The 112650-nt window shown below is 58.1% G+C and carries 122 protein-coding genes, 1 tRNA gene and 1 pseudogene (1 of these 124 cut by a window edge); 56 read left to right on the top strand and 68 right to left on the bottom strand.

All coding sequences use genetic code 11. From position 1 onward, the window contains the following. From AC6I1V_RS14105 to hemW, 4 genes are all read right to left on the bottom strand, one after another. Positions 1-35: the start of a putative nucleotide-diphospho-sugar transferase gene (locus AC6I1V_RS14105; RefSeq protein WP_486853911.1), read on the bottom strand. The gene continues 754 nt to the left of window position 1, outside the view; the window shows 35 of its 789 coding nt (coding positions 1-35); the start codon lies at positions 33-35; its stop codon lies beyond the left edge, outside the window. Next, positions 20-1093 carry a glycosyltransferase gene (locus tag AC6I1V_RS14100; protein ID WP_486853910.1) on the bottom strand — a complete coding sequence of 358 codons (1074 nt, stop codon included), beginning with the start codon at positions 1091-1093 and terminating at the stop codon, positions 20-22. Before AC6I1V_RS14100 ends, AC6I1V_RS14105 begins: the two co-directional genes overlap by 16 nt. A 9-nt stretch (positions 1094-1102) precedes the next feature. After that, entirely contained in the window at positions 1103-2194 is a 1092-nt protein-coding gene (locus AC6I1V_RS14095; RefSeq protein WP_486853909.1) for a M24 family metallopeptidase, read from the bottom strand. A gap of 600 nt (positions 2195-2794) precedes the next feature. After that, a complete protein-coding gene (gene hemW / locus AC6I1V_RS14090; RefSeq protein ID WP_486853908.1) occupies positions 2795-3940 on the bottom strand; it encodes a radical SAM family heme chaperone HemW in 1146 nt (381 codons plus the stop codon). Positions 3941-4275: 335 nt separating this feature from the next. Between hemW and AC6I1V_RS14085 the strand changes: the two genes are divergently transcribed. Continuing rightward, entirely contained in the window at positions 4276-5241 is a 966-nt protein-coding gene (locus AC6I1V_RS14085) for an aspartate carbamoyltransferase catalytic subunit (RefSeq protein ID WP_302554751.1), read from the top strand. 15 nt (positions 5242-5256) lie between these two features. Then, a complete protein-coding gene (locus tag AC6I1V_RS14080; RefSeq protein ID WP_486853907.1) occupies positions 5257-6516 on the top strand; it encodes a dihydroorotase in 1260 nt (419 codons plus the stop codon). An 839-nt stretch (positions 6517-7355) separates the two neighbouring features. Here the strand turns inward: AC6I1V_RS14080 and AC6I1V_RS14075 are convergent. Next, positions 7356-8126: a fumarylacetoacetate hydrolase family protein gene (locus AC6I1V_RS14075; RefSeq protein WP_302552396.1), complete on the bottom strand. Its 771-nt coding sequence runs from the start codon at positions 8124-8126 to the stop codon at positions 7356-7358. A gap of 157 nt (positions 8127-8283) precedes the next feature. Between AC6I1V_RS14075 and miaB the strand changes: the two genes are divergently transcribed. Further along, positions 8284-9645, top strand: a complete 1362-nt coding sequence (gene miaB / locus AC6I1V_RS14070; RefSeq protein ID WP_486855036.1) for a tRNA (N6-isopentenyl adenosine(37)-C2)-methylthiotransferase MiaB — start codon at positions 8284-8286, stop codon at positions 9643-9645. Positions 9646-9826: 181 nt separating this feature from the next. Continuing rightward, the gene (locus AC6I1V_RS14065) at positions 9827-10510 is read left to right on the top strand and encodes a histidinol phosphate phosphatase domain-containing protein (RefSeq protein WP_486855037.1); all 684 of its coding nucleotides are present in this window, start codon (positions 9827-9829) and stop codon (positions 10508-10510) included. A 308-nt stretch (positions 10511-10818) separates the two neighbouring features. Here AC6I1V_RS14065 and folD read toward each other — a convergent pair whose 3' ends face one another. The 3 genes from folD to AC6I1V_RS14050 all read right to left on the bottom strand — a co-directional run bounded on the left by folD (position 10819) and on the right by AC6I1V_RS14050 (position 14327). Next, on the bottom strand, positions 10819-11709 hold the full coding sequence (gene folD / locus AC6I1V_RS14060) for a bifunctional methylenetetrahydrofolate dehydrogenase/methenyltetrahydrofolate cyclohydrolase FolD (protein ID WP_302552399.1): 891 nt from the start codon (positions 11707-11709) through the stop codon (positions 10819-10821). Between the two features lie 33 nt (positions 11710-11742). Continuing rightward, positions 11743-12282, bottom strand: a complete 540-nt coding sequence (gene speG / locus AC6I1V_RS14055) for a spermidine N1-acetyltransferase (RefSeq protein WP_302552400.1) — start codon at positions 12280-12282, stop codon at positions 11743-11745. Positions 12283-12551: 269 nt separating this feature from the next. After that, a complete protein-coding gene (locus tag AC6I1V_RS14050) occupies positions 12552-14327 on the bottom strand; it encodes a formate--tetrahydrofolate ligase (protein ID WP_302552401.1) in 1776 nt (591 codons plus the stop codon). Positions 14328-14611: 284 nt separating this feature from the next. Here AC6I1V_RS14050 and AC6I1V_RS14045 point away from each other — a divergent pair, with 284 nt between their 5' ends. Together AC6I1V_RS14045 and AC6I1V_RS14040 are read left to right on the top strand one after the other, a co-directional pair. After that, the gene (locus AC6I1V_RS14045; protein ID WP_302552402.1) at positions 14612-15172 is read left to right on the top strand and encodes a glycine cleavage system transcriptional repressor; all 561 of its coding nucleotides are present in this window, start codon (positions 14612-14614) and stop codon (positions 15170-15172) included. Between the two features lie 114 nt (positions 15173-15286). Further along, a complete protein-coding gene (locus AC6I1V_RS14040) occupies positions 15287-16663 on the top strand; it encodes a PFL family protein (protein ID WP_302552403.1) in 1377 nt (458 codons plus the stop codon). A 329-nt stretch (positions 16664-16992) separates the two neighbouring features. On the opposite strand, the gene AC6I1V_RS14035 is transcribed toward AC6I1V_RS14040, so the two are convergent. The 31 genes from AC6I1V_RS14035 to AC6I1V_RS13885 form a co-directional block, all read right to left on the bottom strand. Continuing rightward, complete coding sequence (locus AC6I1V_RS14035) at positions 16993-17301, bottom strand: hypothetical protein (RefSeq protein WP_486854889.1); 309 nt, start codon at positions 17299-17301, stop codon at positions 16993-16995. A gap of 3 nt (positions 17302-17304) precedes the next feature. Then, positions 17305-17535 carry a pseudouridine synthase gene (locus AC6I1V_RS14030; RefSeq protein WP_337431019.1) on the bottom strand — a complete coding sequence of 77 codons (231 nt, stop codon included), beginning with the start codon at positions 17533-17535 and terminating at the stop codon, positions 17305-17307. Positions 17536-17537: 2 nt separating this feature from the next. Continuing rightward, positions 17538-17789 carry a hypothetical protein gene (locus AC6I1V_RS14025; RefSeq protein WP_337431020.1) on the bottom strand — a complete coding sequence of 84 codons (252 nt, stop codon included), beginning with the start codon at positions 17787-17789 and terminating at the stop codon, positions 17538-17540. 10 nt (positions 17790-17799) lie between these two features. After that, the gene (locus AC6I1V_RS14020) at positions 17800-18228 is read right to left on the bottom strand and encodes a hypothetical protein (RefSeq protein ID WP_497737093.1); all 429 of its coding nucleotides are present in this window, start codon (positions 18226-18228) and stop codon (positions 17800-17802) included. Between the two features lie 9 nt (positions 18229-18237). Next, complete coding sequence (locus AC6I1V_RS14015; RefSeq protein ID WP_497737092.1) at positions 18238-20592, bottom strand: hypothetical protein; 2355 nt, start codon at positions 20590-20592, stop codon at positions 18238-18240. An 8-nt stretch (positions 20593-20600) separates the two neighbouring features. Then, on the bottom strand, positions 20601-26984 hold the full coding sequence (locus AC6I1V_RS14010) for an NlpC/P60 family protein (protein WP_497737091.1): 6384 nt from the start codon (positions 26982-26984) through the stop codon (positions 20601-20603). Further along, complete coding sequence (locus AC6I1V_RS14005; protein ID WP_497737090.1) at positions 26984-27526, bottom strand: hypothetical protein; 543 nt, start codon at positions 27524-27526, stop codon at positions 26984-26986. The genes AC6I1V_RS14010 and AC6I1V_RS14005 overlap by 1 nt, the downstream gene beginning before the upstream one ends. Next, positions 27523-27912, bottom strand: coding sequence for a hypothetical protein (locus AC6I1V_RS14000; protein WP_497737089.1), 390 nt, complete (start codon positions 27910-27912; stop codon positions 27523-27525). The genes AC6I1V_RS14005 and AC6I1V_RS14000 overlap by 4 nt, the downstream gene beginning before the upstream one ends. Position 27913: 1 nt before the next feature. Next, the gene (locus AC6I1V_RS13995) at positions 27914-31429 is read right to left on the bottom strand and encodes a phage tail tape measure protein (protein ID WP_497737088.1); all 3516 of its coding nucleotides are present in this window, start codon (positions 31427-31429) and stop codon (positions 27914-27916) included. Then, positions 31426-31782, bottom strand: a complete 357-nt coding sequence (locus AC6I1V_RS13990; protein ID WP_479858762.1) for a phage tail assembly chaperone — start codon at positions 31780-31782, stop codon at positions 31426-31428. Before AC6I1V_RS13990 ends, AC6I1V_RS13995 begins: the two co-directional genes overlap by 4 nt. A 44-nt stretch (positions 31783-31826) precedes the next feature. After that, the gene (locus tag AC6I1V_RS13985) at positions 31827-32261 is read right to left on the bottom strand and encodes a hypothetical protein (RefSeq protein WP_497737087.1); all 435 of its coding nucleotides are present in this window, start codon (positions 32259-32261) and stop codon (positions 31827-31829) included. A gap of 28 nt (positions 32262-32289) precedes the next feature. Further along, positions 32290-33213 carry a phage tail tube protein gene (locus tag AC6I1V_RS13980; RefSeq protein WP_497737086.1) on the bottom strand — a complete coding sequence of 308 codons (924 nt, stop codon included), beginning with the start codon at positions 33211-33213 and terminating at the stop codon, positions 32290-32292. A gap of 12 nt (positions 33214-33225) precedes the next feature. Beyond that, positions 33226-33621, bottom strand: a complete 396-nt coding sequence (locus AC6I1V_RS13975) for a phage tail terminator-like protein (RefSeq protein WP_497737085.1) — start codon at positions 33619-33621, stop codon at positions 33226-33228. Continuing rightward, entirely contained in the window at positions 33608-34072 is a 465-nt protein-coding gene (locus tag AC6I1V_RS13970; RefSeq protein ID WP_497737084.1) for a hypothetical protein, read from the bottom strand. The genes AC6I1V_RS13975 and AC6I1V_RS13970 overlap by 14 nt, the downstream gene beginning before the upstream one ends. Continuing rightward, positions 34065-34643 carry a phage virion morphogenesis protein gene (locus AC6I1V_RS13965; RefSeq protein ID WP_497737083.1) on the bottom strand — a complete coding sequence of 193 codons (579 nt, stop codon included), beginning with the start codon at positions 34641-34643 and terminating at the stop codon, positions 34065-34067. The genes AC6I1V_RS13970 and AC6I1V_RS13965 overlap by 8 nt, the downstream gene beginning before the upstream one ends. Before the next feature lie 2 nt (positions 34644-34645). Next, entirely contained in the window at positions 34646-35080 is a 435-nt protein-coding gene (locus AC6I1V_RS13960; RefSeq protein ID WP_497737082.1) for a gp436 family protein, read from the bottom strand. A 4-nt stretch (positions 35081-35084) separates the two neighbouring features. After that, positions 35085-35288: an HI1506-related protein gene (locus AC6I1V_RS13955; protein WP_497737081.1), complete on the bottom strand. Its 204-nt coding sequence runs from the start codon at positions 35286-35288 to the stop codon at positions 35085-35087. Positions 35289-35296: 8 nt separating this feature from the next. Beyond that, the gene (locus AC6I1V_RS13950) at positions 35297-36181 is read right to left on the bottom strand and encodes a Mu-like prophage major head subunit gpT family protein (protein ID WP_497737080.1); all 885 of its coding nucleotides are present in this window, start codon (positions 36179-36181) and stop codon (positions 35297-35299) included. 12 nt (positions 36182-36193) lie between these two features. After that, complete coding sequence (locus AC6I1V_RS13945) at positions 36194-36574, bottom strand: capsid cement protein (RefSeq protein ID WP_497737079.1); 381 nt, start codon at positions 36572-36574, stop codon at positions 36194-36196. Next, positions 36555-37649, bottom strand: coding sequence for a phage protease (locus AC6I1V_RS13940; protein ID WP_486854116.1), 1095 nt, complete (start codon positions 37647-37649; stop codon positions 36555-36557). The genes AC6I1V_RS13945 and AC6I1V_RS13940 overlap by 20 nt, the downstream gene beginning before the upstream one ends. 334 nt (positions 37650-37983) lie before the next feature. Further along, a complete protein-coding gene (locus AC6I1V_RS13935) occupies positions 37984-39225 on the bottom strand; it encodes a phage head morphogenesis protein (protein WP_486854115.1) in 1242 nt (413 codons plus the stop codon). Continuing rightward, positions 39218-40768, bottom strand: coding sequence for a DUF935 domain-containing protein (locus tag AC6I1V_RS13930; RefSeq protein ID WP_486854114.1), 1551 nt, complete (start codon positions 40766-40768; stop codon positions 39218-39220). The genes AC6I1V_RS13935 and AC6I1V_RS13930 overlap by 8 nt, the downstream gene beginning before the upstream one ends. Then, positions 40762-42099, bottom strand: a complete 1338-nt coding sequence (locus AC6I1V_RS13925; protein WP_486854113.1) for a terminase large subunit domain-containing protein — start codon at positions 42097-42099, stop codon at positions 40762-40764. Before AC6I1V_RS13925 ends, AC6I1V_RS13930 begins: the two co-directional genes overlap by 7 nt. Beyond that, positions 42099-42656 carry a phage protein Gp27 family protein gene (locus AC6I1V_RS13920; RefSeq protein WP_486854112.1) on the bottom strand — a complete coding sequence of 186 codons (558 nt, stop codon included), beginning with the start codon at positions 42654-42656 and terminating at the stop codon, positions 42099-42101. Before AC6I1V_RS13920 ends, AC6I1V_RS13925 begins: the two co-directional genes overlap by 1 nt. A 1-nt stretch (position 42657) precedes the next feature. Further along, complete coding sequence (locus tag AC6I1V_RS13915) at positions 42658-42966, bottom strand: VpaChn25_0724 family phage protein (protein ID WP_486854111.1); 309 nt, start codon at positions 42964-42966, stop codon at positions 42658-42660. Next, on the bottom strand, positions 42963-43316 hold the full coding sequence (locus AC6I1V_RS13910) for a DUF2730 family protein (RefSeq protein ID WP_486854110.1): 354 nt from the start codon (positions 43314-43316) through the stop codon (positions 42963-42965). The genes AC6I1V_RS13915 and AC6I1V_RS13910 overlap by 4 nt, the downstream gene beginning before the upstream one ends. Continuing rightward, positions 43297-43908 carry a hypothetical protein gene (locus AC6I1V_RS13905; protein WP_486854109.1) on the bottom strand — a complete coding sequence of 204 codons (612 nt, stop codon included), beginning with the start codon at positions 43906-43908 and terminating at the stop codon, positions 43297-43299. The genes AC6I1V_RS13910 and AC6I1V_RS13905 overlap by 20 nt, the downstream gene beginning before the upstream one ends. After that, positions 43898-44617: a transglycosylase SLT domain-containing protein gene (locus AC6I1V_RS13900; RefSeq protein WP_486854108.1), complete on the bottom strand. Its 720-nt coding sequence runs from the start codon at positions 44615-44617 to the stop codon at positions 43898-43900. Before AC6I1V_RS13900 ends, AC6I1V_RS13905 begins: the two co-directional genes overlap by 11 nt. Positions 44618-44619: 2 nt before the next feature. Beyond that, positions 44620-44979: a putative holin gene (locus tag AC6I1V_RS13895; protein WP_486854107.1), complete on the bottom strand. Its 360-nt coding sequence runs from the start codon at positions 44977-44979 to the stop codon at positions 44620-44622. Between the two features lie 71 nt (positions 44980-45050). Further along, positions 45051-45416 carry an RNA helicase gene (locus AC6I1V_RS13890; RefSeq protein WP_486854106.1) on the bottom strand — a complete coding sequence of 122 codons (366 nt, stop codon included), beginning with the start codon at positions 45414-45416 and terminating at the stop codon, positions 45051-45053. Positions 45417-45578: 162 nt separating this feature from the next. Further along, complete coding sequence (locus tag AC6I1V_RS13885) at positions 45579-46652, bottom strand: hypothetical protein (protein ID WP_486854105.1); 1074 nt, start codon at positions 46650-46652, stop codon at positions 45579-45581. Between the two features lie 81 nt (positions 46653-46733). Between AC6I1V_RS13885 and AC6I1V_RS13880 the strand changes: the two genes are divergently transcribed. Next, complete coding sequence (locus tag AC6I1V_RS13880; RefSeq protein ID WP_486854104.1) at positions 46734-46940, top strand: hypothetical protein; 207 nt, start codon at positions 46734-46736, stop codon at positions 46938-46940. 233 nt (positions 46941-47173) lie between these two features. Further along, on the top strand, positions 47174-47416 hold the full coding sequence (locus AC6I1V_RS13875; protein WP_486854103.1) for a hypothetical protein: 243 nt from the start codon (positions 47174-47176) through the stop codon (positions 47414-47416). A 97-nt stretch (positions 47417-47513) separates the two neighbouring features. Here AC6I1V_RS13875 and AC6I1V_RS13870 read toward each other — a convergent pair whose 3' ends face one another. Continuing rightward, positions 47514-48206, bottom strand: a complete 693-nt coding sequence (locus tag AC6I1V_RS13870; protein WP_486854102.1) for a helix-turn-helix domain-containing protein — start codon at positions 48204-48206, stop codon at positions 47514-47516. A 160-nt stretch (positions 48207-48366) separates the two neighbouring features. Between AC6I1V_RS13870 and AC6I1V_RS13865 the strand changes: the two genes are divergently transcribed. The 22 genes from AC6I1V_RS13865 (at position 48367) to AC6I1V_RS13760 (ending at position 67406) form a co-directional block, all read left to right on the top strand. After that, complete coding sequence (locus tag AC6I1V_RS13865; RefSeq protein ID WP_486854101.1) at positions 48367-48606, top strand: DNA-binding protein; 240 nt, start codon at positions 48367-48369, stop codon at positions 48604-48606. After that, a complete protein-coding gene (locus AC6I1V_RS13860) occupies positions 48603-48914 on the top strand; it encodes a hypothetical protein (protein ID WP_486854100.1) in 312 nt (103 codons plus the stop codon). The genes AC6I1V_RS13865 and AC6I1V_RS13860 overlap by 4 nt, the downstream gene beginning before the upstream one ends. Beyond that, positions 48911-49054 (top strand): ClpX C4-type zinc finger protein, encoded by a 144-nt coding sequence (locus tag AC6I1V_RS13855; RefSeq protein ID WP_486854099.1) that lies wholly within the window; start codon positions 48911-48913, stop codon positions 49052-49054. Before AC6I1V_RS13860 ends, AC6I1V_RS13855 begins: the two co-directional genes overlap by 4 nt. Before the next feature lie 114 nt (positions 49055-49168). Next, positions 49169-49519 (top strand): hypothetical protein, encoded by a 351-nt coding sequence (locus AC6I1V_RS13850; RefSeq protein WP_486854098.1) that lies wholly within the window; start codon positions 49169-49171, stop codon positions 49517-49519. After that, on the top strand, positions 49512-49985 hold the full coding sequence (locus AC6I1V_RS13845; protein ID WP_486854097.1) for a hypothetical protein: 474 nt from the start codon (positions 49512-49514) through the stop codon (positions 49983-49985). The genes AC6I1V_RS13850 and AC6I1V_RS13845 overlap by 8 nt, the downstream gene beginning before the upstream one ends. Positions 49986-49996: 11 nt before the next feature. Beyond that, positions 49997-50314, top strand: a complete 318-nt coding sequence (locus AC6I1V_RS13840; protein ID WP_486854096.1) for a helix-turn-helix domain-containing protein — start codon at positions 49997-49999, stop codon at positions 50312-50314. A gap of 5 nt (positions 50315-50319) precedes the next feature. Beyond that, the gene (locus tag AC6I1V_RS13835; protein ID WP_486854095.1) at positions 50320-50565 is read left to right on the top strand and encodes a hypothetical protein; all 246 of its coding nucleotides are present in this window, start codon (positions 50320-50322) and stop codon (positions 50563-50565) included. 9 nt (positions 50566-50574) lie between these two features. After that, positions 50575-51627, top strand: coding sequence for a hypothetical protein (locus tag AC6I1V_RS13830; protein WP_486854094.1), 1053 nt, complete (start codon positions 50575-50577; stop codon positions 51625-51627). 12 nt (positions 51628-51639) lie between these two features. Further along, positions 51640-53466: a transposase family protein gene (locus AC6I1V_RS13825; protein WP_486854093.1), complete on the top strand. Its 1827-nt coding sequence runs from the start codon at positions 51640-51642 to the stop codon at positions 53464-53466. After that, the gene (locus tag AC6I1V_RS13820; RefSeq protein ID WP_486854092.1) at positions 53454-54641 is read left to right on the top strand and encodes an ExeA family protein; all 1188 of its coding nucleotides are present in this window, start codon (positions 53454-53456) and stop codon (positions 54639-54641) included. The genes AC6I1V_RS13825 and AC6I1V_RS13820 overlap by 13 nt, the downstream gene beginning before the upstream one ends. 44 nt (positions 54642-54685) lie before the next feature. Continuing rightward, entirely contained in the window at positions 54686-54862 is a 177-nt protein-coding gene (locus tag AC6I1V_RS13815) for a hypothetical protein (RefSeq protein ID WP_486854091.1), read from the top strand. Positions 54863-54991: 129 nt separating this feature from the next. Next, positions 54992-55516 (top strand): host-nuclease inhibitor Gam family protein, encoded by a 525-nt coding sequence (locus AC6I1V_RS13810; protein ID WP_486854090.1) that lies wholly within the window; start codon positions 54992-54994, stop codon positions 55514-55516. 49 nt (positions 55517-55565) lie between these two features. Continuing rightward, on the top strand, positions 55566-56030 hold the full coding sequence (locus tag AC6I1V_RS13805) for a regulatory protein GemA (protein ID WP_486854089.1): 465 nt from the start codon (positions 55566-55568) through the stop codon (positions 56028-56030). 39 nt (positions 56031-56069) lie between these two features. After that, positions 56070-56345 (top strand): HU family DNA-binding protein, encoded by a 276-nt coding sequence (locus tag AC6I1V_RS13800; protein ID WP_497737078.1) that lies wholly within the window; start codon positions 56070-56072, stop codon positions 56343-56345. Positions 56346-57156: 811 nt separating this feature from the next. Beyond that, positions 57157-57957, top strand: coding sequence for a tetratricopeptide repeat protein (locus AC6I1V_RS13795; RefSeq protein ID WP_486854087.1), 801 nt, complete (start codon positions 57157-57159; stop codon positions 57955-57957). A 540-nt stretch (positions 57958-58497) separates the two neighbouring features. Next, positions 58498-60765 carry a type I DNA topoisomerase gene (gene topA, locus AC6I1V_RS13790; protein WP_479859449.1) on the top strand — a complete coding sequence of 756 codons (2268 nt, stop codon included), beginning with the start codon at positions 58498-58500 and terminating at the stop codon, positions 60763-60765. A gap of 111 nt (positions 60766-60876) precedes the next feature. Next, entirely contained in the window at positions 60877-61302 is a 426-nt protein-coding gene (locus AC6I1V_RS13785; RefSeq protein WP_497737077.1) for a hypothetical protein, read from the top strand. A 39-nt stretch (positions 61303-61341) separates the two neighbouring features. Next, complete coding sequence (locus tag AC6I1V_RS13780; RefSeq protein ID WP_337432286.1) at positions 61342-61971, top strand: MBL fold metallo-hydrolase; 630 nt, start codon at positions 61342-61344, stop codon at positions 61969-61971. Positions 61972-62037: 66 nt separating this feature from the next. Continuing rightward, complete coding sequence (locus AC6I1V_RS13775) at positions 62038-63246, top strand: argininosuccinate synthase (RefSeq protein ID WP_302552410.1); 1209 nt, start codon at positions 62038-62040, stop codon at positions 63244-63246. Between the two features lie 341 nt (positions 63247-63587). Further along, complete coding sequence (argH, locus tag AC6I1V_RS13770; protein WP_486854307.1) at positions 63588-64976, top strand: argininosuccinate lyase; 1389 nt, start codon at positions 63588-63590, stop codon at positions 64974-64976. Positions 64977-65311: 335 nt separating this feature from the next. Next, positions 65312-66130, top strand: a complete 819-nt coding sequence (locus AC6I1V_RS13765; protein ID WP_302552412.1) for a split-Soret cytochrome c — start codon at positions 65312-65314, stop codon at positions 66128-66130. A 202-nt stretch (positions 66131-66332) separates the two neighbouring features. Further along, positions 66333-67406 (top strand): tRNA(5-methylaminomethyl-2-thiouridylate) methyltransferase, encoded by a 1074-nt coding sequence (locus AC6I1V_RS13760; RefSeq protein ID WP_486854308.1) that lies wholly within the window; start codon positions 66333-66335, stop codon positions 67404-67406. A gap of 1165 nt (positions 67407-68571) precedes the next feature. On the opposite strand, the gene AC6I1V_RS13755 is transcribed toward AC6I1V_RS13760, so the two are convergent. From AC6I1V_RS13755 to AC6I1V_RS13670, 18 genes are all read right to left on the bottom strand, one after another. Continuing rightward, on the bottom strand, positions 68572-69270 hold the full coding sequence (locus AC6I1V_RS13755; RefSeq protein ID WP_486854309.1) for a lytic transglycosylase domain-containing protein: 699 nt from the start codon (positions 69268-69270) through the stop codon (positions 68572-68574). After that, on the bottom strand, positions 69267-69683 hold the full coding sequence (locus AC6I1V_RS13750; RefSeq protein WP_302552415.1) for an ATP-binding protein: 417 nt from the start codon (positions 69681-69683) through the stop codon (positions 69267-69269). Before AC6I1V_RS13750 ends, AC6I1V_RS13755 begins: the two co-directional genes overlap by 4 nt. 10 nt (positions 69684-69693) lie before the next feature. After that, positions 69694-70029, bottom strand: coding sequence for an STAS domain-containing protein (locus AC6I1V_RS13745; RefSeq protein WP_486854310.1), 336 nt, complete (start codon positions 70027-70029; stop codon positions 69694-69696). A gap of 23 nt (positions 70030-70052) precedes the next feature. Next, a complete protein-coding gene (gene sctR / locus AC6I1V_RS13740) occupies positions 70053-70703 on the bottom strand; it encodes a type III secretion system export apparatus subunit SctR (protein ID WP_486854311.1) in 651 nt (216 codons plus the stop codon). A 2-nt stretch (positions 70704-70705) separates the two neighbouring features. Continuing rightward, positions 70706-71761, bottom strand: a complete 1056-nt coding sequence (gene sctQ, locus AC6I1V_RS13735) for a type III secretion system cytoplasmic ring protein SctQ (protein WP_486854312.1) — start codon at positions 71759-71761, stop codon at positions 70706-70708. A gap of 98 nt (positions 71762-71859) precedes the next feature. Beyond that, positions 71860-72528 carry a type III secretion HpaP family protein gene (locus tag AC6I1V_RS13730; RefSeq protein WP_486854313.1) on the bottom strand — a complete coding sequence of 223 codons (669 nt, stop codon included), beginning with the start codon at positions 72526-72528 and terminating at the stop codon, positions 71860-71862. A gap of 230 nt (positions 72529-72758) precedes the next feature. Then, positions 72759-73250, bottom strand: coding sequence for a type III secretion protein (locus AC6I1V_RS13725; RefSeq protein ID WP_302552420.1), 492 nt, complete (start codon positions 73248-73250; stop codon positions 72759-72761). 2 nt (positions 73251-73252) lie between these two features. Next, the gene (gene sctN, locus AC6I1V_RS13720; protein ID WP_005029293.1) at positions 73253-74569 is read right to left on the bottom strand and encodes a type III secretion system ATPase SctN; all 1317 of its coding nucleotides are present in this window, start codon (positions 74567-74569) and stop codon (positions 73253-73255) included. A 321-nt stretch (positions 74570-74890) separates the two neighbouring features. Then, entirely contained in the window at positions 74891-75511 is a 621-nt protein-coding gene (locus tag AC6I1V_RS13715; RefSeq protein ID WP_302552422.1) for an HrpE/YscL family type III secretion apparatus protein, read from the bottom strand. Beyond that, positions 75490-76152, bottom strand: a complete 663-nt coding sequence (locus tag AC6I1V_RS13710; RefSeq protein ID WP_486854314.1) for a sulfate adenylyltransferase — start codon at positions 76150-76152, stop codon at positions 75490-75492. Before AC6I1V_RS13710 ends, AC6I1V_RS13715 begins: the two co-directional genes overlap by 22 nt. Before the next feature lie 20 nt (positions 76153-76172). Next, complete coding sequence (gene sctJ / locus AC6I1V_RS13705; protein ID WP_479859120.1) at positions 76173-76949, bottom strand: type III secretion system inner membrane ring lipoprotein SctJ; 777 nt, start codon at positions 76947-76949, stop codon at positions 76173-76175. 60 nt (positions 76950-77009) lie between these two features. Then, entirely contained in the window at positions 77010-77588 is a 579-nt protein-coding gene (locus AC6I1V_RS13700) for a hypothetical protein (RefSeq protein WP_486854315.1), read from the bottom strand. Positions 77589-77614: 26 nt separating this feature from the next. Next, entirely contained in the window at positions 77615-77989 is a 375-nt protein-coding gene (locus AC6I1V_RS13695; protein WP_308771115.1) for a tetratricopeptide repeat protein, read from the bottom strand. A 184-nt stretch (positions 77990-78173) separates the two neighbouring features. Then, positions 78174-78434 carry an EscF/YscF/HrpA family type III secretion system needle major subunit gene (locus tag AC6I1V_RS13690; RefSeq protein WP_308771114.1) on the bottom strand — a complete coding sequence of 87 codons (261 nt, stop codon included), beginning with the start codon at positions 78432-78434 and terminating at the stop codon, positions 78174-78176. Between the two features lie 28 nt (positions 78435-78462). Beyond that, entirely contained in the window at positions 78463-78666 is a 204-nt protein-coding gene (locus tag AC6I1V_RS13685) for a hypothetical protein (RefSeq protein WP_302552427.1), read from the bottom strand. Continuing rightward, positions 78659-80143, bottom strand: a complete 1485-nt coding sequence (gene sctD, locus AC6I1V_RS13680) for a type III secretion system inner membrane ring subunit SctD (RefSeq protein WP_486854316.1) — start codon at positions 80141-80143, stop codon at positions 78659-78661. The genes AC6I1V_RS13685 and sctD overlap by 8 nt, the downstream gene beginning before the upstream one ends. Then, the gene (gene sctC / locus AC6I1V_RS13675; protein ID WP_308771111.1) at positions 80140-82014 is read right to left on the bottom strand and encodes a type III secretion system outer membrane ring subunit SctC; all 1875 of its coding nucleotides are present in this window, start codon (positions 82012-82014) and stop codon (positions 80140-80142) included. The genes sctD and sctC overlap by 4 nt, the downstream gene beginning before the upstream one ends. Continuing rightward, positions 82014-82457 (bottom strand): CesT family type III secretion system chaperone, encoded by a 444-nt coding sequence (locus AC6I1V_RS13670; protein WP_337431961.1) that lies wholly within the window; start codon positions 82455-82457, stop codon positions 82014-82016. Before AC6I1V_RS13670 ends, sctC begins: the two co-directional genes overlap by 1 nt. A 9-nt stretch (positions 82458-82466) precedes the next feature. Between AC6I1V_RS13670 and AC6I1V_RS13665 the strand changes: the two genes are divergently transcribed. Both AC6I1V_RS13665 and AC6I1V_RS13660 read left to right on the top strand, forming a co-directional pair. After that, positions 82467-82913, top strand: a complete 447-nt coding sequence (locus AC6I1V_RS13665) for a hypothetical protein (RefSeq protein ID WP_497737076.1) — start codon at positions 82467-82469, stop codon at positions 82911-82913. Between the two features lie 699 nt (positions 82914-83612). Then, a complete protein-coding gene (locus AC6I1V_RS13660; protein ID WP_497737075.1) occupies positions 83613-83978 on the top strand; it encodes a hypothetical protein in 366 nt (121 codons plus the stop codon). Between the two features lie 105 nt (positions 83979-84083). On the opposite strand, the gene AC6I1V_RS13655 is transcribed toward AC6I1V_RS13660, so the two are convergent. The 7 genes from AC6I1V_RS13655 to AC6I1V_RS13625 all read right to left on the bottom strand — a co-directional run bounded on the left by AC6I1V_RS13655 (position 84084) and on the right by AC6I1V_RS13625 (position 88593). Then, on the bottom strand, positions 84084-85094 hold the full coding sequence (locus tag AC6I1V_RS13655) for a hypothetical protein (RefSeq protein WP_486854694.1): 1011 nt from the start codon (positions 85092-85094) through the stop codon (positions 84084-84086). 180 nt (positions 85095-85274) lie between these two features. Next, positions 85275-86285 (bottom strand): type III secretion system translocon subunit SseC family protein, encoded by a 1011-nt coding sequence (gene sctE / locus AC6I1V_RS13650; RefSeq protein WP_486854695.1) that lies wholly within the window; start codon positions 86283-86285, stop codon positions 85275-85277. A gap of 7 nt (positions 86286-86292) precedes the next feature. Then, entirely contained in the window at positions 86293-86790 is a 498-nt protein-coding gene (locus AC6I1V_RS13645) for a SycD/LcrH family type III secretion system chaperone (RefSeq protein WP_302554340.1), read from the bottom strand. 156 nt (positions 86791-86946) lie between these two features. Next, positions 86947-87462 (bottom strand): USH1C-binding protein 1, encoded by a 516-nt coding sequence (locus AC6I1V_RS13640; RefSeq protein WP_486854696.1) that lies wholly within the window; start codon positions 87460-87462, stop codon positions 86947-86949. Between the two features lie 141 nt (positions 87463-87603). Then, complete coding sequence (locus AC6I1V_RS13635; protein WP_486854697.1) at positions 87604-88053, bottom strand: hypothetical protein; 450 nt, start codon at positions 88051-88053, stop codon at positions 87604-87606. A 9-nt stretch (positions 88054-88062) separates the two neighbouring features. Further along, the gene (locus AC6I1V_RS13630) at positions 88063-88233 is read right to left on the bottom strand and encodes a hypothetical protein (RefSeq protein WP_486854698.1); all 171 of its coding nucleotides are present in this window, start codon (positions 88231-88233) and stop codon (positions 88063-88065) included. Positions 88234-88302: 69 nt separating this feature from the next. Next, positions 88303-88593: a hypothetical protein gene (locus tag AC6I1V_RS13625; RefSeq protein WP_302554337.1), complete on the bottom strand. Its 291-nt coding sequence runs from the start codon at positions 88591-88593 to the stop codon at positions 88303-88305. 390 nt (positions 88594-88983) lie between these two features. Between AC6I1V_RS13625 and sctW the strand changes: the two genes are divergently transcribed. The 10 genes from sctW to AC6I1V_RS13575 all read left to right on the top strand — a co-directional run bounded on the left by sctW (position 88984) and on the right by AC6I1V_RS13575 (position 97847). Then, entirely contained in the window at positions 88984-90108 is a 1125-nt protein-coding gene (gene sctW, locus AC6I1V_RS13620; protein ID WP_486854699.1) for a type III secretion system gatekeeper subunit SctW, read from the top strand. Further along, a complete protein-coding gene (gene sycN / locus AC6I1V_RS13615) occupies positions 90108-90482 on the top strand; it encodes a type III secretion chaperone SycN (RefSeq protein WP_486854700.1) in 375 nt (124 codons plus the stop codon). Before sctW ends, sycN begins: the two co-directional genes overlap by 1 nt. Before the next feature lie 41 nt (positions 90483-90523). Continuing rightward, positions 90524-90892, top strand: coding sequence for a type III secretion apparatus assembly protein SctX (gene sctX, locus AC6I1V_RS13610; RefSeq protein ID WP_337431006.1), 369 nt, complete (start codon positions 90524-90526; stop codon positions 90890-90892). Between the two features lies 1 nt (position 90893). Further along, positions 90894-91295 (top strand): type III secretion apparatus assembly chaperone SctY, encoded by a 402-nt coding sequence (gene sctY, locus AC6I1V_RS13605; RefSeq protein ID WP_302554333.1) that lies wholly within the window; start codon positions 90894-90896, stop codon positions 91293-91295. Further along, complete coding sequence (gene sctV / locus AC6I1V_RS13600) at positions 91292-93379, top strand: type III secretion system export apparatus subunit SctV (protein ID WP_486854701.1); 2088 nt, start codon at positions 91292-91294, stop codon at positions 93377-93379. Before sctY ends, sctV begins: the two co-directional genes overlap by 4 nt. Before the next feature lie 156 nt (positions 93380-93535). Then, positions 93536-93799, top strand: coding sequence for a type III secretion system export apparatus subunit SctS (sctS, locus tag AC6I1V_RS13595; protein ID WP_479859755.1), 264 nt, complete (start codon positions 93536-93538; stop codon positions 93797-93799). 723 nt (positions 93800-94522) lie between these two features. Continuing rightward, the gene (gene sctT, locus AC6I1V_RS13590) at positions 94523-95344 is read left to right on the top strand and encodes a type III secretion system export apparatus subunit SctT (RefSeq protein ID WP_486854459.1); all 822 of its coding nucleotides are present in this window, start codon (positions 94523-94525) and stop codon (positions 95342-95344) included. Then, complete coding sequence (sctU, locus tag AC6I1V_RS13585; RefSeq protein ID WP_302553745.1) at positions 95341-96381, top strand: type III secretion system export apparatus subunit SctU; 1041 nt, start codon at positions 95341-95343, stop codon at positions 96379-96381. Before sctT ends, sctU begins: the two co-directional genes overlap by 4 nt. Continuing rightward, a complete protein-coding gene (locus AC6I1V_RS13580; RefSeq protein WP_486854458.1) occupies positions 96378-97730 on the top strand; it encodes a sigma-54 interaction domain-containing protein in 1353 nt (450 codons plus the stop codon). Before sctU ends, AC6I1V_RS13580 begins: the two co-directional genes overlap by 4 nt. Before the next feature lie 40 nt (positions 97731-97770). Beyond that, positions 97771-97847: transfer RNA gene (locus AC6I1V_RS13575), tRNA-Arg, on the top strand. Positions 97848-98176: 329 nt separating this feature from the next. Here the strand turns inward: AC6I1V_RS13575 and AC6I1V_RS13570 are convergent. Beyond that, entirely contained in the window at positions 98177-98305 is a 129-nt protein-coding gene (locus tag AC6I1V_RS13570) for a hypothetical protein (protein WP_486854457.1), read from the bottom strand. A 173-nt stretch (positions 98306-98478) separates the two neighbouring features. On the opposite strand from AC6I1V_RS13570, the gene AC6I1V_RS13565 reads away from it, so the two are divergent. From AC6I1V_RS13565 to AC6I1V_RS13510, 12 genes are all read left to right on the top strand, one after another. Continuing rightward, entirely contained in the window at positions 98479-98817 is a 339-nt protein-coding gene (locus AC6I1V_RS13565) for an ATP-binding cassette domain-containing protein (protein ID WP_486854456.1), read from the top strand. After that, a complete protein-coding gene (locus AC6I1V_RS13560) occupies positions 98817-98963 on the top strand; it encodes a hypothetical protein (protein ID WP_486854455.1) in 147 nt (48 codons plus the stop codon). The genes AC6I1V_RS13565 and AC6I1V_RS13560 overlap by 1 nt, the downstream gene beginning before the upstream one ends. Continuing rightward, on the top strand, positions 98960-99541 hold the full coding sequence (locus tag AC6I1V_RS13555) for a class I SAM-dependent methyltransferase (RefSeq protein WP_486854454.1): 582 nt from the start codon (positions 98960-98962) through the stop codon (positions 99539-99541). Before AC6I1V_RS13560 ends, AC6I1V_RS13555 begins: the two co-directional genes overlap by 4 nt. Before the next feature lie 186 nt (positions 99542-99727). Beyond that, on the top strand, positions 99728-100468 hold the full coding sequence (locus AC6I1V_RS13550; RefSeq protein ID WP_486854453.1) for a class I SAM-dependent methyltransferase: 741 nt from the start codon (positions 99728-99730) through the stop codon (positions 100466-100468). A gap of 313 nt (positions 100469-100781) precedes the next feature. Then, entirely contained in the window at positions 100782-101201 is a 420-nt protein-coding gene (locus AC6I1V_RS13545; protein ID WP_486854452.1) for a hypothetical protein, read from the top strand. Next, positions 101192-102772: a nickel ABC transporter substrate-binding protein gene (nikA, locus tag AC6I1V_RS13540; protein WP_308770472.1), complete on the top strand. Its 1581-nt coding sequence runs from the start codon at positions 101192-101194 to the stop codon at positions 102770-102772. Before AC6I1V_RS13545 ends, nikA begins: the two co-directional genes overlap by 10 nt. Positions 102773-102943: 171 nt before the next feature. After that, on the top strand, positions 102944-103873 hold the full coding sequence (opp1B, locus tag AC6I1V_RS13535; protein ID WP_308770473.1) for a nickel/cobalt ABC transporter permease: 930 nt from the start codon (positions 102944-102946) through the stop codon (positions 103871-103873). 1 nt (position 103874) lies between these two features. Next, positions 103875-104714: a nickel/cobalt ABC transporter permease gene (gene opp1C / locus AC6I1V_RS13530; RefSeq protein ID WP_497737074.1), complete on the top strand. Its 840-nt coding sequence runs from the start codon at positions 103875-103877 to the stop codon at positions 104712-104714. After that, complete coding sequence (locus AC6I1V_RS13525; protein WP_486854450.1) at positions 104711-105517, top strand: ABC transporter ATP-binding protein; 807 nt, start codon at positions 104711-104713, stop codon at positions 105515-105517. Before opp1C ends, AC6I1V_RS13525 begins: the two co-directional genes overlap by 4 nt. Continuing rightward, a complete protein-coding gene (locus tag AC6I1V_RS13520; RefSeq protein WP_486854449.1) occupies positions 105508-106299 on the top strand; it encodes an ABC transporter ATP-binding protein in 792 nt (263 codons plus the stop codon). The genes AC6I1V_RS13525 and AC6I1V_RS13520 overlap by 10 nt, the downstream gene beginning before the upstream one ends. A gap of 9 nt (positions 106300-106308) precedes the next feature. After that, positions 106309-107049, top strand: a complete 741-nt coding sequence (locus AC6I1V_RS13515; protein ID WP_486854448.1) for a class I SAM-dependent methyltransferase — start codon at positions 106309-106311, stop codon at positions 107047-107049. A gap of 138 nt (positions 107050-107187) precedes the next feature. Further along, positions 107188-108570, top strand: a complete 1383-nt coding sequence (locus AC6I1V_RS13510) for an outer membrane homotrimeric porin (RefSeq protein ID WP_486854460.1) — start codon at positions 107188-107190, stop codon at positions 108568-108570. 328 nt (positions 108571-108898) lie between these two features. Here AC6I1V_RS13510 and AC6I1V_RS13505 read toward each other — a convergent pair. Further along, a pseudogene (locus AC6I1V_RS13505) lies at positions 108899-109230 on the bottom strand (P-loop NTPase family protein); the annotation flags it as partial. An 870-nt stretch (positions 109231-110100) separates the two neighbouring features. Further along, complete coding sequence (locus tag AC6I1V_RS13500) at positions 110101-110250, bottom strand: transposase (protein ID WP_497737073.1); 150 nt, start codon at positions 110248-110250, stop codon at positions 110101-110103. 523 nt (positions 110251-110773) lie between these two features. Between AC6I1V_RS13500 and AC6I1V_RS13495 the strand changes: the two genes are divergently transcribed. Further along, positions 110774-111007: a hypothetical protein gene (locus tag AC6I1V_RS13495; protein ID WP_308770478.1), complete on the top strand. Its 234-nt coding sequence runs from the start codon at positions 110774-110776 to the stop codon at positions 111005-111007. 6 nt (positions 111008-111013) lie between these two features. After that, positions 111014-112510, top strand: coding sequence for a sodium:solute symporter family transporter (locus AC6I1V_RS13490; protein ID WP_497737105.1), 1497 nt, complete (start codon positions 111014-111016; stop codon positions 112508-112510). Positions 112511-112650 lie beyond the last annotated feature (140 nt).

The raw sequence follows: 112650 nt of genomic DNA, 5'->3' as shown, positions 1-112650 counted from the left end.
AAGTTCGTATCCGCACAAGTCAAAACTGAGTACATTGCTTCCCCCTTGAAATAAAATTCTGCAGCCAGTTTTCCAACTTTTCCGCCTGAATATCAATGTCGAAGCTCTCCCTGCAGGCTTCGCGTGCGTATTCGCACAGTTTCAACAGCTCCATATCTGGAAGGTTTATAGCAGCACTGATGGATTCCGCAAAAAGCTCTTCCTTTGCTTCATAAGGCAGCATCCACCGCCGCAACCCATCGGGGATTACTTCAGCGACACCCCCAACTTCACGGGTAATCGGCAACAATCCCGCAGCCATCCCTTCCAGCAATGTGTTGGGTAAGCCTTCAGAATAGGAGGCCAGCAGAAAGATATCCCCAGTTTGCAGCTCATCCATGACATTCGTGGAAAACCCATGCCAGACGACGCGATCAGACAGTCCCAGCCTTTGCGTGAGTCGGCGCAACGACTCTTCTTCTCTGCCCTTGCCCCATATATGCAGCTCAAAGAGCTCCGAAACTTGGGATAATGCCCGCAGCAACATGTCATGCCCCTTATCGGGCTCAAGCTGCTGCGTGCATACCAAGCGCCGGGGGTGGTGCAATTCCAGAGGAACACTTGAGGCTTTTTTGCCATTCAGAACGACATGAACGTCTTCAGCTTTTATATAGGGGAGGCTCTTGATGAAACCTTCGGCGATGAAGCGGCATGGACAAAGAAAAGCTGGACGTATCCAAGCATGCAGCAACCGGGTTTTTAACCGATAAGGAATATCCTCCGGCAGGCCGATCCTTTGTACGACCGGAATCTTCAACAGCCGCGCGGCAACCCCAGCCGTCGCAATGTCCTTTCCTATATTCGTTATGACGACATCAATATCGTGCTTTTTAAATATATTATAAAAAAAACGGACTGCTGATGGATTCAAATCCGCGCCAAAGGAAACCTGTTCGCCGTGCCCCACCCGTTTTTTTGCCGCTTCAATAAATTCAGGCTGCCTGCCATATACGAAGACGTGATTATCGCGCCGAGCAAGGCGCTCGGCAAATTGCAGGTACCAAGTTTTTACGCCGCCCCATCCAAACGTGGCGTTCACAAAAGCGATGTTCACGCGCCCACCCTACAGAACCCGGCAGCCGTCTTCAGTGACCAGCACCATGTGCTCCCAGCGGATCCCGCCCCATTCGGGGAAGTACAGGCCGGGCTCCACGGTCACGATCATTCCGGGTTCCAGCGGGGTTTTGTTGCGTCCGTTGAGGCTCGGCCCCTCATGGGTTTCCAGTCCGACGCCATGTCCGAGCCCATGCGTAAAGGCTTCGGCAACGCCCAAAGACTCGAAGTGCCCTCTGGCTGCCTTATATACATCACAGGCCGGAACGCCGGGGTGGATGGCCCGGATAGCCTTGCGCTGCGCTTCCTGCACGGCCTCCAGTGTCTTTTTGAATCGATCCGTCGGCTTTCCGCCGATCCAGAAAGTCCGGGTCTGATCGGAACAGTAGTCCTCAAGACGGCATCCCACATCCACCAGCACAAGGTTTTCCGCCTCCAGAAGGACATCTTTGGAAGGCAGGTAGTGCGGGAGCGCCGCGTTGGGGCCATGCCCCACAATGCTCGTGAAGGCCAGCTCGGTCGCCCCGTGATGCCTGAAAAACATTTCAATATCCCACGAGACGGCGGCCTCGCTTCGTCCGGGCACGAGCACGCCGGGCAGCCACTCCATCATCTGCTGGTTCAGGCGGCAGGAAACCTCCATGCGCCGGATCTCTTCCGCATCTTTGATCACGCGAAGCCGTTCGACCAGACCGTCAGCCTTTGAAAGGCGGCAGCCCGATCCCGCCAGCGCTTCCGCAAACTTCTCATAAAACGCCAGCGTGACGGCGCGGGCTTCAAAGCCGATGGTTTTGCCGGGCACAAGCCCTTTCAAGAGTTTGGCAATCTCTTCCGGCGCGTCCGCACCGTAGATGAAAACCCGCTCAGGCTCCCACAGCCGCCGGGCCGCGTCCAGATAGCGCGAATCCGTCAAGATCCAGTCTTTGCCGTCCGCCATCACAATCAGGCGGCCCGCGCTTTCGTTCAACTGCACGTCATGCAGCTCAAAACCGGAGAGATAATACCGGTTCGCCGCGTGGCTGATCAAAAGCGCCTCGATTCCCTGTTCCCGCATCAACGCGCGCAGGCGTTCGCGGCGCTGTTCGCACATCTGTTCGGACATAATCGCATCCGTTTGTTTTTATAAATATTTTCAATAAATACGCTGAAGCATACACAAGTAAATACCATATACGGGCATACCCCCCTTGTCCAGCGAGGAGAAGGGGGAGACATTCGCTTTTGCAATGAAAACAGTATTTCAACTATCTGAAATTCAAAATGAATTTTTTAAAAAGGCTCTGTCGTGGCATGTGATTGTTTCATCTCCACAGCATGCTGAAAATACAGCTTTTTTATCCGGCTTTCCCATTGGCGGAATCCACAGCTAAAACATTTTGTTGGTTATCCCTTTGGAACTTCAAAGAAAAAAGCATCAACCGTTTTCTATGACACAGCCTTTAAAAAATCATCGAAAAGTTAAATGGCCCGAAGGGGTATGGGAATCCCCTTTTTATCATTGGCTCTATCATAGTATATGGTTGCTCCATCTTTACAATACAGTGAAAATGCAGACTTTTTCTCCATCTTTTCCCTTGACGGAATTCATAGCCAAGGCATTTTGCCGGTTATTCCTTTGGAACTTCAAGGAAAAAAGCATCAACCATTTTCTAGGACACAACCTTCATCATTATAAAGGGCGTTCCCCCTCCCCAATGGAACCTCATCCCACGCTGTTGGGTTCCTCTTCAAAAAGTTCACTGAGGATACTGTTGGAAACAAGCATCCCTTCATCCGTCAGCCGAAACACGCCGTTCCCCATCCGGGCCAACCCCTCAGCACAGAGGCGGAGGGCGAACGGCCCGTGATCCTCCATAAACGGGCGTCCGGCCAAGGATTCATAGGCATCCAGCGGCAAGCCGTCCACGGTTCGCAGGCGCAGCATCATGAGTTCCAGAGCCCGCGTCATCCGATCCAAAAGCTCCCGATCAGGGCAGCGGCGCCCTTCACGCACCTGCTCCAGCCACCCTTCCCCCTCTGGATTCGTCCAGCGCTCCCCGCCGATCGTGGACGTCGCCGCAGGGCCGACCCCCAGATAGTCCCGGCCTTCCCAGTACCCCAGATTGTGGCGGCACCGGAAACCATCCCCGGCAAAGTTGGATACCTCATAATGATGCAGCCCGGCCTCCTCGAACAGCCGGATGCCTTCAAGGTACATGGCGCACTGTACGTCTTCCGAAGGAAGATCCGCATCCCCGCAGGACTCCGCGAGAGGCGTCCCCGGCTCAAGGGTCAGCCCATATGCGGAAACATGCTCCGGCCCAAGCGCGATTGCCGCGCGCACATCGTCCAGCCATTGCCCCAGCGTCTGCCCCGGCAGGCCCCACATCAGGTCAAGGCTCAAATTGGCGCAGCCCGCTTCCCGTATGGCCCGGAACGCCTCCCGCGCCGCATCCGCCCTGTGCAGCCGTCCGAGCGTTTCCAGCATCCCGTCATGCAGCGACTGCACGCCGAGCGAAATCCGGTTGACGCCCGCCGCCAAAAAACCGCTTGCCTTTTCCGCCGTATGCAGGGAATCCGGGTTCGCTTCCATGCTGATTTCCGCTCCGGGCAGCACTTCAAACGTCCGTCCCACGCAATCCAGCACGCCAGCCACTTGATCCGGCTCAAGCAGGCTTGGCGTGCCGCCGCCGAAGAAAACGCTCTCCACGGGCGCCCGGCCGAGACGCCCCCCCCACTGCCCCAGCTCGGCATGCAGCGCTGAAAGATACACGCCCACTTCATCGCCCGAACGGGCCAATGGGTTGGAATAGAAAGCGCAGTACCGGCATTTGCGGCGGCAGAACGGCACATGGATATACAAAAGCATAAATACTCCGGGATGCGGTTCACGGGATGGCCTCTCTTATCCCGTTTTGCGCTCCGGCACAAACCCATACAAAAAAAACTTTACATCAAGGGGCAGCCCGCATATCGTACCGTGTGGGCATACACCCAAAAAACGTCAAACATCTCAGAGAAGCCGAATGTCCTTCACCCTCCGCCGCTGCGAATACCCCGAAGCCCTCCGAAACGGCATTGCCCCGGCTTCTCTCTATTCCCCGTTGCTCCAGCGGGGTTTTTTTTGAGCTTTTCCGTTTTCCGCCGATACGCCATCGGCCTGCCGAGACGACAGGCTCCAACGTCAACCCGCGAGAAGCCGCCATGCAACAGGAAACCTTCCATTGGCCCCACAAAGACTTGCTGGATGTGGATCAGTTGACGCAGGAAGAACTTTTCCACCTGCTCGATACTGCCGCAAACCTGCACGAAATCAACTCACGGCCAGTCAAGAAAGTCCCTATCCTCAAGGGAAAAAGCGTCGTCCTCTTCTTCGCCGAACCGAGCACCCGCACCAAGACCTCTTTCGACATGGCGGGCAAGCGCCTTTCCGCCGACACCTTCGGGCTGGCGAAATCCGGTTCCAGCCTCCAGAAAGGCGAAAGCATGAAGGATACGGCCCTGACCCTCCAGGCCATGAACCCTGATGTCATCGTCATCCGCCATTCCAGCAGCGGCGCGGCCCAGTTCCTCGCCGAACGCCTGCACTGCGGCGTGGTCAACGCCGGGGACGGCTGGCACGCGCACCCCACCCAGGCCCTGCTCGACGCCTTCTCCCTGCGCCAGGTCTGGGGGCACGACCGGAACGCCTTCAAAGGCAAAAACCTGCTTATCCTCGGCGACTGCGCCCACAGCCGCGTCTGCCGCTCCAACGTGCTGCTGCTCACCAAGCTCGGCGTGAACGTCAGCCTGTGCGCCCCGCGCACCCTCCTGCCCGCGGGCGTGGACAACTGGCCCGTCACGGTCTGCACGGACAGCAAGAAAGCCGTGCGCGACATGGATGCCGTCATGTGCCTGCGCCTCCAGCTCGAACGCCAGCAGGCGGGCCTGCTCCCCGACCTGCGCGAATATTCCAAACGCTTCTGCCTCACCCCGGCCCATATGGAACTGGCCAAGCCCGGCGCGCACATCATGCACCCCGGCCCCATCCTGCGCGGGCTCGACGTTTCCGACGCCCTGGCGGACAGCGCCCAGTCGCTGATCCTCGATCAGGTTTCCGCCGGGGTTTCGGTTCGCATGGCTGTCCTTTACCTCCTCGCCACCCGTCCCGACATCAGGGACAACCTCTAACAACGGAGATCGCCGATGTCCTCCCTTCTTATCAAAAACGCCCGCTATCTGGGCGACTCCGTGGATCTGCTCGTCGCCGACGGCAAGGTTCAGTCCCTCAGCCCTTCCATTGATGCGCCCGCCGACGCCGAAGTCGTGGACGCCGCTGGGAAAATCCTGTTTCCGAGCTTCATTGACGTGCATACCCACCTGCGCGAGCCCGGCTATGAATGGAAGGAAACCGTAGCCACTGGCCTCAGCTCCGCCGCGCACGGCGGGTTCGGGGCCATCCTCTGCATGGCGAACACCGATCCGGTCAACGACGACGCCGCGGTAACGGAACAGATCCTTGAATCCGCCCGCCGCTCGTGGCCCAACGGCCCCCGCGTCCATCCCATCGGGGCGGCCACCGTCGGCCTCAAAGGAGAGGAACTCACCCGCATGTCCGAACTCAAGGACGCCGGATGCGTCGCCATCTCCAATGATGGGCGCCCGGTAGGCAATACCGAAATCTTCCGCCGGATGCTGGAATACGCCGCCGATCTCGATCTCATCGTCATCGACCACTGCGAAGATCCCTATCTTGCCGCCAAGTCGCACATGAACGAAGGCGTGACCAGCGGCGTCCTCGGCATCAAAGGCCAGCCCGACGTGGCCGAAACCATTCAGGCTTCGCGCAGCATCCTGCTGGCCGACTACCTCGGCGTGCCCGTGCACATCGCCCACGTTTCCGCCAAGCGCACGGTGGACATCATCGCATGGGGCAAATCGCGCGGCGTCAAGGTGACCGCCGAGACGACCCCGCACTACCTGACGCTCGACGATACCGCCGTGAACGGCTACAACACGCTCGCCAAGGTAAACCCGCCGCTGCGCACGCCCGCCGACGTCGCCGCCATGCGCGAAGCCGTGAAGACCGGCGTCATCGACATGCTCGCCACCGACCACGCCCCGCACGCCGCGCACGAAAAGGAAACGCCCTTTGACGAAGCGCCCAACGGCTTCACGGGCATGGATCTCGCACTGACCATCACCTACGGGCTTGTCCGCGAAGGCGTGCTGACCGAAGCCGACCTCATCCGCCTCTGGGCCACGGAGCCCGGCCGCGTGTTCAACCTTCCGGTCAACACCTTCGAACCCGGCGCGCCCGCCGACTTCTTCCTTTTTGATCCCGACCTCGAATGGCAGGTTACGCCCGAAGCCCTCTACTCCAAGAGCCACAATACCCCGTGGCTCGGCCAGACCCTCAAGGGCCGCGTCGCCGCCCACTGGATCGGCGGCGTGAAGATTGTGTAGGGGAAGTGGATATTGGGGAAGGGAGGAAAACTTTTCTGAAGAAAAGCTTTTCCCTCCCTTCCCCAAACCCCATCCCTCCCTTTCCAAAGACTTTTGACGTTATCGAATCCCTGTTCAACGCTTTCCCCATAAACAAGAAGGCTGTGTCATGGCATGTGGTTGTTTCACCTCCACAGCGCTGTGAAAAATACAGCCTTTTTATCCAGTTTTCCCCTTGTCGAAATCTATGGCTGAGGCATCTTGCTGGTTATTCCTTTGGAACTTCGAGGAAAAAACATCTACCGTTTTATGACACAGCCAAACCCAAAAGGCTGTGTCACAGAAAACGCTGATGCTTTTTTAAAGTGCCAAAAGGATAATCAGCAAGGCTGTGTTCAATTTTACGGTTGATGATTTTGTCAATGAAAATCAATAGATAAAAGATCGTTCCACGTCTGGTGATGTGGGCCTCTCTCATTTTTTGTTCATTCCATGAAATCCAGTTTTGGAGAATTGTTGCGAGACCTCCAAATAATTTCCAAAGAACTCTTCCTTTCCAGTTGGAATCTTGTATCAACCACAAACTTAAGCACAGCCATCAGCAAAGCTTCTCAGCCATGAAACCCATCAACGGAAAACCGGGATAAAAAGGCTGGAGTTCCGTTTTCTCTGAAGATGAAACAATCATATCCCATAACGGAGTCACGAAAAAAGCCGCCTGAACCGAATATGTTCAGGCGGCTTTCCTTTCGAAAATCTTTGGAAGGGGTGGGGGTGGTTTGGAGGGGGCGGGGAAACCTTTCTCCAGAAAGGTTTCCCCGCCCCCTCCAATCTTCTTCCCTATCCTCTCCCCTTCCCGCCTACTGTAAAATCTTCTCTTCCGGGCCGGGGCCTTCGACGGGGTTGGAGAGGGTGCCGATGCCTTCGATGGACACCTGCACGACGTCATCCGCCTGAATGGGCGAAATGCCGGGCGGCGTTCCCGTAAGAATGACGTCTCCGGGCATCAGCGTCATGACGCGGGAAAGGAAGCAGAGCAAATCCAGAGGACGGAAAATCATGTCCCCGGTATTCGCGGATTGGCGGGTTTCGCCGTTCACAAGGCAACGGATGGAAAGATCGTTGATGTCCTCAAGCTCGGTTTCAACCCACGGGCCGATGGGACAAAACGTATCGTAGGACTTGCAGTGCCCGATGAGCGGATCGGCCTTCTGCACCTCGCGGGCCGTCACATCGTTGGCGCAGGTGAACCCGAACAGGCTCCCCTCCGCCTCCTCCGGCGTCAGGTTGCGGCATACCTTACCTACGACCATCGCCAGCTCCGCCTCATGCTCAATGCGGCCCATGCCCGAAGGCAAGATGATCGGTTCGCCGTTGCCGATAATGCTGCTCGGCGGCTTGAGGAAAAAACTCGGCATGTTGGGCAGGGGATACCCAAGCTCCTCAGCGTGCGCCTTGTAGTTGAGCCCGACACAAATGACCTTGGAAGGCGTTACCAAAGGAAGCACCTTCGCCTCGGAAAGCGGGATGGGTTCCATATGCCCCGGCTGTTTGTGCAGACGGAAGACCAATCCGTCTTCAAGAACGCCGTAATACGCTGTGCCGCCGTGTTCGACCCGTATGATCCGCATGGAACGCTCCTTGTTTGCCTTGTAAAGCTGGCCCCAAGATACGCCAGCGCACGCCCGAACGCAATGAAACGGGGTTGCGCCGGATGCCGGGATGCCTTATTCCTTCCCGAACCCCTCAACATTCCCGCGTTTACCGCGACACATGGAGCATCTCCCGATGGCGCAAGGCACTTTCCATATCATCACGTTTGGCTGCCAGATGAACGTCAACGACTCGTTTTGGCTTGCCAGATCCCTGCAACGCCGGGGTTTCGTCGAATCGCCCCTTGAAAAGGCGGAAATCGTCATCCTCAACACCTGCTCGGTGCGCGACAAACCGGAACAAAAAGTCTATGCCGCGCTTGGGCGCATCAAATATGAAACCCGCCGCGTGCCCGGCTCGTTTGCCGTGGTCGCGGGATGCGTGGCCCAGCAGATCGGCGCGGGCTTCTTCGGGCGTTTCCCGCAAGTGCGGCTGGTCGTGGGCGGCGACGGCCTCGCCACGGCTCCCGAAGCCATCGAACGACTGTATCGCGATCCTTCCCTGCGCCTGAACCTCACCGACTTTTCCGAAATCTACCCGGAACGCGATCCCGCCCTGCCCGCGCAAGGCGAAGGCGAGATCCCGCCGGCGGCCTTCGTCAACATCATGCAGGGCTGCGACAACTTCTGTACCTACTGCATCGTCCCCTTCACGCGGGGCCGCCAGAAATCCCGCGACGCCGGGGCCATCCTTGACGAATGCCGGGCGCTCATCGACAGCGGCGCGAAGGAAATCACCCTGCTCGGCCAGAATGTGAACTCCTACGGCCTCGATAAGCACGCTTCCGGCGGCACGTCGTTCGCGCAGCTTCTACGCCGCGTATCGGAGCTGCCCGGCCTTGCCCGGCTGCGTTTCGTGACCCCGCATCCTAAAGATCTCTCCCCGGAGGTCATCGCCATGTTTGGGGAAGTGCCGAACCTCTGCCCGCGCCTGCACTTGCCGCTCCAAGCCGGATCGGATCGCGTGCTGGCCCGCATGAACCGCAAGTATGACATGGCCCGCTACATGGCGCTTGTGGAAGGCCTCCGCGCCGCACGCCCCGACATCGCCCTGTCCACGGATCTCATCGTCGGCTTTCCCGGCGAAACGGAAGGGCAATTTCAAGAAACGCTGGACGCCGTGCGTGCGGTCAACTTCATGTCGAGCTTCTCCTTCTGCTATTCCGACCGCCCCGGAACCGCCGCCAGCCGCCACACCGACAAGGTCGAGCCAGCCGAAAAGCTGCGCCGCCTCGAACGCCTTCAGGCCTTGCAGGAGGAGCTTTCCGCTGAATGGCTCAAGGCCCGCGTGGGCTGTGAAACGGATATCCTGCTCGAAGGGATCAGCCGCAAGCAGGACGGCGAAGACGCCGACAGGGAAAGCTGGCAGGGGCGCGACCCGTGGGGCGACGCCGTCAACGTCTCCTTGCCTGCCGGAACCGGCAAACCCGGCCTCATCGTGCCCGTCGCCATTGTAACCGCAAAGAAACATTCTTTGGTAGGCAAAGCCAAAGGATAACCCCTTGAAGGGAAGGAGGGAAATGTTCCCCAGAAATCTTTTCCCTCCCTTCCCTCAAGCAGGCTGTGCGGCCTCTCCCCTTCCAATGTATCGTATGTATTGCCCCAGCGTTTCTCGGAACCGGCTTTCTTTGGCAAGGGATACCCTTCAAAGTGCAATCCCCTAAAGCGGAAGGAGCACCATGTTCGACTTCCATATCCATGTGAACTGTTCGGGCGGGCGGGACGGGCTGTTGCCCTCGGAAGCCATGCGTCTGGCGAAATGCGCGGGGTTCCGGGCCGTCGGCCTGATCGTCCGGGCCGATCCCTCGACCCTGCCGCTTCTGCTTCCCTCGCTCAAAACGCTGGTGAAAACCTGCTCCCTGTACGCGGGCATCGAAGCTTTCGCCGGGGTGGAGCTGGTGCATGTCCCCCCCGCCCTCCTGCCTGATGCCGTTGAACAGGCGCGGGATCAAGGTGCCGCACTGGTTCTTGCGCACGGCGAAAGCATCCCACGCCAGCTTGCCGATGTGGTGGAGACGGGAACGAACCTCGCCGCCATCAATGCGGGCGTGGATATTTTGGCCCATCCCGGCCTGATTACGGTGGAGGATGCCCAGCTCGCCGCCGAGAAAGGCGTGTTGCTGGAATTGAACACGGCCCCCCGGCACTGCCTCGCCAATGGGCATATCGTCCGCATGGCCGAACGCTTCGGCTGCGAACTGCTGCTTAACTCCGACGCTTCCGGTTCAGCCGACTTTGAATCCCCCGACGTCACGCAGGCACTGCGCAAGGCCGCCGCCCTCGGTGCGGGCCTTGATGCCGAAGGGCTTTCGCGCCTCCATGTGACCGAAAGGAAACTTGTGCAGAAGCTGCTGCGCCTATAGAACAGGTGCTTTAATGTAAAAATATTAGGGAAGGGGAGGAGGAACTTTCTGAAGAAAGTTCCTCCTCCCCCTCCCCAAACCCCACCCCTTTCTCTTCAAAGACTTTCGACTTTATCGAATCCCTGCTGCCCTTTTTTCCCGGAAAACACAGGCCGCGATAAGCTCAGGCGAGAACCTTTCCGACAAAAAACGGCACAACGGAACTTCCGCCGCGCCGCCTCCCCACCAGTCAAAGTTTTTGCGGGTGGGGGTTCGGGGGAGGGAGCTTTTTTTAAAAAGCTCCCTCCCCCGTGCCTTTCTCCCAAACGCTACCGCCCCAAATGATGCCACGCGGAACGGACGGTGTTCTTCATGAGCATGGCGATGGTCATGGGCCCCACGCCGCCGGGCACGGGGGTAATCTTCCCGGCCACCTTGCTGGCCTCGGCAAAATCCACATCCCCGGAAAGAATGGGCTTGCCCGTCTTCTCGTTGAAGCCTACCCGGTTGACGCCCACGTCGATGACCGTCGCGCCGGGCTTGATCCAGTCCGGCTTCACCAGACCGGGAACGCCGGCCGCAACGATCAGGATGTCGGCCCGGCGGCAATGCCCCGCCAAGTCTTGGGTGCGGGTGTGAACCATCGTTACCGTGGCGTTGGCGCCGGGCCCCTTCTGACCAAGCATAATGGAAATGGGCTTGCCGACGATGTTGGAACGGCCAACGACCACGACTTCGGCCCCGGCCATCTCGACGCCGGAGCGCACCAGCATCTCCTGAATCCCCGCAGGCGTGCAGGGCAGGAAACGCACCGCGTCGCCGCCGATAACCATACGGCCCAGATTGACGGGATGGAACCCGTCGACGTCCTTGTCCGGATCGATGGCGTAAATGACCTTGTTTTCGTCGATATGCTTGGGGAGCGGAAGCTGGACAAGGATGCCGTGGATGGACGGATCACGGTTGTACTTGCCGATCAGCGCGAGAAGCGCCTCTTCGCTGATGTCCGCGGGCTGGTTGTCCTGAACCTCATGAAAGCCGAGCGACAGCGCGGTCTTCACCTTCAAGGTCACATAACTGATCGAAGCCGGGTTTTCCCCGACCAAAATGGTCACAAGGCCCGGAACCGTGCCGTGCTTTTCCCGAATGGCCTCAACTTCCTGACGCAGTTCGTCAAGAATCGCCGCCCTCATCTCCGTGCCGCTGATGATGTCCGCCATGTGCTGTCCTTGGGTCAGAGTGTCCGTCAGGCCCTATTGCGCGGCCTGTTCCTTCTTTTTCGCGAGATACTCGGTCTGGAACGTACACATCCGCAGGGCGTTGCGGTATTCCCCATTACTGAAGAACTCGTGCTTCAATTCCCCCTCCACCTCGAATCCGAGCTTCTTATAAACGTGGATGGCCTTTTTGTTTTCCGTATCCACGATAAGGTACAGTTTATAGAGGTTGAGCACCGTAAACGCATAGTCCATGACAAGCAGGACGGCCTTCGCCGCGTAGCCGAGCCCTTGGTGCGCGGGGGCAATGATGATCTGGAATTCGGCCCTGCGGTGGATGTAATCGATCTCGACAAGCTCGACCAGGCCGACCTTGGCCTTATCGTGCTCGACGATGAAACGGCGCTCGCTCTGATCGTGGATGTGCTTGTCATACAGATCCGTCAGTTCCACAAACGCCTCATACGGCTCCTCAAACCAGTAGCGCATCACACTGGCATTGTTGTCCAGCTGATGGATAAACGGCAGATCCTCCCGCTCCAGCGGGCGCAATCGGATTGTTGGGTCAACGGCCATAATTTGCCCGGAAAATGAATTCCTGAGTGAAAGATGAGTGAACTCCGCAGCGCCCGCCCCTTTCGGCGGCACCCGGAATGCCTCTCATATAGAATCAGGAAGGGAAAAAGCAAGCGTACCGACAGGTCACAACAAAAAAATGAGTGAAACCCCATCCGCAGCGCGCCGCGCCATCCGAGAGGAATCTGAGAGGAAAAGGCTTTGAAAGACGGAGGGAAAGAAAAGGAGGGGCGCCTTTCCAGATGACGCCCCTCCCGCTGTCGCTCAAATCAGAAAATGCCCTTCACCCTGCCGGTCTCGACGTCCACGTCGACCCTGCGGAAAGAGGGATTGGAGCCCGTTCCGGGCATGAGCGTGATGGAGCCGGAAACCGGCACCACAAACCCCGCACCGCCAAAGATGAGCACGTCGCGGATACGCAGCCTCCACCCCTTGGGAGCGCCCTTCACGCCCGGATCGTCGGACAGGGACAGGTGCGTCTTCACCATGCACAGGCCAAGCTCATTGGCGTCGCCGCGCTTCTGGATGTCGGCCAGCTTGCGGGAGGCTTCGGCGGAAAAGTCCACGCCGTCCGCGCCGTACACGTCGCGGGCCACCAGCTCGATACGTTCCTTGAACGGCATGTCCCACGAGTACAGCGGCTTGAATTCGGCCTTGTCGTTGCAGGCGTCCATGACGGCATCAGCTAGCTCCAGCGCGCCTTCGCCGCCATGTTCCCAGTGCGTGGACAGGGCCACGCGCGCCCCGGCCGCTTCGCACAGCTCACGGACTTTGGCGATTTCCGCCTTGGTGTCGGTCACAAAAGCGTTGATGCACACCACGGGCGACACGCCGGAACGTTTCACCGTCTCGATATGGTGCAGCAGGTTGCAGCAGCCCGCCTCCACGAACCCCACGTTCTCGGTGCGGTATTCCTCAGGCAGCGGGCGCCCCGGCACGGGCACGGGCGCACCGCCGTGGCTCTTGAGCGCGCGGATGGTCGCCACGACCACGGCGGCGTCCGGGGTGAGGCCGCTGTAGTGGCACTTGAGGTTCCAGAATTTCTCATACCCGATGTCCGCGCCGAAACCGGACTCCGTAACATGGTATTCATTCAGCTTGAGGCCGATGCGGTCGGCAATGACCGAACTCTGCCCGATGGCGATGTTGGCGAACGGCCCGGCATGGACGAACACGGGCTGGCCTTCGATGGTCTGGATGAGGTTCGGGTTGATGGCTTCCACCATCCACGCGGTCATCGCGCCGTCCACTTCGAGATCGGCGGTGGTCACGGGCTTGCCGTCACGGTCGTAGGCCACGATGATCTTGCCCATGCGCTGCCGGAGGTCTTTCAAATCCTTGGCGATGGCGAGGATGGCCATGACTTCGGAAGACACGGCGATGTCGAAACGGGAACGCATCATGAACCCGTCGGAACGCCCGTTGGTGCCGTCCATGCCGATGATGATGTTTCGCAGGGACTGGCAGCAGAAATCCATGACCCAGCCCATGTTCACATTGGTGGGGTCGATGTTCAGGCGGGGCATCCCCGACAGCTTGAGCAGCTTTTCATCGTTATAATTCCGCTCATGCTGCATACGGGAGGTCAATGCCACCATAGCGAGGTTGTGGGCGTTCATCACGGCGTTGATGTCGCCGGTAAAGCCCAAGGAATATTGCGTCAAAGGGATGCACTGGGAAAGCCCGCCGCCCGCGGCCGAGCCCTTCACGCCCATCGTGGGGCCGCCCGAAGGCTGGCGGATGGCGGCGGAAGCGCGCTTGTTGCGGCGTCCGAGGCCCTGCACGAGGCCGATGGTGGTCGTGGATTTGCCTTCGCCGAGGGGCGTGGGCGTAATGGCGGTCACATCAATATATTTGCCGTTGGGCTTGTCGCCGAGGCGCTCAAGCACGGCCCGGTAATCGACCTTGCCCATCACATGGCCGTAAGGCAGGAGCTCTTTATCAAGGAGGCCCATATCACGACCAAGCTGCTGCACGGTTTTCATACCGGTTTCGGCATCCTGAGCGATTTCCCAGTCAGCATGTTTTTTCGGATCGAGCACCATGAGTGCCTCCTTTTTCTTTTAATAAGAAAATCAAAAAAAGTCTGTCGGCATCGACAAGATTGACTCCCCATATAACCTTTTCCGAAAATTTTCCAGCGGAATTTTTATACGGTCGCCATATTTCCCCAAAGGGGCCGGGGCGGAACCGCCGGCCGCCGCCAAACTTTTTGCTTGCTAACAGCGGGTAAGGGCTGGCAAAAGAGACTGACGGAATGTTTCCGCCCGGTTCCCCCGCCGCCGAGCCCTATTGGGGGAATGCCAAAGACTTGCCGAGAGAGGTATCTGTGAGCAAAATCGTTGTTTCGGTCATCGGTCTGGATTGCCCCGGCGTCGTTTATGCCGTGTCCAGCACCCTTTCGGCCCTTGAATGCAATATCGAAGAAGTGAGCCAGACTATCCTCAAGAACCAGTTTGCAGCCATTTTCGTGGCCAACAAACAGGAAAGCCTGGACAACGGCACCATCCACACCCAGCTTTCCAAAGCCATTGAAGCCCGCGGGATGCACCTTTCGGTCACGATCCGCGATTTTGAGGAAGGCGATACGTCCGGTTCCGCCGAGAGCGAACCTTTCGTCGTGACCGTGGACGGCGAAGACCGTTTTGAAATCATTGCCGCGTTCTCCAAAATTTTTGCGGATCAGAAGGTGAACATCGAAAACCTCAAGGCCCTCATGCCTGAGGAGGAAAAGCGCGCCTTGCTGGTATTCGAGATCTCCCTGCCGATGGAAATCGACCGCAACGCCCTGCGCCGCACCCTCAAGGACAAAGCCCGCACCCTGGGCCTCCAGCTCAGCATGCAGCACCGCGACATCTTCGAGGCCCTGCACCGCGTGCAGCCGGTTTAGCGGCCATACGGGGCCCCGAAGCCAACGGCAACCTCTCCCCTTCCCGCAGGTTCCCCCCAAGGCGGCGGGGAGGCTCCATCCGTGCCAAAAACAAACTTCCCGGAGGAAGTTTCCATGCTTACAGATCGTGAAGTCCTCAGCACCCTGAACATGCTGCGCAACGAGCACCTTGATGTGCGTACCGTGACGCTCGGCATCAGCCTTTTCGACTGCGCCAGCCACGATTTCGACGTGTTCGCCTACCGGGTGCGCGCCAAGATCGCCAAATACGCCGCCAAACTCGTCGCCACCTGCAACGAGGTGGGCGACAAGTTCGGCATCCCCGTCGTCAACAAGCGCATCAGCGTCAGCCCCATCGGGGTGGTGGGCGCTTCCTTCTCCCGCGATCAGATGGTACGGGCCTGCCAAGTGCTCGACGAGTCCGCCAAGGACGCGGGCGTCGACTTCCTCGGCGGCTTCGGCGCGCTGGTGGAAAAAGGCATCACGCCCGGCGAGCGCAACCTTATCGACGCGCTGCCGGAAGCCCTTGCCACCACGGATCGCATCTGTTCCTCCATCAACGTGGCCTCGACGCGATCCGGCATCAATATGGATGCCGTGGCCCTGCTCGGCCAGCGCATCCTTGACGTCGCCGAAGCCACCCGCGACCGTGACGGCCTCGGCTGCGCCAAGCTGGTGGTGTTCGCCAACATCCCGCAGGACGTGCCTTTCATGGCGGGCGCGTACCTCGGCGTGGGCGAGCCCGATGTGGTGATCAACGTGGGCGTTTCCGGGCCCGGCGTGGTCAAGAAAGCCATCGACCGCGCGATGGAAAACCACAAGCCCGGCGAATTCACGCTCGGCGAGGTAGCCGAAGTCATCAAGCGCACGGCCTATAAGGTAACGCGCGTCGGCGAAATCATCGGCAAGGAAGTGGCGCAGCGCCTCGACCTGCCCTTCGGCGTCGCGGACCTGTCCCTTGCCCCGACGCCCGCCGTGGGGGACTCCGTGGGCGAAATCTTCCAGAGCGTGGGCCTGTCCTCCATCGGCGCGCCCGGAACCACCGCCGTGCTCGCCATGCTCAACGACGCCGTCAAAAAGGGCGGCGCGTTCGCCTCTTCCCATGTGGGCGGCTTGTCCGGCGCGTTCATCCCGGTTTCCGAGGACTCCAGCATTGAGGCTGCCACCCGTTCCGGCGCGCTGTCCCTCGAAAAGCTCGAAGCCATGACCAGCGTGTGCTCCGTCGGCCTCGACATGATCGCCATCCCCGGCGACACGCCCGCCGCCACCATTTCCGGCATCATCGCCGACGAAATGGCTATCGGCATGATCAACTCCAAGACCACCGCCGTGCGCGTCATCCCCGTACCCGGCAAGGGCGTCGGCGAAAAGGCCTGCTTCGGCGGGCTGCTCGGCGAGGCCGACATCATCCCCGTGCCCGGCGGCGACGCCAGCTCCTTCATCAGCCTCGGCGGGCGCATACCAGCACCGATCCACAGCTTGAAGAACTAAGGGGAATTGGGGAAGGGAGGGGGAACCTTTCTGGAGAAAGGTTCCCCCTCCCTTCCCCAAGCCCCATCCTGATGCGCGGCGCGATAACCCCGCCTCCAGCGGCGTGATAACTTCGACAAAAATCGAATTGCAGATTTTGCAATAAAATTACAAAGGCGGGGAAGTTCCCCGCCTTCTTTTATGCCTTCAGCTTTCGCGTTGTGAATGCCGGTTCCCACGTCGCTACACGTTCGTCCTGCGGTCTGTTTCGGGGGCGCCCTCCTGCGGCCAGCCGCCGAGAAGTGCATTGATGAACTGATCGACGGCGATCAGCATTCGCTTGCTGTAGGTCATGCGGCTTCAACCTCTTCCGTCGTGGTAGCTGCCTCCACCTCCGCCTTGCGTTCCTCGCCATTTTGAACGATCTCCCCGGAATAGTTTGACCATGTCATGGACAGCGCTCCGTCTTTGACAGTGTAGTAGCCGGTAAATCTTGTCGGTTTGGGCAGGCTCTGATGGTCTGCAACAAATTTTCGCACCTCCGACATGTACAACGTTTCCGGCACAGGCGGATAGGCGGGCATTCTGCCTATGACTTCCTTACCACCGTTTGGAAAGATAATGATATCGATACGGCCTGCGGAAAGAGTGTCTTCCATAGTTCACCTCATGGATTCAGGGCGTTGCTTGCCCGCCTGTTCGTTCATGTATGCGCTTTTACAATGGTCTTTCTGCCAGAAGTACAGGGTGTTCAGAATACGGCGCGGCCATGTGATGCCGTCTTCCGCATACAGACGCCAGCAGCGGGAAGAAAGCGTCTCATCCGGCCAACCTCCGAAAGCCGTGTTCACAAGCTGGTCGAAAGCTATCCAAAGTTTTTCCAAATAGGTCATTTCTATTCCTCGTAAGCCGGATCCTTGATCGGCGCCTTTCTCAGTTCGCGGTTTTCCTTTTCCAAGTCGGCGACGGTCTGTTCCGCACGAGCAAGAAGGATGGAAAGGCGTTCAATTTCTTCCTGCATTGCTATGAAGTCCTTCGCCATGTCATTGTGCAGTTGAAGTGCAAGCTCTGCTCCCTGTTGCATCATTATGAGTGCGCGGCTTTCGTTGTTTATCATGCTTTGCAGGTTTAGCTCGTTTTGAACCATGTTTTTCCCCTTATGTAGTAGAATAATAAGTAATCGTTCCGGTGAGACTGCTCATACCGTTACCTGTCAGATAAACGGAAACCGTTGCTGCCGTCGCCTGTAACATGATTAAGTAGTCCCCCGGATCAGGACCTATCCTTAGTGAACCGGAAGTCAGCGTGGCTCCGGTAATCTGAAATTCATAATAGTCACCGGAATCCCAAGTGGTGTTGGTAGCTGTGCCTGCAATGGTCAGTTCAGACCCGACCTGTACATTATTAACAGTACGTGTGTTGAAGATGCCGGGGATACCGACAGACTCCTGATGAGACAGCAGAGGTTTCCAGACTCTCCCGACCTTGACGTAAGTATTTTTGCATTTCCTCCAGGTGCCGCTTACTTTCACATGCACTTCTGAGACAGCCTTCCAGTTTCCGCCTGTTCTTGTATGTATGCTCATGCTGCCCTCCTAATAGCGGAACCAGATGTCTCCATCTGCACCGCCACTGGGCATGGCCGTACTGACTGTTTTTGCGGCACCGTTCCATTCTGTTGCGTTATCAGCCTTTGATGCAGAACCTGAAATATTGACTGTCAGGGTTGAAGGTAACTTCAATGTAATGTTCTTGGATCCGTCGAATGCCACACCCGCGCCAGTATGAGCCCCGGAAGCGTCGGCTATGGCTATGGTTCTTCCGGTCTTCAGTTTCGCAGCCGAACCGGCGTTGCCAGGGAACTCCGGCGACGAGGAAGATATGATTTCCCTCCACTCATACCACGGAGACCCGGAAGACACAGCCTGCACGCGGACAAAAATACGGTTGTGATATGTTCCACTGTTCGTCAGTGTTATTTTTTGCTGGCACCGTGCGTATGAAGATACATAGCTTGCAGAACTTATGTAATCGACCTCCATAATGGCGTCGCAGAAACCGGAAGCTCCGTCCAATGCACTTGGATGATTCAGCGTGACAGGGACAGAAACGTCTTCATTGGAATATGGGGTTCCTTCCCTCCACGAGATATGGTACTTGCCCGGAACGGTATAATCATTGAAATCTGCAACGGGGCCGTCGCTAGAAGCTCTTGGGACACGGGTATCATAAAAGAATCCTCGTGCGCTCGCCAAGTCAGCAGCATCCCCGCCCATGGCCACGTCGCGGGCATAGATGGTGGTGCTGTCTTTCTTCCAAGTGCTGTCTGCCGCAAGAAAGGTATGAGCGTCTCCTCCTCCCCACGGCAGCCCGTTAAGGACGACACCGACCTCAATAGCGCCTGCCTGATTTCCCGGAAGGTCGTCGAGTCTCGCCTTGGTCATGCCTCCCATATTACAAGGATAGGAAAGCCTGTATTTTCTGGCGGAAACCATCACGTTCGATGCAAGCGCTATTTTCGCGCTTCCTGATATCGACAGATAACTGCAACTGTCACACCGAACAAATCCGCTTGTATAGGCTACGTTTTCCAGAATATTGATTTTTGAATTTTCCCACACCACGGTTATGCCGCCGTAATAGGCGCGCAGGCACGAAGTATGGGAACTTTCTGAATCCACAATATCCACAACGGTGGATGGATTAATGCTCAGATACCCTTGAGTGGTGGCGGCCATGGAATAACAGCGGAAGTAGCCGTCGATAATACAGGTCCCGTTTGCTTCAACCATACAGGTAGTGGTTTGTACGCCCTGCACAAGAAGATAGCTGTTGGTGGCCATAATGGCGGTAAATTTCGGCAGAGATTCGGAGTATTCGGAGGGAACAGCACCGTCGTATGGTCTGAGGTACAGCTTGTACGGTGCGTTTTGGAAATAGAAGCTGCCCCAGTCGCCCTCTCCCACGCAGAACATCACCCACGAGCCGTTGTTGGCCGGAGTGACGGCATAAAGATTATGCGCAATCCTCATGGCGCGGGAAAGGGTTAAAACCGGATACTCTGAAGACAGGCCTGTATTTAAATCACTGCCGGATTTGGACACATATATTCTTATTCCGCCTGTAGACAGGCCGCCAAGACATTCCCATCCCGTCCAGGTTGCCCCTGAGTTGTTTGAGCCACGCCGCCAATGTGAAGAAGTTGCCCACAGATACTGAATAACCAATGTATTTCTTCGGAGAACATCGACGCGAATCGTCTCTGAAAAGTTATTTGGATAATGGTTTTCGACAGTTCCGGCATTGGAAAGATAATGTCCGCTGACGATCAGGCTGTCTAGGTCTTTGCCGGATGCGTTTGCAGCGTCACCTATCTGCCCATATTCCGAAGCCTTCACATATCCTGCCAGAGAAGACACAATTACGTCCGCTGCCGCGCCGTCAGTGCGGCCGGTGCCGCCGTGCGCCTTGGATACCTGCCCGACAAGGGCAGTATCGTCCTCATTTTCCACATTGATGGAGTTAATGGGAATGGTGATAGCCTTGGATCCGTCGAAGGCTGCTTCCGTAGCGGAAGCGATACCGCCGATGTCGATGGTTCTGGACGTCTTGAGCTTTGTGGCCGAAGCGGCGTTTCCCGTGATGTCCCCCGCGAGCGCGCCCGCGCTGTTGCGTATGGGAATGGTATCTTTCACCGTTCCAGTATTGGCGTGCTTGCCGTCCAACGTATCGGCGTCGTGCATGAGCTTGCCGATGGAAGCCCACTTCGAGCCGTTGAACGACTGGAGCTGATGGCCGCCGGAAACGGAAACCAGTCTCTTGGCCCCGGAAGGGATGTCCGTATTCCCCGTGGCCGGATCCATTTTTGCGGCGGATATCAGCAATGCCTTGATCGCCGAAAGATCGCCGAGTATGGGATTGCCCGCCTGTGGATTATTGTACGATGCCATATATCCTCCTACACGCCCAGAGCTATCCAGTCCACTTGGGCGGTGACGCGGGTTCCGTTCTTGTCCTTGACAAAAATACGGAACCCCTTCGGGTTGATGACGTCCTCAAACACGGTGAATGCCGTGTACCCCTGATTGTTGACCACGTTGGGCTGGGGCAGAGACTGAACGTCCACAAAGCTGCGGGTAAACGCCACCCATGTGCCGGTAAGCATGGGCGTCGAAGTTTCGCTCACAAACCCTTCACCGTTCTCGGTTGCCTTGCATTCTACTCTTCCGCCGTCGGTAATCTGTTTGACGTTCAAGTCCACCAGCAGAGAATTGATCTGGACATAGCCGCCCGTGATGGTCAGCGTAATGCGGGTATAGCGGAACTGGCTGACATACACTGAAAAGGCGTTGTCGGAAGCGATCTCCCACTGTTTTTTATCCTGTGACGTTTCGATTTTGCATGTAATTTCCGGTGCCCCCCGCAAGACCTCATAACCGAGCGTAACCGTTATATTCGAGTTGGGGATCAGGCTGCCGTGGTCAATGGCTTCCACATACATGCCCTTGGCCGCTCGCGGTTCAAGCCACGTTTTAAAGCCGGCGTTTACCTTCTGCTGATGCGTAAGAGAGGCCGTTGTCGCGGAAAGAGAGGCTTCTTCAATGACGCGCTCCGCATTCTCCTCCCACGTTTCCGCCGAGGGCACAGGCCCCAGCATGTGCCCCTGTCCATCCAGCACGAGATTGGTTTTCGTTCCGTTGAAAAGGCTGTCCACCTTATCGTAAAAGACGAAATCCGGCGGCTGCGCCACACGGCAGGTAATGGTCGTGCGCTGTCCGGTATTGCCGCCCGTGTCCACCGGCGTGATGCCGTAAGTAAACATGCCGCTTTCGCTTTCCGTCTCACTGGCAAAAAGCGCGTCCACGCGGCCTATTTCCATTTCGTAGCCGTCTTCGTCGATTTCGCTGAAGATATATTCTTTGATGGGGAAGAAAATACGGTTCGGCGGAGTCCAGTAAAGCTGTACGTTGTTGTCGATGACCGTGGGCTGTGTGAAGGTGACGCGCCCCGGCGCCTGCGCCGTAAAATCCACGTATCCCCACGGGCCGACGTTCCCGCCGCTGTCGATAGCGCGAACAAGGAAGGTATGGTCGCCCGCAGTAACGGCGGGCACGGCTACACTGGTCACATCCAGTCGGCCATAATCCTCTTCCTGCGTCTGGCCTTCGGCATCTTCCCATTGGCGAATAACATCCCAGGTGGCTACAGGCAGGCAGCCCGGCCCGTTTTTCACTTCCCAGCTGAGCCGCAGCCCGTCGCCTTCCAGGACGGAGTTTACCGTGGGCGGCAAGGGCTCTTCCACGCTCACGGCGGCATAAGAGGCGTAATCGGTGCTGATATTCCCGGCTACATCTACGGCCCAGACGTAAAAGACATACGTTCCTGCCGCTCCGGCAGGCACCCGGAGGTAGTTTACCTTGGCCGTACCCACAAGATCGCCGTCTTCAAAGTCGATATTGTCCTCGTCGGGGATGACGTCGTTGTCGCTCTTGATGATGTAGTGATCGACGACAAACGCCGATTCCGGGATCGACCACTCGACGAGTATGTCGCTTCCGTCCACCTTTGCCGTCACCGTCATGCCGCCCACGCCTGCTACGGTCATGTTGTACGTCATGGCGGCTGAGCTGTGGCCGATGACATCGTATGCCTGCACGGTGACGGGGTATGAGCCTTCCTTGCGCGGCGGCAGCACGACGTAGTTCGTCGAAACCTTGTACGTCCGGCCGGTCATTGAGTCCGTAACGATGTAGTAGTCTATGGCAAAGATACGCGTGCAGTCCTTCCATGTCAGGATGATGCTGTCGCCTTCTTCACTGGAGGCGATGGCCATGTTTGTGGGGTTGTACGGCGGCCAGACGGCAAACTGCACCGTGTTGTCCCGGTAGTCTTCTGCATCGCGGTTCGTGATGCCGTACTTGTCCACCGCCGTCACCGTTACGCTCAGCGTACCCACATTGATCAGCGTTCCGTCTTCATCCTCTCTGCTGCCGTACTCATATGCCGTCAGCGGCACCACGGCCTCGTAATGGGTGCCCTGAACGGTCACAAGTCCATCAGTGCTCTGCTGGTTGGCCAGGGTGCCGTTTATCTGATAGCAGGCAATGGCCGGAGCGTTCTGCACGTCGTTCCGGCAGTCCTGCCAGTCTACCGTTACAGCGCCAGTCAGTTTGTTGAATCCCAGCTTCACAGACGGGGTCTTCGGCGGAAACACGTCCACGGTGAACGGATCGCTCGTTTCTCCCACGTTGCCGAACACGTCCTGCGCCATGATCGTGCAGCTTTGGCCGATCATGAAAGGAGACGGAGCGTTCAATACCGCCGAGAGCGAGCGGACGGAGACGGCAAGATCGCCCAGGGAGAGCACATATCGTTCAATGCTCCATGAGGTCTTTGCATTTTTCCATACCGCAACAACGCCCTCATCGAGCAGTCTGACGGACTGGAATACAGGCGCCGCAGGAGCCTGTACCGCAATGGACGCGGTGGCTGGGGTCTCACTTTTCAGCCCCATGCTGTCCACGGCCACAACGGCAAAGGAAAGCTCGCCCGTAATGTTCCATGCCGGAAGCGTCACTTCCGGGGCCGCAGACCTTCCGGAAATGGAACCGGTTATCTCATAGTGGGAAAGATCCGGCGCATCAACATCGTCCCAGGCAAGCGTTATGCCAAGGGGATCGTTGAGCCGGACAGTGAGGTTTTCCACGTCCGGCGGCTCAAGGGTACGGCCTACAACCTCATGAGCGCCCTGCATCAGTTCCCATGGGCCAACTACTCCAGAATCGCTCGTATAGCGGGCCTCTATGCGATAACGCCCTCCCTCTTCCACAGGGGTGCAATAGGCGGTTCCCACCGCCAGGGCGACGGGTTCGCCCAACATCCATGAACCGCGATCCCCATTTCCCGAAATTTGTGCATAACGGAGTTGCACCATAGTGGCATGGCGTTCCAGCCCGGCAGGGTTCTTCCACTGAACGGCGATACGGTACAAGAGGCTTCCGTCAGGATTCACCACAATGGCGCGCTCATCGGAGTAAGCCAAAGCAAAAACGGGCGCATGGCCGATATAGGAACTCGGCAGCGGTTGGGGCGTGGATATGTCGGACTGGTACGGAGGCAGTGGCGTATCATCAATATCCAAAAGCTCCGGGGCATAATCGCATACCGTGATTTGGGCTATTCCATCCGCTTCCGGCTTAATGGCTTCAATGATGCACTGATGGCTTTCCCTCTGGCGATAACCGAACTGATACAGATCCCCTTCTGCGGGGATATTCTCACTCACTGCGGCAGCAAAACGGACTTCACGAGTCTGCGTTGCCGTATCCACACCAGCAATATCAAAACGGACTGATGTGCCACGGGCATTAGCCCGGCGGACACGGATCCCATACTCCGTATCAGGGTATAGGCTCACATCGGCAGACAGCTTCAAGCCGACACATGCGTCGCCCTCCATAAGGACTTCTTCAATCCAGCCAGAGCCAAGCCCCCACTGGACGAAGGAGTTTTCGCACATGACGAGATCGCCCAGTTCAGAAACCAGATGTTCCTGTGCCACATAGAAGGAAAGATGCTCGCTGCGCAGAATGGAGTAGGCGATGGCGCGACGCACGATACGCTGTATGTTTTCTACCTCGGTAACGCCCTCGAAGTATTCCATGCCCCAATTTTCATATTTTGTGGCATTGGCCGAACTGTAGCCGTCGGCGTACACGGTGACGGTATTTTGTTCATACCCCTTGGTTTTATCCACGAACGTGGCCCGCACGGCATGCGGCGGCTCCACGGCGCTTTTCGTCCAGTTCCAGCCCCAAGAGTTGTGTTCGGTGAACAACTGCGTCACCTGCGTCTTCGGTTCGTCTATAAGGACAGTCCACATGCCCCCGGAGTCGACGCGCAGCAGAGGTTTTGCACGGCCTGCGGCCGCAATCTCTACCAGAAGATCGTAAACGCTCATGCCTTCATCGCCGCCCACGACTTTGAAGTAGGTAAACCCCTGAGTACGGCAATAGTTGTGCCAGCGTTCAAGCGTCACCAAATCAAGCCTGGAATCCGGAACCCGATATGCTTCAGACATGGCTGGCCCCTGAAGGACATACCGGAACAGGCTGGCGGGGTTGCTGCTCACGCGGGTGACCCATTTTTTGGTCTTGTAATCGTAGTCTGGGACAAGGGATTTCACCGCTGCGTTAATGAGATCCAATGTGCCGTTAAGCTGGTCGGATGCTTTGACGCGCATCTCCAGCCACGCCAGCGGCTTTCTTGGGGTGAATGGCGTCCCCCAGGTGAATGTTCGCAGCGTCTGCCATAATACGCGCAGCCCTGCGGATCCTTTCCATGATGATTTGACTTCATCATCGGCACTGGTCAGGCGTACGTCGATCTCATATCGTCCGCGCGGTACGTCGAATGTATAAATTTTTGTGAAGGCCCTGGTCTGATTTCCATGAGCGAAGTACCAGCTTGAAGAGCCGGCGTTGAGCCTGCTCCCGGCAGCAAAGGAAACGGTCATACCGTTGGTGGTAAGAGCGCACCCTTCCACACTCGTCGAGTCCCGCTTGTCCTGCACGTCCACAATGGCGTCGCCTTTTACACAGACATAGGCCAGCAGTTCTTCGTTGTCTCCGATCGGGGCAAGCCGACCGATATAGCTGGAGGAATTCCAAAGCTGTTTGCTTTGGGTCATAAGTTCCAGCAGGCGTGGCGAAGGCTCGGCATCCTTAGTGTCCGTCGCCGTCCCCTGATGCATGACGATTGTGCCGGTTTCTGTACTGAACGCGAACGTATACCAGCGATAAAGTTCGATCGTGACTTCTTCCGACACAAGTTTTTTAGGTACGCCGTAAGTGTTCAACCAAAAGTCGTCTTCACTCAGAGAACCGTCTTCGTCATACACAAGCTCGGCGTCCAGAGTCGGGGAACATGAAGGAAGGGTAAAAGAACGCGGCGCAATATGTTTTTGCAGCTCATTCCATGAACCGTCCGGCAATGCACGCCAGCGGATGACCCCGCTTGATTCAGTATCCCGAATCTTTCCTGCGCTGGTCCTGTACCACAATCCTTCAGGGTAATAGAGAACAATCTGTATTTGATCCACATTATCGCCAGTCTGGCGGTAGTTGTGTTCACCTTTTTTTAGGGTAATCTGCGGAGAATCTTCCCACGCGTCGCGGGTAAACAGGCTGGGCGTCTGATCGCCGCCTTTGCCTCGATAGACCTTATACTCCATCTCCCGGTATTTCCCGATGGGAGTATCACCGTTGCGCACGTCCGATATCTCTACTGGGCCGTATCCCGCCGTGTAGGCTGCCCGCAAATAGTTGGTATACTGGTCGGCCCGCTCAGTGTAAGGCGTAGCCAAATAGTAGAGCGTCATGCGGCCTATGCCCAGCACCTGGGGAATCACTTTGTATGTAGGAAGCGCATTGGAACCGCCGTTCAGGAACTGGCTTTGTTGCAGGCTCACATTGTCTATTGACGGCATGGATTTCTGCATGCTGGAATTGATGAGAAACATCCCCGCCATATTCAGCCCCAACGAAAGAGAGCCGAGACCGAATTTGACCGCGCCCGAAAGGGCGGCACCGGCAGTCCCCCCAGTATAGACCGTAATGGCCACGGCGGTTAAGACAAGAGCCAGTCCAGCAATAAATTTGAATGTCTTGCTCCCACTGGGAAACATCCGAAAAAAGACTACGTCTCCGGCATGAGGGATACAGTTCCCCCAGTCTGCAAAAGGAACTTCGTCATAATTGAGGAAGGCCGTTCCCGCCCTGCGCATGGGTTCCGGGATCTCCGCTTCATCGCAGATAGCCGACACAATGTCGGCCAATGTGGAGCCTGGAGGAACAGTTAGCGTCACGCGGGGCGCAAACACGGAAGGCTTCCCCACGAGCGTCACCCTCTCAGGATTGGCGAGACCGCGCACGGCCTCATGCCCCCTGTAGCGGTAGACGCCCCGGAAGGCATTTTTCCAAAACCGCCGATCGTAGGCTTCGATTACTGCGTCTTTGCCTTCCCGGACATGAAGCATATATCCCGGTACGGTCACGAGCCCCACATGGCTGTCGTATCCGCGCACGCGAAATACAGCCACATCCCCAGGCGAAGGTACGGAAACCCGCTCCCAAAAAGCGTCACGGACAAGATCGAGCATGGGTGAAACGAAGGCCGCATCAGTGACGCTCCCTTTTTCAACATCAAGGGTCACGCCGGGGAGCTCGATCCGAAATTCCCGCCGATAGACAAGGCGCACCAATCCCCAGCAGTCGCAGCCGGAAACACCGTTGCCGCCGGGGGCGAAAGGGATCCCCACATACCGATTCCACCACGCATCCATCAGAACATCCCCGGATAACGGTCTGGGGTGAAGGAATCGCAGGGATAGGCAACATCGGTGAGCATTCCAACATTCAACGATGCGGAAAGAGTGTCGTTGTCCTGATCCCCAGAAAAATCGCCGAGTTTCAGTCCGTCAATGCGTCCCTGCTCTACATCTGGATCCGACATGTGTATTTCGATAAGGCTGGCCGTCCCCGTCCCCCGCATGGATCGGATATAAGGAATGAGCGTCGCCGTCATCCCTTCGATCGTCAGCGACGATTCGGGAGCTTTGCCGTCCTCTTGCGTAAGGCCGGGCAGCCCGAACGGAAGGAAGTAGTAGAACTGTCCCTTGTGATACAGACCCATCACAGGCACACCATAGTCGTCCTCTTCCTCAAAGCCCTCTTCATCCAGCTTGTGTTCCACAGCCTGATTGCAGAAATACTGCGCCTCCTCCCCCGTGAAGGTGATTTCAAGAAGCTGAACGAAGTCGAGTGTCGCCTCCCGCTCCAAGGCGCTCTTGACGGCGGCGGCACTCATGCGAGTGGAACGGCTCATGGCATGACCTCCAAAGTTACCGGCAACGCCCATGCGTTTGCCGCATTCCCATGCAACGATGCGGTAAATACCGTGTCATCACTTATGGGGACAAAACGGACCGTGAGACTCCGGCCCGAAATCGGGTGGCGAAAGTCTACGGTATAGATCCCCCCGGCAAGGCCGTTTTCCACATCCTCAAACCAGTCGCGGAAAGCCAGATACTTTTCATAGCTGCGGAAGAGCAGCGTTGCCGAAATGCTGTCCGGCCTTTTGCCCGCCTTGCGCCTTGCCAGGGCAGGCCCTGTCGTGGGCTGGCTGCGCACGAGGCGCGAACCGGTGCTTTCTCCATAACCGTCTCGAAGTATGACTCGGTCTACTGATTCCGGCCACATACGTTTGGGCATATCAGCCTCCTCCGCGCATTACCGGCATACGGGTTCCCTGCGAGCGCATGGCCCTGTTGATCTGTGAGCCGTATGTGTTCATGTCCCCGGACACTACGGAGCGGATAAATGTTATCTGTACGTTTTCCCCGCCCTGGTTGTTCGGCGCCCTGCTTTCCTGCGCTTCATAGCCAGCGGGAGGCGTGATGGTGATATTGTTCACTACGGAACCGGAAGATACATCAGCCCTTACGCCCAAATCCCCGCCCGACATCCGCACAAGCGGCATGATTGCCTCTGGCCCGGCCTCGCCCATGAGGCCAGCACCTTTGGCGTAACGGGAAATGTGCCGATCATGGGTAAAGAATGTCGGGCTGGAAACGATGCTGTTCCGGTATGATGAAAGGTTTCCGCCGAAGAAAGCCCCGCCAGTGGCGAATTTTCTATTCACAAAAGCATTTGCCCAACCACTGGATATTGAATTCCCTGTAACTGAGGCTGTGGCAGTGCCACCTCCAAGGTCGAACAAGCTAGTCAGGCCACTCCCCAATGCACCAGCCAATGGCCCGGTGATGCTTGATCTGACTGCGATTCGCATCAGATCGGAAATAACAGAGTTCGCAAAATCAGAAAAAGAGGCTTTCCCGGTCATGGCAAAGTTAACTATCGCGTCTTCCATGCCGGAAAAGGCGTTTGTCGTAACATTCTCAAACCCTTGCGCGAGGTTAGTAGCCTCTGAGAAGTATTGCTGCGTTGCACGATAGGCCCCGGCCCAACCGTCGCGGCCGGACTGGAGGCGTGAGAGTTTTTCCCATTCATCCACAAACTGTTGGTGTTCAGGGCCAAGGGAACGGCGATAGATTTCCGCCTGAGCCTCAAGCACCTGATTCTGATACTCGGCGGATTGCGTGTAATTGCCGGAAAGAGCCGCAAGTTTCTCGTAAAAATCGGCGGCCACCTGCAAATTTTCCACCTTCACCTCGGTTTCGAGGGAGGCCTTGTAAACAGTCAGTTTTTCGGAGATTGACGCCTTTTCTTCCGGCGTTTTGGCAAGGGATTCCAGCTTTCGGCGTTCTTCTTCAACTTGCTTGGATATGCCGAGCTCCTTGACCCTCCGGGTGTCTCCGATAGCTTGCGCGATCTTGAGATCCAGCTCCGCAAAGGCGTCGGCAAGGTCACGAACCCGCTTGGCATCCGCTGCGGCTTCATATTCCTCGGTAATGGCGGTCAACTCGGAAAGGGACAGCCCCGCGTCCTTCCCCTTCTTGGCGATGTCGTCCAGTTTGATGTCGAGCTTTTGTTGCCACGACTGCGCCAGTTCACCATTGAGCTTGGAGATTTCAGCACGAATGTTCTCAATATAGTACTGAGCCTGTCCGAAGCCGTTGTCCTTCTTTTTTCCCTTATCGAGAATACCCTTAATCTTTGAGTCGGTATCTGCGAGCAGGGCATTCAGTATCTGGCCCTGTCGATTGCGTTGCTCGTCGGTGAGAAGCAACGAGCCGAGTTTACTAATCTGATCCTGATATTCTTTTTTTTGTGCATGCAATGTCTCGAGGCGTCCGGGGTCCGTCTTTGTGAAAGCATCCTCATACTTTTGAATGGCGGCATGTGTTGCACTATCCCGCTGTTCTTTCCAATCCGTTTTTTGACCACTGGGTGTAATTTCGGAAAGGGATACGCCGTAAGTCTTCGTAAACGTACGGAGCCAATTCTGAACTTTAAAAAGGTCTTCCATCCCCTGAATGGAGATATCCAGCTTGATCCCCAGAGCTGCCATCGCGCGGGCGTCACTTAATGCGTCCTTAAATTCGTCGGTATCTTTCCCGGCGGCCCGTGCTTCAAGCTCAATATTTTTCAAGGCGTCTTCAAACCCCTTAAAGTCTCCCGTGCTTGACACTTCGGCTTTCAGGCGATCAATGGCGTCTACGAACTTATTTGTGGAAAGTTTGGCAAAATTCCAGCCCGCAAAAGCGGATTCGCCTTCCGGCGACATGCCGTCAAGCATGGACTGACGGGCGTCTTGTAACGCTTCAAGCTGCTTCTGGGTGGCTTCGACCCGTGCGCCGAGGCTGTCTGTAGAATCCTTTGTGCTGTCTGCAAGTTCTTTGTTGATCCTAACGGAAAGTTCCTGAGCATCGTTCAAGGCGCGCTGAGCCTGTGTGGTGGCGTCGACCTGTCCAGCGTAATAGTAGAGGCCTGCGGCGGCTGCTCCTATGGCCGCGAGTGTGAGCGTCCACGGATTCGCAAGCAACGGCAGAAAAACCTCGAACGATGCGACAAGCCCCATAATGGCACCGGCTGCTTTGGGCGCGAGCGCAACAATTCCGGCAAGGCTGGTGCCAACCGCCAGAGCTTTAAAAGTGTCCTTGTACTTTGCCAACACACCAAAAGCCGCCCGCAATCCGCCGACCGCGCCGCGCACGGCGTTGATTCCGACCACAGCGACATCGGAGTCGACGAGGGACGATTTGAACAACATCCATTCTGTCGAAAGACGGTTGATCGCCCCTTGTACCCCCTGCGATGCGGCTTCTGCGGCGGCCCCAAAGTCCTCCCGCATGACCTTGGCAAGTTTCGGGAGCAAGTCCTCAGCCGTCAATTTGCCGTCGGCCATGAACTTGTCGAGCTCCGCCGTGGTCATGCCCATAGCCTTCGCCGCGAGCTGGAACGCGCCGGGGAGACGTTCGCCAAGCTGCCCGCGCAATTCTTCGGCCTGCACTTTACCCTTGCTGATCATCTGGCCGAGAGCAAGAAAAGCACCCTGCATATCGTCTTGGGACAAGGCAAGAGCGGCACCGGCGGACGCCACGGCCTCAAAAATCGAGTTCAGATCTTTTTCAAGGGACGTGCCTTTCCCGGCGGCGAAAAATGTCTTTGCCGATTCCGCCGTGGACTGGAACTGCAACCCCAACCGGTTGCTCACATCGTAAAGATAGGAAAGTTGTGCCTGTGCTGCGGACGACGAGCCGGTGATTGTGGTATAGGCTTTTGAAATGCGATCGGCTTGCAGCGCGGCCTCAAGGCACGCCTGCCCGCCGAAAGCGACGGCGGCGGCAAAGGCGGGCATGGCGGCTTTCGAGAGGCCAAGGCCGTTTGACAGCGTCGCCAGTGCGCCGCGCGTGTCGCCAAGCTCGGCGCGGAATTTGGCAAGCTGAAGCGTGGAAAGATTGGCATCGGCGGCAAGCTGCTGAAAAGCCCGCTCACGTTCCACCTGCTGCATGGCCTTTGCCAGCTTTTGCGCGTGCAGACTTGAGGTGTTCAGCTTGACGCCCATTGCGCCAAGATCAGACACAAGTTTGTCGAATTTGGCAGTACTGGCGAACTTTGAAACGGAGCCAAGGTGTTCGGCGGCTTTTTTTGCCGAAGCGCCGACATCGGCAAGCCCCTGCGCGGCGGCCCCGGCGGGCTGTACCGTCCCGCCGAGCCCCGTCCGGATCTTCTGGAGGGAAGCGTCGACGGCGGCAAGGTCGCGGGCCGCTTCCTGCGTACCGTCCGCGCGGACTTCAATTCCTACCGTCGTTGTACTGCCTGTCATCGCTTTCCCTTGCTTTTGTCGCGTCTTTCCGTTTCTTTGGCATAGGCGGACAGAAAGGCCGCATCCATGCTGCGGATCGTCAAAACTTCATATGGAGAGAGGGGGGTGGACGTGAGCCGTGCCCATGCTTCAATGTCCGGCCATGACAACGGCATGGGGCCGAAACCGTTGTTGCCGCGTCCGCCGCAAAGCTCCTGAAAAAAGAACCAGAGGTACAGCCCCTCGTCGGGAATAGGTATTTCCTCGTCTTCAAGGGAGATTTCGGGGCAGCCGAGCTCTTCCGGCGTCTTCCCCGTCTGCCTGCATGCCTCAAGGATATGATCGCGCTGCGTTGTGCCGTCCGCTTCGGGCATGCTCCGGGATACCCAGACGCGGACGGCTTCGCACAGCGCCCCGGTCAGTCCTGCAAATAGGCCGAGCGGTCGCTGATGAACTGGTCAACCTGCTCACGCAGCCACGGGAACCGGGTGTACAGCATAACGGCATTGTCGCGGCCGCACGGGAGGGGCGCGCCGTCAACGACGACGCCTTTCCAGCCGAGCGTGCAGGCGGCGAGCACTTCGATGCTTTCCGCCTCGAATTTTTCGGGATCAAGAGCCCGGTTGCGGAAGCCCTTCGCGTTGCTCATGCGGCGCTTGGCGATCGTGGCTGTAGCCTTGCGGTGAATGGTGGAATCGGCACCGGCAAGCGTGATGGTGACGCCGACGGCTTCGCCAGTGACGGGATCGAGCACTTCAAGATCGGCTCCCGCCTCAGCCTTGGCGGCCACGTCGCGGGTGGCGAAGTCAAAGGCGGCGGGGACGGTGACGGCGGTTTCCGTGTTTTTATTCATGTGGTTTCCCCTTTGGAGTGGTAAAAGATTAAGGTTCGTCGACTTCGGGCACGGTGCGGGTGATGCGGAAATTCGTTCCGATCGTGGCGTCAAGAGCGGCGGACCACGGAACCGACAATGTGATCGGGCCTTCGGACTGCGCCGAGTCTTCCGCGCCGGTCAACGTGATGTTGGGAATAAGGAACGTGTACGAATATTCGCCGCGCTCAAGCGTAAACTCCAGCTTCACGCGGGTATCGTTGATAAACATATCGGGGATATTCCCGTCGACATAGAACGCCGAAAGGGTACCTGAAAGGGTGCTCCGTCCCCAACTCACGGCTTGCGCCGATCGGCCGAAAAGCGCGTACTGCGGCTCGATGCCGTTGTTGAGCGTAAGATCGATTCCGGTCACAACGGCAATTTCCGTTTCATTGACCTTGAGAGCCCCCCGGAAGCTGTCGAACGGATCACCCTCCGGGGCCGGTGTCGGCGAAGCCGAAAGCGGCGTTTTCCCTTTCCCCCCGGAAAGCCCCACAAACGAAAACATGCCGGTGATCATTTCATTGGGTTTGATGGAGAGCGAAAGCTGATTGACGAAACACCCCGTATACGTCGCGTACTGGCCGATGTTTTTAAAGGCGCGTTCAAGCGTGAAGGCGTGAACCGCCGTTCCCGCGTCCAGCACGTTCTCGTTCCAATTCCCGGCAAGGGCGGCCTGCAAAAACGGATCGTACTCTCCAGACACAAGATCAAAAGCTACATCACCGGATACCTTGTCGACGCCGGTTCGGTGGAAAGGGATTTGACGATCAGGACGCAGGGCGTTCGCCGTGAACGTATCGCGCGAGAGCGTCAGCGAACAGGAATTGTGATTGAGTTCAACCATGCGGGGGGACACGGGCGTTGTGCCCGGCGTCGTCTCTTCGATATACCTCAGTCCGTGGTTTGCACCGGATGCGATGGTGTACATGCCTGTATCCTTCTAGGCTTGGAAGACGTAAAAGCCCACGTTGACCACAGCCTCAGTCCGTTTGCCGTCGCAGACGGGCGCAGACTTCCGGGGCGTGGTGATAGTGCCGGTTCCGTCGTCAAAGTGGATGTCATCCCCGCGCGGGAACCGGCGGGCAATCTGATCGGCGAGCGTCGCGGCAAGGGAATCCTCCCCGGCCTTGACCACCACCTTGATCTCAATCCGCCCGTCGATTTTGGTGAGGCCGCCCATACCGAGCGTGGCCTGCCGCTGATTTTCAAAAACAATCTGCGCCCGCAGGTGGCTGGCGTGCGGCGGCACGAACGGCTCCCCCTCCCAACCGAGAGGCAGAGCCAGTGCGCGGGCGGCAAGCCGAACCTTGTCTTTCAGGGTGTCATACAGATTCATCAGTATTCCTTTCCGTGAAAATGAGCTGCTGTTGCCAGACGATCGTCCAGACGCTGTATCCGTTTTCAACAAACGTCTCGTCGTTTACGGCTTCAAGGGACTTGACGCGGGCGGGGCTGACGGGAAGCCCGAACGTCGCGCCGTGGATGCTGAGCGCCGCCGTTTCGGCAACACTCAATGCGTCGGCTTCGGCATACTCGGCACCGGCGGCATTGCTTGAAATGATCAGCACGCCGAACGAGGCCACGACGTCAAAATCGAGAGATCCGGGAGCCGCGTCGTTGTCGGCGGCAAGGGAGGCGACGAGCACGGATACGCCCGCCGGAAGCCGCTTGTCCGCTACGGCGCCAATCGTGATTTCCCCGGAGAACGCTTCCACACGAGGCAAGTCCGGGAAAACGGTTTGCAGGAGTGTAACGGCGGCGTCCCGCACTTCCGTCAGGCTAGGCATGGTCAAACTCCATATGTTTCATCACGATGCCGACGATTGCGGCCTTCCAGCTGTCCGGGATGTCGCCGTCGCGTTGAAAAAGGTATGGGCGGGCCGGGATGCGGATCACGTGCGCAGCTGTAGCCATGCCGAACTTGGCGCGCTTGTCGTTTGCCTTGGCAAAGCGTACCTGCCCCTTGTTTTTTCCCCGGCTGATGCGCCGGAAGTGTAACTTTGTCGCACCCGCAGCCCGATTGATGACGGCTCCGAACTGATGGACCGCCGCGTAGACAAGGTTGGTGCCGACTATGACACTGTCCGGGTTAGCCTTCCATGTGATCGTTTTTTTGAGATGCCCCTTCCTCTGGAGGATCGGGTGGGCATCGCCTTTTCTCTGGCGCACGGTCGCGGGCTTCAACGGTTCCCACGCTTCGCCGTCCGGAGAGCGTTCGACCTCAAACCCCTGCCGAATGCTCACGAGGAGCGACTGGCCGATTTCACGATAGATGTGCGGCTTCTTTGCCTCGAACCGGGAAAGCCCGGCGGAAAGTGACAGCGTAACCGTCCCGCTTGTGGCCTTGATGCTGATCACTCTTAAAACCCTTTGAGGCTTTCCGGCGTAAATGTCCGGCCCGGCACTTCCAACCGAACGCTCCCGCCGCCGGGGACGTTGGCGGTGGGCACGCCTTCCGCCTGAAAGGCGATGACGCCTTTCGCCATATCCTTGAGCCCGGCAAGCGCATCCTCGAACATCTTGCGGACGTCGTCCGGGACTTTGCCGGTTCCGGTGTGGAGGTAGTAGAAGGCCATGTCCGCGCACCACCGGCGCACCGGAGCAGGAACGGGAGACAACGGGGTCAGGTAGCGGCCCGCTGCGTACCCGTCGATCGTCTCCGTAGCGTCGGCAAGTACCGCCTCGATGACGGACTTGTCCGGGATTTTTCCGAGGGTTCCGCCTTGGCAGGTAAGCTGCGCGAGTTTCGTTTCACCGAAGCGGGTTACAAGATCGTCATACGAGGCGTAGGTCATGGCTCTAGTCCTTCTTTTTGCCGCCTGGTTCCGGGGCTGGAGCCTTCGCTTCTCCGGCACTGGGAATTTCTTCAATCACGAGCATGGGCTCGGCCTTGAGCGCGGCGAGTTCTTCCGGCGTAAAACACCCGTCGGGATAGTCCCGCGTCCCGGCGTGGCTGACGCCCGCCCGCCGGAAGCCGTCTTTTTTTGCGGTAATGCGTATCATGACGTCACCTACAGCCACGGGCTGACGAGCAGTTCCGCGGATCCGGCCCATTCGTTGGTGGCCCCGCCCGTCGTCAAGGCGGCGGCGACGACCTTGCGCGCGGCGGATTCGTGCATGGGCGGAACAACAAGAAGGTTCGGCACCAATCCCAGAGGATCGCCCGCGTCATTGGTAAAACCCATCATCGCGGCGCGGGCCTCGGCGTAACTCTCGTTCGTCAACGGCTTCGTGGAACGGATCGCGCACTGCCACAGGCCGAACCCCACGTTCACACGGGCATCGACGCCGTAGAGGTACTCGTCACGCATGAATACGGTGTCGTCGTTGGGTGCGTCCTTTCTCTTCAACTCGTATTCCCGGCGCTTCTGGAAGATCATCGGCTTCACAGGGCGGGTGGTGCACATGAGGAACCACGGCTCTACTGCGCCGGAACTTGCCGTGATGGAGTTCGAGACGGATTTGCCGCTGACGGGGTGATCCGTGTCGAAAAAGTATTGACCGTCATAACACGCAAGCTCGTGCCCTTTTTTGAGCGCACCGAAGACCAGTTGATTCGGATGAAGCCCGGCCTGCGCCCCCATATCGCGGAACATGGGGCCGTAGATGCCGATCTGATCGTCTTCGATGTCGTCGCGCTTCACGGCGATCGTCATTTCAAACTTTTCGTTCTCAATACTGTACTTGTGGGCCTTCAAGTTGCGGATGATACGATCCCCGGCCCATTTCTGCATGGAGGGCAAGGTGCCGAGCCAAGGATAGACGTTTTCCCGCGTGCCTGACGGTACGACCATCGCAATTTTCTCATACTGGCTCTCGGCGGTGCCGAGGCCGCCCTGAAAAGCGGCGGACACGCCAAAATAGAACTGCTCAAGGGTGGAACGATTGATGTCCATCGGGTTCTCTCCTCAGATTTTGATCCAGACGCCCTCGTCGGTGACGTCAAAGACGATTCCGGCAACGGGTGCGTTCTCGGCCGTGGTTTTCTGGACGGTGCAGTCGTCCGCCGCCCAACACGTCGCGCCAATTTGGGCGGGCGTGGGCGCGTCCCCGGATGCGGCCTCAAACGCAAAGACCCCACGGCGCACGGACACTTTTTCCCCAGCCTTGCCTTGCCGCTGCGCGACCCCCACAACCGGGGACAACCCGGCGGTAATGCTTGCCGGCACAAGTTTGCCGTCCCCATTCAAGCAAACCATGCTTCCGGCGTAGACCGTAGAAGCCGCCTCAAACTCGAACTCGTCACCATTGCGGCGCACGGTATCCCGATCACTCGTCAGAGCCGCCATTGTCGCCTCCTTTCACGGACTGCATGGCCTTTTTGTAGTCGTCTTCGGAAACGCCCAGCGCACGGCAAAACGCTTTCGCCGTATCGTCGAGCTTGGCTTTGGGGGCGGCGTCCGGCGGCGTGGCGCTTGTCGCCTGCGTCGTCTTGCCGGGACGCAGATCCGGAGCCGAAGCGAGGAATTTCTTGAAGGCTTCGGGATCGCTCGCGGCGGCTTCCTTGGCCCAACCCTCAAGCGCCGGACTGATTTTGCCTTCAGCCTTGCCCTGTTCCACAAGCGCCAGCGACTGCGCGGCCTTCATCCGGGAAAGCTCGGCGTTCACGGTGTTGAACGTCTCCACGGGAACGTATTTGGAGACGTCGGGATGCTCGGCACGCGCGGCAATGGACTGGACGGCCTTGGCGATGCCGCCGGGCGTCTTGTCGTCGGCCTTTGCGGCTTCGGCCATGACGGACATGGCGGATTTCATGGCCCCGACGTCGGCCATGACTCGGCGGGCGGCGGTCTCAACGGCGGCTTCCGTGGGTTCCGCATCGGTTACGCCGAGAACGGAAGCCATAGTTTTCAGAAACGACATTGTGATGTCTCCTGTGCAAAGATTCATGCCGGGCTCTCTGGCGGCGAGCGCTTTGAGTCCGGTCAAATTGGGAATATTGGTCAACGCCACAGACTCGAGCGCGATGATTTCCCCGGTGTCCTGCTCGTAGTAGTAGACCGGGGAAACGTAGCGGTACTCGCGGGCGGCCACATGGGCCTTTCCCTTATCCGTCCACTCGACGCGCCCCCATACGCCGTCGGCGCGCGCTTCAAGCTCAGTAAGCCAACCTGCGGCAATGGCGGGCTGGCCGTTCCGGGTGGCGTGCTCAAGCTGGTGATCGTAATCGACGGGGACATCGAGCGGCCCGTTGTGTTCACGGGTTCGAGCGACCACAGCGGCGGGATTACAGACGTAAGGGCCGCGCCCGTCACGCCCAGAAAACGTCCCGGACGGAAACACCTGTATCCAGTCCGGGACACTTCCGTTTGCCGGGGCGGGAAGGACGATGGAGTGGGAGGACTTCAAAACACGGCTGTTCATGGAGAGAGCTTACGAAAGGCCACAAAAAAACATACCCGGAAGATATTCCGGGCATGTTTTTGGCCGGACGTGCTGGCGCAGTCTGGACGGGATGGGTGTTTATGAACGCCTGTAAACGGGGCAGGCCGCTTTAGAATGGAGAATCCGGCCCGATGTTCGGAAAAAGAAGAAATAAGCGCGCTGAAGGCGAATCTTGCGTTTTTGTGGCTTCGCCCTTATTATCTTTGATAAGGCAGGCGTGACACGGTAATATTCTCCCAGCCGTAGCACGGGGTAACCCGGAGCGCTATGTGGGGTAGCCGCAAAAGCGGATCGGGGGGCCCCACCGTCTGCCTCATTTTTTCAGAGCACGTATGGTTTCTTTCCGCTTCACATCATCCCGGCTCAATCTCCGCAGGCTCGTCACATAAAGTTCGTCTCCGATCCGTGTGGCCTTCACGATAACGACAACGCCTTCGGGACGGTTGAGCACAAAGGCAAGGTTCTTTTCATTCTGTCTGTATTTTTCTCCCTTTTCCACCGCGTCCGCCGCTAAACTGTAATCAGCCGCCGTCAGTTCAGGATGGTGGCTTTTCTGTTTTGTGTAGGAAGCGGGAGACAGGCAGGCTATCCGGGCCGTGGCACCGATTGAGGCCGCGTCGTCAGCGGAAAGCACCGCAAGGGGGAGCGGAACCGTGGGATTCTCGGCCCATTCGTCAAAGCCGTCCCGGACAAGCCGACGCACCATTTCCGGCGCGAGTCCGCCGGGAGCCAGTTCGGTTTCGGGAAGAAGCGGGGCCGCCTGCATGATCGCCGTGGCTTCAAGAGGTACGGGGAGCTTTGCGAGTTTTTCAAGCATGACACGCCCAAGCTGTGCCGCCCGGTCGGCATTCCCCGGATTGTACGCCCAGCCGGGATCGATGCCCACGGGCACGTCCATCACTTCCCCGGTGGCCGGATTGATCCACGTCACCGTGCCCTCGTCCTCCGGATCGCCGCTTATCTTCCAACCGTACCTTTGCAGATCGCCATCGGAAACAGCCACGGCGTCACAACGGCATCTCCAGCCGTTCGGCGGGTAATGCGTCCGCCACCACGGGTGATCGACCGGGAGGATGGTTCCGTGCCAGCGGCGGTGCTGTGGCCTGATTTTACTGTCAAGGATGCCCTCGTAACGCAGGTAGGGGAAAGCGTCCTTCAAGCCCTGCTGTTGCTCCCAGCGGCCTTGTGCGTAGGAAACCCGCATATTCACATCAAAGATGGTTTCGAGCCGCCGGACGCTGCCAAGCTGTACCGTGCGCTCTTCCCCCGTTTGGGGATCAATGACGGTCGTGCGGCCCCACCAGCCTTTTTTCTGGAGCGTGGGGATAAGGCCGCGCTTGAAGTCGGCAAAGGTTGTGCCGTTCTCCTTCGCGCTCACGAGTGCATCATGAATGTCTTTCAGGATATCGAACCCGGCGGAACGGGCCACGGTAAACCCGCCGTGATGCTGCTCCTGCCAGACCGTCGCCCAATGTTCGGACGGGAACAGGTTCGTGCCGCGCCGCCGGAGAGCCTCGATCGCCTCGTCAAAGGGGATGCGGGGAAAATCAGCCATTGCGGCCCCTCACGTGCTGGTTCATCATGGCAAACGACACCGTGCGGGCGAGCGGTTCCGGATCCTGCTTTTTCATCGCATCAGGAAGCCCCGCGAGAAACTCGTCATAAGACGAACAGCGATCGGCAAGCTCAAGGATCGGATCGACAAGCAGGGACACCAGCGGCTGCCAGTCGCCGAGCTCTTCCTTGACGGCAAGGTCGATCGCATCGGGTTCCGGCGCAGGCCGTGCGGCTTGGACGGACTGCGCCGTTTTTACCCGTGGCGCCTCCTTGTCGGGCGCGTCCTCTTCGGTTTTGGCGGGGCTTGCTCCGATGGTTGCAGCACCTTGTGCGGGCTGCGGGATGCCCAGCTTGTCGCGTACAACGGACACCTCGGCAAAGTCGGGGGCAACGGCTGCCGCCTTTACCACGTTGTCGATCCATGCGCTCGCGTCCTCTTCCTTCTCCCGTACTATCCTTATGGCAGGATAACGCCGCCGGGGGCCAAGGTTCAGATCGACCAAAGGACGCACGAGATCACGGGACAGCGTCGCCGCAAGCTGTGCGGCATCGGACTCCTCGATATCTTCCCGGACGCGTTCATGGGCGTTCGCCGTGCCGACATGTTGCCCGACGTCCGTAGTGCCGGTCTGTCCGAGGACGGCTTTCGAGATCTGTTTGTCAAAGTACTCGGTGAGCCCCTTGAAAATCTGGATATTCCCGGTGCTGTTCGTGTTCACGAACTCAATCCGCATACTGTCCGGGATAATCGCGGCGGCGTCCTGCGCAATGTTCCGCACGGCACGGAGCAACACGTCCTTCTCATCCGGCGTCGCTTCCGCCCCGTAGCGCCCGACGCGGAGCGGAAAGCCGAACACCTGTGCAAACTGCACCCATGATTTGATCCCGAAGTTTTTAAAGAGATAATACCACGCCACGGGCCGGGCGAGGCCGCCGCGAATGGGGAGGCCGGATTTTGACTTGTGGATATGGGTGATGAACTTCGCGGGTACGAGCGGTTCGGGAAGGCCGTTTTCGCCCTTAAGCCGAAGCGTCACCCCGTCCAGCCGGTCAAACTCGAACCAGCGGGGATCGCGCCAAAGAATGGAAGACGGGAACCAGTTTTTCCCCTCAGTGTCCCACATGATTTCACAGACGGAATAGCCCTTGCCCACGGCGTCCAGAATATCCTGCACGGCTTCGGCAAGAACGCCGGTATTGAGAAAATCCCGCACAAGATCGGCGGCCTTCACATCTTCGGCATCATCGGTTGCGGCCTCCACCTTCATGGGAAGCCCGGCAACTTGGAGTTTTCGGGTGGATAGGACTGACCGATAATGCAGGTCTTTCTCTTCCATCTCTTCGGCAAGCTCAAGGTACGCCAGCGCGTCGCCTTCTTCGGCTGCAAGCAAAAGAGCCGTAAGCCGCTGCGGGGTCAGATTCTGTGCGGGGTGTCCCGAAAGGATTTGCCGCACTCCGGTCACTGTAGGGGCGGCCACCTCTTCAGCGAGTCGGGTCTTGTCGACGGGGTTCCCGTCGGCATCATACAACATTTTCACCATGCGCCTCTCTGGTAGTCGTCATCGTCGTCCGGGAATGCAGACGTATTGCACCGGTACGTCGCCGGAGTGTAGCCGTATTCGATTTTTGGGGAACTTGCGGCGGACAGGGCGAGAAACAGAGCCCATGTACGGTCGGCGTGCCCCGCGTCGTCGGATTCGGCCACAAACCGGGGCGCACCCGTGGGGCCGGATACCTTTTGCAGTTTGTGCAGATCCGAGCGGAGCGCCTGTACGCCTCGGGGGATGCGGATCCGCTTGTCTTCAAAAGCCTGCTTGCCGACCGTGGCGAGCCCGAGCTTTGCGGACGCCGTAAACAGCACCCCCTCGATACGGTTTGCGCCATGCCGACGCTTGGCGTCTTCCACGGGCTTCTCACCCATACCGGTCTGATCCATGCATACACGCATCACCCGGTACCTAGACATGAGATCGTCAAGGATCATGTCTTGCTCGGCAAACGTCACGCCCCGGCGCTCGGCAATCTCCCGAACCCAGAGCACGTCGCCCACTTCTTCGAGCACTATGGCGGCGAACAGGTCACGGCGGCGGCCTATGTCCACGCCGAGAAAGCACGGGCCGCCCGCGTACAGGCCGGGGCGTCCGGCCTTTTCATCCTCCACGGCGTTGATAAGCTCCCATGAAAGCCACGCCGTCGCGCCGTCCATCCATTGAAGCTCGAACTCCTGCGCCCATGCGTCCTCGTCCGCCAGCGCCTTCCGCAGCTCCTCAACGTCGCGGGGAAGCCCGTCGGCCACGGCCTTGTAAATATCGACAACATGCCGGGACCACGCGCCGTCTTCGGCGGTCATGAGCTCGAAAAATTTGTTTTCTTTCCCGTTCGGAGTGGACGTGATCCGCAGTTTCAGGCCGTTTTTTGAGATCACCGGAAAAAGCGCCTTCCAGATCGCATGGCTGTCCTTATGAAAGGCGAACTCGTCCAAAAAGACGTTGGCGGAAAAACCGCGCGCCGTGTCAGGGTTGGCGGGCAGCGCGGTCACACGTGAGCCGTTCTTCATGGACACTTCGAGCGCCCGGACGGTGGTTCTGTCCTCAAGCCGGAAATCCGTTTCCAGCGCATCAAAGGCCGCATTCATGGCCCGCAGGTGGAGTTTTACCCCTTCCTCCATCGCTTCCCGCGCCTGCCTTTCCCCACGCGACAGAATGACCCAGCGCGTACGGCGGCCTTCAAGCTCCGCAAGCGCCATATCGAGGGCAATTTCAAGTGTCGTCGTAAACGTCTTGCCGGTTTGCCGGGCAAACATCCCGATCTTGAAACGGGAATCGTCCTCAAGCCATGCCTTTTGGTATGGGTAAAGGATCGGGGTGTCCATCACGCGCCGCCGTAGGCTTCAAGGAGCTTCGCCCGGAGTTCTCCGGGGGTCAGGGCCGTATTTTCAGGGTTGCCCGCCACTTCATCAACGGCCCTGTCGAGCTTTGCCCTGACTTCCTTTTCCACCCGTTCCCGGACCTTCGACTCGAAGTCCTGATCAAGGCGGTTTGCCTGCGCCATATCCTTGAGCGTTCGGGCCAGCGCCATGAGCGCCTTCGGATCATCAACGTCCCCTTCCTCAACCCGCGTCGCCAGATGATCGAACACCAGATCGCGCAAGGTCTGGACGAGGAGCCGCCCCTGCTGGCCCTCCACCACGGACGGACCGATCTCCCTGACGAGCGCCTCGGTCATCTCCCGGCTCTGGCGCAGTTTTGCGGCTACCTTGTCGATCTTCTGTTTCTGGCGTCCGAGCGCGGAGAGGGAAACCGTTTCGACGCCCATGCCCCGCAAATGCTCAAGAATCTCGGCAAGTGTAGCCCGGCCTTCCGAAAGCAGGCGGTTGACCTCTTGCAGAATCTCCGGCGGCAACCGGCGGAGGGATGATTTTCTGCCCATATCAGAACCCCGGCCCCGGACGCTTCACGCCCGGTATGACCGCGCGGCCTTCGGCGACGTCGAGCCCGCGCTGCGTGATCTTCACGACGATGATCCCGCCAAGGTCTTCGCACGAGACGAGCCCCTGTTCCTCAAGCCATGCGGCGTCGGCATTCACGCAGTCACGGGAGACGCCGTGGCCTACGGCGTCGAGGGCGGACTGGAGGAGGCTTGTATTCATGGCGTAGTCGGCGTCCTCGGCAAGGAAGCGCAAGAACGCGCACCGGCGGTTTTCGGACTGAAGTTGTGCAAAAGTACGTTTTTCTTTCATCGGGAATTCTCCAAATGATGCTGTACGAGCATGGCGATTTGATTTTCAAGGCCGGACACCGACGTTTCCACTCCATCCATATGAGCGCCTATCGCCTTCATGTCGCCCCGCAATTCTTCAAGGGAAAGCTGTATGGCGTGCATGGTCTTGCCGTCGGGAACCGTTTCCATCCGGCGCTCAAGCTCTTCGACGCGATCGCCGAGTTCGGTCACGGTCTTTTGCGTGTCGTGGTGTTCCGCTCTGGTCGCAAAACGTCGGGACAGGTGATAGACGCCCCAGCCGTAGACGAGTGTGGCGAGTATTCCGAGCACCGGCCACCAGCGGTCAAGCTCAGTCAGTATGTCGGCCACGGGAGCCTCCATCATTATAGAAGGTAATGAGCGCCCGATACCCGGCTTCGAGCTTCCGGCAATACCCGCCAAAATCCCGCACATGCGCGAGCACGTCTTCCGGCGTCGCTAGTGCGTCCGGCTGTATCCCGGCGCGAGCGGTTCCGGCGGAACCGGGAGTGTCATGAGCGCCGCCGGGGGCGGAGCCTTCGTTTCCGGCGCTATGACCGGAACCATAGAGGGCTTCGTTGTACAAGCGCACCCACTCACGAGACAGGCCAGCGCAATCACGGCGAGCCTTTTCTGATACATCCCTGATCCTCTTGTTGATGCTGGCGCGCTCGGCGTCCAGTTCGGCGGTTTTCGCGGCGAGCTCGCGAGCGAGCTTCTCACCCCGTGCCGTGGCCGCCACAAGCGCCTCATGGGCTTGCCTTTCGGCGGCGGCCACGGCCTCGGCACGGGCCTTTTCCTCTTCGGCACAGGCGGCATTCATTGCCGCGATCTTGGCCTCGTACTCTTCCGTCACGACGTCGAGCCCCCGCCAGACGCCCGCACCGTAAATGACCACGCAGACGAGGACGGCCCAGAGCCACGAAGGAATCTTACTCAGCACAACTCACCCCCGGCCCCCAGCCCGCCCGGATGTAAGCGTGCTGGTATTCCATGATGCGCGAGACGTACCTGCGGTTTTCCCGGATCGCGCTTGTCCTGCGGCCAGCGTTTACGGTTTCGACGTGTCCGAACCAGCGATCCGGATTAAGCCCTTTCTTTGCGGCGAGGTTCCGGTCACGGTTCACCCAGCCCGCACCGCCGTTGTACGCCGAGAGGGTGAAAGCCATTCGGTCACAGGCTCTTAAGGCGCTCTTGTCGGCGCTCATGGCCTTCATGCGGTCATGGAGATATTTGTCATAGACGACGCACGCTCGGAGCGACCACGCCGGATTGAACGGCTGCGGCTTGCCGACTTCCGGGGCGATGGTGGGAAGCCATTTGGCCGTCGACGGGATAAACTGCGCCAGTCCTTGCGCGCCTGCGCCGGAAACCGTGTTATTGCGCCACCACGATTCCGTATGGATTTGGGCGGCGAAGACGGATACCGGGGCGTTCAGCCCCCATGCAGAGCGGGCTTCGCGGATCAGCGTCGCCCGATGCTGAAGCGCGGCGCGGGGTATCTGGACTTCTGCGGCCTCGGCGTCGCCAGCAAAAAAGGCGAGCAGGCCAAACAGCACCGATACGACGATGGCCGCGCCCACGGCGAACGCGACTCCCACACAAAACGCCTCGGCGCAGGAGGAAAGGAGCTTTTGCGGATCGATACGCATGATCACAGCCCCAGACACATGCCGAGGATCACCATGCCCACCATGATCCCGCGCCGGATGGTGGCTACGGTGAAGGCGCGGAGATACCCGGCGCATATCTCAAAGTCGACATCGTCGTCCCCGCCGTCGGCGTCGGGATTGTTGAGCCAGTCGGTTTTCAGGTAGCCCGACGGTCGGGCGTAAGGGAAAATGGCCCGGTCGATCCATACGCCGATGCACGCGGCGAAAGATACCAATGCGGATTTATACGCGATGACCGGGAGCTGCTGCGGGGAAATGACGGCAAGGAAAGCGAGGAGCAGAACGGTGACGAAGCCGCACAGGGCAAGCCAGCGACGGGCTGAAAAGAGACGTTTGAACATATAAAAACCTCCTGTGACGGCACGGTGTCACAGAAGGTTTTCAGCGTTTACCCGGAAAGATTTCCGGGCTGTCAGAAAAGGGAAAGCTGGCGGAGGCCGGACTTGCGGCTCCGAGCCACAAGCCGGACGTATCGCTCGGTTACGCCGAGTTCAAGCGCGATCTGTTCGTGCGGCTGCCCCTTTTCCAGCTTCCGGGCTATGGCGGTCTTGTACGGCTCGCCCCGGCGTCCGTTGGGAACCGTGATCCTGAGCCCTCCATACTCGGCAACCAACGCGGACAGGGCGAATACGCCGAGGATGCGCCCAAGCTGGCACGCCGGATCAGCCCGTCTCGGCACATATACAGGAATGCCGCCATACGAACGGCACAGTGTCTCCGCCGCCGTGTGCCCGATTACTTCCTCAAGCTCCGGGCGGCTTACCCATGTTTCGGCCATGTGCATATCCTCCACGGTGAAAAGGGGTTCGGAGGAGAACATACACAAAATTTCAATGGTTGGGGAAAAATTACACTTTTCGCCAGATCCGCCGGGAAATGTGTAATCGGAAAACCGGAAAAGCCATAAAAAAGCCGCCCAAAGGCGGCATGAGGTACAAAATTATTCAGTTCTTTCTCGTGATGCGTTTTCATCTTCCTGCTTGCTGGCTGAATCCAAGGCGGCTGTTTGGAAAGACATAGAACCTTCACGTGGCTTGCCTATTCCCTGTACAAAACCCTCCTTAAACACTCCCCCCTGAAAAGTAGCCGTCAACTGCAAGGGGATCGGTGGCAACGCCTCTTCTGATTTGCGTCGAGCACACCTGTGGTAAAAGTCTTCCAACGCAGCCTCTTCTAGCCAAACTAAAGAAAACGTGCGTTTCTTGTCGGCAAAGGTGATGGTCACTCTATCCTTTTCTCGATCTATTAGGGAAACAACATAATCTCCATCTATAAAATAGCGCCGTTCTTCTGCGACCTCTTCAACGGGTTTCACATTTTTAAAAAGGCTTTTCGCTGTCGACGCGGATACTTTTACATCATCTATGGCAATTTTATCTTCTTTTTGCATCTTACTAGCCAGATAAGCTACGGGAGCGGCCGTCTGTTCGGCCAGATCAAAAGCGCGATCAATGGCATGCATGGCGTCTTTACGAATAGATTCATCTTGTAAACGTTCCTGAGCTTTTAACTCTATTTCGGCTCTTTTTTCTTCTTTGAATTTTTCAAAGGCTATTTCAGCAGATATTTTAGCAGTCTGGGCTTGAGTGTCGCAATAATGCCAAAATCCAATACCGGCTGGAACAGCCAAAATAGCCGCTATCGAAATAATGGCCCATTTTTTGTCTTTGGATTCCATATTAGCCCACATATCTTTAAAAAAAGCCTTGATACAGCTACAGCCGGGCTCGATAGAAACGGTTACCCTGAGCCCCGTTTTGTCCATAACCGACGTGTTATATTTGACTTTGTGTTCCGAGTACTCACCATACGCCGCTATGAGTGCTTTCTGAAGCCTTATAACAAATTCGGCTACCTTGTAGTCAAGCCTGCCATCCCACTGCTTGCCCACCAGCTTGATTGAAAAAATAGTTTGTTCGGAAAACTCAATAGATTCCCAAGAAAAATCTTTTTCCCAGCTGGCAATATAGGCGTCAATGGCCGTATCAAAATCTCTGACAACCAATGTATCCATTCACGTCCTCCCCGTAAATGAGTACACACGGCATGTGTGCACTTTGTCTACCATAAAATTTTTCTGTTGTAAGACTGACACATGTCAGCATCCCGCCCGGCGCTCACCGCGCTAATTCCTCAACTCTTCCACGCCTTCATCACGTTAAACGCTGTCCCAGCTTGCCTTATCGTGATTATCGGCATTCCTTTTTTCCATATTTTACAACTTCTCGTTTTCGCGTTCGAGGTCGCGGATGTGGGAAAGGTGGCGTTCAGCCTGTCCCTAATCGTCGTTCTCTCGGATTAAGGCACTTTTTCATCTACCGCACTCAAATAGAGCGGAATATCTGTATTCCTTGTTTGTCCGGCCGTCGGACGTTTTCCCCAACTTGCTTATCTCACTAACAAACATCTTCCCCAACCTAAGCTTAAAAAATTTCTCTCTCTTCATCTTTCGTAACACAGTCACGAACCGTATAACCGAAAAAGGAAAAAATAGGGCAAAAGAGAGAGCCCGAGAGCCAAAGGAGATTACACATTATGTTGTCTCGTTCCGATTTGACCCTTGCTTCCTGCCTCCTGCTCGTCTCAACTCCCGGCATTTCACCTGCCGACGCGGTAAAAGATGTACGCCAGCTTTACGGACTGTGCCCGTCCGATATTGGCGAGGAACAACGCCGAACCCTTATTGCCGCAGCTTGTATTCTTCTTAAAGAAGACCCCCGGCTTTCTCCCCAAGACGCCTTGGCCGACGCCTTACAGCTTTGGGAACTCACCCGCTAATACCGTCAGCGTTTTAACCCGTTAAAGCCTGCTCTCGGGCTTTTGCGGGCCTTTCTTGCCTTGCCCGCCCAGCCGGGCGTAACGACCGAAAACTCCGCTACTTTCCACCTTCTCTCACCACCGCCCCCAGATTTCCCACACCAGAAACGCCAGCACCAGCGCCGGGAACCACAGTCTTATCCGTTCCTGCACCGTGTGCCGACGTCGGCTTACTTTTCGCGCTCACATCCACCGGGACCGTCTTCGGCAACTTCGGGCGCTCCGAAAGCTCGCGTTCAAGCTCGGCAATCCGGGCTTTCAACGCCGGGATTTCGGTGTTTTCACGCTCAAGCTCGCGGATGCGCGCAGCACCCATAACCGTTTTCACGCGGAGATCGGCGTTTTCCTGCGTCAGCGTCATAACTTGCTTTTGAAACTCCATTCCTTGCTTGAGAGCTTCCATCAATTCGCGCTGAACTTCTAGAATCTCTGACTGTCGGAGTTTTTCTATTTTTGTAGGACTAGTTTTTTCAATAGGTTGCTCTGAATAAGGCTCTATTTTTCTCTGACAGTCAGAGATTTTTTTCCCGACTAGCTCGTTTTTGTACATCGGCCCGACTCCTGAAAGTAGCCAGTTAGCTTCTATACCCAAACGTGCACATATTTGTGCAACCACATTTCCCTTTGGTTCACGTTCTCCGTATTCATAATTTGCTAAAGCGCGTGGGCTTACCCCTATTCGATTAGCAAATTTTTCTCTTGATTCTTTACCTCTTACAAATCTAAGGCGCGAAGCCAACGTATTTTCCATACATTTCCGTCCGTGCAAAGTAATATAATATTTTATGTACAAACGGGTTGACTAAAGACTCGAATGTGCATAAAAATATTTCCAACGAACCACAAAAAACCACAACTTCCAAAACCACCCCTACACGGAACCGAGAAGGGGCGCAAGAAAGGGAAGGGTTATGAACCAGACAAACACTCGAAGGACGGACATTCCGCTGACGCTCCGGAAAAGCGTAAAGGACGCCTTTGCCGAACGCGGACTCAGCATTTCCGGGTGGGCGCGAAAGCACAATCTTGCCCCGCAGTATGTCTATGATCTGTTGAACGGCCGGACGAACGGGGCGCGGGGTGAATCGCACCGCGCCGCAGTACTCCTCGGCCTCAAGGAAGGCGTCATCGAAGAGCGGGCGGCGTCATGATGCGCCCCGTCAGCCGGAACATGGCGAGGCTCATGCGGCGCATTAGGCGCAGGGACATGAAAATCGGAAAATTGAAACGGGAGCTGCGCAAGCTCCGGAGGAGACAACGCAAGATGGAAGAGGAACGCAAGGCCGTCATCATAGTCCAGCAGAACAGAAACATAATCGACGTATCAATTGATGTTTTCCCCGGTGCGACAAGTGTTGGGAAATGCGGTGACCTCGCGTGGATCGGATTTAACGCGATCAAGGAAGAACTCGCCAAAATGCCGGTAAACATCAACGACGACGTAGGAAAAATCATATGACCCATAAAGACGGCTATGTGTCCTGTAACTTCTGTGGAAGCCATGAATCACGGGTGACGTTTCTGGTCGCCGGACAACGGGACACCCATATCTGCGACTGCTGCGCGTGGGACTGCGCCATGCTGATCTATGAAAGATGAAGGATCGGTACAACGGGGAACAGGCCGACACCGTTATGAAAAAGCCCCAACACCCGAACTTTCCCTGCTTTAAGGAACTCCCCGAAAACGAACAATCCGCCTTGGAGGATAAAAATGAATAACCTCACCGCAACCACCCTCGCGGCCCATTTCCCCGCCGTGTCCCCGGAAATCCGCCGGGCACTCGAAAACAAAAAGCCCCTCACCGCTGCAACGGTGAAGGGCCAAAAGGGGAAGAAACAAAACTGTGTTTCCGCTTGGCCTGTTACCATACTTGACACCCCGGCGCAACTCCCGCCCCTGGCGGCGAGGATCGACGGCTTGGCCTCCCAGATCACGCAGATCATCGACGGAACCGTCAGCATGGGCGTGGAAATGCAGCTCATCATCCTCGCTTTCAATCTCGCCGCCGTCGCCGAGCAAGTTGCGCATCTGGAAAACAATCTGGAGGTGCCCCATGCGTAGTCAAAAAGAAACATTCGCTCGTATTGCGAGAGCCCTCGACCGCGCCAGTGTTTCCATTGACCGGATCATGTGGCTGGACGCGATCGGAGACGAAGACGACGGGGCGCGTGAGTATCTGGAAGACGAGATTCTTTCCGAATCGGAAGAGCGGATAAAAGAGGTATTCAGAGGCCGCCACAACGCGGACGGGGTCACACCCCTTACTGTTGAAGAGATAATCAATCATGGGGGCTGGATTGTTCAGGCATCACATAGAGCCCCTGATCCCGATCATGTTTTTTTTGAAAATGGCAAGCCGATCGGCTGGTGGGCTGCCCCCGGTCTGTATTTCCATTTTTTCCATCATGCCGATCTGGGTGTCGCCCTTTGCAGAGCGCTTGCGTGGGCAAGGCAGACGGACAAAGAGGCTTTCAAAAAAGCCATTGGGAAGGTTTCCCGTCCGAAACCGACGATCCGGAAAGAGTAAGGGGGGGTATCATGACCGAAAAGAAGAAGCTCACGCAGCTCGGACGGGCGTTCCTGCTTATCGAGACCTTGGCCCCGCACGTCGTGACCGGGCTTTCCGTAACCGATCTTTCCGTCGCTACCGGCATTTCCGCCCCAAACGTCTGCCGGGACATGGACTCCCTCGCTGCCGAAGGCATGGCGCAAAAACTCGAAAGCGGGCGCTGGGCGCTTACGGCAAGGCCGCTCAGGGCCTACCGGGCTTACGACATAGCCCTTCGCAACCAGCAGCAACGGCAGGACGATTTTAAGCGTAACATTGAAACCGGGGCCTACAGGCTTTTGGGGTGAGCAATATGAGAGAGATCCCTGAATACCAGTGCATCAGCGAGTGGGAAATGAACGACGATTTTTCCGATGACGATTGGGAACGCGCCTACGCGACGAAATGCCACAGCGCGCAGGGTGCTGCGGAAGATTACGCCGCGCGTGAAGAATTTACGGACGAGGAAATCGTCGTTGTCCGCAACAAGGTCACGGGCGAAATCAGTCATTGGCGCGTCGAACCCGAAACCATATTCAACGCCTACGAAGAGGATTAGGAGCCCCAGATGAACGACATCACCATCACCCCCGAAGAACCCGCCGCCGAGAACACCACCATCTCCGCCCCCGCCGTTTCCGAACAACCCGATCCGGTAAAGGAACTTGAGGCCGTCCGCACCGGCACCGTCACCATCTTGGCATCCGACTACGCGCAAAACATGAAGATGGCTGAGGAGATCGGCAAGTTCAAGATGAGCCGGGCCATTTCAAGCGGTCTCCGGCTGGGAGAAATTCGTTGGCTCGGCACTATGAAAGAAAACAAGGCATACAAAACATTTCCACTTACTAAGCCGAATGGTTCTATCTATTTCGCTGAAACATTTGAGGATTTCTGCAAAGGAATGGGGCTTTCTTACCAAACTGTTGCAGAAAATCTCCAAAACTATTCAACGCTTGGTGAGGAATACCTTACCGAAGCCCAAAATCTCGGTCTTACCGTGCGGGACACCCGCAAAATCCGCAAGGCGTTGAAGGACGCTCCCGAAGAGGAAAAGCGGGAAGTCTTCGCGAAGCTTCGGGAATCGACGCCCGAAGAGATGAAGACCGCTCTTGACGTCATTTGTTCCCGGTACATCGAGAACAAAAAGGCTCTCGGCAAGGCCAAAGAGGAAGCCGCCGATCTCAAGAAAAAGGTCGAAGACCTCGAAAAAGACAGGGACGCCAAGCAAAAGGTGGCGCAGGAGCGAAACGACCAGATCGCGGCGCTGAAAGAAGAGCTCATCGTCGCCACCTCCTCGGCCATTGCTGACATTGAAGTCAAAAAAATGAAGAAGAACGCCAAGAACCGGGAAATCATCGACGAAAAGTGCAGGGACGCCGTTTTTGCCGTGGCGAACCTCGCGGCGTTCGGAGCTTCGGGTCTCGCTGACGATGAAAATTCGGAAGAGACGGCGGCCTATGTCCACGAGCGGATTTCTTCCGCCGTGCGGGGCATGGCCGCGCATATTCTCTCCGCAGGGATCGACGTTGATCTTACGGCGGAGCTTGTGCCGGATTTCGGCCCGGATGTGGACGGAGAACCGTTCCCCGAAGCGGGCGATCAGGAACCAACCGACTAGGACGGGTTCAGTATGTCTTTCAAGCCTTCATCTGCACAGCTTGAGCTCATAAGCAACGCCGCCCGTGACCTGAAAAAAGCGGACCCATGCAATGGGGAACGGGGGCGCATCGTGGCGCGGCTTGCCGAAACGCTGAATCGCTCCCTGAACACCACCTACCAATACCTCAAAAAATACGGTGGGTGGGAGAGCGGCAAAAAGCCCCGCAGGGGCAAGGGCAAGACATGCGTCCCCGAAGCGCTTTGCCGGAAGATCGCGGGGCTCGTCATCTGCGGCGACCGCGCCAACGGCAAAAGGCCCATGTGCATCAAAGACGCCGTGAAGCGCTGGGAGGCGAACGGGGAAGGCATCGCGGACCCGGAAACAGGAGAAATCACCATGCCGTCGGTTGAAACAATCAGCCGCGCCATGCGGCGCTACGGGTGCCACCCGGATCAGCTCAGGGTGGCGAGTCCGTCTGTCCGTATGCGGACGGAGTACCCCAACAGACTCTGGCAGGCCGACGCCTCGGTATGCGTCCTGTACCGCATCCGGGGCACCGGAAATATCGGGCTCATGAAGGAAGAGAGCTACAACGAAAAGAAGCCAGAAAACCTCATCAAGATCAGGAATACGCGTATCGTGCGCTATATCGTGGTCGATCACTGCTCCGGCAACTTCTACCTGCGCTACGAACAGGCCGCCGGAGAAGACGCCAAGGGCTTTCTCGATACACTTATTGACGCCATGACTGACCGGGGGCCGCAGGACGTCATGCACGGCGTCCCGGAAATCCTCTACACCGATCCCGGCCCCGGCCCGGCCTCTTCACTCGTCACAGGCTTTTGCGGGCAAATGGAGATCACTCCGGCGCAACATGTGCCGGGAAGAGCCCGCGCCACCGGTTCGGTCGAAAAGTGTCAGGACATCGTCGAATGCAAGTTCGAGAGCCGCCTGCGTTTTCTGGAAGTGCCTGACGTCGCGCAGTTGCAGGCGCTTGCGGATCGCTGGCGCAGGCACTTTTGCGCCACGGCGATCCACACCCGGACGAAAAAGACCCGCAACGACGTATGGCTTTCCATTCCTGCGGAGAAGCTCCGCACGGTTGAAGCCGACGTCATGCACTCCATCGCGGCGTGGGGCGAGGTACGGTGTCAGGTGAAGGACGACTTCACGATAAGCGCCGACACCCGGACGCACTACGGCGTCCGGCGCTACGATCTGCGTGAACTCGGCTACCACGGTTTGCAGGTCAGGGACTCCGTATCCGTACGCCTCAATCCTTACAAGGCCCCGAGCATTATCGTCGTCATCGAAAAGCCCGACGGGGAAAAGTTTTCCTTTGAGGTGCCTCCCATGCAGTTCGACGGCGCGGGGTTTGATCTCAGCGCTCCGGCCTTCGGGGAGGGTTTCAAGGCCATGCCGAAGACGCGCGCGGAAAAGACCCTCGAAACAATCAAAAAGGAAGCCTACGGCGTCCAGTCCGTGGAGGAGGCCGAGAAGATGCGCCGAGCAGGAAAGCCTGCCTACGCCGGGATCGACATCATGGCCGACATAAAGGAAGCGCCCATCTACTTGAAGAAGGCCGGGACGCCTTTGCAGGTAGAGGAACAAAGGGCCGACGTGCCGCCGATGAAGCGGCTCTCCTTCGCCTTGATGATGCGCCGGGATCATCCGGATGTCTGGCGCGACGACAACACCGACGAATGCGCGGAATGGCTGCGGACCCGGTATCCCGACACCGTACCCGGAAACGAGATTGAAGCCGTGATCGAACGGATGCGCGGGAAGTTCGCGCCGAAGCGTGCCCGGCGGATTGAGTTCCGGCCGAACGAAGGGAGGGCGGCATGTGCCGGATAATCCCCTACGATCCAACCGTAAAGGATCTCTTTGAAGAAATGGGGCTCAGCCAGCGCGAGGCCGCCGCAAAGCTCGGCGTCTCCCCGGCGCTCGTCAACCAGCTCCTGAATAAAGGAACCCTCCCGAAAACGGGCTGGGCTGGACTTAAACAGGGCATAGCCTCCCTTCTCAATGAGCGCGGCGCACAGGCGGCCCTTGTCGGCTACGCCCTCGGCAAGCTGGAAAAGCCTATCGAAGATGAAGATACCCCCGCCGGGGATACGGCGGAAAACGAGGAACCCATGATCCTGAAGAAGCAAACGCTCACGATGAAGACACGGCAGGCATTCGGAATCGTCAAAAATCCCTTCGCCGATCCGCAGGACGCCGCCGACGTCTATCTCTCGCCTGAAATCCGGTATGTCCGGGAGATGATGTATGACGCCGCGACGAACGGCGGTTTCCTCGCCGTGGTGGGCGAGTCCGGCTCCGGGAAGTCGACGCTCCGGGAAGAACTCATTGACCGCGTGAAGAATGAAAACGGCAAGACCGTCATCATCGAACCGTACACGCTGGCGATGGCCGAGAACGAATCGAACGGCAAACCCATGCGCTCCCAGCACATCGCCGAGGCCATCATCAGCACCATCGCCCCCGGGACTACCGTTCCGTCATCTCCGGAAATGCGCTTTCGCAAGCTCCACCAGCTCTTGAAGAGCGCCCACGGCGCGGGGACGCATCATTGCGTCATCATCGAAGAGGCTCACGACCTGCACCGACACACGTTGAAGTCTTTGAAGCGGTTCTGGGAATTGAAGGACGGTTTGCATCGGCTCCTTTCCATCATCCTGATCGGACAGACGGAGCTTGGGGAAAAGTTGAAGGCCGCCGACGCCGGGGTGCGTGAAGTCGTGCAGCGGTGCGACGTTCTGCACATCACCCCGATCGAAGACGTAGCGGATTTTCTCCGCTTCCGGTTTGCCCGCGCCGGGCTCGACTTCGGCAAAGTGTTTACCGCCGACGGAGTCGCCGAGATTGGAGAGAGCCTCACGGTGGCACAGGATCGCTCAGGTAAAGGCGTCTATATGGGCTATCCCCTCATGATCGCCAACATGACCATCGCCGCCCTGAACCTTGCCGCGAGCGCCGGGGAAAAGCAGGTGACGGCGGACGTGGTGCGGATGGTACGGCCGTAATCATCTTTTAGGAACATATCAGCTTGCGGCTCAGGGGAGATAATATGACAGACCGAGAATTTGTGGAATTGGTGCGCAGGATGCGGCTTGCTCAGAATACCTACTTGTTGATTCGTGCGTCGTCCGACCTGAACAGGGCGAAAGCCCTTGAACGTGAGGTCGATGAAGAATTGGCGCGTCGGAAAATGACGGAAGCGCCGAAACAGACAACATTCTTTTGAGGGAAACGCTTATGCGGGACTCAATAACGGTTAAGAGAAAACGCGGCAAAATTACGGAAATCAACCTGAACGGCAAGGCGGCAGGAAACTTTTTCAAAGCACTTATGCAAGCCCAAGGGGAAAAAGACAATGGCAAAACGTGTGAAACCCGTTCTGAACGTCCCAGCGGTGACGACTCTTGAGGAAGCGGACGCGACGCTGGCGCAGATCGCGGCGAGGAAACGGGAACTTGCGCTTATTGAGCTCGGACTGAAAGAGGACGTCGACGCCCTGAAACTCAAATGCGCCGAGGCTTCCGAGCCGATCAAGCAAGACATTGAAGTTCTGGAACAGGCGCTGATCAGGTTCGGGGAGTCCAAAAAATCGGAGCTGTTCGTCAAAAAGCGTTCCCGGGAGCTCACGTTCGGCATTATCGGCTTTCGGGCAAGCTCCGCCGTCAAGACCATGCGGAAAACGACATGGGAACAGGTGCTGGGCCTTATCCGCGACGCGGGGATGCCCGAATGCATCAGGACAAAGCAGGAAGTGGATAAGGAAGCGCTCCGCCAGCTTCCCCCGGAACGCCTCGCCGCCGTGGGGTGCAGGCTCGAACAATCCGATCTCTTTTTCTACGAGCTGAACGAGACGGAACTCGCGGGAGCTGAATCCGCATAATGACAAACCGGGCGGGCAATCCGCCCGGCTCCATATGGAGGGGATACCAATGCGTACCACAGCCGATCCAAAGAAGCTTGTCAGAGCGCTCCAGACGGGACGCCGCAAGCTCGGCATGACTGACGAAGATTATCGTGGGCTTCTTTCCAGCGTCACGGGCGGCCGGACGACTTCAAGCAAGGAACTTTCCGGCGAGGAACTGGCCCGGGCGTTGGCCGCGCTCAGAAAGGCGGGTTTTCGCACGACGGCGGACCCGCAGATCAGAAAGATCAAAAGCCTCTGGTATGAAATGCACGATCTCGGAATCGTCAGAAATCGGAGCGATCAGGCTATCGAGACGTACATCCGGCGCATCACGCGGGCGCAAAAGATCGAATGGTGCTCCGTGGAACAGCTCCAGCTCGTCATTGAGACCCTGAAAAACTGGATAGACAGAATCGAGGAACCGGCGGCACGGGAACACCTGCAGCACTTTTTCTCAGAACAACAACCTGCCACGGCCGTCATGCAGTAACGCGCGCCACAGCCTCATCAAAAACAAATGGAGAACGCCATGAACAAGTATGATCTCATACGGCGACTGAGGAAGGAATGTGGAGTAACGGAAGAGGAGATGAAAAAGTTCGTCAAGGCCATGCTCGACACGTTCACGGAAGCCCTTACGGAAGGCGATCGGGTTTTCCTCCCCGGACTCGGGACACTCACCCCGGTACCGCGTGCCGGGCGGATTTGGCGTAATCCGAAGACCGGCGGCTCCTGCACTATCCCGGCGCGCACAACGGTCAAGTTCGCAGCGGCGAAGCGGCTCAAGGATGCGTTGAGCAGGTAGACATGCTATACTGGTAAACAACAAAAAGGAGGGCTAATTCCCCTCCTTTTTGTTGCAGATTTTGCAATAGAATTACACTCCCACCTGAACCCTTTCCCGATACTTCCCAAGTTATCTCGTTTTTTCCCACTACTTTTCATGCCATTGATCACCATCCCTCCCCTTCCCAAGACTTTCATCTGTGCAGCCGCCCGCCGCATCGGTTCCCGGCTATAGTAAAAGGCTGTGTCATAGAAAAGGGCTGGTGCTTTTTCCTTGAAATTTCAAAGGAATTACCAGGAAAAATGCCTTAGCCGTGAATCCCGCCAAAGGGAAAACTGGAAAAAGGCTCTATTTTTCACCGCACTGTAGAGATGAAACAACCACATACTATAGCAGAACCACGTTAAAAATTTACAATAGTAAAGGGTAAGGCACGCCCGATCCGGGATTGAACAGCACAAATGCATTGCGCTTATGCCTTCGCAGCGACCGCCTGCTTCCCGCAGTCGGAAGAACATTTCCAACGTGAAAACGCCCTAACAAAGACGGCCTCCCTCCATTCCCCCAAAAGCATGAACAGGGATTCTATAACGTCAAAAGTCTTTGAAGAGAGGGGGATGGGGGTTCGGGGGAAGGGGGAGGGAAACTTTCTGCAGAAAGTTTCCCTCCCCCTTCCCCCGATTTTCCCCACTACAGCCATATCATCACGGTAAATCATTGACCTCTAGCATGGGAGCCGCTTTTCTATACCCCAAGGGCCGAAACGCCTCCGCCCCAGCAGGCCGGGGATTCCGGCCGTTCGCCCTCTACCCCGACAGGAGGTTCTCTCATGATCAATCCGAAACAGGTTGTCCCCGCCATCGTTGCCGTTACGCTGCTTTCCTTGGCTCCGGCGGCGGAAGCCCTCGCCATAGAAGAACATGCGCAAGCGACCAAGCCTACCGCTGCGGCGGGTAAGCCGGCGGCAGCCAAACCCGCTGAAGCCAAAGCGGACGCCCCAAAAGATGCCAAGGCCGACGCAAAGACACAGGCTCCGGCTTCCGCAGATCCGGCGAAGGAAACCCCGCCCCCCTCAGTTGAGCAGGCCCAAAAAGCCTACGACAACGGCAGCTACGAAGAAGCGTTCATTATCGTGGAGCCGCTCGCCAAACTGGAGCACCCCGACGCCGAATACCTGCTCGGCCTGATGTATGAACTGGGCCACGGGGTAAAGAAGGATACGGAACAAGCCGCCGCGCTGTTCACATCAGCCGCCAATCAGGGCTATGCCGCCGCTCAGGCCAAGCTTGGGCAACTCCATATGGAAGGCAAAAAAGATTACGCCTCAGCCATGAGCTGGTTCCAGAAAGCGGCTGATCAGGGCTATGCCCTCGCCTACAGCGCCATCGGCGATCTGTATGCCAAGGGCTACGGCGTGGGCCAAGATAAGGGTAAGGCGCTCGGCTACTATGAGAAAGCCGCTGACGCCGGCGATGCCGACGCTTGTCTGCACCTCGGCCAAATGTACGAACAAGGTAAGGACGTTAAGGCCGATCCGGTACAGGCCGCCGTCTGGTACAAGAAGGGCGCGGATCTCGGCAGCGCCGAATGTGCCGCCGCCCTGAAACGCCTCAACGATCAGAAAGCATAGGACGCATCGGGAAGCGGGAGCCTTTCGGAAAGGCTCTGTCATGACACATGGCTGTTTTGTCTCCACAGCATGGTGAAAGTAATGGATTTTTATCCATTTTTTCTGCCAGTGGACTCCATGCTTGGGGTATTTTATCGGTTATTCCTGTGGAACTTCAAGAAATCAGGCATCAACCATTTCCTATGGCGCAGCCTTCGGAAACAGGCATCCTGATGCTTCTATCTATCTTACGTAGCTGATTTTTTATTCATGCCGCGTTTGCGTTTTCCGGGCCAAGGCGATCCGGCCTTCCCGCACGCTTTCCGAAAAAAACGGCATTCATCCCGGCTGGAACAGGCATCTTCCGCGCAGCCGCCCCGCCCGCCGATACGTTTGCGGGCGGAATCCGGGGGAGGGGCTTTCCGTAGAAAGCTTCCTCCCCCGGATGTCCTCCGCAGCCGATTTTTTGCCCTTTGCGGCTTGACGTTACGCGCCAGTGTCGTATGTTGTGCTGCGCCACGGGTCATTCTCCGTGGCGGATTCAGTCAAAAGGATGCGCACATGGGCAAAAGTCTCATTATCGTCGAATCTCCCGCCAAGGTGAAGACCATCAAAAAATTTCTGGGCCCCGGCTATCTGGTGCAAGCCAGCGTGGGCCATATCCGGGATCTTCCCAAAAGCAGCATCGGCGTGGATGAAGCCAACGATTTCGCCCCGGAATACGAAATCATCCAAGGCAAGGAAAAGGTCGTGCAGTCCCTGCGCGATGCGGCCTCCAAGGTGGACACCGTTTTCCTCGCCCCCGACCCCGACCGCGAAGGGGAAGCCATCGCGTGGCACGTCGCCGAGCTCTTGAAGGACAAGAATCCGAACATCAAGCGTATCCAGTTCAACGAAATCACCTCCCGCGCCGTACATGAGGCGCTGGATCATCCGCGCGACCTCAACGCCAACCTGTTTGACGCGCAGCAGGCCCGCCGCGTGCTCGACCGCCTCGTGGGATACAAGATCTCCCCGCTCCTCTGGAAAAACGTCAAACGCGGCATCTCCGCCGGGCGCGTCCAGTCCGTGGCCCTGCGCCTCATCGTCGAGCGCGAAGAGGAGCGGCAGGCTTTCGTGCCCGAAGAATACTGGCTGTTCAAGGCGATCCTTGAAGGCAGCGTCCCGCCGCCGTTCAAGGCCGAGCTCTGGAAAGTCGAAGGCAAGAAGCCGACCATCCCCAATGCCGAAACCGCCGATGCGCTCGAAAAGGCGATGAAGGGAGCCCCGTTCACGGTTTCCGCCATCGAGGAAAAGGAACGCAGCCGCGCGCCCATGCCTCCGTTTATCACGTCCACGCTCCAGCAGGCCGCCAACCAACGCCTCAGCTATCCCGCCAAGCGCACGATGAACATTGCCCAGCGCCTTTATGAAGGCCTTGAACTTGGCGATCGCGGCACGGTGGCGCTCATCACCTATATGCGTACCGACTCCGTGCGCATTGCGGACGAAGCGCAGAAAGCGGCGGCGGACTTCATCGAAAACCGCTTCGGCAAGGATTACCTCGCCCCCGGCGGCAAACGAAATTTCAAGACCAAGTCCGACGCGCAGGACGCCCACGAAGCCATCCGGCCCGTCGATGTGACCCTCACGCCCGAAGACGTCAAGCCCTACCTCGCCCCGGATCAGTATCAGGTTTACCGGCTCATCTGGTCGCGCTTCGTCGCTTCCCAGATGGCGGCGGCCCGCTTCCATGATACGACCGTGACCATCGACAACGGCCCGGTTCAATGGCGTTCCAAGGGCGAGCGCCTGTTGTTCCCCGGCTTCCTTGCGGTCATGCCGCGCGGCAAGGACGAGGAAGGCGTGGAGCTGCCCGCCCTTACCAAGGGCGAAACGCTCAAGCTCAACAGCCTGACCAAAGAGCAGAAGTTCACCCAGCCCGCCCCGCGCTTCACCGAAGCCTCGCTGGTGCGCGAACTGGAAGAGCTCGGCATAGGCCGCCCCTCCACCTATGCCTCGATCATCTCCACCCTTCAGGATCGCGACTATGTGACGCTGGAGGAAAAGCATTTCGCGCCCACGGACTTGGGCCGCGTGGTGTGCGACCGTCTGCGCGAGCACTTCAAGACGCTCATGGACGTGGGCTTCACCGCGCACATGGAAGAACTGCTCGACAAGGTGGCCGAAGGCCGGCAGGACTGGGTGGCCCTGCTCCGCAACTTCAACAACGATTTCGATCCCACGCTGCTCGAAGCCGCCAAGAGCATGGGCAAGGCCAAAACCGATACGGTGACGGATATCCCCTGCCCTGAGTGCGGCAAGCCGCTGGCCGTGAAGTTCGGCAAAACCGGGCAGTTCCTCGCGTGTACCGGCTACCCCGCGTGCCGGTATACCTCGAACTACACCCGCGACGAGCAAGGGAAGATCCACCTTCAGGAAAAGGTCAAGCCGGAATTTGAAAAAGTCGGAACCTGCCCCGAATGCGGCAAGGATCTCGTGCTCAAGCGCTCCCGCACCGGCAGCCGCTTCATTGCCTGCTCAGGATACCCGGACTGCAAGCACGCCGAGCCCTACTCCACCGGCGTCCCCTGCCCCCGTGAAGGCTGCAACGGCGTGCTTGTGGAAAAAAGCTCCAAGCGCGGCAAGATATTCTACTCGTGCAGCAACTACCCCCAGTGCGATTATGCCCTGTGGGACTGGCCCATCGCCGAGCCCTGCCCGGAATGCGGCTCCCCGCTGCTGGTGATGAAAAATACCAAGGCCAAGGGCAAGTTCATCGCCTGCCCCGAAAAGACCTGCAAGTATACGCGCCCCATCGAAGGCGGCAGCGAAGACGACGCGGAATAGTTTCCGTTTGACGGGAAAACGGGGCCGGGGTGACGGGCGCTTGCGGCGCTTTCCCCCGGCCTTTATCGGGATGCGCCTTTATCTGCAAGGCTGTGTCATAGAAAATGGTTGATGCTTTTTTCCTTGAAGTTTCAAAGGAATAACCAGCAAAACGCCTTAGCCATAGGTTTCGCCAAGGGGAAAACTGGAGAAAAAGGCTGTATTTTCACCACACTGTGGGATGAAACAACCGCATACTATGACAGAGCCATCCGCAAAAACTTTGCTGCGCGGCGGGGCATCGGCCGCATCGCCCCCGGCCTCGCCATTTGCATTTTATTCAAAAACTACTCAATATTACTCAAAAAAGAACTGGCAAAGGCGCTTTTCGGAGGCCGTTTTTCCGCCATTGAGCGGTATTTGCACGAACGGCGGGTTCAGGCTATAGTCATGCAGTTTATCCTGATCGCCAAGGATATGCCAAACCTACAAGCCGCAACCGGCCTGCCCTGTTCCGGCTCTCTTTTCCCACGCGGAACGGAGCAGCCGTTTATCTGAGCGTCGGCAGCCGTTTGTCATAGAGAGGGAGATTTCAATATGCCCATCAAAACATTTCCCATCGGGCCGCTTGAAACCAACTGCCACATCGTCATCAGCGGCCCGGACGCCGTCGCCGTCGATCCGGGCGGGGATTTGAGCAACGGCCTCGGTGAAGTCCTCGCCCTGCTCAAAGAACAAAACCTCACGCTTCGGGCCATCCTGTGCACGCATTTCCACTTCGACCATCTGTATGGCGTGGCGGCCCTGCATGAAGCGACCAGCGCCCCGGTCTACGGCCCCGCCGGGGACGCCTCCCTGCTCGGTACCGAGCTCGGCGGCAGCGGCGCATGGGGCTTCCCTCCGGTGACGACGTTCCAATGGGAAGATTTGAAGGAAGGCCCGCACACCTTCGGCTCGATCAAGTGTGAAGTGCTCACCACGCCCGGCCACACGCCCGGCAGCCTTTCCATCTATTTCCCGGAACTGAACAGCATCATGACCGGCGACCTGCTCTTCTACCACTCCGTCGGGCGCACCGACTTCCCCGGCAGCAGCCAGGAAGCCTTGCGCAAGTCGCTGCACAAGAAGATCTTCATCCTCCCTCAGGAAACCGAGGTGTATCCGGGCCACGGCCCCAACACCAACGTGGGCGAAGAACTCGCCAACAACCCGTACCTCTGGCTCTAACGGAACCGCCTTCCTTCCCGGTTCGCGGCCCCGAAAGCATATTCCTCATCTCATTGGAGAGATTTCATGGCTCAGCAGAGAAACATCAAGAAAGTGGTGCTCGCCTATTCCGGCGGGCTGGACACCTCCGTTATCCTCAAGTGGCTTCAGGTGAACTACGGCTGCGAAGTGATCACCATGACCGCCGACGTGGGGCAGGAAGACGACCTGAACGGCGTGGATGAAAAAGCCCTCAGGACCGGCGCGACCAAGGCCTATATCGAAGACCTGCGCGAAGAGTTCGCCAAGGACTTCATTTTCCCCATGCTCCGCTCCGGCGCCCTGTATGAAGGCCGCTACCTGCTCGGCACTTCCGTGGCCCGCCCGCTGATCACCAAGCGCCTCGTGGAAATCGCCCGTGCCGAAGGCGCCGACGCCCTCGCCCACGGCGCGACCGGCAAAGGCAACGATCAGGTGCGCTTCGAGCTGTCCGCCGCCGCCCTCGCGCCCGACCTGCGCGTGATCGCCCCTTGGCGCGAATGGGATCTGATGTCCCGTACCGCCCTGAACTTCTTTGCCGAACAGCACAACATCCCGATCTCCTCCGGCGCGAAGCACTACAGCATGGACCGCAACATGCTCCATTGTAGCTTTGAAGGCGGCGAGCTTGAAGATCCGTGGGAAGAACCCCTCGAAGCCTCCCACATCATGGCCGTCCCGTTCGAGAAGGCCCCCGATGAGCCCGAATACGTCACCATCACCTTCGAGCACGGCGATCCGGTTGCCGTGAACGGCGAAGCCATGTCGCCCGCCCAGATCATGGTGAAGCTGAACGAACTCGGCCGCAAGCACGGCATCGGCCGCGTGGACATGGTCGAGAACCGCTTTGTGGGCATCAAGTCCCGCGGCGTGTACGAGACCCCCGGCGGCACCATCATCTACGTGGCCCACAAGGACCTCGAAGGCATCACGATGGAACGCGAAACCATGCACATCCGCGACATGATGATGCCCTCCTACGCCGGAGCCATCTACAACGGTTTCTGGTATTCCCCCGAACGCGAAGCCATGCAGGCCTTCATCGACAAGTCGCAGGAACGCGTTTCCGGCACCGTGCGCCTGAAGCTCTACAAGGGCAACGCGTGGCCCGTCGGCCGCGAATCCAAGAACACCCTGTACTGCGCCGACCTCGCCACCTTCGAGGAATGCGCCACCTATGACCACAAGGACGCCGCCGGCTTCATCAAGCTGAACAGCCTCCGTATCCGCGGCTACCGCAAAGACCTCATCAAGTAAGATGGGTTGGTTGTGAACATTGGGAGGGGCGGGGAAACCTTTCTGGAGAAAGGTTCTCCCCGCCCCTCCCAAACCCTCCCCACCCCTTCCCAAGACTTTTGCAAGGGTCGATGCAGGGCGGGGAGGCTTGATACACAAACACGAGCATACGTCCCCCGGCAGGTTCCGGCCTGAATGGATGGGGTGTCTCTCGAAGCCTCTCAAGCGGAACGGCTCCCCGTGCGGCGCAGCCGTATGGGGAGCCGTTCCGCGCCGAGGGGGTTTGGGGGGCATCATGCCCCCCAGGCAGGTCCGGGCGGCAGCCCGGCCGCCGGAGGCGCACAGCGAACACGGAGACACCAATGGCGAAAGAAAAACTCTGGGGCGGACGGTTCCACGAAGGCACCGCCGCTTCCGTCGAAGCCTATACGCAGTCCATTTCCTACGACTGGGCCCTGTACAAGCAGGATATCGCCGGCTCGTGCGCCCACGCGCGTATGCTGGCCCGGCAGGGCGTCATCAGCGCCGAGGAAGCCGATCAGCTCGTCGCCGGCCTCGCCGCCGTGCGCGCGGAAATCGAAGACGGCACCTTCCAGTGGAAAAAAGAGCTGGAAGACGTCCACATGAACATCGAAAGCCGCCTCACCGAACTCGTGGGCGACGTGGGCAAGAAGCTCCACACGGGCCGCAGCCGCAACGATCAGGTCGCGCTCGACTTCCGCCTGTTCGTCTCCGACCGGCTCCGCGAATGGCAGCGCCTCGCCCGTGAGCTTACCGCCGTATACGTGACCCGCGCCGAAGAGCATCAGGATACCATCCTCCCCGGCTGCACCCACCTCCAGCCCGCGCAGCCCGTCAGCCTCGCCCACCACCTGCTCGCCTACGCGTGGATGCTCCGCCGCGATGTCCAGCGCATGGCCGACTGCGAAAAGCGCACCCGCATCAGCCCCCTCGGTGCGGCCGCCCTCGCCGGGACGACCTACCCGCTCGACCCCGCGTCCGTGGCCCGCGAACTGGACATGTACGGCACGTTCGACAACAGCATGGACGCCGTGTCCGACCGGGATTTCGTCATCGAAGCCCTGTTCTGCGCCAGCACGGCCATGATGCACCTTTCCCGCTGCTGCGAAGAAATCATCCTGTGGTCGAACCCGGCTTTCGGTTTCGTGAAGCTGCCCGACGCCTACGCCACGGGCTCCTCCATCATGCCCCAGAAGAAAAACCCCGACGTCGCCGAAATCATGCGCGGCAAGGTGGGCCGGGTGTACGGCGATCTGACCGCCATGCTCACCATCCTGAAGGGCCTCCCCTTGACCTACAACCGCGACCTTCAGGAAGACAAGGAACCTTTCCTCGACGCCGACCGCACCCTGAGCACGTCTCTGGAGCTTATGGCGGGCATGATGAAGGCCCTGCGCTTCGATGAAACCCGCATGGCCCGCGCCCTCACCGCCGGGTTCCTCAACGCGACCGAGCTTGCTGACTATCTGGTCACAAAGGGCATCCCCTTCCGCGAGGCCCACCACATTACGGGTTCCGCCGTGGCGCTGGCCGAAGGAAAGAACCTTTCCCTCGAAGCCCTGCCGCTTGACGCGCTTCAGGGCCTGTGCGACCGCATCGGCCCCGATGTGTTCGACGTGCTCGAATACCGCGCCGCCGTCGCCCGCAGGAACGCCCCCGGCGGCACCGGCCCGCTGTCCGTGGCCCGCCAGTTGGAAAAGATGAAGGCGTGGCTCCACGAAGGCAAGTAGTCCTCCCCTGACAAGCCAACGTGCCTCCGGCATAATCGCCGGGGGCACTTTTTTTGTCTTCTAACCGTTCAAAAACGCAAGGCTCTCGTGCGGAGCTGTCTCTTTTTTCCGTTGCTCCCCATTGACAGGATGATGGATTGGAGGCATCCTTTACGTGAATTGTCGAACAACCATGTTCGATAAACGTCTGTACGCTGGCCATGCGTCGCGGACAAAAGTTTAGAAGGCTCTTGTTGTCACCCAATATCGATAAAAAATGCCGAACGGACGCCCTCATGGGTGGGCAAAAAGATATTGATCCAAAAAGAACAAATGAGCCTGAAGGAGGAGTGGCTATGGAACTGACCAGAAGAGCGGTGCTTGGGGCACTGGGTGGCCTTGCCGTCGGCGGCACTGTTGCATCCGTTGTGGGAACCAGTATTGCGGCTGATCCCAAGACGAAGCGCTTTGAGCAGGCCAATGGGGACTTCGGCTGGAAACCCCATAAGCTTGATCCCAAAGAATGCGCCGCCGTCGCTTATGACGGCTATTGGCATAAGGGCTTGGGCTGCGCCTACGGTGCGTTCTACGCTATTGTGGGCCTTATGGGCGAAAAGTACGGCGCTCCGTACAACCAGTTCCCCTTTGCCATGCTCGAAGTCGGCAAGGGCGGCATTTCCGACTGGGGCACCATCTGCGGCGCCCTGCTCGGCCCCGCTTCGGCTTACGCCCTTTTCTGGGGAAGGAAAGAACGCAACCCGATGGTGTCGGAACTGTACCGCTGGTACGAAACGGCGAAGCTGCCCATGTTCAATCCCGGCGAAGCCGCCAAGGGAGTGAAGGGCGAGCTTCCTACCAGCGTATCTGACTCCGTGCTGTGCCACGTCTCCCTGAGCCGCTGGTGTTTTGAAAACAAGGTTGAGGCCAACTCCAAGGCCCGCAGCGAACGCTGCGGCCGCCTTACCGCCGACGTCACCTACAAGGCCGTCGAAATCATGAACGCCAAAATCGACGGGACATTCAAGCCGGCCCTCGCCGCCCCGCAGTCCATCAGCTACTGCGGCGAATGCCACGCCAAGGGCAAGGAAGCCGACAACATGAAGAGCGTCATGGACTGTACGCCCTGTCACAGCGGCAATGAGCACTTGATGGATAAGTTCAAAGATCATCCCTAAAGCCAGCTTTTCCACTGCCTAATGGGGCAGGGGGAATCCACATGCGTCCCGTGTGCCCTCATCCCCATTTGGAGCAGCATCCAAAGCCCCCCCATAAAAAGGGCATGTGCGATCCGGCAAATGCCGACGCCATGCCCTTTTCCTTTGTGCGCCAACACAAGAGACGCTTGTGTTCATGTATCCGGCGCAGTAGAATAACGCTATGAAAACCTCCACTCCGCATGCGTTTGCCCTGTTTTCCGGCGGGCTGGACAGCATTCTCGCTGCCCGCCTGATCATGGAGCAAGGGCTGGTTGTCCGTTGCCTGCATTTTGTCACCCCTTTTTTCGGCAAGCCTCAATTGATCCCCCACTGGGAGAAGGTGTACGGCCTTGAGGTGGAAGCCGTGGACGTCGGTGAAGCATTCGTGCGCCTCCTGAGGGAACGCCCTGCCCACGGCTTTGGGAAAGTCATGAACCCCTGTGTTGACTGCAAAATCCTCATGATGCGCAAAGCGCGGGAAATCATGAAGAAACGGGGCGCTTCATTCCTCATTTCCGGCGAGGTGCTCGGACAGCGCCCCATGTCCCAGCGCCGCGACACCCTCAATGTCATCCGCCGCGACGCTGAGGTCAGGGAATCCCTTCTCCGCCCGCTCAGCGCCCAGCTGCTCGATCCGACCGCCCCTGAAATATCGGGCTTGGTGGATCGCAGCAAGCTCCCCGGCATCTTCGGGCGTGGCCGGAAGTCCCAAATGGCGCTGGCCGAGCGGATGGGCCTGAAAGAAATCCCCACGCCCGCCGGGGGATGCAAGCTGGCGGAAAAGGAAAACTCCCGGCGCTATTGGCCGGTTCTGACGCGCCTCAAAGAGCCGACGGTTGAAGACTTTGAGTTGTCCAACATCGGGCGTCAGTATTGGTTTGGTGAGCATTGGTTGTCGATGGGCCGCAACGAAGCGGACAACTCGGCGTTGGAGCGTCTAGTCCGCCCCGGCGACGCCATACTCCGTGTGCGTGATTTTCCGAGCCCCTTCGCGCTGGCCCGTCAGCTCACCCCGTGGGACAACGAAACGCTTCAGGACGCGGCCAGCCTCGTAGCCTCCTATTCGCCCAAAGGCGTCCGGGCTGCGGAGGCGTCTCCAGACGGAACCATAGCCGTGCGTGTCCTGATCAACGGCGAGAGCACCTTCCTCAATGTGGTGCCCAAGCGCACCCCCGCCCTTCCGTGGGGCGAGCCCGAATTCATCGACGTCCGCAAGGCCATCAAAGCGGAGAACCGTCCCACGTTTGATGAGTAGTGGGGAAAGGCAAAGTGGGGAGGGGAGGAGGCCCCTTTCTGGAGAAAGGGCCCTCCTCCCCTCCCCACGCCCCTCCCCTCCTCCACCAAAGACTTTCACTCTTATGGAATCCCTCGCGGCGGCTTTTCCGTACTGCGGGGGATTTTCTTTGTGTATTCTGTCTGCTTTTTGGGGAAGGCTCTTTCACAGGATATGATTGGCATATTCATACCATGCGGTGAATATATAATATTTATTATAAGGCTCCTTGACCGAACCATGCCATTGATTCTTTATTGGGGATTTCAAAAAAAACATGGCTCTGTCATGGAATGTGGTGGCCGTGTCGCTAGCTAGATATAATCTATTGAAATTATTTAACTATTTTTAAACCATAAAAAGATTATTTTCAATAGTTTCAATATTTACATATAAAAACGGCGACACAATCTTGTTTTATCTCTACAGTATGGTGAAAATACAGCCTTTTTCTCCAAGTTTTCTGTTGGCGGGCTCCATGGCTGAGACATTTTATTGGTTACTCCTTTTGAGCTTCGAGAAAGCATCAACCGTTTCCTATGACACAACCAAAAATGTCAGTCTATATTACTATAAACGGTTGATGCTTTCTTAAGGTTTCAAAGGGATCACCGACAAAACGCCACAGCTATGGAAGCCGTCAGCAAAAAACGGACAAAAATCTATATTTTCAGTATATTGTGAATATAAAAGGCTGTGTCATAGAAAACGATTGATGCTTTTTTCCTTGAAGTTCCAAAGGGATAACTGGAAAAATACCTTAGCCGTGGCTCCCGCCAAGGGGAAAACCGGAGAAAAAGGCTGTATTTTTCACCGCACTGTGGAGATGAAACGACCACATACTATAGCAGAGCCATAAAAAAACAGCCACGCCCTATGATGGGGCTAAGCGTCAATGGGTTGCGATGACGAAACATTCGCCTTTTCGATGATTTTCTAAAAAATTTATTTTGAATTTCAGATGGTTGAAATGCGGTTTTCATTGCAAAAGTGAATGTCTCTGATGGCGGATCTTTTGAGAAAGAAGAAACGGGAACGGAGGGAGTTTTTCAAAAGCGGACTGGCGCAGAGGGACAGGCAAAAGTTGCGCGGCGGGCCATGAAAAGGGGCTTTGTACGCCCCATGATGGAAAACATTCTTTTCAAGCTTATCTGCCCTGCTCCGATCCGGTTCCCAGCAGAGACAGCACCTTGCTTACATAGGCTTGGGTTTCGGCGAAAGGCGGGATGCCCCCGTAGCGCAGGACGTTGCCCGGCCCGGCGTTGTAGGCGGCGAGTGCGAGATCGAGCCTGCCGAAACGGTCAAGCTGCTGGCGCAGGTAGCGGCTCCCGGCGTCCACGTTGGCCTCAGGATCGAAAGGATCGATGACGCCGAGCACCTGTTGCGTCCCCGGCATAAGCTGCATGAGCCCCTGCGCGCCTTTCCCGGATTCGGCGATGTTTTCAAAATTGGACTCCACCTTGATCACCGCCGCGATAAGCCGGGGATCGAGCCCGTATCGCTCGCTGGCCTTGGCTACGAGATCCCGCCAGACGGCGGGCGGGGGGAGCGCCCCTTTTCCGGCATGGGCGCGGAGAACCAGTTGAGGCGACACCATGCGCGGCAGGGACAGCGCCGCCGCATGGGGCGACAGCGCGTAAATGTCCATCTGGTCGAGCAGGTTTTCCGTAGGGATGGAGGGACGCGGCGGCAGGGGGCTTTCGGATTGGGTGCCGGGATTCACGGGGCGCAGGCGTTGGGCCGGGCGCTCGTCCGTCGAACGCTCCTCATGCAGGATGACGCCCGCCGAAGCCGTGCCGGACACGAACAGCCCCGCCGCCAAACAAAAACTCAGGACACGGATCACTCTGGCAACGCGAAATAGAGTTCGATGATATTCGACCGTTCGCAGTAGGCATAGGTATAGTGGGCCACTACGGACTTGATCAAATGGATGCCGAGCCCACCCACGGGGCGCTCGTCCACGCCGAGCGACACATCTGGAACCGGCGCCTCAAGGAAAGGATCGAAAGGCGCGCCCCAGTCCTGCACCTTAAAGCAGAAGTACGGCACGTTGTCGAGCCTCACTTCCCGGCAGGCGACCTGCGCTTCGCCGGGGGCATCCGGGTAGGCATAGCTGAATACGTTGACCAAAAGCTCCTCAGCGGCAAGCTCCACCTGCGGGATCAGCGGCCTGTATGCGGGAGGGATGGCCTCGTGGATAAAGGTATTGACATTCGCCAACTGCTCAAGGCTGGCCGGAACGCTGAGCGTCGCCATGATCGCCTCCTCAGGAAAGGGCGCTGACGGCCTCGTCGCGCGTGGCGTAAATGGGGAGCATGGAGCTGAATCCCGAAATCTTGAAAACTTCCGCCACCATCGACTGCATGGAACAGAACGCCAGCGTCGCCGCGGCGGCCTTACTCGCCTTAACCATCGTCAAAATAACCCGTAACCCTGCGGAACTGATGTATTCGACGCCGCCAAGATCCACCACGACCCTTTTGGCCCCGGAATCCAAAAGCTCGCGGCAGGAGGTTTCAAAAACGTTCGCCGTGGTTGCGTCAATCCTTCCGGTAAGCGCAATGATGCTGACGCAGCCCTGTTCCGATGTAACGACTTGCATACGTATTCTTCCTGATGTTGTTGCTATTTATAGCTTAAGAGCAATCCTTGACTGATCTTGAGCCACCCGTCAAGGGTCACGAAAAGCAGGAGTTTGAAGGGCAGGGAAATGGTCATGGGGGATACCATCATCATGCCCATCGCCAACAGGATGTTGGAGATGATGAGGTCGATGGCGATAAACGGCAGATACAGCAGGAACCCCACCTGAAACGCCTTGGTCAATTCGGAAATGGTGAACGCGGGCACGAGGATCAGCAGGTTGTCTTTGGAAATCCGATCATGCTGTTCCTTGGGCCAGATGCGTTTCGCCGTGCTCATGAAGGCCCGGAGCACGCCGTCCTCCGTATTGTCCGAGAGGAACTTGCGCAGCGGCGGCGACAGCTTGTCGACGATGCCGATGACTTCCTTAGGCGAAGGCTCCGCGCTGATCTGGAGTTTCTCGGCGATGTCCATCGTACTCATCATCATGGGGGCCATGATGAACAGGCTCAAGATGATGGCAAGGCCGTTCATGACCATCGCGGGCGGAACCTGCTGCACGCCGAGGGCGTTGCGCACGAGCGACGTGACCACAACGATCTTCACGTAGGACGTGACCATCATCAGGAAAAACGGGGCAAGGCCCAGCAGCGCCATGCCCGCAATGAAATACAACGGATTCACGCCCGTCATGCCTATTCTCCCGCCTTGCCGAGGCTGACGACCTGCACGCCGAGCGTCCCGTTCAGATCCACAAGCCGCCCCTTGCCGATGGATTTGCCGTTGGCGTACAGCGTGACCGGGGCGAGCGCATCGCCGCCGAACGCAAAGGTATAGCCGGGGGCGAGCGTCTCCACGTCCCGCACCGTCATGAGGCGGCGTTCCAGTTCAAAGGTCAGCGTCACTTCCAGTTCGCCGGCATCGACGCCTTCGGACGGCGCGGCCCCGGCAGCCGCATTGTTTTCGTCGGACATGGGCTCCTCCTCAGGGTTCAGGACGGAAAGGATGGTCGCGCGGCCCTCCGCAAGGGAGCAGGCGAACGCAAGGGAACGCGACGTGGCGCAGAGGCGGAGCGCAGCGCGGCCCTCGCGCGCCGGATAAACTTCCGGCAGCAGCACGTCGTCAGGTTCAAGGGAAGACAACTCGTTGACGGAAAGCCGCATACGGCCCGCTTCGAGGCTGACCGGAACCGGCACGTTCCCGGCAAGCCCCGGTGCGCGGCGGCGCGGCAGGGCGTCCAGACGTTCCGCCAGTTCAAGCGCGCTCTCCCGATCCGGCAGGCACAGCCTGACGGGGATCGGATACGCCTCTGCCGAGGCCGCCGCCGGGACGCGCAGCGTCAGGGGGAGCGCACAAACGGCCGGTTCCGCCGCCTTGATCATCCGAATGTTGCGGACAGCCAGCGGCACATGCAAAAAGGATTGGGCCAGTTCCGCCAGAGGAGCCGCCAGCAAGCCGAGAACCGCCAACTGGAGCGCCTCAGGCAACGCGGCGTCCGGAGGCACGTCCGCCACCGCCGGATGCAAAGCCAACAAGCGCAGGCTGCCGAGTTCCATGCGCCATGCCCGCTCGCCGCAAACGATGTCAAAAGCGCATACCGGAGGAACCGGGGCCGTAAGGTACGCGGTCTCCAGCGCGCACGGCGTACCGGCCACATCAATGGGCCACGGCTGCGCCCGCGTACACAGCAGGTTGAAGACGTGCGCCTCAAGCGGCGAAAGCGCCGGAGCCCGGAAAGGCAGTATCTCCATGTACTCCTCCGCCCCCGGCAATGGAGGGCTTGCTGCAAAAGGTTGCGGGCCGCGCCCCTTCAAACGGCTGGCGCGGCGTTCCTCCCCGTGCGCCGGGTTCAGGCATCCCGTCCGTCCGGGGCGACATACTCGCCGCGCGACTGCCGGCGCCCATCGCCGTTTTCGGCTTCGGCCCCGTCCCCTTCGGAAACCACTTCGACGCGGACATCCTTTTCAAACGGCTCAAGCCGCGCCTTCAAGGATTCCTGCGCGCCGACGAGGGTTTGAAAGGATGCGGCGTTGTCCGTCGCCAAACGAACCGACAGCATGCCGTCGATCCCGCGCTGAAGCCGGATTTCGGTTCCGGGGAGGATATCCTTGCCAAGGGTAAGGCGGATCTCGTGGCCCCCATCAGGCCCGGAAACCAGAATCCGCTCCACGAGCTTTTCCGCCAGCGCGCCCAAATCCGGGGCATCCCCGGACGGAGCCGCCGCTTCAGCCCGCGCCATGCGTCCGGCAAAAAGCGTATCCAGCGGCCCGGCCATCCGGGAAAACATGCTGGAAAGCCCTTCGGCCTCGGCTGGGGCATCCTCATCGGAAGCATGGGAATCCCCGCGCCCTTCGTCGGAACCTCCCCCGGAACCCTGCCGTTCGTCAAGCGGGCCCCGCCGCATGGCCTGCTGAAAGATGTCCACGTCCGCACCTGACGGCGCAGCCATCCCGGACGCCGCAGACCGGCCTTCAGCCTGTCCGAGCCGGGACATATCCACCTTCATAAAATCAGCCATGCGGCACCTCCCGCTTTTCTCCGGTTATGGACGGGTTGTTTCATTGTGAAAGGGCCATCATTCCAACCGATACGCAGCCCCCGAAAAGCCATACGCGCATGGCGGACACAAAAACATCTGGGAAGGGGGATACCTTCCGTATCGGCAGATTCCGGGACGCCGGAGGGGAAACGTCCCTCCAGAAAGCCTCCCTTTCCCGCAATGCCCCTGCCCATGCGGGGCGAAACGGCCTAAAACTCGCCTTCTGCCCCCTGAGGCGGCAGCGGTTTGAATTCTTCCATTTCCAAATCTTCCAGACGCTCGGCCTCGCGCTTGGCCTCGACGAGCCAAATATCCCGATGCGCCACGATCTTGGCCGTCTCGTGCTGGGCCTGCCGCGCGGCTTCCCTGGCCTTGCGCGCGTCCTCCTGACGTTTTTTCACGTCCTCAAGCGCGTTGGCAATGGCTTCTTCCAGCTTCAGCTCGCCGTCGGCCAACGCACCGAGCCCGGCCTTGAACACATCCAGTTCCTTGAGGCTCAGGCCCTTGCCCATGATCGCGTCATAGCGGCGCTCAACCTCTTCCTGACGCCAGACCTTGTAACGCTCCAGCTCCCTGCGGCACCGCTCCACCGCCTCCTGCGCCTCAACCACGGCGCGCTCGGCGGCGCTGAGGGCATTCTTTGCCGCATCCTCCCGGTATTCGCGCACTCTAAGCAATGGGGCCAGAGGATACTTTTCCACGCTCAGGCCACCACCTTATACAGCGCCTGCAACGTTTCCTCAAAAGTGCTTTTTTCGTCCAACCCCTGCCTGAGGAACGCGTTTACGGCGTTGATCCGGGCCAGCGCGTCGTCGGCTTCCTTGTCAGAGCCTTTCTTGTATTCGCCGATCTGCACAAGCAATTCCACCTCGGCGAACTTCGCCAGCACCTTGCGGAGCGCCTGCGCGGCTTTCTTGTGCTCCTTCGTAACGATGGCGTTCATGACGCGGCTGACGCTGGCCTGCACGTCGATGGCGGGGTAGTGGTTCGCCGCCGCCAGCTTGCGGGACAGGATGATGTGCCCGTCAAGGATGGAACGGGTTTCGTCCGCGATGGGCTCCGTCATGTCGTCGCCCTCCACCAGCACGGTATACAGCGCCGTGATGGAGCCCTTGTCCGAATTGCCCGCCCGTTCCATCAGCTTGGGAAGCGTCGAAAACACGGACGGGGGGAAGCCGCGCCGGGTCGGGGGCTCGCCCGCGGCAAGGCCGATTTCGCGCTGCGCGCGCCCGAAACGGGTCACCGAGTCCATCATGAGCAGAACGCTCTTGTGCTGATCCCGGAAATATTCCGCCACCGCCGTGGCCGTGTACGCGGCCTTGAGGCGCTCCATCGACGAACGGTCGGATGTGGAGACGACCAGCACGGCCTTTTTCCGCCCTTCCGGGCCAAGGTCGTTCTCAATGAACTCGCGCACTTCGCGGCCCCGCTCGCCGATCAGCGCCAACACGCACACGTCGGCGGAACAGCCTTTGATGATGCTGGACAAGAGCGTACTTTTACCGCCGCCTGCCGCCGCAAAAATGCCCATGCGCTGGCCTTCGCCGCAGGTAAGCACCCCGTCGAGCACGCGCAGGCCCAGAGAAATCGGCCTGTCGATGATCTTGCGGAGCATGGGGTTCGGGGGATCGGCGTAGACCGGATAATGAGTCCGGGGCTTGAGCGGCGGCCCGCCGTCGATGGGATCGCCGAGCCCGTTCAGGACGCGCCCAAGAAGATCCTCACCCACGGGCACGGAATGGATTTCCCCCGTCGGGATGACTTCGGTGGCGGGCGAAATGCCCTGCAAATCGCCGAGCGGCGTCAACAGGGCCACCTGCTTGACGAAACCCACGACCTCGGCCCGGAGCGTCCAATCCTCCCACGGGTTGCGCAGGATGCACAGTTCGCCGACCTTCACCCCCGGCACCACGGCCCGGATGATGGTTCCCACGACCTGCTCCACGCGGCCCCGCACCTCCACCGAGGCGGTGGACTGCACCGCTTCCTCAAGAAGCGCTCCGATATATTCAAAGGCCATAGGGCATCCGTCCGTTTATCAAACCATATCCGCGGGATGCGGCAGGCATTCGCCCGATTGCCCCGCAGGGGGAGACGTTCACGCGTTCAATGAAAACGACGCCATAGCAAGCCACAATGCCAACTGAACACGTCCCCCAAATATCAGAAAAGTGAATATCCCTGAGGGCACAGGTGGGCACCCTCCCCTTTCCCAATCGCGCCGCGAGCGGCATACGCCGCCCTGTACTGGGGGAACCGTATACACCAATGAACCGGGCCGCGCCCATATGTGGGGCCTGCGGCTGAATCGGCTGTCGGCGCTGCCACACCCGGTTGCGCGCTATGAAGCGATTTTGGCGCGCAGGGCGTTTTCCAGCGCCTTGAGCTGCGTCTCAAGGCTGGCGTCAACCACGCCGAGCTCGCTTTCCAAAAGGCACGCCCCCCGCTCAAGGCGCGCATCCGACACGACATCCAGAAAACTGGCCCCGCCCGGCGCGGAGGCCAGCATGGACGCCAACCCCTCCCGGACGGCCTTTTCGTCAGCGGGCGCCACGCGGATCGTCACATGCTGCTGATTGCGAACCGTCACCAGCGCATTGCGGACGATACGGACGATGCGTTCGTTTTCGTCAATCTCGCCGATGACCTTGCGCACGGCCGCCGTAACCACATTCACCAGCGTGGCCTCAATGCCTTCGATGTACTCGACCGACGACAGCACGGTCTCCATCACCTTCTCGGCATGTTCGAGGCGGCCTTCCTCCACGCCGTCGCGGTAACCTTCCTCGCGCCGCCGCTCATAGGCTTCCCCGGCCTTGCGCTCCATGTCGGCCACGCGCCCGCGGGCCGCGTCAAGCACGGCGTTGGCCTCAAGAAGTATGGCGGCTTCAGAGGCTTTGAGCACACGCGTCCCGGCGGAGGGGGTTACCGTGTCCCCGGTCAATCGAAACAGGGAGCCCATTGCGGCGCGACCTCCTTCAGCAACAGCTTCTTCAGACCAAACCATACGGCCCGCTGAACCGCGGGCGGCACTGACGGCGGCGCATCCTCAAGATTCCCGACGGCCCGTTCCTTCAAGGCGGCGGGCCAAGACGCGCGGCAAATGGCAATCGCCAGACGTCCGTGGCGCTGCATACGTTCCGGAAGCGGCTCCCGGACGTCGCGGCTCAGGAAAAACTGCCGCACACTGCCGAGCTGATATTGCCCGCGCTGGATGCCGTAGCGGTACAGCGGTTCCCCCAGCGCCTCACGCAGGGCCAGGACAGGCTCGCGGGCGATGATGCGGGCCAGCTCCGCAGCGTGGACGCACACGCCGAACACCTTGCCCAGACGCTCCAGCTCTTCCGCGCTCAGGAAGGCCAAGCGCCGTGACTCGTCGGTGAAATCCCAAAAGCCTTCTTCCGGCGGGGCGACAGGCCACGCCAATACGGGCGAGCCGCGCCGCGACAGTTCCGCCGCCACAACCGCCGCGTCCAAACCGGGAACGCGCCACTCTTCGGGGCAGTCCGGCACAGCGGAATCCAAGCGGCCGTTGAAGGACAGCATAGCCCGAAACAGCGCGGGTTTCCGCACAATGATGTCCGAAAAAAACGAGGTGTGCATACCTGTCCGGCGTGCCGGCGTTACGACGGCTGATCTTCCGAGGCGTTCGCCGCCTCTTTGCGCTTCCGCAGGGCATCACGCAGGGAAAGCGCCAACAGCACAAGCCCGGCGAGCACCGCCACAAAAACGATCCCGGCCCCGATCAGGGCATACGGCGGCCCGCTCTCCGGCGCAAGCGGCAATCCGAGGAATTTCGGGGCCGGCTGCATGGGCACGGAAACCTGTTCCCGCACAGGAACAAGCATGACGGAGACACGTTCATAGTCGAGATCCGGCACGGCCTTGGACGTAAGCTCACGGATCTTGGCGACCAGATTGACGACGGGCGAGTCCGGGGTATGGCGGAGGAAAACGGCGGCGGAAGGCAGGATACGCGCATCGGTGGCCTGATCCGTGCCTCCGAGCACCACATGGACACGGGACGTCAGCACGCCGTCGATGCGGGAGAAGGTATCGGACAGCTCCTGTGAGATGGCGTAGGCCATGCGGGCCTGCTCTTCCGAAGCGGAGGAGATCATCCCCTGCCCGGAAAAAACTTTGCCGAGGTTTTCGTAGTCCGCCCGTGGGAGGTTGTTCTCCTTCAGGATTTCAAGGGACTGGACAAGCTGATCCTCATCCACGGACAAGGTGAACCCGGCTTTTCCGGCGGCGGTTTTCTCGGCCCGGATGCCGCGCTTGAGCAACGTGGACAGCATCGTATTGACCTGCGCCTCGGTCAGCCCGCGGTACACTTCGACCTGACAGCCCAAAAGCGCCGCGCAGAGCAGCAACACCAACAGGAACGGGAGCCGGCGCATCCCTTTTTTCCCGGATCTACGTGCTTCCGTCATATGTCCACGCCCCGTTTCCGTCACATTCTACCCCTGCTGCTTCAACAGCGATTCAAAACCCTGATTGACCTGCTGCGACAACTTCGCCCCGCCCGTGGCCTGTACCCGGAGCATCCCCACAAGAAACTGCAATTGGTACAGCTCCGCCGCGGAAGCGTTCCCGCCGCCGACCCGCTCAAGCAGCCGGGCCAGCTCCTGCACGCCGTCCGCTTGAACGGCATCCGCCCGCCCTTCCACGGCCTGCGGCCCGGAAGCCGGTTCCATCCGCATCGTGCCGCCGATGCCGTCAACCCGGCTCCCCTCAGGGATGCCGTACACGGGCCCTTCGGAGCGGCCCGAAGGGATTGCCGCATCCACCCGCGCCACGTCAGGAGTACCCTGCCCGGCCTCTTCAAGAAGCCCGCCTTCCCGTGAACCTTCGGCAGCGCCCTGCACGGACGGGCCGCCCTGCCCATCCGGTGCGTGCAGCGCATCCTCAAAGGCACGCACCAGCTCGGCGGGAGGCTCCCCCTGCGGGCCAAGGCTCCGCAGTTCGGCCCCCTTGGAGACGCCCAGTTTTTCCAGCGCCTCCAAAAGCTTTGAAGCCCCAAGACCGGAAATGTCCACAGCCACCTCCGCCGGATTGCGCCAGCCTACGGTTCTTGCCGGAGTTTTTCAAGCAGCCCGCCGGCCAGTTCCGCCCTGGGGCCTTCGCCGGCGGCCAACGGGCCAAGCAGCGCTTCGGCTTCGGCCTGCCGCTTCGCCAGCGTGTAACACAGGCCAAGCAGCGCCTGCGCATCCCCATCTTCCGGCATGGCGGCCAGCACTTCGTCTTTCAAGATCCGTTCGGCCTCGTCGAAATCATCCACCACAATATGGCTCAGAGCCTTGCCCATAAGGGCGGGCGCGAATCCCGGACGGAGCGCAAGCACCCCCGCATAGACGGTACGCGCATCCAGCACGTTCCCTCTGTGGCATGCGGCGTTGGCGACATCAAGCAAACGGCTGATCTGGGTATCGGACAGCATGGCATTTCTCCAATCGTAAAAAGATGCGGGCCGCTCGGCAACCCCGCCTGAACGCAAAAAGGGGAGAAGGGGGCAGCCCCTTCCCCTTGTCCGTCATCCCGCCCGGCGCGCCATGCGCAGGATGGGGCCGCGCGGAGGCATCCGGGGTGCGGCCCCTGAACCAGATTTCGGACGGGAAGCAAACTCAGCCGGTACGCTGGGCAAGGCTCTTCATCATATCCGTCATGCTCTTCGTGACGGACGAAAGCGATTCCAGCATGGCATTGTATTGCCCGACTTCAAACTGGAGAACCACCATGTCTTCGGGCTCGACTTTTCCCTGCCCCAGCATTTCGGTCATCTTCGTCTGCACATCCTTGCCCTTGCTGCTGATCGAATCAAAACCGCTGCTGAACAGCTCATTGACGTTCAATCCCGGCGTTCCGCCCGTGCCGCTGATGCTCATGGCAAACTCGCTTTAGTTAAAAATCCTTTTACTTCACCATGTTGTCCATAGCGTGCAACGCTGCCTGCGTCGCTTCCCGGACGGCCTGCGCCACAGCCCACTCGTCGGGGGCCAACCCCGTATCCATATGCCGTTTGACGGCCAGATCCATTTCCAGAACCTCATCCCGGATGCCCTGCAAGGCGCGGGGCTCATCAAGGACATCCAGCACGGAAACCATCGCGTCACTCATTGGAACCTCTCAGTCGATACACGATTATCCGCCCATCCTTACGGAGCTTCAACTCCTTCACATCAATGGACTCAAGCACATATCCGCCGGGAAGCAGGCCGCCCTCAAAGACGCGCTGCCCCGCAGCCAGGCTGACGAAACGCATGGGCGTCAAGGTTACCCCGGTCACCCGGAGTTCCGGCACGTCATCGGCTTGCGGCGCGGGGGCATCCCCCGCCTCCGCCTGCTGCGGCGCAGCGGCTTCGTGCCGGGCTTCGGCCTGAGGCCGCCTTTTCTCGAACGACGCAACCACATCGAATACGACCGGGACGCCGAGTTCCGCCCTGGCCTTGTCCAGCACGCCGTCCAGCCGGATACGCTGGGCCACGTCGAACCGGCCCGCAAGCTCCACCTTTCCGGGCAGGAACCGAACCTGCACAAACGACAGCCCCGCCTCCTTCAAGAGCGGCAACAAAACCGCTTCGACCGCGTCGGCGTGACGGATGGCCCTGTCCAGGCGGCTCCAGACGGCTTGTTCCCGCAGTACCGGGACATCTTCACGGACGGCGGAAAAAGCCTGCTCTTCCACGAGCCCGTCCTTCATGTACCCGGCGATATGCAGGCCGTCATCCGGGTTCTCCGTCTTTTCCTGCACGGAAAGGGAGAACCCCCGGCTGGCGAAGGCCGAGGTTACGGCATCGACCCTGTCCCCACGGAGCGTCACATCAAGATGAACAGGGTATTGCACGCTTTGTGCCAAACGCAGCAGATCGGCCCTTTCAGCATCGTCACGGAGTATCCCCTGCACGCCGACACCTTCACCCTGCGGGAAGACGACCAGCGTACGAAAACCGTTTTCATCAATAATCGTTTGGATTTCTTTGACTCTCGTTTCCGCGTCCGGGGTTCTGCCCGCATAGGAAAACGTCAGCCCGCACAGGCCCAGCAAAAGAAGGAAGGACAGGGCCAACCTCTGCGGAGGCAAGGAGCGCAGCCGCCCCCAAAGCGTTTTGCCAACGCCGTTGGCGCCTACGGAAGCCCCTTCGTCCAACAGCATCATCGGCTCGCCAAGATCCATGATCGGCTCTTCGGCCTGCGGCTCCGCGGGCTCCGGGCGCTCCTGTGCCGAACGCCGCTCCTGCAAGCCCGATGCGACCTGACGCCATGCGTCCGCCGATTCGCCGGGCTCCGCCCACGCCATGCAGGTCAGGCCCAGAAAAAACGGCGTGCGCGCGGGGATGTCCGCGCCATCGGACGGCAAGGGGGCGCCATTGAGCAGCACCTCTCCGTCGAGCGGCGTCACCCGCACGGACGGGACGCCGTCCCCGGAAAAGCCTATGGCGATGTTTGCGTGCCGGGAAGCGACCGAGCTGTCTTGAAGGATGATGTCGCAAGAGTCATCAGACCCTACAAGCTGGCTCCCTGCGGGCAAGACAAGTTCCGCCCCCATGTGGGGGCCGGAAAAAAGGCGAAAGGCCGTCAGACCGGAGGCGCTCATAACGCTCCCGCAGGCCGCGCCTGTGCCTGTGCTCCGGGCGATTGCCCTGCCGCGGGCGGCGACAGCGGGATCGCCGCGGCGGGCGCCACCGTCTCCAGTTTGGGCCGTTTGCGGGAGCACCCGCTCTGCGGGGCCGCCGGAACCCGTTCCTCATAATCGGCCTGCGTCGGTGATCTGTGGAATGTGGGCTCGTCCACGCGGGACGGCGCCGTCGGGTTCTCGCCCAAATGAATAACCTTCGGCGTGATGAGGATCAGGCGCTCCATGCGTTTGGTCCCTTTGCTCGTCGTCTTGAAAAGGTTTCCGAGCACGGGGATGTGCATGAGGATCGGTATCCCGCTGGCATCCGTGGACTTCTGCTCATAGTAGTACCCGCCGATGAGCAGGCTCTGCCCCGCGCCCACAATGGCCTGCGTGTTGATCTTCGTCTGCTTGATGGGCGGAACGCTGTTGGCGCTGACCGGCGTATCCTTGCTGTCGTTCTGATCGTCCTGCACGCTGACCGCAAGCTTGATGGAGGTTTGGCCGTATTCGTCGCGGATGATGTGCGGGGTCACGCGCAGAACCGTCCCCGCCTCGACCTTGAACAGATCCACCGCCTGATAGCCTTCCACCTGAATGTAATAGGTGCTGGTGTTTTCCAGCGTGGCCTGCACGTTGTCCACGGTCAGCACCGAAGGGCGGCCGAGCATCCGGGCTTCGCCTTCCGCCTCCAGCGCCTGAATGCGGGCAAGGAAGAAGTCCGCGCCGTGCGTATAGATGGTGGACAGGTTCATGCCCGTCCCGGACGGTTCGCCCATCGTGGGCAGGGGCGAAAACTTGTCGCCGGTGCCGGAAAACTCGCCTCCGGTGCTCCAGCCCTTGTCCCGGCTGTTCGCGCCCTGATAGGTAACGCCGAGATCGCGCTTGAAGTCGGAATCGATGTCCACGATGGCGGCATGGATTTCCACGAGCTCCACAGGCTTGTCGAGATCCGCGATGACTTTGGCGTAATACGGCATCCGGTATTCGGCGTCATTGACCAGCACAGCATTGACGCGCGGATCGGCCATAATATTCACTTGCGTGGCGTTCTGCGGGGCGGCTTGTCCGCCCTGCTGCGCGTCGGGGGCGGAAGCATCGGGAGCCACGGGCGCCACCCGGCCCTGTGCGATGAGCCCGGTACCGGAGAGCTTGTCCACAGTGGCGGTGTCCTGCGTCACCCGGGTCGCGGAATTGGGCGAACCGGTGACCATAGCCCTGAGGATGCTCGCCACGCCGGGGATGGTCACCGTCTTGTCCATGCTGTTGACGGACATGTCTTCCGCCCACGCATACTTGAGCGGAAAGACCCTCATCACGAAATTGCTGACCTGCGCCTCTTCAAAGGCGGTGACGGCGGCCGAAATCTGCGCAAGGTAGGAAGGCGGGCCGGACACGACGATCATCGCGCCGCCCGGAGCGAGCGTTGCGGGCAACTGCGAGGAGAACACCGCCGATTGCCGAAGCATTTGGTACAGGCGCTCCGCCGTCATGGCCCGCGGGGTGATGAACGTCCGCGACAGCTCCGATTCGCTGTAGAAATAAAGGGTGGAGCCGAGCCGATACCATGCCACGCCAAAGGCGGCCTGCATCCCCTTGAGGAAGGTTTCCGGCGGAACGGCGTCAAAACGCCCGCTCACCTTGCCGACCACGCCGGGAGTGAACGAAGCGCCGAGCCCCTGCGAACGGGCGAAATTCGTAAGAATGGCGGTCAGATCCTCATCATCCGCATAATGCGTATATGGACGGGAAAAGCCCCCCTGAGCGGCAAACGCCGGGCAGGAAGCCAGAAGCACCCCCAAAACGAGCGCCAAAACCATCAAGAGCGAAACGCCACCACGACAACGCATCAGCGCCCCATATTCCAAGCTTGCATACCGGAGAAAAAAGAAAACGCCGACGCGCCACCGCCCTGCACCTGCCTTTTCCACCATGCCAGATCGTTCAAAAAGTCCTTGGCATATACCGGCATCAAGGCAGCGCCCTCCGCCAAAGGCACGACAAGGTGCAGTGAAAACCTGCCATTATCCACCGAAAGAACCGTCCTCCGGGTACGTGCGGCCGCCGCCACACGGGAAGCGCATTTCCGCAAGAGCTCGTCCGCATCCTGTTCCGCGTCGGGAAGCGGGCCAAGATCGGCCCGCAGGATGCCCGTCCGCCCGTCAGGGGAAAAAAACTCCATGTCCAAATCGCCCTCAAGGTGAAAGCGAAAGACGCCGTCCGCGCCGGGCGAGGCCTTTTTCCAACCAGCCGCCGCCGTCAATGCGTCAACGGATTCCTGCAAAAGCGACATCTTGCCTCCTTGGGCGACTATGCGGCCTTCCACAACGCCTTGTCAATCACCAAACGCGGATGCCTTGAATGGGCGGCATGGTTTCCCGCCCCACATCCGGCATCTGCCGGTGCGGGCTTCGGCACGGGCCTTTATACGGCCCAGTTTCGCCCGCGTCCGGGCATCCGCCGATGTAAGGCCCGCCCTTCCCATACTCAATGTTTCCTGCGCCCGCATCCGGGCAGCCTCGCCCCCATGCGGCAGCGCCCCGGCCTTAGGTTTCCCATTCCACATCTGGAAAGTTTCCCGCCCGACATCCGGGAACTGCCGGTGCGGGCTTCGGCACGGGCCTTTATGCGGCCCCGTTTCGCCAGCGTCCGGGCATCTGCCGATGTAAGGCCCGCCCTTCCCATACTCAATGTTTCCTGCGCCTGCATCCGGGCAGCCTTGTCCCCATGCGGCAGCGCCCCGGCCTAGTTTCCCATCCCACATCTGGAAAGTTTCCCGCCCACATCCGGGATCTGCCGGTGCGGGCTTCGGCACGGGCCTTTATGCGGCCCCGTTTCGCCAGCGTCCGGGCATCTGCCGATGTAAGGCCCGCCCTTCCCATACTCAATGTTTCCTGCGCCTGCATCCGGGCAGCCTCGCCCCCATGCGGCAGCGCCCCAGCCTGAGGTTTCCCATCCCACATCTGGAAAATTTCCCGCCCCACATCCGGGATCTGCCAGTGTGGGCTTCGGCACGGGCCTTTATGCGGCCCCGTTTCGCCGGCGTCCGGGCATCCGCCGATGTAAGGCCCGCCCTTCCCATACTCAATGTTTCCTGCGCCTGCATCCGGGCAGCCTTGCCCCCATGCGGCAGCGCCCCGGCCTTAGATTTCCCATTCCACATCTGGAAAGTTTCCCGCCCCACATCCGGGCAGCCTTGGCGTGCCCCCTATCCGTGGATCGGGATGGCTTCCTCAGCCTAAGCCTGAGCCTCACCGAAGGCAACGCCCCGCCCTTCGGCCCCATCAGGGGCCGCCAGCGAAATCCCCCGAAGCATTGCCCCCGCCCAAGGTGTCCTTTGCCGGGGAGTCCGTTTTCCTCCAGGGTGCCGCCCAGACAGGCGGCAAGGGCCGGGCTGCCCGTTTCCGAGGATATTTTCAGGGCGTACCCCAGACACGCGGCAAAACTCATGCGGAACGCTGGATTAGGAGCCGAAGCGTCCCCCCAGGCAGGCGGCAGAGGTTCCGCACCGTCAACAATAACGGCATCCGCAGGGCGTACCCCCCAGAAGCGCGGCAAAGGTTCCGCACCATCAGCAAGGACGGCATCCGACTGGGCGTCCCCCACGGAAACGCGGCAAAGGCAACAGCATCTTGCCGCCATTTTCCGAGGCTGGCGTACCCAGACAGGCGGCAGAGGCCAGATCATGCCGAACGAGGCCGCGCAGCGTATACCTCTCAGATACGCGGCAAAGGCCGCCATAAGCGCCGGGCATCCGCCCGTCATCGGCATACCCCCCAGACATGCGGCACAGGTGGCGCACGTCCTCACATAAAGGAGGGTGGACGGTGCCGCCCAAGCGCGCGGCCTCCGCCGGCGGGACATCCGTCTTGGGCACGGAACCCGCCGGGGCGCCTGCGGCGGCCCTGCGCCGCCCTTCCTATCCCATAATCCGGGAACGGGTATCGTTCATCCTCTTCTGGATGTCGTCCTGCGTGGAAAGCGACTTCTGGATCACTTCGGTCAGGCCGTCGTTGATGCTCTTCAACGAGTCCCGGCTGGTCCGCATCCGTTCCTGATCGGCTTCCATTTCCTTCATGGCGGCGTCGTACTGCGCCCCCAAGTAATCGCCGACATGACCGACGAGGCCGCCCATTCCCTGCCCGAGCTGGGAAAGGGACTGCCCTAGGGTCCCGTAGGCCTGCGAGGTGCCCGAAGCCCGCCGTTCCGCAGCGCTCGGATTAGCCGTGGAAGCACGGATATCATCCAACTGCGCCCGGTTGCTTTCCAGCTTTTCGGTCGTCTGCTGTAATTTCTGTTCCATCCTGAGCTTCTCATCCGCTCTGTCGGCCCCATGCTTTTCTATGTCCCGCGTGATCTTTTTCAGTTCCTTCTGCTGTTTGTGCTGCTGCTTCTCAAGGCTCCGGGTTTCCTGGTTCAGCTTGTTCTCGGTGAGTTCCTGCTGGCCCTTCGCCTGCCCCCTGGTTGCGGACAACTGCTTCATGCCCATGGCGAACTGGAGAGCGCCCATGCCGATGCTGACCGTATCGGACACGACGCCGCAGATAAGCTGCACCACGGCTTTCTCGCGGATTTCACCAGCCTGCTGCTTCATCGACGTGACGATACTATCCGTTTGCGCTTTCATGACCTCGCGGTTTTCCTCGCGCTGTTCGGCGCATAGTTCCGTGATGAGGGCATTGACGCTCGCCATCGGGGAAGCCACGCCCACCCAGCCGCCGAGTGATCCGGAAGGATTTTTCGGCGGGGCGAGCGTCGGCAAATCGTCGCGAACCTTCGCCGCGGCCTCCTGAAAGGAAAGCCCCGCAGCCATCGCGGCCTCCAGTTCCTTATCCACGGAGGCACGGGAAACATTGACCGTCCCCGCGTCGTTTATCAGTTGATTGTAAACCTGTTGCTGATCGGATGACAACCCTTGTATGCCTGACATATGCCTATCCTCTTCTTGCTTACGGCCTTCCCGTCTACGATCAGGCCATCATCCACCCCGCACAAGGCGGGGAACACGGGCTGTTTGGCCCCATGAAACCTTGCCCGCCGCGCGGCAGGCCCCTTCCCGCCCCGCTGCCCGAAACGGCGGCCGGGGCGGGAAGGCGTACCTTCCGCCGCGCTAGGCCATCGCCGGTGGTGCGCTGGTCAAGACGTTCGTCAGCGACTCATTGCATCCCTCAACGAGCTCGTTGACGTCTTCGGTCAGCTTTCCCGCGCGTTCCATGACGCCCTTCATGAAATCCTGCTCCACTTCCAGCGCCTGCCTGAGCCGTTCCAGAACGGCTTCCAGCAGCTTGGTGTCGGCATAGCTGTTGGAAATCCTAAAATCGTACACGGCCCCGGCGATGCCCGTCGCGCCGCTGCCCATCTGTACGACGCTGCTGCTGATATTCGTTACTTTGAGGGTAATGTCCGCCACGTCCGCCAGCGTCTTCCGGGCGGTCTCGGCGGCGGAACCGAAGGAACCGAACATAGTCAGGCCCACGCCCACAAGCGTGATCGCAAGCTCAAAAGCCATGCCGGTATATGCGGCGATGTCTTCCCGAACACCGAGGGCCTCCAACCCGGCGGCTATCCCGGCGCCGATGCTCACCTTGCCGTCGGTCGCCATACTCAGGATGCTGTTGATGGACATGGTAAGCATCACCGCCCCGCCCGCAATCAACAGGGGGTTCCCCGTAGCCGCCCCCGCCGCAATCGTGGCGACGCTGGCGATGGCTCCGAGGACGACGCCGACCCAACTGAAAATCTTTTTGAAAATGTCAAGGATGCCCTTGGACTTCATGGATTCGAGCCGATCCATGATCTCTTCCAGCTTCTTCTGGTTGATCTCGGCGCGCTCCTTCCCCTTGGCCTCAATGGAGGCCACGCCGTCCTTGGTGGCCTGCGTGCGCACCTCGTTGCTGATCATCTGGGCCAGCGTTTCCAGCGAGAGCCCTCCCGCCGTGGGCGCGGCCAGCTTCGGCAGATCCGAGGCAGGTGAGGAAGCGTCGGGGGATGAAACCGGGACATCCGGCAGCGTGATGCCCTCCAGGGCCTTTTTGATGGCATCCTGAAGGTTTTCCACACCGGCGCCGCCGACAAGATCCGTAAACTTCGAGCCGATCTGAAAGTCAATGGCATTAGGCATGTCAGCCTCACTTCTCGGCTTGTTCGAGAATGGCGAGCATGGCGGACGCCTTGCCCCGCGCGGCCTCGTGTTCCGGGTTGCCCTCTTCGCCCATAGAAACGGCGGTGACGAACGAGCCTTTGGCCTTTTCCCGATCCCCCATCTTGAGGTAGCACATACCGGCCTGAAGCACGGGCACGGGGCTGGAGAGCGCCTCCATCGCCGAGCAAAGCCCATAGGCATCCACGGCTTCCCGATACTTGCCGTTGGCCTGACGGCTTCCGCCCAGCCCCATCCAGAAGCGGGGATCGTTGTGATCGTACAGGCACAGCCCGGAAAAAACGGTTTCGGCGTCCTTGTAGTTGCCGGACGTATAGAGGTTATATCCGAGGCTGTATAAGGACTCCAGCATATCCTGGGAAATGTTGCACACGTCCCCGATGGTGGCGCCGTTCAGGACGGCCTTGGTCATCGTTTCGAGTTCTTCCTGCGTATATTCGACCGCAGCGCCTTTTTGTTCTGCCATAACATTTTCCTTGGGAGGCCCGCAGCAGCGGGAAAAAGGTTGCCGGCGGGTGGGGAGCCCAATAAGGCATTGGGGCATCCCCAAACGACCACCATCCGGCAGAGGGCCGCTGCCAACCGGATGGGCACGGCTGGAATGGCCCTCTGCAAAAAACGGCTACTGCCCGCGGGACACGGCGGTGAGCGTCTGCATAGCGGACTGGATGGCCGAATTCGCGCCCTGCGTGTACGAGTTGTACTGGCCCATGAAGTCCTGCACGTAAACCATCTCCGTCTGGGTGTCCGTGCCGATGGTTTCCTGATGCGCCTGCAAGGACTGGATCGCAACGTCCCATTCATCCTTGTTGTGGATGTTGTCGTTGCCCGTCTTGTCGTAGGCAAGGCCGTTCTTGTCCATATACGCCTGGACATCGGCGGGCATATTGGTGCATTCGCCGCTCCTATCGGCCTGATTCTGGAGTTCGCGGCACCTCTGGAGCATATCGGCCACTTCCTTCTGCTCCGCATTTGCCTTCTCGATCTGGGAGATATGGTCGCGGGCCGCCACTTTAGCCGTGGCGGCCAGCTCCATCTGGAGTTTGGCGAAAAGAAAGTTTACGCTTGTGCATGTGCCGAGGCTGCCTACGCTGGAGACGCTTCCCGAAGAGCCGGCTCCGCTGACTGGATCTGCCATTGTTATTCTCCTTTGATTTATAATTTACTGTTTACAGGCTACGCTGGAGAGCGTCTGTATGTCGGACTGGATGGACGAGTTCGCGCCCTGCGTAAACGAATTGTACTGCCCCATGAAGTCCTCCGCGTAAACCATCTCCGTCTAGATGTCCGTGCCGAGGGTTTCCTGATGCGCTTGCAAGGACTGGATCGCAACGTCCAGATCATCCTTGCTGGAACCGGTGCCGTAGGCAAGCCCGTGGGCATCCATATACGCGGATACCTCCAGCGCCGCCTTCCGATCTTCAAGGGAGTTAATCGCCCGCTGCCACTCGCTGCCGTTCTGCCGGGCCGAGACGCCTCTATCGTCATACTCGATATCGTTGTCCTTGAAATACTGCTCCATGACGTCCGGCATCATGGTGGAATCGTATTCCTCGCTGGCCTTATAATGCCCTTCCGTTTTCAGGTTGGCCTGCGTCTGCAACTTCTTGGCGTCAGCGATATAGCCTTCCACCCTGGCGAGTTCTTCCGCCGCCGTACCCTTGGATGGATCGTCTTTGGCCTTGCAGTTCTTGAACGTCCCCATATTGGAGGTGCTTTTCTCATTCACCGCGTTCTCCTACAGATTGCGCAGCTTGTTCAACAGATCGGCCACTTCCTTCTGATCCGCCTGCGCCTTTTCGACCTGCTCAATGTAGTCAAGGGCCGAATCCTTGGCTGCGGCGGCAAGTTCCATCTGGAGCTTGGCGAAAATAAAGTTGACGCTTGTGCATGTGCCGAGGCTGCCCACGCTGGAGACGTTTCCTGAACTGCCGACTTCACCAATACCTTGGCTCAGATATTTCTTCTTTCTTTATGGTTAAAGGCGGACGACACCACGGCGGCCCGCGCCGGGGGCCTTGCCGGAAGGACGGTTGTCCAAGGCGGCCTGCGCCTTGCGGGCTTCCCCGGCGCGCTTGGCCTCTTCCTTCGCTTTGGCGACGAGCGCCTCCAGCTCCGGCGTCATCGGCTCCTGCTGTTTCAGATCGTCTTCCGTAAGCCCCATCGCCTTGAGCTGCGCATCAAATTTCTGGTCGAGGCGGGACAATTCCTCTTTAAGGGCGTTGAGCTGTTCTTCCTGAGCCTGCATATCTTTTTCAGTGAATGCCATTTCGTTGCTCCTTTGTTGATGTTTCGTTCCAAGCATGTTCCGTGCCAAACAAGCAAATACGGGGGATTTCGGCCCATCAAGCCTGTTGTGCGGTTTTCCGCGCACAAGAAAACAAACGATGTTGGCGGACTTTCGCCTTGCGCCTACCAACATTATTCCCATTCAGTTGAGAAACCTTTTTCATAGATACTATAGCCCATTCCCCAAATCAATCAAAAAGGGGGCGCTTGTAAGACGTTGCGGCCTATGATACTCGCTAGGCGATGGTTGGCATATTTCTCGCATGATTTCCCGCGGGCCGGTACGGATCGGCCCCCGGAATCACGTGTTCCCGCAGCCTCCGGGCACGGGGGCCGACTCATTTCCCGGCGGGGCCGGGCAGGGGGAGGCATGTCCATAGATTTTTCCGTCACCAACATGGGCCAGATGGCCGGGAGCGCCGCCGCACAGACGGCGGGTTCCCTCGCCGCGGGTTCGCTCATGGGGAACGCCGCCGTACAGGTGGAAGATCCCATGTCGCTGCTCGCCGATGCCGCCGAAGAGCTGACTTTTGCGGCCGACACCACCGACGAGTACGAGCTTGAGGATCGCAAGGAACGGGAGCGTGCGGAAGAGGCTTACGCCGAACGCGTCAAGCTCTATCAGGATCTTATGCACGAGGCGGGCAAGGCGCAGGACATCGACCGCCTGAAGGACAGCCTGCGCGCCCGCGAAGGCCGGGAAAGGGCTTCGCGCGAGGCGCTTTACCGCTTTCCCGATCCGAGCGACGCCTATGCCGCCCTTTCCGAGGCGCTCGACGCCTTTTCGGGCGACCCGTCCGTTGATCCTTCCGTTGTTGAAGATATCCGCCAAGGGCTTGCCGAACTCGAAGCCGAACACGGCCCGCAGATCCGTGCGGGCATCCAGGGCGCGCTCGCCGCTGCCGGGTATCCCGGACTGGACAGCACGGACAGCCTGCGCGACCTGTACCGCCAGACCGTCTGCGACTTTACGGACGTCAACGCCGCATTCGCCCACATCCACGAAAAATACGGCGATGTGGGCTTCGACAAGGCGATGGACTTCCTTTTCAGCGCGCTGGGCAACGATCTCGCCACGGACGTGCCGAGCATGGAAACCACCCATCTCGAAAGCGTCCACGCCAGCCTCGAACAGGTGCGCCTCCTGCAAAGCACGCATGTCCAGTGCGAACGCCTGCTCCAGCGCTGGCAGGATGTCCACGGGATCCAATGCGGGCTCCCCCCGATGGAGCTGCTCGGCGATCTGGTCGGCCTGCGCAACGAACGCTTCCTTGGGGCCACGCAGATCAGCCGCATCGCCGCCAAAGCCAAGGCCCCGGACATCGAACGCGAAGTGCTGTTCCTTCAGGAACTCCTGAATATGGCCCGCAACCTGCCCGTCCAGCTTTTCGACGGCGAACAAGGCCGCATGAAGGTCATCGACGCCGTGCAGGAATCCGTGGACGAGGCCATCCGGCGCGAAGACGAATACCTCGCCAGTTTGGGGGATGCGTGATGATCGAACGTGAAATCGCCGAATTCGGCAGACGCATGGGCATGCCCGCCTTTTCCCTTTCCCCTGCGGGCCTCGCCGCGCTCGACGTGGAGCGCCTTGGGCGGCTCCATCTGGAGCTTGCCGAAAACGCCGGGGAGCGCGAACTGCTCGTCTATCTCGCGCGGGCCGTGCCGGAGCATGACGTGAAAGCCCCGCGCCGCGTGCTCGAACGCTGCCATTACCGCCATGCCGATCCCATGCCGCTGTCCGGGGGGCTGCACAAGGGCCACATCATCCTCCTCACCCGTTTCCCCGAACGGCAGGCGACGGCGGCGGGCATTGAAAAGGCCGTCCAGTTCCTCGGCGGCGTCATGGATGCCGTCGTCAATGCCTGACCCGCAACACCGTTTTTCTTTACCGGCAAAGGAGGACAGCCATGCCGAGCATCAACCTTCTGGATCCTTCCCTCGGCATCCAGGCCATCATGGAAAGCCCGGCGGCAGCGCGCGGCGGCATCCCCGAAGCGAGGCCCCTCGCCTCCAACGTGCTGCGCGAGGCCGGGCTTGAGGAGCTCTATTCCCCAAGCAACGCGCACCGCCTCGTGGAGCAGGCGCTCTGCCCGGATGCGGGCGACGGCGACATCCTCCGCCCGGAGGTGTTTTCCGGCAACCTCGCGGGATGTCTGGAAGCCTTGAAGGATTCCGAAGATCCCGCCGTCCGGGCGCTGGTGGACGGCGAACTGGCCCCGCTGCTTCAAAACAAGGAACTCCTCAACGCCTACATGGGCCTGATGATAGGGGGTTAAGGTGGCGCTCACGCAGGAACAGCGCAGCACATTGTCCATTCTGGGGTATCTGTATTACCGGATGGGGCGTCTGGACAATGCCGCCACGGTCTTCGCGGCGCTGGACAGGCTCGCCCCCGAAGGCATGGACGCCATTTCCCGGAGGGCCGCCGCCACGCTCGCGGCCATTGAAACGGATCGCGGCAATGCCGAAAAAGCCCTTCGGCTCCTGCACCGGGCCATGGACGGGCAAACCCTCTCCACCCGCCACGCCGCCCTGCACCTGCTCCGGGCCCGCGCGCTCTGGCAGCAGGGCCGCAAGGATGAGGCGAGGGCCGCAGTCAACGAATACCTGTACCTCGCCGGCAGCGGCCCGTCCGCGCAGGCCGGACATCCCTTCAACAGCATGGGCAAACGCGTATGAGCCTGTTCACCACGGCCCGTTCCGCCGTCGGCGTGGTCACGCGCCACAACGACATCAACATCGTCTTCCTGCTCGTCATCGTCATCGCGCTGATGATCATCCCGCTGCCCACGCCGGTGGTGGATACGCTCATCGGCGTGAACATGGCCCTGTCCTTCACCATCCTGATGATGACCATGTACGTGCGGACGGTGCTGGACTTCTCGGTCTTTCCCACGCTGCTCCTGTTCACCACCCTGTTCCGGGTGGGCCTCAACATCACGACCACGCGCCTCATCCTGCTTCAGGCGGACGCTGGTGAAATCATCTTCACGTTCGGGGAGTTCGCCCTCGGCGGCAACTTCGTGGTCGGCGCGGTGGTCTTCCTCATCCTGACCATCGTGCAGTTCCTCGTCATCGCCAAAGGCGCGGAGCGCGTGGCCGAAGTCGGGGCGCGCTTCACCCTCGACGCCATGCCCGGCAAGCAGATGTCCATCGACGCCGACATGCGCGCCGGGGTCATCGACATGGAGGAAGCGCAGCGCCGCCGCGAGCGCATCAGCCAGGAAAGCCAGATGTACGGCGCTATGGACGGCGCCATGAAGTTTGTAAAAGGCGACTCCATCGCCGGGATGATCATCGCCGTCGTGAACATCGTGGGCGGCACGATCATCGGCATCACCCAGAACGGCATGACCCCGGGGGAGGCCCTGCACCTTTACGGCATCCTCACCATCGGGGACGGGCTGGTATCCCAGATCCCCTCGCTGCTCATCTCCATTTCCGCGGGCATCCTGATCACCCGGACCGGCGATTCCGACGACAACGTGGGCTCGCAGATCGGCGTCCAGATCTTCGCCCAGCCCAAGGCGCTGCTCATGGCGGGCGGGCTGGTGTTCCTCTTCGCCCTCATCCCCGGCTTCCCCAAGCCGCAATTGTTCACGCTGGCGGCCCTCCTCGGCGGGCTCGGCTACGTGCTCAAGCGCGTCAGCGAAAACCCGCAGGCCCCGGACGCCAAGGAGGAACTTTCCAAGTCGCTCACGCCCACGGCCCGCCCCAAGCCCCGCCCCGGCGCGCAGCGGGACGAATTCGCGCCCACCGTGCCCATCATCCTCGACATCTCGGAGGACATGGGCGCATCCCTCGACTACGCTTCGCTCAACGAGGAGCTGGCGAACCTGCGCCGCGCGCTCTATTTCGATCTCGGCGTGCCCTTCCCCGGCATCAACATCCGGCCCAACCCCGGCCTGCCGGGGCTTTCCTATGTCCTGAACGTCAACGAAATCCCCATGTCGCGGGGGAAGCTGGAAAAAGGCATGGTGCTCGCCCGCGATACCAGCGAAAACCTGTCCATGCTCGGCGTGGAATTCAAGCTCGGTGAGCGGTTCCTGCCCGACGTCGAACCGCTTTGGGTTCCTGAGTCCAAGGCCGCCTCGCTGGAACGCGTGGGCATCAGCATCATGAACCATGCGCGCATCCTCGCCTACCACCTTTCGCTGCTGCTTGCCCGGCACGCCTCATCGTTCCTCGGCATGCAGGAATCCAAATACCTGCTCGACAAGATGGAGGAACGCGCCCCCGATCTGGTCCGCGAAGCCACCCGCCTGCTGCCCACGCAGCGTATTGCGGAAATCTTTCAGCGTCTGGTGCAGGAGCAGGTATCCATCCGCGACCTGCGGAGCATCCTCGAAGCGCTCATCGAGTGGAGCCCCAAGGAAAAGGATACCGTCATGCTCACCGAGTACGTCCGTAGCGCCCTGAAGCGCCAGATCAGCTATATGTATTCCAAGGGGCAGAACATGCTGCCCGCGATCCTGCTCGACCCCTCGGTGGAGGAGACGATCCGCAAGGCCATCCGGCAGACTTCGGCGGGCGCGTTCCTTGCGCTCGATCCCGATACGACGCAGCGATTCCTGCGCGCCGTGACCGAATCCGCCGGGAAGTACAAGGCCAACACGCAGAAGCCGGTGCTCATGGCCTCCATGGACATCCGGCGGTATGTGCGCAGGCTTATCGAGGGCGAGCATTACGGCCTGCCGGTTGTTTCGTATCAAGAGGTTACGCCTGAGATTTCGATCCAGCCCGTCAGCAGGATCAGGTTGTAAAGAGAGAGGATGCGGGGGAGGGGAAAGGGCCCCTTTGAAAAGGGTCTCCTTTCCCCTCCCCCGCACCCCCCTCCCCTATCCCCCCAAACTTTTTGACTGGTGGGGAGGCCGCGCGGCGGGAGTCCCGTCGTCGGAATCCCCGCGCCGGACAGCACTATGGAATCAGCCGCCATTGATTACGCCACGAAAGCGCTCTATTTGGTGCTCATGCTGTCGATGCCGCCCATCATCGTGGCCTCGCTCATCGGCATCCTGTTGAGCCTCATTCAGGCGATCACCCAGTTGCAGGAACAGACGCTGACTTTCGGCGTCAAGCTGCTGGCCGTAGTCCTGACCCTCTTTATCATGGGGGGATGGCTCAGTGGTGAAATCCTCCGCTATGCGGACGATATTTTCAGCCGTTTCTACATGATACGCTGATTGGGCGAGGGATGGGGAAGGCCCCGGTACGAAGAAAAGGGCTAAGGCACAGGGGCGATCCGCAAATTGCAGGAACAGGCGCTGACTTCCAGCGTCAAGCTGCTGGCCGCAGCCCTGCCCCTCTTCATCATGGGGGATGGCTCAGTGGTGAAATATTCCGCTATGTGGACGATATTTTCAGCCGTTTCTATATGATACGCTGATTGGACGAGGGATAGGGAAAGCCCCGGTACGAAAAAGAGGGCTAAGACACAGGAGCGATCCCCAAATTGCAGGAACAGGCGCTGACTTCCGGCGTCAAGCTGCTGGACGCAGCCCTGCCCCTCTTCATTATGGGGGATGGTTCAGTGGTGAAATACTCCACTATGCGGACGATATTTTCAGCCGTTTCTACATGATACGCTGATTGGGCAAGGATGGGGAAAGCCCCGGTGCGAAAAGAAGGCTAAGGCACAGGGGGTGATCCCAAAATTGTAGGAACAGGCCTGACTTCCGGGGCCAAGCTGCTGGCCGTAGTTCTGACCCTCTTCATCATGGGGGGATGGCTCAGTGGTGAAATACTCCGCTATGCGGACGATATTTTCAGCCGTTTCTACATGATACGCTGATTGGGTGAGGATGGGGAAAGCCCCGGCGCGAAAAAGAGGGCTAGGATAGGGAGAGGCAGCGGCATTGCCGGTCGGCACGCTGCAAAGCGGCCTGCATCCTCCACGGAGGCTTCATTTGGATTATCAGGCACTGTTCAACGAACTGCACCTTTTCGAGCAACTGCTGGCGCTGCTGGTGGGGATGCCCCGGCTGTTCATGCTCGTGCAGGTGGCCCCGTTCATGGGCGGGAACATCCTCACGGGGCAATTGCGGACGACCGTGGTTTTTGCCTGTTACCTTGTATTGCATCCCGCCATCGTCGCCGGCCTCCCCGAAACGCAGGGGCTTTCCCTCTCCACGTTCGCCCTGTACGGAACCATCCTCGTCAAGGAAACGCTCATCGGGATGCTTCTCGGTTACCTGTCCGGCATGTTGTTTTGGACCATACAGTGCGCGGGCTTCTTCATCGACAACCAGCGCGGTGCGTCCATGGCGGAAGGGGCCGATCCGCTGTCCGGCGAGCAGACTTCGCCGCTCGGATCGTTCTTTTTCCAGAGCGCCGTCTACCTGTTTTTTTCCACTGGCGCATTCCTCGCCCTGCTTGGCGTGGTTTACGCCTCTTACGAAATCTGGCCGGTCACGCAGCTCATCCCGCTCAGCGCGTTTCAGGACATCAACCTGCCGTTGTTCTTTGCCGGGCGCGTGAGCTGGCTCCTGCTCATGATGCTTCTGCTCTCCGGCCCCATCGTGGTAGCCTGCCTACTCACCGACGTTTCCCTTGGGCTCATCAACCGCTTCGCTTCGCAGCTCAACGTGTATGTGCTTGCCATGCCCATCAAGAGCGGCGTCGCGGCTTTTCTGATGCTGTTCTATTTCATGATGCTGCTGTCGAACGCGACAGGCTTGTTCGATGGGATCAAGGCTGATTTCGAGCAGCTCAGGAGGCTGTTGCCGTGAGCGACAAAACCGAACAGCCCACACCGAAACGCCTCCGCGAATCGCGCGAAAAAGGGGATGTGTGCAAGAGCCAGGACGTGCCCTCGGCCCTGACCGTGCTCGCCTTGTCCGTCTATATAGTCGTGATGGGGCGGCAGTTGCTGGAATCGCTGCTGGCGATGATGGAACTGCCCATGAAACTGCTGTCCACGCCCTACGCCGAGGCCGCGCCGCGCGCCGCCGAAGCCACATTCCACATAGCCGTTTCCATCGTCGCCCCGCTCGTCGGCCTCGTCATGGCCGTGGCCCTCGTCGCCAACCTCGGACAGGTCGGCATACTGTTCGCCTTCAAGGGGGCCATGCCCAAGCTCGAAAACATAAGCCCGTCCAAATGGTTCCAGAAGGTTTTCTCCATGAGGAACCTCGTGGAGTTCCTCAAGAACATTATCAAGGTGACGGTGCTCGGCGTTACGGTCTGGGTTGTCATGCGGGATCACCTGCCGACGCTGTTCGCCATCCAGCGGGGGACAATCTGGACGCTGTGGGAAGTTCTGGGATTGGCGCTCAAGGATCTGCTGCTCATGGCTGCGGGCGTCTTCTGCGTCATCGCCGCCGTGGACTACCTTTTCCAGAAATGGCAGTACGCCAAGAACCATATGATGTCGAAAGATGAAGTCAAACGGGAATATAAGGAGATGGAAGGCGACCCGCAGGTGAAGGGCAAACGCAAACAGCTCCATCAGGAAATGATCTCCCAAAACGCGCTGGGCAACGTGCGCAAAGCGAAGGTGCTCGTGACCAACCCGACCCATTACGCCGTGGCGTTGGACTACGAAAAGGACAGGACGCCGCTCCCGGTTATCCTTGCCAAGGGCGAAGGGTTCCTTGCCCAGCGCATGATACGGGTGGCGCAGGAAGAAGGCATCCCGATCATGCGGAATGTGCCGCTGGCCCGCAGCCTTTTTGAAAACGGGACGGAAAACGCCTACATCCCCAAGGATCTCATCGGCCCGGTGGCCGAAGTGCTGCGCTGGGTGCAGTCCCTCCAGCGGCAATGACGAACGCACAGGAAACGAACGTGAAGCAAAAACCTCTCTCCGAACAGGCGTTTCTGGATACCCTGATCAACCTTTGCGACGATCTGGCCTGGGGGCGCCCCGCCAGCGAAGACAGGCTGTTCGCCCTTACCAAGGAAGGCGCGGGCCCAAAGAATTATGTCCGGCTCGCGGAAGCCTTCGGCATGATGCTGGTCAAGGTGGAAAGCCGGGAGTACCACCGCTCGCAGCTCATTGAAGATCTGAAAACCCGCAATGCCGAACTGGAGGAAGCGCACAGGCTCCTTGCCGAGCGCAACACGCATCTGATGCGGACCATTCAGGAAAACTACCAGACCAAGAAGATCGTGGGCCAATGCGAGGCCATGCGGAAGGTCATCCAGCTTGCCCTGACCATCGCCCGCCGCCCCATCAATACGCTTATCCTCGGCCCCACCGGGGCTGGAAAGGAAGTCATCGCCAAGGCGATCCATTTCAACTCGCCCCGGCGCGAAGGGCCGTTCGTGGCGGTCAACTGCACGGCCATCCCCGACTCGCTGTTTGAAAGCGAGATGTTCGGCATCGAAAAAGGCGTCGCCACCGGCGTCAACGCACGCAAGGGGCTCATCGAGGAAGCTTCGGGGGGCACGCTCTTTCTCGACGAGCTGGCGGACATGACCTTGCCCAATCAGGCCAAGCTGCTGCGGGTTTTGGAGGAGCGCGAAGTCCTGCGCGTGGGCAGTTCCAAACCCGTGAGCGTGGACATCAAGCTCATCGCCGCCACCAACGTCAATCTGGAGGAGGCGGTGCGCAAAGGCAAATTCCGGGAGGATCTCTATTACCGCATCAACGTGGCGGAAATCAGGATTCCTCCCCTGCGGGATCGCGGGGATGACATCCTTTTGTTGGCGCAGCTTTTTCTTGAGCGCCACTGTGCATACATGGGACGGCCCCGGCTTTCGCTCTCCCCTGCCGTATGCAGGCAGCTTCTGCAATACGGCTGGCCGGGCAATGTGCGCGAATTGAACAACGAAATGGAACGCGCCGCTTCCCTGACGATCGGCAACCGTGTGGAGCTTTCCGATCTTTCCACGCGCATCGTGCCGGAGGAAGCCAGGTGCCGCCTTCTTGGGACGGAACCCCTCACCAGCCGGGAAGGGGCGGCCGCCCCAAAAGCGAAGATGCCAATAGTGCAGAACTATAACCTTCAGGAAATGGAGCGCAAACTTATCCTTGAAGCACTGGACAAAACCGACGGCAACAAAAGCAAGGCCGCGGAACTGCTCGGCATCACACGGGAAGGGCTCCGAAAAAAACTCCTGCGCATGGACATCAGCGATAAAGAAATTCCCCACGACAGCGGCAGGGCTTGACATTCACCTGCCTGAACACCTAAAACAATACGTCCACAACGCGCTCGTAGCTCAGTTGGATAGAGCGACAGCCTCCTAAGCTGTAGGCCACAAGTTCGATTCTTGTCGGGCGCACCAGAATGAAATTAAGGACTTGGACGTAAAAATCCAAGTCCTTTTTTCATACCTCAAAAAGCATTTTCACCCCTATTTCCAACCTTCCCGCTACAAAGAGCTATCGCTTGATAGCGCTCCTGATAAACCCTTCGACGTTTTTGCTCTGTCAAAACCTGTTTACTGCCTTTTGGAGAAATGAGCCTGAAAAAAATTTTCTTTAGCAGAGGCAAGGGCATCCGGGAAAACCGGATACCCTTCAGCCAATTTTATTCGTCCATCTCATCCGCTATGACGGTCAGAACGGCAATCACCACAGGTATCCATTTTCCGAGATTCATATCTTTTCCTTTCTATCTGGTTATGAAGCGGGACAAACGGCACTGGCGGACAGTTCCGTAGTCCCACTCGATATGTCTTCCAAGACACAGCGGCATCCTCGTCAAAAGCCCAAGGCGGCACAGCCGGCAGGTATCCGTCATGCGTTCCTCCTCAAGGCATCTTCGAGCAGCCCGAACAGTGCCGGGGCAAGCTGTGGAAGCGTCTCAATGATGCGGCTGGCATGCGGCGGCGACGAGGGGAATCTCTTTTCTGATCGGGAATCGCCTATGTTCCGCAACTTGAATCCGTCACCAGCCGTTTGACGGCCTTTGAGATGGTTCTCCTCGGTATGGTCAAAAACCTCAGGTGGAAAGTGAACGATAAACAGATCGAAAAGGTGATGGACACACTGGCTGAGCTTGGGCTTGATAGCCTGAGTCGAAAACCGGTATGCAGCTTGAGCGGCGGTCAGAAACAGCTTGTGTTCATGGCGCAGGCGTTTGTATTGCGTCCCAAGGTCTTGCTGCTGGACGAACCTACAAATGCGCTTGATCTGCCCCATCAGCTTGTCGTTATGGGTTTGGCCCGGAAGTATACGCAGGAAAACGGAGCGATTACACTTTTTGTCGTACATGACCTCATGTTGGCGTCGCGATCAGCAGTCGCTTGCTGATGCTTCATGAAGGGCGGATTAAGGCGTTCGATACGGCGGAACACGTGCTGCTTCCATACTTGCTCGGCGACGTCTACGACGTGGAAGCGAGCGTCGAACGGACGCTCCCCGGCTTTTTGAATGTTATCCCCGTGAGGCCGTTGTGAGCAGGAGCCATCTGGAAGCGATTCGGATCTATTGGTCGGGAAGGGTTGCTGCCTATGCTGCCGTCAACGCCGATGAACTTGATAATGTTCAGGCCAAGGTATGGGATGAGCTGATCGCAGAACAGCTTCCGTGGAGCCATCCTCTCCGCATCCTCGACATAGGATGTGGTCCCGGCTTTTTTTCCATACTCATGGCGCGCCGTGGGCATGAGGTTACGGGGGTGGACTACAGCGGGGCTATGATGGAATGTGCCCGGCAAAACTTCAAAAAATATTCCGCGGAGACAAGGGCGCGTTTTCTCAAAATGGATGCTCAGCATTTGACATTCGGGGATAATGCCTTCGATGTCGTTTTGAGTTGCAACCTCACGTGGAATCTGGAACATCCGGGCAGGGCGTACGCGGAATGGCTGCGTGTCCTCAAGCCCGGCGGCGTCCTGCTTAATTTCGACGCCAATCGGCATGTACATCTATTCGATATGGAGTTTGCCCGGCTGTACGCGGAAGATGCTCAAAAGCTGCGTGACATGGGGTATGCCGTCGAAGATGAACATGGGGATCCGGCTTGGACGAGCTGATCCCGCAGCTCCCCCTCAGCCGTGAACAACGTCCGGCATGGGACAAGACGTGTCTCGAACGGCTGGGCTGTCGGGATGTGTTTGTCAGGACGGCGTTGCCTCCGGATATCATGAACATCTATTACCGGATTCGGTATACCCATACTCCAATGTTCCTCGTGAGGGGAATCAAACAGGGAGAATTATATGACGGAATTGGAAGCGATACGGCGTTACTGGAATACGCGGGCGGAAGGGTATTCCCTGAAGACCGCATACGATCTGCAACATGCGGAAACGGTTTGGCTGGAACGCCTGCGCCCGTTTCTCCCCGAGTCCGGTAGGCTGGAAGTTTTGGATATAGGATGCGGGCCGGGGTTCTTTTCCATTCTGCTGGCTCGGCTGGGACATTCCGTAGTCGCCTTCGACTACACGGAAGGGATGCTGGAACGTGCTTCCCAAAATGCAGCCGAAGCCTGCGTATCTCTTACGGTACGGCAGGGTGATGCTCAGGCCCTTCCGTTCCCGAATGCCGCATTCGATCTGATCGTGTCCCGCAATCTGACGTGGAACCTTGAAGCCCCGGAAACGGCCTACGCCGAGTGGCTGCGCGTCCTCAGGCCGGGAGGACGCCTCGTCAATTTTGATGGCAACCATTACCGCTACCTTTACAGCTCCCCCTATGCGGAGGAGCTGAAACAGCCTGATTATACGGACGGACACAATCCTGATTTCATGCTCGGCGTCGATCCAGCGCCGATCAACGCCATTGCCGCAAACCTGCCTTTGAGCAGGGTCGATCGTCCGCAGTGGGATGTGGAAACGCTCCTCAGGCTGGGAGCGGGCAATGTGACGGTTGATGTGGAACGAAAACATTTCATGGGCGGCACGGGACACCCCATATCCATCATTAAGGGCTTCATGGTTTCAGCCCAAAAAGAAGGGTAATCCTAAAGGCTGTGTCATAAAAATGGTTGATGCCTTTTTCCTTGAAGTTCCAAAGGGATAACCGAAAAAATGCCTTAGCCCTGTATTCCGCCAAAAGAAAAACCGAAGAGAAAAGGCTGTATTTTCACCGCACTATTGAGATGAAGCAACCACATGCTATGACAGAGCCACCTTAAAAAACAAGCCGTTCCCTCTTCCGGATAGATTGGAAAGGCTCTGTCATAGCATCTGGTTGTTTTATTTTTTACAATATACTGAAAATATAGATTTTTTAGATCCTTCTCGCTGATGGGCTCCGTGATTGGGGCATTTTATGAGTTATTCCTTTGGAATTTCAAGAAAACATCAACCGTTTCCTATGGTACAGCCATTGGAAATCTTTGCCCTCGCGCCGAGCTTTCTTTTGGAGCGGGAGCGCAGTTCACAACTGCAACTGGCCTTACTGGTACAGAAAAAGCAGAACAGCCTGTTCCAAGATCAGAGGATATTACCCTGTAGAGGCTGGCTTTATTCGGTAGGGTCAGGGACTCTGGTTAAAAACGCAGCTCGCTACCCTGCCTTCTTCGGTAATCATTGCCTATATTCCCTTTTGGTGTTACGAAATAAAAAAAAATATTACCTTGATGTACATCGTCAGATGGGATTGACGTCCTCAAGGGTGCTATCCAGTGTGGAAGCGGTACAAAAAAGATTTATAGTTCAAATTGTTAACGGAGAGAAGTCATGGCTGTGAAAAAGCTGTTCGTCGTTATCATCGCACTCTTGGGGCTTGCGGGGTGCTCGCAGGAGGAACCCGCCTCCAAAGCAGAAGCGCCTCGTACGGAACTGGCGTATGCAAGTACGAAGGATATTCGAAATATCAATCCTCATTTGTATTCCGGGGAGATGGCGGCGCAAAACATGGTGTTTGAACCATTGGTCGTCAATACGGAGGAAGGCGTCAAGCCTTGGCTCGCGGAAAGCTGGGAGATATCTCCCGATGGGAAGGAATACACCTTCCATCTTCGGAAAGACGTCACCTTTACGGATGGAACGCCTTTCAACGCCGAGGCCGTTAAAGCGAATATGGACGCTATCGTGAGCAACCTTCCCCGGCACGCGTGGTTGGATATGGTCAACGAAATCGACCGCAATGAGGTCGTTGACGAATATACCTACAAGCTGGTGCTCAAGCATCCCTACTACCCTACGCTGGTAGAGCTGGGGCTGACCAGGCCTTTCCGTTTCATTTCTCCGAAGTGTTTCATTGATGGCGAAACCAAGAACGGCGTGTCCGGCTATGTCGGCACAGGGCCGTGGGTTCTGACCGAGCACAAGGACAAGCAGTATGCCGTGTTCACGCGAAATGAACGCTATTGGGGACCTAAGCCGGCTCTGGAGCGCGTACGCTGGAAGGTTATGCCGGATCATCAGACTATTCTGCTTGCACTCCAGAAGGGGGAAATCGATCTGATCTTCGGCTCTGACGGTGACATGCTGAACCTCGATACGTTTGCTGCATTGCAAAAGGAAGGCAAGTACAAGACGGAGATCAGCGCCCCCATCGCCTCACGGGCCATCCTTCTAAACGCACACCAGCCGATTACCAAAGATATCAATGTACGCGAAGCATTCCAGTACGCCATCGATAAGAAGGCCATCGTCGACGGCATACTCAACGGTTCGGAAACGATAGCCGACACGTTGATGGCCAAGACCGTTCCCTATTGCGACGTTGATCTCCCGGTACGCTCCCATGATGTCGCGAAAGCCAATGAACTGATGGAAAAGGCTGGCTGGAGCATGGGCAAGGACGGATACCGTTACAAGGACGGCAAAAAGTGCGTCGTCACCATCTACTATAATTCCAACAACGCACAGGAACGGACCATCAGCGAATACATGCAGAACGATCTCAAGAAGATCGGCGTGGAACTCAAGATTGTGGGCGAGGAAAAGCAGGCGTTTCTGGATCGGCAGCGTACTGGCGAATTCGACCTGCAATACTCCCTGTCGTGGGGGACGCCGTATGATCCGCAGTCCTATCTGTCTTCTTGGCGCATTCCCGCTCACGGGGATTATCAAGCGCAGGTCGGCTTGGAACGCAAGGAGTGGCTGGATAAGACGATCACCGCGCTTATGATCGAGTCGAATGAGGATATCCGTAAGAATACCTACAAGGAATTGCTGACATATATCCATGAGCAAAGCGTGTATGTGCCTCTGAGCTATTCGCGTACCAAGGCCGTACATGTCCCGGCTCTCAAGGGGGTTACGTTCAGCACCTCCCAATATGAAATTCCCTTTGAAAGGATGTCGTTCTAGGCCGTGTCGTCATTCTACCTGTAACTATTTGAAATTTTTGAAAGCAATAGCTTTTGCGATTTAAAAATAGTTAAATGATTTCAATAGATTATATCTAATTGACGACACGGCCTATCGGACTGGTTCGGGAGGCGCATCTCCCGAACCGCTGCAATGCCTAAGGAGCTTCGCATGGGGAGTTATCTTTTTCGCCGCCTGCTCAACCTCATCCCTATCCTTATTGGGATTTCGTTTCTGTCTTTCGTGCTGATCACTCTGAGCCCCAGCGACCCGGCGGAAGTGGCCGTGCGTGTCAATGAAGTCACTCCCACTGAAGAGGTGCTTGCCGAAACCCGTGCGAAGCTCGGTTTGGATAAACCCTTTTTGACGCGTTATGTGACTTGGCTGAACAATTCCTTACATGGGGATTTCGGCAACCGTTATGTGGACGACAAACCCGTGCTTGGCGAAATCCAAAAGGCGCTGCCCGCGACCCTCGTCCTTGCCGGGGCAGCTCTGTGCCTGACGCTTGTGTGCAGCCTCTCCGCCGGGATCGTCTGTGCGTTGTATGAAGGAACCTTTCTCGACCGGCTCATCCGGGGCTGTGTCTTTCTTGGCACGGCCATGCCCAGTTTCTGGGCCGGGCTTCTCCTCATGTGGCTGTTTGCCGTCAAACTTGATCTCGTTCCGACGAGCGGGATGGACGGCCCCAGCTCCGTCCTTTTGCCTGCGGCCACGTTGTCTCTTGCATATATCGCCACCTATACGCGGCTCATCCGCGCCAACATGATTCAGAATAAGCAGGAAAACTATATTCTCTACGCACGGATGCGCGGTTTGTCCGAGCGCGCGATCACCCGCCATATGCTCAAGAATTCACTTCAGGCTTCGCTGACGGCATTGGGGATGTCGCTGCCGAAGCTTATAGCCGGAACTTTTGTCGTGGAAAGCATCTTCGCGTGGCCCGGTATCGGAAGGCTTTGCGTGACCGCGATCTTCAACCGTGATTTGCCCGTCATCCAAGCCTATGTACTCATTATGGCCGTTCTTTTTGTAGTCAGCAACTTATTGGTGGACATCTTGAGCGCTGCTGTCGATCCCCGGCTGAGAAAGGAATTCTAGCATGCCCCTGTGGATTCGTCTGAAAAGAGACAGAGTAGCGCTGCTTTGCATGGGGTTCTTGAGTGTTGTCCTTGTATTGGGCCTCCTCGCTCCCATACTTCCCTTGTCCGATCCCACGCTTATCGACATCAGGGACAAATTCGCGCCGTGGAGCTGGCACCACCCCTTTGGAACGGATCAGCTTGGGCGTGACGTGCTTTCGCGCCTTATTTACGGCATCCGTGCCACGGTGTTTCTGTCCCTGCTTACCATGGCCATAACCGCCGGGCTGGGGGCGAGCATCGGCCTTGCCGCCGGATTCTTCCGCAACCGTATCGACGATGTGCTTATGCACATATGCGACGTAATGATGTCTTTTCCCAGTGAGGTCATGATTCTTGCCATTGTGGGCATGATGGGGCCGGGGCTGGAAAACGTGGTCATCGCCAATGTGGCGGCGAAATGGCCATGGTATGCACGGATGATCCGGTCCATCGTCCGGCAGCATTCCGATAAGGACTACATCCGGTTTGCCAAGGTCGCCGGCGGATCATCCATCAGGATCATGATGCGGCACCTGTTGCCCGGCACGGCCGGCGAACTCTTTGTCCTGACAACATTGGATACGGGGAGCGTGATTCTGATGATTTCAGCGTTGTCTTTCCTCGGTCTGGGCGTGCAGCCCCCTACTCCGGAGTGGGGCATGATGCTCAATGAGGCGAAGGAGGTCATGACCATGTACCCGTTACAAATGATCCCGGCGGGCATGGCTATTCTGTTGGTTGTGGCAGCATTCAATTTTTTAGGCGACAGCCTGCGTGACGCTTTAGATCCCAAATACGTGGGCAGGGAACGTTCATGAGCTTGCTTGAAGTGCAGAGCTTGGCCGTCCGAGATGCCCTTACCGGGACGCTGCTCGTACGGGATGTGCATTTTCGTCTTGAACCGGGAACCTGCCTTGGCGTTGTTGGGGAAAGCGGCAGCGGCAAGTCGCTGACGTGCCTGGCCCTGTTGGGGCTGACGCCTCCTTCTTTGCGGGTTTCCGGCAGTGTACGTTTCGATGGCATCGACCTTTTGCGGGCAGGCCGGGAAACCGTGCGCGACATCCGCGGCAAGCGAATTGCCATGATAGTCCAGCAACCGATGACGGCGTTCGATCCTCTTTACTCCATGGGGGCACAGTTTCTTGAAACACTCCGAGCGACGACATCGTTTTTTTCGGAAAAAGAGAGTATGGGACGCATCGTTGCGGCTCTGGAGATGATGCACATCCGCAATCCGTTGGATGTACTCAAAAAATATCCGTATCAGCTTTCCGGTGGCATGTTGCAGCGGTGCATGATCGCGGTGGCGCTGCTTCAGCGGCCCGATATCATTATTGCCGATGAGCCAACAACAGCGCTGGACTCCATGAACCAACAGGAGGTTGTGGCACAATTCCGCTGGATACGGGAGGAATTCGGCACCAGCCTGATTTTTGTTTCCCATGATCTTGGCGTCGTCCATCAGCTTGCGCAGGAAGTCTTGGTCATGAAGGACGGTGTAGGCGTCGAATACGGCGGATCGGAGCTGTTCTCCGCTCCACGGCATCCCTATACCCGTTATCTCGTGGACACGAGATCCACGTTGTCCAAAGCCTTCGAGAGGGTGATGCAGTGTCGGTAGCATATCGGGAAACGCCGTTGCTTGAAGTCCGCAATGTCTTCAAAAGTTACCCGGTACCAGGAGGCTTTTGGAAGAAAAAACGGCAGCCGATCCTCAGGGGCGTGAACCTCACACTGTCCGAAGGCTCTTCCGTAGGGCTTATCGGCGAAAGCGGCGAGGGGAAAAGCACGCTCGGAAGATTGATCCTTGGCTTGGAACAGCCGGACAGCGGACAGATAATCTTGGAAGGCCTCCCTGTTAAGGTCTGGAGCAAGGAACATCCTGGGCAAATGAGCGTTGTGTTCCAAGATTATACGTCCTCCGCCAATCCGAGGTTCACGGTGGAGGAACTTATCAGGGAACCGTTGGATATCCTGCGGCTGGACACATCATGTGCAATCCCGGAACTGCTTGAGCGGGTTGGGCTCCCGAAGACGCTGAGGAACCGCTACCCCCATGAGTTGAGCGGGGGGCAGCTCCAGCGGGTGTGCATCGCACGGGCCATAGCGGCCAAGCCCCGTTTCATCGTATTCGATGAGGCCATCAGTTCGCTTGACGTGTCCGTGCAGGCGCAGGTGCTGGAACTGCTGTTGGAGCTGAAAGGGGACATGACCTACCTGTTCATCGCGCATGATGTTCAGGCGGTTACCTACTTATGCGATCGCATTCTGTTCCTTCATGAAGGAACCATCGTGGAATCCTTGGAGAAGGAACATTTAGCAAGGGCATCCAGCGTATATGCACAAAGGCTCCTTCAATCGGTCATCCCCTTTGCCCCTGACGCCAGCGTCACACCAATATGAGGCTCTATCATGAAATTTTCCTCCCAATCGCTTGACGAACGCATCGAGCGTTATTGGTCGCGGAGAGCGCAAGGTTTCGGTGCTGTACGGCGATATGAACTTTCCAGTGAAAAATCCCGTCTCTGGCTATGTGAAATCGAGCCGTTTCTCCCTTCGGGCCCCCTGCAAATTCTTGATGTAGGTACGGGTACGGGGTTTTTTGCCATCCTGATGACGGAGCTGGGGCACGCTGTGACGGGCGTTGACTTGAGCCCTACGATGATCGACTCCGCGCGCGAGACGGCTCAAAAGAAAAACATGCCCATTGATTTCCACGTGATGAACGCGGCGCAGTTGGCTTTCCCCTCCGCCCGGTTTGACGTCGTCCTATCCAGAAATCTGACATGGACGCTTCCTGACGTACGGGCCGCGTATACCGAATGGTACCGGGTTCTGCGTCGCGGCGGCGTCCTGATCAATTTTGATGCGGATTACGGTAACGTCTCCTTTGCACAGCAGACCGAAAAACTGAACCAGCCGAACGCACACGCCGCGATCGAGTCTGCATTGCTCAAAGAATGCGATGCGATCAAGGCCCAGCTGGATATCAGCGGCGTTCCCCGTCCTGAATGGGACATGCGGACACTGGGGGAAATAGGATTCACCGATATCCGTTGCGATACCCAGATAAGCGACAGGATTTACGCGGAAGTCGACGAGACATTCAATCCTGTCCCCATGTTCCGGCTGACGGCGGGCAAGCCCGGCTAGAGCTTTATTATGCATTCCCTCTGATATTTGCCTGATAGGGCCGTTTCCCTTCCGGGTCGTTTATTCCGGGCTCTCGCCTTGCGCCCTGTGCTTGGGGGAGAGCCCACCATATAAACCTTTAACGCTGGAGAGGTGATGATGAAACGTGCAGTGATGCTGTTCCTTGCGGCAGGCATTCTTTTAAGTATGGCGAGCGGGGCATGGGCCGCTGACGTAAGCATTAAGGGGCAATGGCAAAACGGTTTTTCCTGGGCTGATCGTAATCCTCTCAAACCGGCGAATGCTTCTGTTGACAGATTCAAGGCTTCCACGCGGTTACGCACGCAGATCGATATCGTGGCTTCCGATTCGCTCAAGGGCGTCGCCTTTTTTGAAGTGGGACATCAAAACTGGGGAACAAATGACGCCGCACTCGGAACGGATGGCAAGGTCGTCAAAGTGCGTTATAGTTATGTCGACTGGGCTATTCCGAAGACGGACGCAAAAGTCCGTATGGGCCTTCAGCCCTTCGACATCGCGACATTTGCGGTGCCGTACGCGGCGTTCATGACCGATGGTGCCGGACTTTCACTTTCTGGAAATTTCACTGAAAACGTGGGGGCCACGCTTTTTTGGGTTCGTGCGTACAATAACGATGAACGTACTGTTTCCCACGATGCGATGAATGTCATCGGGCTAGCGGTTCCGGTACAGTTTGATGGCATCAGGATGAACCCCTTCGGAATGTACAGCGCGATCGGCAAGGACACTCATTTCGGTGCCGGTGCCAATAACAAGACCGGAGTCGCCAGCGGATTGCTTCCTGTTGGTACGGAGAAGATTGTCGCTGACTCTCACGACAATCATGGCAATGCATGGTGGGGTGGCCTTTCCGCTGAAATGACGCTGTTCAGCCCGCTCAGGGTCGCCGTAGATGGCATTTACGGAAAGGTGGACATGGGGAAAATGGGCAATCAAGATCTGAAACGTGCGGGGTGGTATGCCGCACTGGCCGCTGAATATAAAACTGATTTTGCCACACCCGGCCTTACGTTCTGGTACGCTTCCGGTGATGACGCGAATGCACTTGACGGTTCCGAACGCATGCCCGTCATTGATAGCGACGTGGCATTAACCTCTTTCGGATATGATGGCGGGATGTATAACCGCTCGAACACGTTTAACGGTACGGACATCAGCGGTAGTTGGGGTATCATGGCTGAGTTGAAGGATATTTCCTTCATTGAAGCCTTAAGCCACGAATTCCGCGCAGCGATGATTAAAGGCACGAATAATACAGAAATGGTACGCAGTGGGGTGGTGGCCCATGACGCAATGGCCACTGTCGGCAATAATATGTACCTCACCACCAAAGACAAGCTGTGGGAAGTCAATTTTGATTCCCAATACAAGCTGTATGAGGGGCTTACTCTCGCCTTCGAGCTTGGGTATATCTATCTCGACGCCGACAAGGAACTCTGGAATGACTTGTATAAGGAAAACAACTTTCAGGCAGCTTTTAGCGTAACCTACAAATTCTAGATCCAACCTTCCTAAAATGAAAAGGTATGCATGCGTATTGAGTGCCGTGCATACCTTTTCAAACAAAGAGAGGTTCAGATAAAGAATATCCTTTTATTTGGCTGATGCGCTGCGTTTGGCACGGACAGCCTGACGGATCCAATCATACCATTCATTGAATCCTTCTCCCGTACGACAGGACAGTTTAAAAAGGCTCTGTCATAGTATGTGGTTGTTTTATGTCTATAGTACGGTGAAAATACGGCTTTTGTATCTAATTTTTCCGTTGGCGGAATCTATAGCTAAGGCATTTTGTTGGCTATTCCTTTGGAACTTTAAAGAAAAAGCATCAACCAGTTTCTATGACACAGCCTTTAAAAATAGGCAAATCGGTGTTGAGGCATGAGCATACCGTATGCCGCCTCTGCATCGAAGTCCAGATAGGGAAGCAGATCGATCTTGCTCAAGATCATAACACTGGCACAGTTGAAGGGATATGGATATTTTTCAGGCTCATCATCTCCTTCAGGCACACTCAAAAGGGCGATTTTGGCATCCTCGCCGCAGTCGAATTCCACGAGGCAGATGAGATTTTCAACATTTTCGATGAACAGGATGCCGATTTCATTTAGGTCGAAAGCCCCTAGCCTTCCATATAAGGTTGCTGTCGAAGCAGCATCCTCTTCGCAATCCTAGTAGCCCGGTTACCGGCGCAACACCTTTCCGCAATTTTGAGAATACACAACTTCGTCTCCCGATCCGCGTCGAAAAGCACACTCGCTTTCACATGCTCATACGCAACCAGTGTGAAGCGAACCGCCATGTCCATTTCGCGCTCGGAGATCAAACTTTCGGAAGGACCATCATTTTCGCATAGGTGGAAAATTCCTGCGAGCCTGAGAGCCTGCGGGGGACGCTCGAACGCACCAGTCCCTGATCCGAATCCCCGCCTCACTACAGCGTGTTTCCCTATCTATGTAATCGTAAAAACTCCGAAGATGCTCCACTGCGCGATCAAGCCGCAGAGACTTCGTATGCTTATAATACTCATTATGTAAGAAAAGGCTGTGTTATAGAAAATGGTTGATGCTTTTTTCCTTGAAGTTCCACAGGGATAACCGACAAAATGCCTTAGCCCTGTATTCCGCCAAGAGGAAAGCCGGAGAAAAAGGCTGTATTTTTCACCGCACTGTGGCGATGAAACAACCACAAACTATAACAGAACCTAAGAAAAAGTACTCTCGTAGTTGCTTTGGCAATTGAATGTTTTCAGGATAATCAGTTACCACCTCTAGAGGAGGTGATATGGCTATAGCCCCCTCTGAGGGGGGACTCACCGAACAGTTAAAAGGTTATTCCCTAGGTAATAGATGTTGATCCTCATATTTTCGTACTCTTCTTGGTTGTATGTATGCTCGCACTGTCGCTTCGTCAAAGCCTACCGTGCCTACACAGTGACCTCGCGCCCTAAAGTAATACCCGGCAAGATTTTCTCTCGTCCAAGGCAGCGTTTATGGATCAAAATAGCAGATTTTCCTTTCAGACGTCCTATCACCTGTGCCACTCCATATCTTGGGAGATGCTCAAGCTCATATGGATATGATCGGACATCACATGCCCTTTCACCAACTTTATGCCAAACTGATTGCACAATTCTCGAAACAGACTTCCTCTTTCTGCTCGAATTCTTCCAAATAGCACTTTTTACAATATGTTGGAATGAAGACGACGTGATACAGGCAGTACCACGTCACATGGAACCGTTTGTTCCATTCATGCATAGGCTCATTCCTTGGCATCCACTCGGTGGGAATGCTGTGGTTTGAGCCTTTTTATTTACAGCCTTATCTCAACCCCGATACGGTTGAACCTTGTCGAGCCACACCGCCGGAGGCAGTGGTTTAACCGATCTGAAATTATTTTTGGTATTCTTGAAATATATAAACAAGCTCTAATAAAATATTATTTTTCTATTTAATAAACAGATATAGGTTAATTATCAATTTATTCCTTTGAATTTAAAATATATTGATGCTTTTTGTCTCAGGATATAACAATTTATGGCTTCTGCCTGAATCTAAGGAAAGCATTCTGGTCGGAAACACTAAAATGTGAAAAGAATATCTTAGCAAAGAGTCATTATAATTTTATTGATATTTTACATAAAATGAGGTATTTTAAATTGTGATAAGCGTCTGAATCGCTCTCTAACGAGGAGGTATGCATGAGTCCGTTCAGTAATGCTTTTGAGAAGAAGTGGTTTTACATCTTTATGTTCTTTTATGTTTTTATCATGCTCCCTTTTCCCTTTTTCTACAACACCGAGTATGAGCCTTCCTGGTATGGGATTCCCAACTTTGTTTTCGGATGGATCTTCAACTCCGTAGTTGTTGTGGCTCTAATATTCCTGTGGCGTCATCAGTGCCTGTCCCGTCCCGAATATCAGGAAGAGGAGTAGGTGAGCATGCAAGAAGAACTGTTGACGCAAACAATACCATTTCTAGTGGTCATGATCTCCTATATTGGACTTATGGCCTACATCGGCTACTACGCCACTCAAAAGACCAGAACCTTCAGCGACTATCTGACCATGAGCGGCAAGGCTGGAGCTATTTTGAGCGGACTTGCCTACTTTGCGACTCAATACAGCATGAGCACGTTCATGGGCGTACCGGGCACCATCTACCATGTCGGCTACGCCGGGATGTCAGTGTCCGTTCCCGGCATCGTGTTCAGTATGCTCATTCCCGCACTGCTGGTTGGCAGGCGTCTCATTCGGCTTGGCCACAAATATGGGATGCTTACCATGGCGGACTATCTTTCCGACCGCTATGAATCCATAGGAATGCGTGGCTTTCTGGCCGTCATCATGATTATTTTCCTTGTCCCAATGATGGGTGCGCAGACCATCGGCGGCGGGATCATCTTCTCCACCTATACGGGAGCTCCCGAATGGCTGGGTATCGTGATCATGGGGATCACGGTAATCGCCTACTGCATTACTGGCGGCATTAGAAGTATCATGATTACGGACGTCATTCAGGGATGTCTTATGGTCGCGACGGCCGTGGTGACCTTCTTTGCCGCGCTTAAGCTCGGCGGCGGCATGGAACTCATCAACCAGAAGCTCTCTTCCACCAATGTGGGGCTGATGACGCACCCAGGCGTTAATGGCGGCATGCCGTGGGCAAACTACGCTTCCATGATCGTGATGTGGAGCTTCTTCACCATCGGTCAGCCCCATTTGTTCACCAAGTTCTTCACCATGAAGAACTACAACGTCATGTTCAAGGCCGTCATTCTGGGCACGCTGGGCATGCTTTTCTCAGCGACGCTTATTGAATGGTGCGGCGTGCTCGGGCGCGTGTCCTTCCCCGATCTGGTTGGGAAGGGGTCCGACTACGTCGTACCATACATCCTGCATGCGGGCGTGCCCAAGGTGGTTTCGGCGCTTATGGTTGCAGGCATTTTCTCGGCGGGTATGTCCACTATATCCGGTATTCTGCTAACCACCACCAGTGCCATCACCCGCGACCTGTATCAGAAGATTTTTAGACGCGGCGCCTCAGATGAGGATGCGCTCAGGCTGTCGCGCTATGTGACCGCCGGACTCGGCGTCCTGGCTATTCTTATCGGTATTTCCAAGCCTGCGAGCATCTTCCAGTTGGTTCTGTTCGCGTTCGGCGGCCTCGGCATCTGGGCTGCGCCCGTTCTCGTCGGGATGTACTGGAAGCGCGCTACCAAGATGGGAGCCGTCGTTTCTGTCGTTTGCGGCGAAATCATTTACGTATTGCTGGTCCTTAAGTTCCAGAGCCTTACATTTGGCTTTAATCCTCTGATCATTGCGTGGCTCATTACGGTTCTGATCCTTATCGGCGTCAGCCTGTATACGAAGCCCGTGAGCGCAGAGACCATCAGACGGCACTTTGAAGAACTGGACGGCCAGAAGAAGTCAAATTAATCTACTATCTAACTCTGTTGAATTTCGGGTAAATTCCCGAATCTCACCGGGAGTCTTAGGATTCCCGGTGAGAACAAATTTTTCTGTGTGGCTTCCGCGGGGGAAAAGCCCCGACAAGCGGCGAGCCCGTATCGCCGCAG

This window comes from Bilophila sp. T19-St14 (genome assembly GCF_059728385.1).
Note: the sequence above shows the minus strand (reverse complement) of the source record. Positions and strands in the feature narration are given on the sequence as shown.

Coding starts and splice junctions, on each gene's coding strand:
- sctS (WP_479859755.1), top strand. CDS start 93,536: ATGGAATCAGCCGCCATTGATTACGCCACGAAAGCGCTCTATTTGGTG.
- AC6I1V_RS14030 (WP_337431019.1), bottom strand. CDS start 17,535: ATGACCTATTTGGAAAAACTTTGGATAGCTTTCGACCAGCTTGTGAAC.
- AC6I1V_RS13490 (WP_497737105.1), top strand. CDS start 111,014: ATGCAAGAAGAACTGTTGACGCAAACAATACCATTTCTAGTGGTCATG.
- sctV (WP_486854701.1), top strand. CDS start 91,292: ATGAGCCTGTTCACCACGGCCCGTTCCGCCGTCGGCGTGGTCACGCGC.
- sycN (WP_486854700.1), top strand. CDS start 90,108: ATGATCGAACGTGAAATCGCCGAATTCGGCAGACGCATGGGCATGCCC.
- sctQ (WP_486854312.1), bottom strand. CDS start 71,761: ATGGAGATACTGCCTTTCCGGGCTCCGGCGCTTTCGCCGCTTGAGGCG.
- AC6I1V_RS13830 (WP_486854094.1), top strand. CDS start 50,575: ATGAACGACATCACCATCACCCCCGAAGAACCCGCCGCCGAGAACACC.
- AC6I1V_RS13730 (WP_486854313.1), bottom strand. CDS start 72,528: ATGGCTGATTTTATGAAGGTGGATATGTCCCGGCTCGGACAGGCTGAA.
- AC6I1V_RS13970 (WP_497737084.1), bottom strand. CDS start 34,072: ATGCCTAGCCTGACGGAAGTGCGGGACGCCGCCGTTACACTCCTGCAA.
- AC6I1V_RS13930 (WP_486854114.1), bottom strand. CDS start 40,768: ATGGTGAAAATGTTGTATGATGCCGACGGGAACCCCGTCGACAAGACC.
- folD (WP_302552399.1), bottom strand. CDS start 11,709: ATGGCGGACATCATCAGCGGCACGGAGATGAGGGCGGCGATTCTTGAC.
- AC6I1V_RS13580 (WP_486854458.1), top strand. CDS start 96,378: ATGACGAACGCACAGGAAACGAACGTGAAGCAAAAACCTCTCTCCGAA.
- AC6I1V_RS13855 (WP_486854099.1), top strand. CDS start 48,911: ATGACCCATAAAGACGGCTATGTGTCCTGTAACTTCTGTGGAAGCCAT.
- opp1C (WP_497737074.1), top strand. CDS start 103,875: ATGCCCCTGTGGATTCGTCTGAAAAGAGACAGAGTAGCGCTGCTTTGC.
- AC6I1V_RS13865 (WP_486854101.1), top strand. CDS start 48,367: ATGAACCAGACAAACACTCGAAGGACGGACATTCCGCTGACGCTCCGG.
- AC6I1V_RS14005 (WP_497737090.1), bottom strand. CDS start 27,526: ATGAGCCGTTCCACTCGCATGAGTGCCGCCGCCGTCAAGAGCGCCTTG.
- AC6I1V_RS13525 (WP_486854450.1), top strand. CDS start 104,711: ATGAGCTTGCTTGAAGTGCAGAGCTTGGCCGTCCGAGATGCCCTTACC.
- miaB (WP_486855036.1), top strand. CDS start 8,284: ATGGCGCAAGGCACTTTCCATATCATCACGTTTGGCTGCCAGATGAAC.
- AC6I1V_RS13890 (WP_486854106.1), bottom strand. CDS start 45,416: ATGGCCGAAACATGGGTAAGCCGCCCGGAGCTTGAGGAAGTAATCGGG.
- AC6I1V_RS14065 (WP_486855037.1), top strand. CDS start 9,827: ATGTTCGACTTCCATATCCATGTGAACTGTTCGGGCGGGCGGGACGGG.
- AC6I1V_RS13645 (WP_302554340.1), bottom strand. CDS start 86,790: ATGGCAGAACAAAAAGGCGCTGCGGTCGAATATACGCAGGAAGAACTC.
- AC6I1V_RS13800 (WP_497737078.1), top strand. CDS start 56,070: ATGAACAAGTATGATCTCATACGGCGACTGAGGAAGGAATGTGGAGTA.
- AC6I1V_RS13880 (WP_486854104.1), top strand. CDS start 46,734: ATGTCAGCATCCCGCCCGGCGCTCACCGCGCTAATTCCTCAACTCTTC.
- AC6I1V_RS13710 (WP_486854314.1), bottom strand. CDS start 76,152: ATGCACACCTCGTTTTTTTCGGACATCATTGTGCGGAAACCCGCGCTG.
- AC6I1V_RS13960 (WP_497737082.1), bottom strand. CDS start 35,080: ATGACCTACGCCTCGTATGACGATCTTGTAACCCGCTTCGGTGAAACG.
- AC6I1V_RS13750 (WP_302552415.1), bottom strand. CDS start 69,683: ATGGCGACGCTCAGCGTTCCGGCCAGCCTTGAGCAGTTGGCGAATGTC.
- AC6I1V_RS13670 (WP_337431961.1), bottom strand. CDS start 82,457: ATGTCGCTTTTGCAGGAATCCGTTGACGCATTGACGGCGGCGGCTGGT.
- AC6I1V_RS13820 (WP_486854092.1), top strand. CDS start 53,454: ATGTGCCGGATAATCCCCTACGATCCAACCGTAAAGGATCTCTTTGAA.
- AC6I1V_RS13815 (WP_486854091.1), top strand. CDS start 54,686: ATGACAGACCGAGAATTTGTGGAATTGGTGCGCAGGATGCGGCTTGCT.
- AC6I1V_RS13545 (WP_486854452.1), top strand. CDS start 100,782: ATGAGTTATTCCTTTGGAATTTCAAGAAAACATCAACCGTTTCCTATG.
- AC6I1V_RS13990 (WP_479858762.1), bottom strand. CDS start 31,782: ATGCCCGAAGCGGACGGCACAACGCAGCGCGATCATATCCTTGAGGCA.
- AC6I1V_RS13980 (WP_497737086.1), bottom strand. CDS start 33,213: ATGTACACCATCGCATCCGGTGCAAACCACGGACTGAGGTATATCGAA.
- AC6I1V_RS13840 (WP_486854096.1), top strand. CDS start 49,997: ATGACCGAAAAGAAGAAGCTCACGCAGCTCGGACGGGCGTTCCTGCTT.
- AC6I1V_RS13570 (WP_486854457.1), bottom strand. CDS start 98,305: ATGACGGATACCTGCCGGCTGTGCCGCCTTGGGCTTTTGACGAGGATG.
- AC6I1V_RS13690 (WP_308771114.1), bottom strand. CDS start 78,434: ATGAGCATCAGCGGCACGGGCGGAACGCCGGGATTGAACGTCAATGAG.
- AC6I1V_RS13875 (WP_486854103.1), top strand. CDS start 47,174: ATGTTGTCTCGTTCCGATTTGACCCTTGCTTCCTGCCTCCTGCTCGTC.
- AC6I1V_RS13565 (WP_486854456.1), top strand. CDS start 98,479: ATGGTTCTCCTCGGTATGGTCAAAAACCTCAGGTGGAAAGTGAACGAT.
- AC6I1V_RS13945 (WP_497737079.1), bottom strand. CDS start 36,574: ATGGCGGCTCTGACGAGTGATCGGGATACCGTGCGCCGCAATGGTGAC.
- sctE (WP_486854695.1), bottom strand. CDS start 86,285: ATGCCTAATGCCATTGACTTTCAGATCGGCTCGAAGTTTACGGATCTT.
- AC6I1V_RS13900 (WP_486854108.1), bottom strand. CDS start 44,617: ATGCGTATCGATCCGCAAAAGCTCCTTTCCTCCTGCGCCGAGGCGTTT.
- AC6I1V_RS13920 (WP_486854112.1), bottom strand. CDS start 42,656: ATGGGCAGAAAATCATCCCTCCGCCGGTTGCCGCCGGAGATTCTGCAA.
- AC6I1V_RS13935 (WP_486854115.1), bottom strand. CDS start 39,225: ATGGCTGATTTTCCCCGCATCCCCTTTGACGAGGCGATCGAGGCTCTC.
- AC6I1V_RS14075 (WP_302552396.1), bottom strand. CDS start 8,126: ATGCGGATCATACGGGTCGAACACGGCGGCACAGCGTATTACGGCGTT.
- nikA (WP_308770472.1), top strand. CDS start 101,192: ATGGCTGTGAAAAAGCTGTTCGTCGTTATCATCGCACTCTTGGGGCTT.
- AC6I1V_RS14040 (WP_302552403.1), top strand. CDS start 15,287: ATGCTTACAGATCGTGAAGTCCTCAGCACCCTGAACATGCTGCGCAAC.
- AC6I1V_RS13995 (WP_497737088.1), bottom strand. CDS start 31,429: ATGACAGGCAGTACAACGACGGTAGGAATTGAAGTCCGCGCGGACGGT.
- AC6I1V_RS13685 (WP_302552427.1), bottom strand. CDS start 78,666: ATGAGTGACGCGATGGTTTCCGTGCTGGATGTCCTTGATGAGCCCCGC.
- AC6I1V_RS13495 (WP_308770478.1), top strand. CDS start 110,774: ATGAGTCCGTTCAGTAATGCTTTTGAGAAGAAGTGGTTTTACATCTTT.
- sctJ (WP_479859120.1), bottom strand. CDS start 76,949: ATGCGCCGGCTCCCGTTCCTGTTGGTGTTGCTGCTCTGCGCGGCGCTT.
- AC6I1V_RS13765 (WP_302552412.1), top strand. CDS start 65,312: ATGGAACTGACCAGAAGAGCGGTGCTTGGGGCACTGGGTGGCCTTGCC.
- AC6I1V_RS14085 (WP_302554751.1), top strand. CDS start 4,276: ATGCAACAGGAAACCTTCCATTGGCCCCACAAAGACTTGCTGGATGTG.
- AC6I1V_RS13715 (WP_302552422.1), bottom strand. CDS start 75,511: ATGGGCTCCCTGTTTCGATTGACCGGGGACACGGTAACCCCCTCCGCC.
- AC6I1V_RS13655 (WP_486854694.1), bottom strand. CDS start 85,094: ATGTCAGGCATACAAGGGTTGTCATCCGATCAGCAACAGGTTTACAAT.
- AC6I1V_RS13560 (WP_486854455.1), top strand. CDS start 98,817: ATGCTTCATGAAGGGCGGATTAAGGCGTTCGATACGGCGGAACACGTG.
- AC6I1V_RS14095 (WP_486853909.1), bottom strand. CDS start 2,194: ATGTCCGAACAGATGTGCGAACAGCGCCGCGAACGCCTGCGCGCGTTG.
- topA (WP_479859449.1), top strand. CDS start 58,498: ATGGGCAAAAGTCTCATTATCGTCGAATCTCCCGCCAAGGTGAAGACC.
- AC6I1V_RS13925 (WP_486854113.1), bottom strand. CDS start 42,099: ATGGACACCCCGATCCTTTACCCATACCAAAAGGCATGGCTTGAGGAC.
- AC6I1V_RS13825 (WP_486854093.1), top strand. CDS start 51,640: ATGTCTTTCAAGCCTTCATCTGCACAGCTTGAGCTCATAAGCAACGCC.
- AC6I1V_RS13955 (WP_497737081.1), bottom strand. CDS start 35,288: ATGATACGCATTACCGCAAAAAAAGACGGCTTCCGGCGGGCGGGCGTC.
- sctN (WP_005029293.1), bottom strand. CDS start 74,569: ATGGCCTTTGAATATATCGGAGCGCTTCTTGAGGAAGCGGTGCAGTCC.
- AC6I1V_RS13515 (WP_486854448.1), top strand. CDS start 106,309: ATGAAATTTTCCTCCCAATCGCTTGACGAACGCATCGAGCGTTATTGG.
- AC6I1V_RS13835 (WP_486854095.1), top strand. CDS start 50,320: ATGAGAGAGATCCCTGAATACCAGTGCATCAGCGAGTGGGAAATGAAC.
- AC6I1V_RS13975 (WP_497737085.1), bottom strand. CDS start 33,621: ATGAATCTGTATGACACCCTGAAAGACAAGGTTCGGCTTGCCGCCCGC.
- AC6I1V_RS14010 (WP_497737091.1), bottom strand. CDS start 26,984: ATGGATGCGTGGTGGAATCGGTATGTGGGGATCCCTTTCGCCCCCGGC.
- AC6I1V_RS13895 (WP_486854107.1), bottom strand. CDS start 44,979: ATGTTCAAACGTCTCTTTTCAGCCCGTCGCTGGCTTGCCCTGTGCGGC.
- AC6I1V_RS13510 (WP_486854460.1), top strand. CDS start 107,188: ATGAAACGTGCAGTGATGCTGTTCCTTGCGGCAGGCATTCTTTTAAGT.
- argH (WP_486854307.1), top strand. CDS start 63,588: ATGGCGAAAGAAAAACTCTGGGGCGGACGGTTCCACGAAGGCACCGCC.
- AC6I1V_RS13660 (WP_497737075.1), top strand. CDS start 83,613: ATGCGGAACGCTGGATTAGGAGCCGAAGCGTCCCCCCAGGCAGGCGGC.
- AC6I1V_RS13915 (WP_486854111.1), bottom strand. CDS start 42,966: ATGAAAGAAAAACGTACTTTTGCACAACTTCAGTCCGAAAACCGCCGG.
- AC6I1V_RS14015 (WP_497737092.1), bottom strand. CDS start 20,592: ATGGCATCGTACAATAATCCACAGGCGGGCAATCCCATACTCGGCGAT.
- sctW (WP_486854699.1), top strand. CDS start 88,984: ATGTCCATAGATTTTTCCGTCACCAACATGGGCCAGATGGCCGGGAGC.
- AC6I1V_RS13795 (WP_486854087.1), top strand. CDS start 57,157: ATGATCAATCCGAAACAGGTTGTCCCCGCCATCGTTGCCGTTACGCTG.
- AC6I1V_RS13845 (WP_486854097.1), top strand. CDS start 49,512: ATGCGTAGTCAAAAAGAAACATTCGCTCGTATTGCGAGAGCCCTCGAC.
- AC6I1V_RS13625 (WP_302554337.1), bottom strand. CDS start 88,593: ATGGCATTCACTGAAAAAGATATGCAGGCTCAGGAAGAACAGCTCAAC.
- sctX (WP_337431006.1), top strand. CDS start 90,524: ATGCCGAGCATCAACCTTCTGGATCCTTCCCTCGGCATCCAGGCCATC.
- sctC (WP_308771111.1), bottom strand. CDS start 82,014: ATGCGTTGTCGTGGTGGCGTTTCGCTCTTGATGGTTTTGGCGCTCGTT.
- AC6I1V_RS13860 (WP_486854100.1), top strand. CDS start 48,603: ATGATGCGCCCCGTCAGCCGGAACATGGCGAGGCTCATGCGGCGCATT.
- hemW (WP_486853908.1), bottom strand. CDS start 3,940: ATGCTTTTGTATATCCATGTGCCGTTCTGCCGCCGCAAATGCCGGTAC.
- AC6I1V_RS13940 (WP_486854116.1), bottom strand. CDS start 37,649: ATGAACAGCCGTGTTTTGAAGTCCTCCCACTCCATCGTCCTTCCCGCC.
- AC6I1V_RS14000 (WP_497737089.1), bottom strand. CDS start 27,912: ATGCCCAAACGTATGTGGCCGGAATCAGTAGACCGAGTCATACTTCGA.
- AC6I1V_RS13985 (WP_497737087.1), bottom strand. CDS start 32,261: ATGAATAAAAACACGGAAACCGCCGTCACCGTCCCCGCCGCCTTTGAC.
- AC6I1V_RS13805 (WP_486854089.1), top strand. CDS start 55,566: ATGCGTACCACAGCCGATCCAAAGAAGCTTGTCAGAGCGCTCCAGACG.
- AC6I1V_RS13850 (WP_486854098.1), top strand. CDS start 49,169: ATGAATAACCTCACCGCAACCACCCTCGCGGCCCATTTCCCCGCCGTG.
- sctD (WP_486854316.1), bottom strand. CDS start 80,143: ATGAGCGCCTCCGGTCTGACGGCCTTTCGCCTTTTTTCCGGCCCCCAC.
- AC6I1V_RS13775 (WP_302552410.1), top strand. CDS start 62,038: ATGGCTCAGCAGAGAAACATCAAGAAAGTGGTGCTCGCCTATTCCGGC.
- speG (WP_302552400.1), bottom strand. CDS start 12,282: ATGGCCGTTGACCCAACAATCCGATTGCGCCCGCTGGAGCGGGAGGAT.
- AC6I1V_RS14035 (WP_486854889.1), bottom strand. CDS start 17,301: ATGGAAGACACTCTTTCCGCAGGCCGTATCGATATCATTATCTTTCCA.
- AC6I1V_RS13950 (WP_497737080.1), bottom strand. CDS start 36,181: ATGGACATCAATCGTTCCACCCTTGAGCAGTTCTATTTTGGCGTGTCC.
- AC6I1V_RS14080 (WP_486853907.1), top strand. CDS start 5,257: ATGTCCTCCCTTCTTATCAAAAACGCCCGCTATCTGGGCGACTCCGTG.
- AC6I1V_RS14025 (WP_337431020.1), bottom strand. CDS start 17,789: ATGGTTCAAAACGAGCTAAACCTGCAAAGCATGATAAACAACGAAAGC.
- AC6I1V_RS13550 (WP_486854453.1), top strand. CDS start 99,728: ATGACGGAATTGGAAGCGATACGGCGTTACTGGAATACGCGGGCGGAA.
- AC6I1V_RS13785 (WP_497737077.1), top strand. CDS start 60,877: ATGCTTTTTTCCTTGAAGTTTCAAAGGAATAACCAGCAAAACGCCTTA.
- AC6I1V_RS13640 (WP_486854696.1), bottom strand. CDS start 87,462: ATGGCAGATCCAGTCAGCGGAGCCGGCTCTTCGGGAAGCGTCTCCAGC.
- AC6I1V_RS13760 (WP_486854308.1), top strand. CDS start 66,333: ATGAAAACCTCCACTCCGCATGCGTTTGCCCTGTTTTCCGGCGGGCTG.
- AC6I1V_RS14020 (WP_497737093.1), bottom strand. CDS start 18,228: ATGAGCATACATACAAGAACAGGCGGAAACTGGAAGGCTGTCTCAGAA.
- AC6I1V_RS13780 (WP_337432286.1), top strand. CDS start 61,342: ATGCCCATCAAAACATTTCCCATCGGGCCGCTTGAAACCAACTGCCAC.
- AC6I1V_RS13695 (WP_308771115.1), bottom strand. CDS start 77,989: ATGCTGTCCGATACCCAGATCAGCCGTTTGCTTGATGTCGCCAACGCC.
- opp1B (WP_308770473.1), top strand. CDS start 102,944: ATGGGGAGTTATCTTTTTCGCCGCCTGCTCAACCTCATCCCTATCCTT.
- sctR (WP_486854311.1), bottom strand. CDS start 70,703: ATGACGGGCGTGAATCCGTTGTATTTCATTGCGGGCATGGCGCTGCTG.
- AC6I1V_RS13810 (WP_486854090.1), top strand. CDS start 54,992: ATGGCAAAACGTGTGAAACCCGTTCTGAACGTCCCAGCGGTGACGACT.
- AC6I1V_RS13885 (WP_486854105.1), bottom strand. CDS start 46,652: ATGGATACATTGGTTGTCAGAGATTTTGATACGGCCATTGACGCCTAT.
- AC6I1V_RS14050 (WP_302552401.1), bottom strand. CDS start 14,327: ATGGTGCTCGATCCGAAAAAACATGCTGACTGGGAAATCGCTCAGGAT.
- AC6I1V_RS13745 (WP_486854310.1), bottom strand. CDS start 70,029: ATGCAAGTCGTTACATCGGAACAGGGCTGCGTCAGCATCATTGCGCTT.
- AC6I1V_RS13870 (WP_486854102.1), bottom strand. CDS start 48,206: ATGGAAAATACGTTGGCTTCGCGCCTTAGATTTGTAAGAGGTAAAGAA.